A 112,303-nucleotide genomic window follows, 5' to 3' on the forward strand; every position below is an offset into this window, starting at 1 on the left:
CTGTCATGACGCGTTCCAGCGCCAGCCTCGCCGCGGAGGTGTTCCCCAACGTCACCGTCACCAAGGAACTGGGCGAACACGAGACCATGCTGTCGATCGACAAGGCCCGGCGCCTGTTGGGCTACGAGCCTGAACACACGTGGCGGACCTACCACTCCAACAGGACCACGCCCACGGAAGACTGAATCGCGGAAGACTGAACCCGAAAACAGGCCGCTTTGGAGGGTGGTCCCTCAAGAATTCCGCAGGCACCGAAGGGTTGGCGCAGGATCGGCTCAATTCGCCGCATCGGTGCGTGGCGGGCTCCTAATCTGGTGATAGGCGGGGATTTGTTGCCGCCAGCATCAGTCCAGACCGCCACGCTAGGACCCCACCATGCGCACCTTCCGTTTTGTGCTGCCCGCTGCCGCCATGCTGATTTCTGCCGTGGCACTGACCGCCTCGGGCCTGCCCGCCGGGGCCGTTGAGCCGGCCCTTGCCCCCGCCGGCACCGACGCAAACGTCCGCTACCTGGTCCGCTACGCCGCCGAAACCGACGTCCCGGCCGAGGCGGCGCGCCTGAAAACGCAGGGCATCGGCGTCGGGCGTTCCTTTACGCACGCCCTGCGAGGCGCTGTGGTTACGGCGACGCCGGCGCAAGCCGCGGCATTGTCCCGCTCGGCAGGCGTCGCCTCGGTGGAGGTGGACGCCCCCATCACACTCTCCGCAACGCAGCAGCCCGCGCCATGGGGGTTGGACCGCGTGGACCAGCGGCCCCTGCCCCTCTCGGGTTCCTACACGTGGACCGCCGCCGGCGCCGGAGTCAGCGCTTACGTGGTGGATACCGGCGTGCTCGCCTCGCACACAGAGTTTGCTGGCCGCGTGGCAGCAGGCTGGACAGCAGTGGCCGATGGCCGCGGAGCCGGCGACTGCAACGGCCACGGCACCCATGTGGCCGGAACGGTGGCCGGAACCACCTACGGCGTGGCAAAGGCGGCGACGATCGTCCCCGTCAGGGTCCTGGACTGCTCCGGCTCCGGTTTCAACTCCGACGTTGTGGCCGGCCTGGACTGGATCGCCGGCAACCACGCCGCCGGAACGCTCGCCGTGGTGAACATGAGCCTGGGCGGGGCGGCCAGCGCGGCTGTGGATTCCGCGCTCCAGGGTGTCATCAACGACGGCGTCACGGCAGTGGTTGCCGCCGGCAACTCCGCCGCGGACGCCTGCGGGAGCTCGCCGGCGCGGCTCCCCGCAGCGGTCACCGTGGCGGCCAGCGATTCCGCCGACCGCCAGGCTTCCTTCTCCAACTTCGGTTCCTGCGTGGATCTGTATGCACCTGGCGTCGGCATTGTCTCCGCGTCGTACACCTCAACAACCGCAACCGCGTCCATGTCCGGCACATCCATGGCAGCGCCCCACACGGCAGGCGCCGCGGCGGTGCTGCTGTCCCAGAACCCGGCACTCACACCGGCCCAGATTGCTTCGGCGCTGACCTCGAACGCCACCGCCGGAGTCATCACGGGCACCGGGACCGGCACGCCGAACCGCCTGCTGTACGCGGCGGCACCCGCACCGGCACCGGCACCCGTGGCGCCCGCCCCCACTGTTACGGCCAAATCACCCGCAGCACAGTCGACGGCGGTACCCGTGGCCAGCAACGTGACGGCCACGTTCAGCAAGGCCGTCCAGGGTGTTGGTGCCGGAACATTTGTGCTCCGGAACGCCGCCGGCACCGCCATCCCGGCAACGGTCAGCTACGACGCGACAACGAAAACGGCCACCCTCGATCCCTCCGCCAACCTGGCCGCGGACGTCACCTTCACGGCGACGCTGGTGGGCGGCGCCACCGCCATCCGCGACACCGCGGGCACGCCCTTGGCCAGCACGAGCTGGACGTTCACCACCGGCCCGGCGCCCACGGTCACAGGGTTCACGCCGGGCAGCAACTCCCTCCTGGTCCGGCGGAACAACAACCTGTCGGTGACCTTCAGTGAGCCGGTCCAGGGTGTCAGCACCGCCACGTTCACGGTGAAGAACGCGGCCACCGGGGCTCTGGTCCCGGCTGCCGTCTTCCGCAACGGCACCACCAATCAGTGGATCCTGGACCCGCAGAACACTCTGGCAGCGAAGACGAAATACATGGTGACCGTAAGCGGCGGCGGGACGTCCATCCGGGACCTAGCAGGCAATCAGTTGGCCACGAAGACGTGGCAGTTCACCACGGGTTCGTTCTAGCTGTCGGTTGTGGAAAGGGAGGCCGACGGCGGCAATTGGGGGGCGCCGTCGGCCCCTGTTGTGTGCCGCGGGGTTGTGTGCTGAGGGGAAGCATCCGGCGACTTGCCATGGTTGTGCTCGGACCAGATATGGCCCACTTCCTCAGCGAACTGTTCCACGATCCTGCTCATGGCGGCATGGGCGGCGCCGGCCTCACCGCGCTGGATGGCGCTGGCCACGTCAACGTGAAGCTGAAGTGCTTCGTGGTGCGGCAGGTCTGGCATCAGGCCGTGTTCCGTCCGGCCGGTGAGGACCTCGGCCACAAGATTCTGGAGCTGGGCAAACATGGCGTTGCCGGAAGCCTTGAGTACGGCGGCATGGAACTCCACGTCCAGCCGGAGGAACTCCTCCTGCTCTCCGCGCTGGCCGGCCGCCCACAGCCGCGCGGCCAGGGAGACCAGGTCGCTCCCGGCATCCCACGACGCCCGCTCGGCCGCGAGCCGGGCAGCCTGTGGTTCGATCGCGCCACGGAGTTCGTTGAGGGCCTGAAGCTGCTCCAGCCGCCGGGACGAGGCCAGCCGCCAGCGGATCACCTGGGGATCGTAAAGGTTCCAGGCCTCTTCGGGCTGTACCACGGTGCCGAACCGCCGACGGGATGCCAGCATGCCTTTGGATGACAGAACCCGGGCGGCTTCCCGGACCACGGACCGGGATACCTTGTGCTGCGCCTCCAGCTCGTCCAGCCGCACCACCGAATTCGGCGCGAGGGACCCCTCGGCAATGGCGAGCCCCAAACTCTGGACCAACGCGGTATGCCGGTCGGTAGGGGACTCCGCCTTTGGGGTTTTCATAGATAAATCATACTGGTTGCCAAAAGGGGTTGTTTAAGTCTGCCTTATTTACCTATGCTCTCTTCCAGAGCAGATGTAAAGATGCATTTGTAGATGGCTGGACAGTGACGTCAGCCTCGAAGCAAGGGAGTCGTCATGAAGCGACGTTCAGTAATGAAGTACGCGGCAGTCGCCGCGGCATTTTCCATGGGGCTGACAGCCTGCGGCGGCGGCAGCGGCAGCAGCGACGCCAAGGAATCCGGCATCGTCCGGGTAACTCTCGCAAATCACGTCTGGACCGAAGGCATCAAGGCCGCCATCCCGGAATTTGAGAAGTCCTCCGGGCTCAAGGTGGAACTGACGCAGCTCGGCGAAGACCAGCTCTCGGACCAGTACAACGTCAAGCTAAACGCAGGCAGCGACGAGATCGACGTGATGATGTACCGCCCGCTCCAGGAAGGCAAGGCGTTCGCGAAGAACGGCTACCTCGCGGACCTGACCAGCAAGGTCTCCTCGGATTCCGGCTGGGACTGGAAGGACTACCAGGAGGGCCCGGTCAAGGCCACCACCGCTGACGGCAAGGTTGTTGGCGTCCCCATCATCACCGAGCGCGAAGTCCTCTACTACCGCAAGGACCTGCTGAAGGCCGCCGGCCTTGAGGTCCCCAAGACCATGGAGGAGCTTGAAGCGGCCGCCAAGGCCATCAAGGAAGCCAACCCGGACACCGCCGGTTTTGTGGCCCGCACCGGCAAGTCCGCCGCCGTCACCCAGTTCTCCAGCTTCCTGTACAGCTTCGGCGGCGACTTCACCGATTCCAGCGGCAAGTCCACCGTCAACTCGGCAGCTGCCAAAGAGGCCTATGCCTTCTACGGCGGCCTGATCAAGAACTACGGTCCCGCTAACGTCAGCACGGACATGAGCTGGCCCGAAGCGATGGCCATCTTCACCCAGGGCAAGGCCGCCTTCTACACCGAGGCGGACTCGCTCTACAAGAACGCCACCGATCCGGCCAAGTCCAAGGTTGCCGAGACTGTCGGGTTCGCCGCACTGCCCGCCGGTCCCGCCGGTTCCAAGCCGTACAACATCCCGTCCTGGGGCCTGGCAGTGAACGAGGCTTCGGGCAACCAGGACAACGCCTGGAAGTTCATCCAGTGGGCCACCAGCAAGGAACGCACCCTGGCCGCACAGAAGGCCGGCGTCCCCGGACCCCGCGCCTCCGTCTGGGCTGACTCAGCCGGAACTTCCACGTACCCGAAGGACCTGGCCGAAGCCATTGCCGCCAGCGCCAAAAACGGTGTGGGCCACGACCGTCCCGAGGTAGTCACCGTTGGCAAGGCCCGCGAAATCGTGGGCGAGCCGATCGTTGCCAGCATCACCGGCGCCGACGCTTCCGCCGCAGCAGACTCGGCCCACGTGGCCTTCCAGAAGTTCCTGGACAGCGAAAAGAAGTAACGCACGCAGTGCACGGGGCCTCAGCCAATGAGGCCCGGTGTACGCAACAGCCCCGGCGGGACGGCAGTGACGCTGCCGTCCCGCCCCGGCCATTCTTCACCCCCCAACTCCTTAGGTGAACCATGTCTGTAATGACTCCTCCCCGCAGCGCAGCCCGGAACGCAGGCCGTGCTCCCGGTGCCCGGGAAAAATTCTCTGACTGGGCCAACCGGCACCGCAAATGGCTCTTCGCAGCCCCGGCGATGGCCTTCGTCGGCGTCCTGATCATCTTCCCGCTGGCCTGGACGCTGTACCTGAGCCTCACCGATTCGCAGGGCTCCGTCCGCGCAGCCACCGAATTCATCGGCCTGGAAAACTACCTGACGGTCCTGTCCGACGTCGAACGCTTCTGGCCCGCTGTGGGCCGCACACTCACCTTCACCGGCATCGCCCTGGTCTGCGAAGTGGCACTCGGCATGGGCATCGCCCTGCTGCTGTGGCGGCCCTTCCGCGGCGAAAAGTGGGTCCGCGTGGCCATCCTGCTGCCGCTCGTGGCAACCCCGGTAGCCGTCGGCATGATGTGGCGGCTGATCTTCGACCCCAACATCGGGTTCGCGAACCAGCTGCTCGCCGCTGTGGGCATCCCCGCCCAGCCCTGGCTCTCCGGCCAGGACACCGCGCTCGGCACCACCATCTTCATGGACGTGTGGCAGTGGACCCCCATGGTGGTCCTGATCCTGCTCGCTGGCCTGACCTCCCTCTCCGAGGAGCCCGACGAGGCGGCACGCATGGACGGAGCCAACGCGTTCCAGCGCTTTTTCTTCATCACGCTGCCCCTGATGATGCCCACGGTGATTGTGGCCATCCTCCTCCGGGGCATCGACGCCCTGAAGACCTTCGACATCCTGTACGCCACCAAGGGCAAGGGAGGCGGGTCCTTCCACGAAGTGGAGACCCTGAACGTCTACGCCTACGGGCTGAGCTTCGACTACAACCAGTACGGGCTGTCCTCCGCGGTGCTGATCCTGTTCTTCATGATCATCATCGGCTCCATGTGGCTGCTGACCATGCGCAAGAAAGCGGTAAGCAAATGACCGTCCTGAACGAAAACACCAAAACCCAAACGTCCGCCGGGCAGCCCCGGCATCCCCGGCCGGTCCGCCGCCCGAAGAAGCCCCTCGGCACCCGCGCCTACAAGGTCTTCCGCGTCGCGGCCCTGATCGCCGTCGTGCTGTTCCTGGTCGCGCCGCTGTTCTGGATGCTGCTGGCCTCACTGAAGACCAACGTTGACATCTACGACACCGCCAAATCGTTCATTTTCAGCCCCACGTTCGAGAACTACGCAAACGTGCTGCAGCGCAACAACTACTTCGTCTTCATCTTCAACAGCTTCTGGGTGGCCTTTGTCTCCACGGCCCTCTCGCTGGTGCTGGGCGTCCCGGCTGCGTACGCCATGAGCCGGTTCACCATGCACCGCTCAGCCCTGGTGGTCCTGATGGCCCGCGTCATCCCGGGTGTTTCCCTGCTGGTGCCCTGGTACTACGTGTTCTCCAACCTGAAAATGGTAGGTGGGTTCGAGGTACTGATCCTCAGCCACATGTTCGTTGCCCTGCCGCTGATCGTGTACATCATGATGAGCTACTTCGATTCGCTCCCGCTGGAGCTGGAGGAATCGGCGCAGGTGGACGGACTGACGCCGATCGGCGCGTTCCAGCGCATCACGCTGCCGCTGTCCGTGGCCGGCATGGCCACCGCCGGCATCCTGTCCTTCATCTTTTCCTGGAACAACTTCATGTTCGCCCTGGTGCTCTCCGGGTCCAAGACCAAGACGCTTCCCGTTGCCATCTTCGACTTTGTCTCCTACGCCAGCATCGACTGGGGCGGGCTGATGGCGGCCGCCACCGTGGTGACCATCCCCATCATGATCATTGCGCTCTTCACGCAGAAGTACATCGTCTCCGGCATGACCGCCGGAGCTACCAAGGGCTAGGTCCGGTATGACACTCATCAGCAGAATTGAAACCTTCCTCGTCGCGCCGCGCTGGCTGTTTGTCCGGATCGAGACGGAGAGCGGGATTGTCGGCTGGGGCGAGGCAACCTGCGAGGGGCGCAGCGAAACGGTCCGCACCGCCGTCGGCCAGCTCTCGGAGCTGCTGATCGGCAACGACGCCCTCCGGATCGAAGACCACTGGCAGGTCATGACCAAGGGTTCCTTCTACCGCGGCGGACCCATCCTGGCCAGTGCCGTCTCCGGGCTGGACCAGGCACTGTGGGACATCGCGGGCAAGCACTTCAACACCCCCGTGCACCAGCTCCTGGGCGGCCACGTCCGCGACAGGATCCGGATGTACGGCTGGGTGGGCGGGGACGAGCCGAACGAGGTGGCGGACCAGATAAGCGCCCAGCTGGAAGTGGGCCTGACCGCCGTCAAGATGAATGCCAGCGGCCGGATGAGCCCCGTCGCCTCGGTGGCCGAGATCGACGGCGTCGTCCGCCGTGTTGCCGCGGCCCGCGAGGTGCTGGGGGACCACCGCGACGTCGCGGTGGACTTCCACGGCCGCTTCAGCCTGGCCAACGCCCGCCGGGTGGCGCCGCTGCTGGAACCGTACCGGCCGTTCTTCCTCGAAGAACCCGTGGTCCCGGAAAACACGCACCTGCTGCGCGAATTCACCTCTTCAACCACGACGCCGGTTTCCACCGGTGAGCGGCTCTACAGCCGGCAGGAATTCCTGCCCGCACTGCAGGCAGGAATCGCCGTGGCCCAGCCTGACCTGTCACACGCCGGCGGGATCACCGAGGTCCGCAAGATCGCCTCGCTCGCCGAAATCTACGACGTCCAGCTGGCACCGCACTGCCCGCTGGGGCCGCTGGCCCTGGCAGCGTGCCTGCAGGTGGGCTTCGCGACGCCCAACTTCCTGATCCAGGAACAGAGCATCGGCATCCACTACAACAAGGGCGCCGAAGTCCTGGACTACGTGGTGGACAAGTCCCCGCTGAAGTTCGTGGACGGCCACATTGAACGGCTGACCGGTCCCGGCCTCGGCATTGAAATCGACGAGGCCGTGGTCCGCGCGGCGGACAAGCGCGGCCACGCCTGGCGCGGGCCGGTCTGGCGCCACTCGGACGGAGCATTTGCAGAATGGTAAACAACATGACTGACAGCACGGACATCACGCCCGAAAGCCTGCTGGCCGGAATCCGGGAGTCGCGGCTCGTGGGAATCGTGCGCGGTACCGACGGCAAGGCCGCGGCGCAGGCCGCCCTCGCCGCGATGGCGGAAGGGTTCAGATTCGTCGAGATCGCACTGACCACGCCGGGGGCGCTGGATGCCATCCGCGAGGTCCGCGCCGCCGCACCGGCCGGCTGCTACGTCGGCGGCGGAACCGTCCTGACCGTGCAAGACGTGGACAACGTCGCCGGGGCCGGCGGCCAGTTTATGGTTACGCCGTCCCTGGCCGCATCCATCCACGAATCGGCGCGGCAGGGAATCCCCGTCCTGGCGGGCGCCCTGACGCCCAGCGAGGCGTACGAAGCGATGAACCGCGGGGCCACCGCCATCAAACTGTTCCCCGCCTCCATCGGCGGCCCCGGCTATCTCAAGGCGCTGCGCGATCCCTTCCCCGGGATCCCGTTTATCGCCGTCGGCGGCGTGGGCCTGGACGAGGCCGCGGGTTACTGGGAAGCCGGCGCGATCGCCGTCGGGCTTGGCGGGCCGCTGTTCGGTGATGTCGGCTCCGGCGGTGACCTCGCGCCGACGCGCGGGCGTGCCCGCGCGTTTGTGGACCTGGCGGACTCCTTTGCCCGCCGAACGGCCGCAGCGGCCGTAGCGACCGCCGCAGCGGGCGTGCGGTGAGCGCCGCCGTCGACCTTCTGACCTTCGGCGAGTCCATGGTGTCGCTGCGGTCCGCCGGTCCGCTGTCCGCCGGCGGAAGCTTGGCCATGCACGTGGCCGGTGCCGAATCGAACGTCGCCGTGGGGGTTGCGCGGCTAGGACACACAGTCACGTGGGCCGGTGCAGTTGGCGCCGATCCGCACGGCGAATTCATCCTGCGGCAGCTCCGCTCCGAGGACATCGGGACGCAGTGCCGGGTGGATCCGTCCCGCAGCACGGGCGTGATGTTCCTCGAACAGCGGACCGCGGACGTCACCCGGGCCTTCTACTACCGCGCCGGTTCGGCTGGTTCCACCGTCAGCCGGGACGACGTGGACAGTGCCCTCGGTGCCAGCCCGCGCGTGCTGCACCTGACCGGCATCACCCCCGCGCTCAGCCCGGAAGCCCGGAAGGCGTTTGAATACGCTGCCGAGCGCGCCGCCGCCGACGGAGTGGTGGTCTCCCTCGACGTCAATTACCGCAGCCGGCTCTGGACCCGGGACGAGGCCCGAACCGTGCTGGGCCCCATCGCGCGGCACGCCGACATCCTGATAGCGTCCGACGACGAACTGGACCTCGTGGCGTCCGCCGCCTTGAGCGGCTCCGATTCCCTGGGGTACGACGACGCCGAAACCGTGCTCGCTGCCTCGTTGCTGGAGCAGGGGGTTGGGGAAGTCGTGGTCAAGCGGGGAGCAGCCGGCGCCGGCGTCCATACCGCCTCCGGACGGTTCGAGGCGCCCGCCGTCACGGTGACAAGCATTGATACCGTGGGCGCGGGGGACGCCTTCACAGCCGGCTACCTCTCTGCCCTGCTCGACGGTGAGGACGTTGCCGGCCGCCTGCAACGCGGCGCCGTTATGGGGGCTTTCGCCGTCAGCACTGCCGGTGACTGGGAGGGCCTGCCCAGCCGGGCCGAGCTCGCCATGCTGGGCGCCACCGCCAGCGGAACCACCCAGCGGTAGCTGCCGGGTCGTGGCTGGGCTTGCCTTCCCCGGGCGCGGAGCAGGCAGGTACTGACAGTGCCTGCCGCCCGGGACCGCGGGCGCTTACCGTAGGGGTATGGGAGACGTGCGCGCGGACATAAAAGAGTTTCTAAGTTCCAGGCGGGCGCGGATTTCGCCCGAGGAAGCCGGGTTGCCTGCGTACGGCGGGAATCGGCGGGTCGCCGGCCTGAGGCGTGAGGAAGTGGCGATGCTGGCCGGTTTGTCAGTGGACTACTACGTGCGCCTGGAGCGCGGCAACCTCGCCGGGGCGTCCGAAAGCGTGCTGGATGCCCTCGCACGCACGCTGAAGCTGGACGAAGCCGAGCGGGAGCATCTTTTTGACCTCGCCCGCGCCGCCGGGCCGGCTCGCAGGAGGCGCAGCAAGCCGTCCGGTACTGTCCGCCCTGAAGTGCAGCAGGTCCTCGATGCAATGGCTGACGCGCCGGCGTGGGTCCGCAACGGCCGCCACGACATCCTGGCAGCAAACCGGATGGGGCGGGCCCTTTACTCACCTGTTTTCAAAAGCGCGCACCGCCCCGTGAACACCACCCGGTTTACGTACCTTGACCCGGCAGCCCGGGAGTTCTGGCGAGATTACGATCAGATCGCCAACGATGCCGCAGCGATGCTGCGGCTTGAAGCAGGCCGGCATCCGCACGACCCCGAACTCATCCGGCTGGTCGGCGAGCTGTCCACGCAGAGCGAGCTGTTCAGGGACCGGTGGGCTTCCCGGGATGTCGTCTTCCACCGCAGCGGGCTTAAGCGGCTGCACCACCCGGTGGTGGGTGACCTGGATTTGAACTACCAGTCCATGGAGCTGCCCAGCGAGCCGGGCCTGGTGCTGAACGTGTACACCGCGCCCGCCGGTTCCCCGACGGCTGACGCCTTGCAGCTCTTGGCCTCCTGGGCTGCCACGCACGATGACGAGTTCGCCGAACCATCACCAACTGCCAAGCACCCGCAGTAACGCCGCGCTGCGGCCCTAGTGCGGGTGCCTGTCGTCTTCTACTTCGTCGAGGGGTATTCGTCGGCCGTGAGCTTGGCGCCCCAGACCGTTTCGGCCTCGTCGCTGTCCACTGGTGCTTCCCACAGGGCGAGGTGGCACATGAAGTTGCCTTCCGTCGCACCGTGCCAGTGCCACTCACCCGCGGGCGTGTAGACCGTATCGCCGGGCTGCAGCTCGATCAGCTCTTCCCCACGCGATTGCACATACCCGATGCCTTCCGTGACGTGCAGGGTCTGCCCGACGGCGTGCTTGTGCCAGGCGGTGTGCGCGCCAGGAGTGAAGCGAACCAGATTCAGCCGGGCACGGGACGGTTGCTGGCCGGAGTAGTACGCGTTGAAGTAGACGTCGCCGGTAAACCAGTCATCGGGTCCCTTGACGGTGGGCGTTTTCGGTTGCTTCTGCGTGCTCATGGTTGTTCTCCTCCGATGTCCGTGCTGAGGCTGACGTCCCGCCATTGGTCCAGTTCCGTGCGCTGTGCCTGGGCGACGGCGCCGAATAAGTCAAAAGCGTCGCTGCCGAGCACCAGCAGGGACTGCGGGTTCGGGCTCGCGGCGACCGCCAGGATGGCTTCCGCCGCCTTGGCGGGGTCGCCCGGCTGGGTGCCGTGGACCGTGTCGTTCTCCTTGCGCCGCTTCCCGGCCGTCTCCGCGTAGTCCTTGATCGGCGTGGCCGACTGGGTCAGCGAGCGGCCCGCGAAGTCGGTGCGGAACGCGCCGGGCTCGATGACGGTGACGTTGATTCCGAGTGGCTTCAGTTCCTTGTGGAGGGAGCCGGACAGGCCCTCCAGGGCTGCCTTGCTGGCGGAGTAGTATCCGGATCCGGCCGGTGAGATGCGCGCCCCGATGGAGGAGATGTTCAGGATGGACCCGGCCCTGTTGGCGCGCATGCCGGGGAGTACTGCTTTGATCATGCTGACGGCGCCGAAAAAGTTGGTGTCGAACAATTGCCGGATCTCGGCGTCGTCGGCCTCTTCAACCGCGGCACGGTAACCGTAGCCGGCGTTGTGGCCGTTCGCAAGCACGGTTTGGGCGAGCGCGCGGCCGAGTCCGGTCGAGCAGCCTGTGATGAGCCAGGTAGCCATGGTTGTTTCCTTTCGAGGGTGGCGCTACGGACAAACCAGGACCTTCAGGGCCTCGCGGGAATCCATGGCGCGGTAGCCGTCGGGGACCTCGTTCAGGTTGATGGTCCGGTCGAACACCTTGCCCGGGTTGACGGTGCCGTCAAGGACGCCGGGCAGGAGCGTCTCGATGTAGGCGCGGACCGGGGCAGGGCCGCCGGTGAGCGTGATGTTCGGGCCGAACATCGAGCCGAAGCCGATCGGAGCGTCCTCGTACTGGGGCACGCCCACCCGGCTGATGACGCCGCCAGGGCGGATGACGCCGAGGGCCTGGTCGTACGCCGGGCGGTGCCCCACGCACTCAAGTACGGTGTGCGTTCCGTCGCCGCCGCTGAGCTCGCGCACCTTCTCGATGCCGGCCTCACCGCGTTCGGCGACGACGTCGGTGGCGCCGTATTCGATGCCCAGGTCGGTGCGGGCCTTGTGCCGGCCCATCAGGATGATCTGCTCGGCACCGAGCTGCTTGGCGGACAGCACCGCCATCAGCCCGACGGCGCCGTCACCGATGACCGTGACAGTGGTCCGGGCGTTGACGCCTGCCTTGATGGCGGCGTGGTAGCCGGTGCCGTAGACGTCGGAGAGGGTCAGCAGCGACGGCAGCAGCTCGCTGTCCTCACCCACAGGGGCATTGACCAGGGTGCCGTCGGCGAACGGGACACGGATGGCCTCGGCCTGGGCGCCGCCGATTCCGTTCGAGGCCCAGAACCCGCCGTGGCGGCAGGAGGTCTGCAGGCCTTCACGGCAGAAGACGCAGGTACCGTCGGACCAGGCGAACGGGGCGATGACGAAGTCCCCCTTCTTCAGGGTGGACACGTCCTTGCCTGTTTCCTCCACGACGCCGATGAACTCGTGGCCCATGGGGCTGCCCTGCCTGGACGAGGGCATGCCGTGGTAGGGGTGCAGGTCGGAGCCGCAGATACAGGAATTGACGATCCGCACGATCGCGTCGGTCGAATTCTGGATGACGGGATCGGGCACGTTCTCCACGCGCACGTCGCCGGCGCCATACATGATGGTTGCTCGCATTTTCGTTTCCTCATCACTTCGTCAGGGGCAGGAGCCCGGGTGTTCCTCCACTAGCCAACCGCACATTCCGCATGTGTGGGAGTGGCTGTTGATACAGGTACCGGCAGTGCCTCCCCCCTCAGAGGTGCAGCTCAAACTCCGTGTGCCCGTGCCGGATCCCGTTGATTTGCAGCTCAAGGGCGTGGACCCCCGGGTGGTGCACCCGGGTGGTCATCTGACGGAAGGCATGACGCTTCGAGAGGGTACGGGTCTCACCCGCGGCGAGGGTGAGCGCCGCGATCTTGAAGACCTTGGCCGATTGCGTGCCGTTGGCTTTGACGTAATGGACCACGTAGTCAACCGCCAGCCGGGCATCGCCGTTTCCGGTGTTGGCGATCTCGAAGTCGAAAGCAAGTTCACCCGGCAGGGCCACGTAGTTCCGGTCCAGCCGCGGCCCCGTGACAGCGAGCGACGCCGGCACGAACCCCTGCAGGGCCAGCGCTCCCGGGTGCGCATTCTTGATCAGGGTCCGCAGGCCGTGCCTGACCACCCATGCGGTGTTGGCGTCCGGCGCGGACAGCCAGCGCGCCGCCGTCGCCACCACTACCTTTGGTGCGTGCCGCGCCAGGTCGTTGAGGTGGTTGGCTACCGAGCGCCGCACGTACTCCGAAGGATCCCGGTACAGGGCGTCCAGAACCGGGAGGGACGCCTCCGGGTGAAGCACGACGGCGGGTACCCGCACCGCCCAGGGGAGGTACGGCCGCGTCCCCTCGCTGGCCAGCCGCCGGACATGCTCGTCCGGATGCCCGGTCCAGCCCTGGATGATCTCGAGGGAACGCTCCAGGTCCGCGGCCAGCAGCCGGCGAATGGCGAACTCGCCCGTGAGCCTCGGGGTCAGTTCGGCCAGAAGGGCCAGGCAGTCGTCAAAGTAGGGTGAAGTGCCTGATTCGAGGGCAAGCGTGACGGCCGTTTCGGATACCGGCCAGAGGATCCAGCCCGTGAAACCGGCGCCGGAAAGGGCGCTCCGGAAGATGCGTGCCGCCGTCGGGTATCCCGGATCCGGAAGCTGCCGCACATCCGCCAGCAACGCACTGCTCACCGCATCCGTCCGGCTGCGCAGGCTCAACTCGTCCAAGTGTGCGGCGGCAGCAGCCACTTGCGGCCAGCCCGATCCCGGAGCGGCCGCAGCCAGGATCCCGGCCAGTGTTTCCACGCCCTGCCGGTTGATCAGCTCATTCATCGCGCCCATTGAGACAGGCTACCCCCGCGGGCTGACATGCCCGCCGCAGGGCCAACGACGGGCAGAGCAGGCCAACGCCGGGCAGAAGGGATAATCTTCACCTTAGGCACTCCTTAACGGCGCACGGACGGACACACAGTGGCAGAGCAGGCAGGCAAGAACAGTCTTTGGCGGACCTTCCATGACAAGTTCGTGGTGGAGGAACGCTTCATGGAACCGGCCGCGCGGAAGGCTTTGTACCGGACGGCGGTGGTGCTCATCAGCGTGGGGGCCCTGCTGTTCGTCGCGACGCTGGTGGGCGTCCTGCAGAGCGGTACCGGCCCCTGGGGTCCCGACGAATCCATCCGCGACTGGCTGCTCTCGCTCCGGTCCGAGACCCTCACTGCCGTGATGATCTTCCTCGCGGTGGTCTTCGGCCCGGTCGCCCTGCCCATCATCGTGCTGGTGGTGACGGTGGTCTGGGGGTTCGCGGCCAAGCACGCCTGGCGGCCCATTATGCTCGCCGCCGCCATGCTCACCGGCGTCGTGATATCGCAGATCATCCTGGCGATCGTCCAGCGCTCGCGGCCCCCTGTGGAACTGATGCTGTTCGGCGCCGACCACACCTTCTCGTTCCCGTCCGGCCACGTCCTGGGTGCCTGCGACTTCCTGCTAGTGACCGCCTTCCTGGTCTTCTCGCGACGGGAAAACCCGACGTCGGCCGTCTTCGGCTTCGTTGGTGCGGGCATCGGCATAGTTCTCGCCGCGGTGAGCCGCCTGTACCTTGGCTACCACTGGCTCAGCGACGCGCTGGCCTCGATGACGCTCTCGCTTCTGATCCTCGGTGCCGTCATCGCCCTGGATACGTGGCGGACCGCCAGGATCCCCGGCGAACGGATCACGGGCGAACTCTCCAAAGCGGACGCGCCGGGCGACTAGCCGCGATGGCAGCCGAGGACGACGTGCGGAGGATGTGCCTGGCGCTGCCCGGTGTCACCGAACGCAGCAGCTGGGACCGGCCCGCCTGGTTCGCGAAGACGCTGATGGCACGCATGTGGGAGGACGGCGTGCTGACGGTGAAGACCACCGAGCGGGAGGCGCTGGCCGGCATGGAGCCTGCTACATATTTCTGGACCCCGCACCATGAGCGGTCGCCACAGCTGGTGCTGGTCCGGCTGGACCAAATCGGCGCCGAGGAACTCGGAGAACTGCTCGAGGAGTCCTACCGGCTGGCGGGCGGCCGCGGATCCTGACTGGCCAGGGGACCCTGGCCGCTACGTGTCCGGGCGTGACCTGGCCCGTCTGAGGGCGCGGCGCAGTTCGGCATTCGCTGCCTCGAGCTCCAGGACTTTGGCTATGCCGGCAAGATTGAGCCCCTGGTCCAGGAGTTCCCCGATGTGCAGGAGCAGGCCGATGTCGGCGTTGCTGTATTGACGCGTGCCGCCGGCCGTACGCTCCGGGAGGATCAGCCCTTTCGTCTCGTAGAGCCTGATGTTCTGCTGCCCGGTCCCTGCCAGCTTTGCTGCTACAGAGATGGCATACAGTGCCTGACCGGCCCGAGGACCCGGTTTCTGTTCTGGCGTTCTACTGACCGCGTCCACCCCAAAATACCTTCCCCGTGATGTTGCATCAGTCTCGCACGAGTGCTATAAAAAATCTATATCCACCAATACAGATAACCGATGGTGGGTAGATGAACTGGATTCAACTTCTAGGAACTGAAGGAGTGGGAAATGATGTTGATGCGTACGGACCCGTTCCGTGAGCTGGACCGGCTCGCCCAGCAGGTCTTCGGAACCGCCGCCCGGCCGGCGGCAATGCCCATGGACGCCTGGCAGGAAGACGGCGAGTTCGTGGTGGCGTTCGACCTCCCGGGCGTCAAGGTGGATTCCGTGGACCTGAACGTGGAGCGCAACGTACTGACCGTCCGCGCGGAGCGCCAGGACCCCACCCAGCCCAATGTTGAGCTGGTGGCCTCAGAGCGACCGCGCGGTGTCTTCAGTCGTCAGCTCATCCTGGGCGACACGCTCAATGCGGACACCATCAAGGCCAGCTACGACCAGGGCGTGCTGACCCTGCGGATCCCGGTGTTGGAGCAGGCCAAGCCGCGCAGGATCGAGATCGAAACCAAACAGGGTTCCCTGCACGAGATCGGTAAGTAGGTCCGGGCCCAGGGGCGCCGGCTACGTCCGGCGCCCCTGGGCCTTCCCGGTCAGAATTCCCGACAAGGACCGCCATGACCAGCCAGCCGGACTACTACGATGAGCTGCGCGTGAAGCCTGCTGCCAGCCAGCAGGAGATCTCCCGTGCCTACCGGGTGCTGATGCGCACCCATCATCCGGATCTCGACGGCGGCGCAACGGTTGACCGCGACGTGCAGGATGGAGAGCTGCTGCGGATCATGCAGGCGTTCGCTGTCCTCCGTGACGCGGCGCGGCGCGCAACCTACGACAGGAGCCGCAACGGACCAAGCGCGCCGGGTGGCACCCCGACAGTCATCCCCGTCCGGAAGGTCAGCAACCGGTACGTCCCGGCCGGCAACACCATCAGGATCACCACGGTGCGCTGGGAAAGCGGACCGTGGAAGTAAACCCGTAAGACGACAGCCATCACCGCGAGGAGGCGGACAAAACAATGAGCGACTGGCGCCGCTACGACTCCCACCTGATTCCTGCCTTCCACGAACGCTTCGAACAGCGCTGGGGCGAGGGTACTGCACCGTTCCTGGACCCCGAAGCCCACGAAGAGCCGCTTCCCCGCGCACAGTGGATCAATCCTGCCACTGGCGCGGCCTTGGCAGTGGTCCCCGTATGGACCGCCGAAGACGAGCAGCAGCGGTCCTTCGGGGTGTTCTATCTTCCGCCCGCCGGCGACGTCTGGGTGCTGCGGCCCGGTTACACCGGTTATCTCGAGCCGGCAGACGGCGACGCGGAGCAACTCGTCACACTCCGGAACGATGCCTTCCGGAAGGCCGTGGCGCACGCCAAGGAGTTCCTCTTCGGCTCACAATGAGCCGGCCGCGTCCGTGCCGCTGCCCAGCAGGCTGCGGGTGAGGGTTTCGGCGTCGGCCATCAGGTCGTCCACGGCGGCCGCCAGGTGCGAATCGGACACCGGGGTGTTATCCAGCGCCGCAGCCACCACCGCCCGCCGGACCGGTTCCCGCGCGAAGGAGGCGGTGGTTCCCGCCGTCCGTTCCGCGGCGGCATCCAGTGCCGCCGGGCTGAACGCCACCAGGCGGCCGTAGAGTTCCAGCAGCCGGACTCGCTCGGCATGGGCCGGCAGCGGGATCTCCACCGCGAGGTCCACCCGGCCCGGGCGCTGCGCCAGCGCCCGCTCCAGCATGTCGGGCCGGTTGGTGGTGAGGACAAACGCGACGTCGGCGTCGTTGTCCAGGCCGTCCATGGCGTCCAGCACCTCAAAAAGCAGCGGCTGCGGCCCGTGCCCGAAACTCCGGTCCTCGGCAATAAGATCGCAATCCTCCAGCACGACGATCGAGGGCTGCAGCGCCCGGGCCATGCGGGCCGCCTCGGAGATCCTGGCGAGCGATCCGCCCGAGAGGAGGATCGCCGTCGAGCCTTCACTCTGGCTCAGCAGGTGGCGCACGGTGTGCGTCTTGCCGGTCCCCGGGCGGCCGCACAGCAGGATGCCCCGTTTGAGATGCTGGCCGTGCTGTTTGAGGGACGCCCGGTGCGTGGCGATGCCCACGGTGTGGTCCGCGACCTTCTGCAGCAGGCCGTCGGGCATGATGACGTCCGACGCCGGGAGGCTGGGACGGTGGTGGAACGTCACCCCCGCGGTGCTCGGCCAGGAATCCGTTGGCTGTTTCAGGCCCCACGGCAAGGTTCACCACGGAGAGGCCTTCAGCCGACTCACCCAGGTGCTCCGTCAGCGCCTCAAGCAGCCGCTTGCCCGCCTGCTGCCGGTGGTTTCCGGCCTGCGTCAGCTGGACCAGCTCGGAAAAATCGTCGATGAACTTCCCCAGTTTTTCATCATGCTCAGATCTAGCAGCGACGCTCGTCAGCAGCCCTGCCGTGTGCCATTCTGGGACGTACCCGTTCCACGCTTTCTCGGTCATGAAGGACTGAATCCATGCACATTTCCGCCAAGGACCTGGCCGCCCTCATCCCTGCGGACTTCACGCTGGGCGTGGCCACGGCGGCCTTCCAGATCGAGGGCGCCCTTACTGAAGACGGCAGGGGCACGGCGGGCTGGGACGTGTTTTCGGCCAAGGAAGGTGCCATCGTGGACGGGCACAGCCCGGCCGTAGCCTGCGACCACTACCACCGCATGCCCGGCGATGTTGCCCTTATGAAGCAGCTGGGTGTCGACTCGTACCGGTTCTCACTGTCCTGGCCCCGGATCCAGCCCAACGGCAGCGGCCCGGTGAACCCTGCCGGGCTGGCGTTCTATGACCGGCTTCTGGACGAACTCCTGGCCAACGGGATTTCGCCCATGGTCACCCTCTATCACTGGGACACTCCGCTGGCACTGGACGACGCCGGCGGCTGGATGAATCGCGATACCGCCTACCGCCTGGGGGAGTTCGCCGCGATTGCCGCTGCTGCGTACGGCGACCGCGTTGCCCGCTGGGTCACCATCAACGAGCCCGCCACGGTCAGCACCAACGGCTACACCATGGGCCTGCACTCACCGGGCGAAGCACTTATGGTCAACGCGTTGCCTACCGTGCACCACCAGCTTCTGGGCCACGGGCTCGCGATGCAGGCATTGCGGGCGGCGGGGGTCCCAGGCGAGATCGGGATGACCAACGTGTACTCGCCCATGGTCCCGAACTCCATCAACCCCCTGGACTGGATGAGTGCGGGCCTGATGGACATCGCCCAGAACCGGATGTACGCGGACCCCGTCCTCACTGGCCAATATCCGGATATCATCCGCGCCGCGAAGTTCTTCGGCTCATTCGACCATCCGGACGAGGACATGGAGATCATCTCCCAGCCGCTGGATTTCTACGGCCTGAACTACTACATGCCCACGAAGGTGGCTTTCGGTCCTGGTGAAGGGGCTGTGCCGGCGAGCATGGCGGAGGCCATGGGCAGTGACTTGAGTGCGGCAGGCAACGGCTCCACGCCGTTCCACGTCGAGGCCTGGCCCGAAGCGGACATCACCTCCTACGGCTGGCCGGTGAAGCCCGAGTACATGGGGGTGGCGTTGAAAGAGATGGCAGAGCGGTACCCGCATCTGCCGCCGGTGATCATCACCGAGGGCGGGGCGAGTTTCGAGGACATCATCGTCCGTGACAAGTCCACCAACACCACCTTCATCCCGGACGAGCGGCGGCTGAAATACCTGTCGGACCACATCGAGTCAGCGCTGAAGGCCACGGCCCCGGGCGGTGACGCAGAGGGCATCGACCTGCGGGGCTACTACGTGTGGTCGCTCCTGGACAATTTCGAATGGTCGGCAGGCTACAACCAGCCGTTCGGCCTGCTGCATGTTGATTTCGAGACCCTGGAGCGCACGCCGAAGGCGTCCTACTTCTGGCTTCAGGAGCTCATCGAGGAGCGGAACCTTGCCGCGACGGCGGGTGCCGCCGTCGCGCAGGCCGCCAGTGAGGAACCGGACACTGCCGCTGATCCCGAAACGGCGGTATCTCCCGACGACGGCGTGACCACCTCAGGTGCCACCGCCTAGTGTCCTGGGAACCTAGCCGGCGTGGTGCGCGTCCTCCGGGTCCTCGGGTGAGTCATCGCGACGTTCCTTCACCAGCTTGCTGGCACTCACCAGCCGTAGCGCGGTCACCAGCAGGACCCCGCCAAGCACATTAAAGACCACTACATAGGAAAACCAGCCGAGCCATTGAAGGTAGTTGATGTCAGCACCCGTGTGGATGGCACCGAAGATCAGCAGCGAGTCCAGGATCGAGTGGAAGAGCTGCAGCCCGTAGAGCAGGAAAGCGCCAACGACGGCGGCCGCGATCTTGCCGGTGACGCTGTCCGTCCCGTGCTGCATGCGGGTCATCAACGTGATGGTGCTCCCCGCCAACACGGCAAGACACACGGTTTTCCAGTTAAACCCGGCGTCGAGATAGTGGGTGGCTTCCTTCGTGATGGTCTCGCTCCACTGCGGGAACGCTGTCATGATCAATGCCATGAACAGCCAACCGCCCACCAGGTTAGCGATGAGTGTGCCGCCCCAGAGCTTCCCGAGCTGCGCGTAGCTTGCCTCCCGTGCGACGACCGCGGCAATGGGCACCAGGAAGCCTTCCGTGAACAGCTCGCTCTTGGCCAGCAGGAGGGCGATGAGGCCTGCACTGAACGCCAATCCCGCGAGAAGGTGGTTCTCGGTCTCATATAGAACGCCGAGGTACGCCATAATGCCAACGCCTATTTCAAACCCGCCGAACAAGCCGGTGATGAGCACGTCCCGAAAGGAGCGGTTCAGCCGCTGCGCGCCTTCCTCAACCGTGCGGTCGAAGGATTCCTCCACCTCCTCCTCAACCGGGCCTGGATTGTCGCCAAGTTCCCGCCGCCGCGCATCGCCGTCGGTGTCGCTCATGCGTGTCGCCTATCCGCCTGAAAGTGTGTGGTGATTGATCTAGAGGAGGTCCAGGAGCTTAAGCTGTTTGGCCATCCCCGCGCCGTCCGGCGAATAGATCCAGGGCACCACCGACGTGGTGTGGTCGCCGTCCTCGGAGTGCCCGCCGGCGAAGACGGACTCGCTGACGGAGAGCTGCCGGATGGCGATGGCGGCCACCTTGTCGGCGTTTTCCTGGGCGAAGCCTGAGTAGATCTGTTCGTCGTGCTGGCCGTTGTCGCCGATCAGGAGCCACCGCATGTCCGGGAATTCCTTGGCGAGGCGCTCCAGGTTGCGGTGCTTGTGCTCCTGCCCGCTGCGGAACCAGCGGTCCTGGGTCAGGCCCCAGTCCGTGAGCAGGAGGGCGCCGGATGGATACATGTTCCGGCCCAGGAACCGCGCCAGGGTGGGGGCAGCATTCCACGGACCCGTGGACAGGTAGATGACGGGCGCGTCCGGGTGTTCAATGGTGAGCCTTTCCAGCAGGACCGCCATCCCCGGCGTCGCCATCCGGGCCCGTTCGCTGAGGACAAACGTGTTCCACAGGGCCAGGAACGGCCTGGGCAGGGCGGTGACCATCACGGTGTCGTCGATGTCGGACACGATGCCGAACTTCGCATCGGCATCGATCACCTGGATCAGCGTCTCCACGGGTTCGGTCCCGTCAGCCCGCAGGATGGCCGTGTGCCAGCCCGGCGGGAGCTGCACGTCCACCACGGTGTCGATCAGGCCGCCACGGTCCGCCCGGACTCGGGTGGTGACGCCGCCAATGGTAATTTCCACCTCGATGAACTGCAGGGGGACGCTGGTGAAGGCCCGCCAGCCGCGGACGTTTTGTGTGCCGTTGCGGGCAGCCTGCTCGGCCCGGCTGCCCGGGGCCGGATTCTTGGTTAACAGGACGCGGCCGAGCACGCGTACCCAGTCGGTCGAACCGTAGCCCTGGTACGCGATGGTCTGCGGTGCGAAATTCCAGCCCTTGGCGAGCTGGATGCGGACGGCGTTGACGACGGCGGAGATCCGGTGCGCCAGGCGTAAAAGCTGGGTGCCGGACAGCGGTGCGGGGTGCGGAGTGTTCTGCGGTGAATTCTGAGGAGCCCTGTCCATGTCTCCACTCTGCCACAGCGCAACCGCGCGCCGGGCACCCTGGCGGTCCCGCCGCCGTGCGTGACGTCAGCCTCAATCAAGGAGCCAGCGGAGGGTGTCGGCGTTCCGCACGGCGTTCCCGCCGCCGTCGTTGTTGAAATAGGCATAGACATCCTTGCCTGCCGCGGACCATTCGCGGATCCGGTCCGCCCACCACTGCAGGTCCGTATCGGAGTAGGAGCCGCCATACAGGTGCTGATGGTCAGGCCCGTGGAGCCGGATGTAGACGAAGGGCGCTGTGGCGCGGAGGATGCACGGCAGTTGGGCGCCGCTCATGATGCAGTACGCGGCCTGGTGCCGTTCCAGCAAGGCGTACACGTCCGGATGGTCCCAGCTGGGGTGCCGGAACTCCACGGTCACCCGGATCCACCACGGGACCGCGGCGAGGAAGTGATCCAGCCGGGCATCATCGCGCTGCAGCTGCGGTGGCAGTTGGACCAGCAGGACAGCGCGTTTGTCGCCCAGTTCGTGCCAGCAGCGGGCGATGCGTTCCAGCCAGACTTCGGGTCCGTAGAGTTTCTTGCCGTGCGTCAGGCCGCGCGGAGCTTTGACGGACATCACGAACCCGTCCGGGAGCCTGCGCCGCCAGCTGGCGAAGGACGTGTCCCGGGGCCACCGGTAAAAGCTGGCGTTCAACTCAACGGTGCCAAACCGGGAAACGTAGTGCTGGAGCCTGTCCCGGGCCGGGAGGCCTGGCGGGTAGAGCACGTTCTCCCAGTGGTCATAGCTCCAGCCGGAGGTGCCGATATAGACAGCCACAGTCAGCTGACCCGCAGGGGAGATGGGTGAACCATGATGCCTCCGGTGTTCGTGGACCGGCCGTCAACTCACGGTACACCGCTGTGCTTTGCCACTATCATTCACGGTTGTTTTCTCCGGCAGGGCCCATCCTTGTGGCAGTGTATGGGAATGGCGCGCATTGAAGATTATGCAGTTGTTGGCGACCTCCACACCGGCGCCCTGGTCAGCACCGAGGGCTCCATCGACTGGCTTTGCCTGCCGCGCTTCGACTCGCCGGCATGTTTCAACGCGCTCCTGGATACGCCTGAGGCCGGACGATGGCTACTGGCACCCGAGAGCGGCGGCACCTGCACCAGGCGCGGCTACCGGGAGGGGACCCTGATCCTGGAAACAGAATGGGAAACCCCGGAGGGTACCGTCAGGGTTATTGACTTCATGCCGCCACGCGACGCGGTGGCGGACATCGTGCGGATCGTTGAGGGCGTGAGGGGAAGCGTCAGGATGCACGGTGAACTGGCGCTGAGGTTCGACTACGGGCATATCGTTCCCTGGGTGCGGCGCGACAGGCACGGCCTGCATGCCATCGCCGGCCCGGACTCCGTCTACTTCGTCACCAAGGCGCCGCTTCACGGCGAGAACATGCACTCCGTCAGTGACTTCACAGTCCACGCGGGGGAGCGCATCCCCTTTGTCCTGACGTGGGCGCCCAGCCACGTTCCCCGCCCGCACACGGTGGACGCCGAGGTAGTGCTGGGCATCACCCTGGCCTTCTGGCGCGGCTGGGCATCCCAGTGCACCGTCCAGGGAAAGTACCAGGATGCCGTGGTCCGTTCGCTGGTGACCCTGAAGGCGCTGACCTACGCTCCCACGGGCGGCATCGTCGCTGCGGTCACCACGTCCCTGCCGGAACAGCTGGGCGGTCCCCGCAACTGGGATTACCGCTTCTGCTGGCTGCGGGACGCCACCATGACGCTGCAGGCGCTCCTGGCCGCCGGCTACACCACCGAGGCTGCCGCCTGGCGTGACTGGCTGCTCCGCGCTGTGGCGGGCGATCCGGCCGACCTGCAGATCATGTACGGAATCCACGGCGAACGCAGGCTTCCGGAAATGGAACTGCCGTGGCTTGCCGGGTACGAGAATTCAAAACCGGTACGGACCGGCAACGGCGCCGCCGAGCAGCTTCAACTGGACGTCTGGGGCGAGGTCCTGGACTGCCTGGCGCTGACCAGGAACTCCCTGCTGAAACACACGGACGAGTCCTGGGACGTCCAGGTGGCCCTGATGCAGCACCTGGAGACCATCTGGGACCAGCCGGACAACGGACTCTGGGAGATGCGCGGGCCGCGGCGCCATTTCACGCATTCCAAGGTGATGGCCTGGGTGGCCGCAGACCGGATGGTTAAAGGCGTCCGCGATTTCGGCCTGCCCGGCCCCGTGGAACGCTGGGAGGCCCTTCGCGACACCATCCACCGGGACGTCATGGCCAACGGCTTCGACCCCGTCCGCAACACCTTTGTGCAGGCGTATGGCCGGCCCGAACTGGATGCCAGCCTGCTGTTGATCCCGCGGGTGGGCTTCCTGTCGCCGGATGATCCCCGGGTGCTGGGGACCATTGACGCGATCCAGCGGGAGCTCACCGAAGACGGTTTTGTGCTCCGCTACCGTCCCGCCGACAGCGACGACGGCCTCCCGGGAGACGAAGGGGTGTTCCTGGCCTGCTCGTTCTGGTTGGTGGAGGCCCTGCTGGGCGCGGGACGCACCGAGGAGTCCACCGAACTCTTCGAGCGGTTGCTCGAACTCCGCAACGATGTGGGCCTGCTCAGTGAGGAATGGGGCGTCAGGGCAGGGCGGCAGCTGGGCAATACGCCCCAGGCCTTCAGTCACTTCGCGCTTGTGACAAGCGCTCTTGAGCTTCATCAGGATACGGTTCGCCGCAGTGACACACCTATTCCCCCGGAGACAGACAGGTAGGGCAATGAGGGCCTGAGGGCCTGCCCCGCTCTTCACGTCCGGGAGAAAGGTAAGTATACTTACTAGACTTGCGGAGCGCTCCTAATGGGGCTCAGCGCCGCGACTGAACGAGGGGTGGTTGTAATGGCCGGACATTTTGAGCTGGTGGATGCGCCTGACGGCGGCTACAGGGTACGGATGTTGGATGGTTCAGGAAGCCTGATGGCTATCTCGGTGACCTTCCCAACGAAGCGCGCAGCGGTGGCCGGCATTGCGATGGCCCGCGAGATTGCCGGCACAGGCCTGATCAGGGACTTCAGTAACAACGGTGCCGGAACCGTGATCCGGGATCGGATTGGCCCCACGTCATCCCCGAAGGATAGCGCCGCCCGAGGCAAGAAGCTGTCCGGGGCCGCTCGCGCTGTAGTCGGGTGATCACCCAGAGCCACGCCCTGGTCCGCGGGCGGCGATGGGGCGTCTTGTTTGACGTTGATGGGACCCTGGTGGACTCCGCCTACATCCACACGCTCGCGTGGTGGCAGGCGTTCCGACAGCACCAGCATGACGTCCCCATGGCCGCCATTCACCGGTGCGTCGGGATGGGTGGCGATCGTTTGGTGGACACGCTTCTTCCTGCTGGCCGGGACCGCGAGGCCGACGCCGACATCCTGGCCAGCCATGCGGCAGTCTTCGCGCAGAGCTGGCCGTCGCTGCGACCGTTCGACGGCGCCAAGGAGCTGCTTGCGCAGTGCCACGCCGGGGGACTCGCCGTCGCCCTGGCATCATCGGCACGAACGCAGGATCTGAAGGCCACCCGCAAAGCCCTTGGTGCGGACTCGTTCATCCATGCCGCCACCAGCGCGGACGATGCGAAGGCAAGCAAGCCGGCCCCGGACATCCTCGTGGCCGCGCTTGAAGCTGTTGGTGTGGCCGCGGCCGGAGCAGTCTATGTGGGGGATGCGGTGTGGGACATGCAAGCTGCTGCCGCGTTGGGAATCCCTGCCATCGGCGTCACCTGCGGCGGGACCAGCGCCGCCGAACTCCGCGAGTCAGGCGCGGCCGAGGTCTACAACGGCCCCCGGGACCTCCTGGACAACCTGCAGGCAAGCGCCATCGGCAGGCTGCTGACGCTGGAATCGAACCCCGCCGGCGCCTAATAGCGCGAGGGGACACTTGCGGCCCTGCCCGCGGGGGCTTAACTGTCCGTTCGCGCCGGTGCCGGGACGGTTGGGAGGGTGGGGCAGGTTAGAGGGGGAGCAGGCCTGAGAGGTCAGCGCGCAGGCCGGAGGCGGACACCTTGTGCGCCGCGACAGCGTCCGACCAGCTCAACTGGCCGGTCACCATACCAAGCCAGGTGGCGGCGTCGCATTCGATCACGTTGGGCGGGGTTCCGCGGGTGTGCCGCGGTCCCTCCACGCACTGGGTGACGCCGAACGGCGGCACCCGCACCTCCACCGAGTTCCCCGGCGCCCGCGCGGTCACCTCCTCCAGCGTGTACCGCACGGCCGTGGCGGTGACGTTGCGGGGGAGCGGAATGTCCGACGGCGATGCGGCGGCTTCCTGCCATGCGGCCAGTGCCGCTGTGCCTTCTTCAATGCCGATCCGACGGCGTGCTACAGCCATCAGTCCAGGAGCGCGGACACGGCCGGGCCCAGGCGGATCTTGCCCACCTCGTGGCTGCCGCCCATCACCGGGGCCACCACTTTTTCGAGGACGCTGGAGACGCCGGGGATATCCACGGCGCCAACCGCGGCGAGGAGGGTCAGACCCACCAGGGACGTGGCCCGCAGATTCCCGTCAAGCATCTTGATGGCCACCGAGACACCCTGGGGTGTGGCCATGGCCAGGACGCCCTCGGCACCAATCTTGGCGATGATGCCCAGTTCGTCCATCACGATGGTGTTGGCCTCGCCGCGCCCCTGGACGGCCCAGGGGTAGTCGAGCATGGACGTGGCGATGGTGGCGGCGCGGGCGTTGGAATTTTTGTCGCCCGGGGCCTTGGCCAGCATCGAGAACGCTCGCGCCAACCCGGTCAGCGAAATGGCGGCCACCGGGGCCCCACACCCGTCAATGCCCAGGTGGGCGATCTTTTCGCCGCTGTATTCCTCGATCACACTTCGGACGCGCTGCTGCAGAGGATGGTTCGGTTCAAGGTAGCTGTGGGTGTCCCAGCCGTTTTCGGTGCAGGCCCACAGGAAGGCGGCGTGCTTGCCGGAGCAGTTGAAGGCTAGCTTCGATTTGCCCTTTTCGGACCTGACCAGCCAGTTGCGGGCCGTCTCGTCCTGCGGCCAGGCGGCGGGGCACTGGAGCTGGTCCTCCCGGACGCCGGCGGCCTTGAGCATTCCCTCCACCACGTCCATATGGTCCAGGGAGCCCACGTGGCTGCCGCAGGCCAGCGCCACCTGAGCGCCGCGCAGCGGAACTCCGGACTGCATGGCCGCCAGGGCCTGCAGCGGTTTAAGCGCGGACCGTGCGTACAAGGGAGTCCGGATGTCACCGAGTTCTGTGACTACGGACCCGTCGCCGGACAGTACGACGGCTGAGCCGATGTGCCGGGACTCCACAAAACCGCTTCGTTCAATAACGGCGAGTTCGACAGCGGAGTCCACGGTGAACGTGGCATGCGGGTTGTGCGGCATGATGCCAGTCTAGGGGCGGAATCGGCGAATGCCGGGCTACTCCACGGTGACCATGACAGACTGCCAGCCGGAGGCGCCGTCGGGCACCGGATCGGCCCGCTGATCGGTCTGGACCTCGCCCGTTCCGTCGGTGGCGCGGACCTTGATGTAGTGCGGTCCCGGTGTGGCTTCCCAGTCGAAGGACCACTGGCGCCACGTGATGAGGGACGCCGCGGTGGACAGGACTGCCTCGGCCCAGGGGTTGTTGTCGATCTGGACTTCCACCTTGGTGATGCCGCGGGTCTGTGCCCACGCAGTGCCGCCGATCGCCACCCGGCCGGCGGGCACCTTGGCGAAGGACTTCGGAACTTCCACCCGGGCCATGGTCTTGATGGGGCCGCGCTCGGACCAGCCGCGCTGGGTCCAGTAGGCCTTGCTGTCCGCGAACCGCGTCACTTCCAGGTCCACCACCCACTTGGTGGCGGAGACAAAACCGTACAGCCCGGGCACCACCATGCGCACCGGATAGCCGTGCTCCAGCGGCAGGGGCTCGCCGTTCATGCCGATCGCCAGCATGGCATCGCGGTCATCCTGCAGGACCTCCAGCGGCGTGGAGGCGCTGAAGCCATCGATCGACGTCGACAGCACCATGTCCGCACCGTCCTTGGGACGTGCGCGCTTGAGGACCTCGCGGATGGGAAGGCCGAGCCAGCGAGCGTTCCCGGCGAGGTTTCCGCCCACGGGATTGGAAACACAGGTGAGGGTCACGTGCGATTCGATGAGGTCGGCGTCGAGCAGGTCCTGGAAGGTGAGGCGGACCTCTTCCTCCACCAGCCCGTGCACGCGGAGCTCCCAGTCTTCGGCGTTGATTTCGGGCACGCTCAGGGCGGTATCGATCCGGTAGAAGTCCCCGTTGGGGGTCAGCCAGGGGCCGACGCCGGCTGCCGGAGACTGGACGCCGGCGGGCACAGCGGCCGCGGCCTTTGCCGGGGTGGGCAGCTGCAGGGCCTCGCGGGCCTTGGTGATGTTGCTGCGGGCGGCGCTGAGCAGGCGTCCGCCCGTGGCTGCGATCCCAGCGCCGGCCACGGTGATCCCGGCCGCGGCGAAGAAGCGTCGGCGGCTGGTGGCGGGACGGTCAGGTTCCGCGGCGCCCGTGTCGGCAGGAGCCTCGGGCCAGGACTTCAGCCGCCAGAGCGGGGCGATCAGCAGCCGCAGCACCACCAGCCCTGCAATTGTGCCCAGCACGGTGGGGATGGCATCCAGCGGCTTCACGCTGGCCCGAGTCACCACGCTGGCCACGATCACCGCGCCCATCAGCAGCACACCGGCAACGCCCAGCGCCCACTTGCGGTAGGCCACCACACCCAGCACGCAGGCCAGCAGCAAAATGGTCAGGCCCATCCCCACAAACAGCGCGGCTTTGTCATTCGTGCCGAACGTGGCGATGGCAAAGTCCTTCATCCACGGCGGTGTGAAGTCGATGAACGTGGACCCCAACGCGATCACCGGAGTTGCCCGGGCGGTAAAGAACGCTCCGATCAGCTCCGCTACGGAAAGTACGACGGCGGCAGCCGCCACGCCTGCCAGCGCGGCCATTGCGGCGGGGTCCTTGAGCCACTTCAGAAGCTTCTTCATGCCTTGGATTCGTTGCGGCGGGCCGCAGGGATGGCCGGGCGAGGACACAGCTTAGGAGCACCCCCTTAGGAAAGGGCAGGGTGCACAAAGTACCCTTGGAGACTGTGAAGGTACTCGTCATTGGCCCTGGAGGCCGCGAACACGCCATTGTCCGCTCCCTGCTCGCCGACCCCAACGTATCCGAGGTCCATGCGGCTCCCGGCAACGCCGGCATCAGCAAGCTGGTCCCCACCCACAACATTGACGGGAATGATCCCGACGCCGTCGCGGCGCTGGCCACCAAGCTCGGCGTGGACCTCGTGGTGGTGGGCCCCGAGGCGCCGCTGGCTGCCGGGGTGTCCGACGCCGTCCGCGCCGCCGGCATTCCGGTCTTTGGCCCCAGCAAGGCCGCAGCGCAGCTGGAAGCCTCCAAAGCGTTCGCCAAGGAAGTTATGGCCGAAGCGGGAGTCCCCACGGCCATGGCGATGGTGGCCACAAACGCCGAGGAAGCCGCCGCGGCCCTGGACACCTTCGGCGCACCCTATGTGGTGAAGGATGACGGCCTCGCCGCCGGCAAGGGCGTGGTGGTCACCAACAACCGCGACGAAGCCCTGGCCCATGCGCAGACGTGCTTCGACGCCGCCGGCACCGTGGTGATCGAGGAGTTCCTCGATGGCCCCGAGGTTTCCGTTTTTGTCCTCTGTGACGGCCGCAACACCGTGGCACTGTCCCCGGCGCAGGACTTCAAACGCATCTTCGACAACGACGAAGGCCCCAACACCGGCGGCATGGGTGCCTATACGCCGCTGGAATGGGCCCCGGCCGGGCTGGTCCAGGAAGTCATCGACCGCGTCGCGCAGCCCACGGTCAACGAGATGGCCAACCGCGGCACCCCGTTTGTGGGTGTGCTGTTTGTGGGCCTGGCGCTGACCACGCGCGGCACCCGCGTCATCGAATTCAACGTCCGCTTCGGCGACCCCGAGACGCAGGCCGTCCTGGCCCGGCTCAAGACCCCCCTCGGTGCGCTGCTGCTGGCAGCCGCCAAGGGCGAACTGGACAAGGCAGACGAGCTGCGCTGGTCCAAGGAGACCGCCGTCGCCGTCGTCGTCGCGTCCGAAAACTACCCGGACACCCCGCGCACCGGTGACCGCATCCGCGGACTCAAGAAGGTGGACGAGCTCGACGGCGTGCACGTGATCCACGCAGGCACTGCGCTCGACGACGACGGCAAGGTGATCTCCGCCGGCGGCCGGGTGCTCGCCGTCGTTGCCCTCGGCAGCGACCTGGTGGAGGCCCGGGAACGGGCGTACGACGGCGTGGAGCTGGTTCAGCTGGAAGGCTCCCAGTTCCGGACGGACATTGGCCGCAAAGCCGCCCGTGGCGAAATCAAGGTAACGGCCCTGGCCACCGGATCTGCCACCGGATCGCTCCCCGTCACTAAGGCGAAGGCATAACATGACTGAGAACTCCGCTCAGGAACCACAGCAGCCCCGCGGCTTCAGCACCGAAACCCTGGACCTGCCGGGCTGGACGCACGTTTACTCCGGCAAGGTCCGCGACCTCTACGAGCCGGCGGACGAAGCCATCCGCCGGCAGGTGGGCCAGGACTGCGTCCTGGTGGTGGCAAGCGACCGCATCAGCGCCTACGACCACGTGCTGGCCCGCGAAATCCCGGACAAGGGCCGCATCCTCACGCAGTTGAGCCTCTGGTGGTTCGACCAGCTTGACGTGGTCCACCACGTGCTGGGGTCCACCGTGGAAGACGGCGTTCCCGCGGCCGTGGAAGGCCGCGCGATGATCTGCAGGAAGCTGGACATGTTCCCTGTGGAATGCATCGCCCGCGGCTACCTCACCGGCTCCGGACTGCTGGAGTACAAGGCCAGGGGTACGGTCTGCGAGATTCCGCTGCCGCCAGGCCTGGTGGACGGATCCCGGCTGGAACAGGCGATCTTCACACCGTCGGCCAAGGCCGAGGTGGGCGAGCATGACGAGAACATCTCCTACAACGATGTTGTGGCCATGGTGGGGGACGACATCGCCGCACGCCTCAGCGAGCTGACCCTCAAGATCTACACCGGCGCGGAGAAGATCGCCCGCGAACGCGGCATCATCCTGGCCGACACCAAGGTTGAGTTCGGCTACGACGCCGTGTCCGGGGCCATCACCCTGGGCGATGAGGTCCTGACACCGGATTCCTCGCGTTTCTGGGATGCGGCCACGTATGAGCCGGGCAAAGCGCAGCCTTCTTACGACAAGCAGTATGTGCGCGACTGGCTGACGTCCGCCGAATCAGGCTGGGACCGGTCCTCCGAATCGCCACCGCCAGCCCTGCCCGCAGACGTGGTGGCCCGGACGCGCGGCCGCTACGTCGAGGCCTACGAGAAAATCACCGGCAGGACGTTCGCCTAGAACACCTTTGACGGGCCCGGCTTCCGGCCGGGCCCGTTACTAGCTTGCCTTGGCGTTTTTCGCTCCTGCGGCGGCCCGCTGCTGGGCGAGTCTGATCTCAAGGACCGCGTCCAGGGCCTGCTGGACACGGTCCGAGGCTCCCGCGGCACTGAAGGCCTTCTGCGCTTCTTCGAGGTAGACCAGGGCTTCGTCGGACTCACCGGCGGCCTTCAGCGACTTGCCCAGCAGGAGTGAGACTTCCCCGGCCGTGTGCTTGGCCAGCGCGCCGGATTCGGCGTGGATTTCCCGGAGCTTGTTGATGGCAGCCACGATGTCGCCGGTGAGATAAAGCCAGCGCGCGCGGATAAACGCAACTTCGAGTTGGTCGCTCTTGTTGCCGCCCACAATGGACAGCGCCAGTTCGGCGCGCTCGATGCTGGAAAGTGTTTCCGGTTCTACGATTCCGGAGGACAGCCGGACGGCGGCCGAGGCCTTGTTGAAACGGGCCCACAGATCGATGTCGTTGGCAGGTGACAGCATCCGGGCGGCGCGCTCGTGGTACTTGATGCCTTCGGGGTAATCGTGCCGCATAAAGGCCACGTTGCCGATCACCCAGGCAACCTCACCGGCGAGCTGGGACATGGAGTGCTCGTCCATCTGGTCATTCATGGCCTGGCAGTATTTCCAGGCCTCATCCAGGCGGCCGCTCTCCGCCAGCGCCCCGATCAGCGCGCGGTAGGCGCCGATGATCAGGGTGGATCCGTTGGGCAGCTGGCCGCAGAGTTGTACGGCCGCCAGCGCATGTTCGACGGCAGTGCTCAGCTGGCCCTGGCCCTGGCAGATAGCGGCGAGCATCTGGCGGGCACGGACGGCGAGGCCGGCAGATTCCGTGGCCATCGGGTGCTCCAGGAGGTGCTGCATGATCTTTTGGCATTCCTGCCAGTTGCCCTGTTTGATCAGGCATTCGGCCTGCATGTAGGTCATGTTCCACCACGCGCTGGTGTTCTTGCCCTCCAGAGCTATCTGGGCCGCGGTGGCTGCGTGGGTGGCCGCCAGCGGATAGTCCCTGAGGTCCCAGGCCTGGCGCGCGTAGAGGCCGGCCAGGACGTACTCGGCGTCGCTGACTGTGATGGGTTGGCTCCAGGCTTCCAGCGCCTTGGGCGCCAGCTCCAGCCTGCGGGCGAGCTCCTCGATGACTTCGGCCGTCGGCTCACGGCGGCCGGTTTCGAGGAGGGAGATATAACTGGGGGAATACAGGTCCTTGCCCAGTGCAGCCTGTGTCAGCCCACGTTCGAGACGCTCCGCACGGAGCTTCTCCCCGAATCCGTTGCCCACGGGAATTCCTCCTGATTCTGGACAGTCTTTGTACTCAATGCTTGACAGTACCTGTGCAAAACATTTTACAATGTATGTCAACAAGGACAGTGCTGACTTTGTAACGAATCCGACTCGTATTGAGGAACTCATATGTTGAAGAATATTGCGGCCGCAGGCCTACTTGCTGCTGCCTTGGCATTTTCTGCGGCGGCCCCGGCTGTCCTGTCGGCAGGTTCCATCGCCGATACCACCGGCGTATCCGTAGCCGTTGGCAACTGGCCCGATCCAATGTCCAAGCCCGTCAAGGACAAGGGCTAGACCTACACCACCAACGTGGGCAACTGACCCGATGTAAGGAATCCTCTCAGGAGGCGCGGCCCCGGGGCATGGTCATCATGCCTCGGGGCTATTTCTTTGCCCGGACACGTGACGGTTCTGCCCCGGGTACTTGACCGCCGGGAGATACAAAAGAGGGCCTCCCCTGGGGGAGACCCTCTTTCGATTGGTCGGGATGACAGGATTTGAACCTGCGACCTCGTCGTCCCGAACGACGCGCGCTACCAAGCTGCGCCACATCCCGATCCGCTGCAAAAGCAACTTTACAAGGATAGCCGACGCCGGGCCCGGATGCGAAATCGGCGGCGCCGGCCGGGTCAGATCCCTAGTCCAGGGAGTCCTTCCAGGCGCCGTGGAGGTCTGCGAAGCGTCCGCCGCCGCCGATGAGTTCCGCGGGGGTGCCGTCCTCAACCACGCGGCCGTCATGGACCACCAGGACGCGGTCGGCGGTTTCGACGGTGGAGAGGCGGTGCGCGATGATCAGCGCCGTCCGGCCGCCGCCCGCAGAAGCTGAGCCCTCGGTCGCAAACCCCGCACCAGACGAGCCCGGGGCACCTGCCGGACTGCCGGCGTCGGACGTTGCCCGCAGAAGGCGCGCCAGGCCGCTCTGGACGAGCCGCTCAGAGGGGATATCCAGCGACGAGGTGGCCTCGTCCAGGATCAGCACCGCCGGCCGGGCCAGGAACGCCCTGGCGAAGCTGATCAGCTGCCGTTGCCCGGAGGACACCCTGCCGCCGCGCTTGTTGACATCGGTGTCATAGCCTTCGGGGAGTTCGGTAATGAAGTCGTGGGCGCCCACGGCCCGGGCAGCATCCTCGATCTCCGCCCGGGAAGCCTCCGGCCGGCCAAGGGCGATGTTGTCCGCCACGGAGCCGCTGAACAGGAACGCCTCCTGCGTGACCATCACGATGTTCCGGCGCAGGTCCGTGGTGGTGAGGCTGCGCAGGTCCACTCCGTCCAGGGTCAGGGAGCCGGAGGAGACGTCGTAGAAGCGGGCGATCAGCTTGGCAAGCGTGGATTTCCCGGCGCCGGTCTGCCCCACCAGGGCAACGGTCTGGCCGGCGGGGATGTGCAGGTCCATGGTGGGGATGACCACAGGGCCGTCGCCGTAGCGGAACTCCACACCCTTGAAATCGACGGCGCCCCTGGCATCGCGGAGCGCAACAGGGTTCTTGGGCGGACGGACCGTGGGAACCTCCTCCAGCAGGCCGGACACCTTCTCCAGGGCAGCCTGGGCGCTCTGGAAGGAGTTGTAGAACATGGCCATCTGGTCCACCGGCTGGAAGAAGCGTTTGGTGGACAGGATCAGTGCCAGCAGCACGCCCACGGCAAGGTCCCCGCCCAGCACACGGAACCCGCCAAACAGGAGCACCACGGCCACGCAGACGTTGCCGATCAGCACCAGCCCGGGCTGGAAGATGCCGTTGAGGTTGATAGAGCGGACCGTTACCAGCCGGTAGTCCTCAGCCAGCCGGCCATACGTCCCGGCGTTCTCAGTTTCCCTTCGGAAAGCCTTCACGGCGCGGATCCCGGTCATGGTCTCCACAAAATGCACAATCAGCCGGGCGGACACCACCCGGGATTCGCGGAATACGATCTGGGAGTGCTTCTGGTACCAGCGCGAAAGGAAGTACATCGGGACGCCGGCGGCCAGCACGATCAGCCCGCTGCGCCAGTCCAAGGCAAACACCGTCACAGCCGTGAAGACCATAAACAGCAGGCCCGAGGCCAGGGAGCTGACGCCGGAGTCGAGGAGTTCCCGCAGCGCATCCAGGTCCGAGGTCTGCCGGGCGATGATCCGTCCCGACGTGTACTTTTCGTGGAACTCCAGGCTCAGGCGCTGCGTGTGCCGGAAGACCCGGACGCGCAGGTCCAGCAGCATCGCCTGGCTGAGCCGCGCGGTGGAGGTGACGTAGAGGGCGGTGAGTCCCGCCGTCGCGATCGCTGCGAGCAGGTAGGCGACGCCGGTAAGCACCAGAGGGAGGTTGTCGCCCGCCTGCAACGACGGGAGCGCGTGGTCGATGCCGAACGCGATCAGTGCAGGCCCGGCCACGCGCGCGGCCTGGGACAGGACCACGGTGGCGATGGTCAGCCAGAACCTGAGCCGCACCGGACGGATCAGGGTGGCCAAAAGGGCGAGCGACCGCCGTCGTACGGTTTTACTGTCCGACTTGCTGAGGTGGGTGTCGTCCTCGTTGGCGGTGCCGAAGGTTGTGTTACTCATCGGATGCTGTCCTCTGACTCGTCCTCAAGCTCCGACAGTTCCGAATCCAGGTCCCGTGGTTCCTGGTCCAGGCTGGCGATGACGTAGCGGTAATGGGGGTTGTGCGCCAGAAGTTCCGTGTGGGTTCCGACGGCGGCGATCCGGCCATCCTCGAGCAGCGCCACCCGGTCGGCCAGCGCCACGGTGGACGGGCGGTGCGCGACGATCAGCGTGGTGGTGTCCTTCAGGACCGCGCGGAGCCGGGTCTCCACAAGCTCCTCGGTGTGCACGTCCAGGGCCGAGAGCGGATCGTCCAGTACGAGGACCCGGGGCCGCGCCGCGATGGCCCGGGCCAGGGCGATCCGCTGCCGCTGCCCGCCGGAGAGGCTCAGTCCCTCCTCGCCGATGAGGGTGGCCACGCCTTCCGGCAGCGAGTACGCGAAGTGCGCCTGCGCTACATCCAGGGCTTCGTCCAGGGCTCCCTCGGTCCGGTCGGGCGCCCCGAGGAGCACGTTGTTGCGGACGGAATTGGAGAACAGCGTGGTGTCCTCGAACGCGACGCCCACCACGCGCCGGAGCCCGTCGACGTCGAACTCGCGCAGGTCCACCCCGTCGATGGTGATGGAGCCGTCGGTGACGTCGAACAGGCGCGGGACCAGCTGGATCAGCGCGCTCTTGCCGCTTCCCGTGATGCCCACCAGGGCCATGGTCTCGCCCGGCCGGACGTCCAGATTGATCTCTTTGAGGATGGGCTTGTCCGGTGCGTCCTCGAACGCGAATGTGGCGTTCTTGAAGCTGAGCGCGCCCTTCAGCTGCGAGGGGGTGCGCGGCGCCGGGGGACTGGTGATGGTGTTGACCGAATCCATGACCTCGAAGTGGCGGTCGACGGCGGACTTGGCGGTGAGTGCCATGGCCAGCAGCATGCCGGAGAACTCCACCGGCGTCGCAATGACGGCGGCGGTGGCGAAGAAAGCCACCAGGGCGCCGATGCTCAACTGGCCGCTGGCGCAGAGCATCACACCCACCACCAGCCCGGCGCCGAGCGCGAGTTCCGGCAGCAGGGTAACCACCATGGTGAACGTTGCCTGGTGCTTGGCCTTCACGATCTCGGTCTGGCGGAGTTCCTCGGCCTGCTCGTTGAAGTTCTCCAGGGCCTCGCGGCTGCGGCCGAAGGCCTTCAGGACGCGGATGCCGTGGACGGATTCCTCCACCGTGGTGGCGAGGTCGCCGGCCTGGTCCTGGCTCCGCCGCGCCACCTTGCTGAAGCGCGTCCGGAACCGGAAACCGTAGGCCATGACGGGCACCGCTGCGGCCAGGAAAATCAGGGCCAGCTGCCAGCTCATGGAGAACATAACCACAATGCCGATGACCACCGTGAGCGTGGTGACCACCAGCATGATGGCACCGAAAGCCATCCAGCGGCGCAGGAAGTTCAGGTCCGTCATGGCACGCGACAGCAGCTGGCCGGAGCCCCAGCGGTCGTGGAAGGACACAGTCAGGTCCTGCAGGTGCCCATAGAGCGAGACCCGCATCCGGGTTTCCACGGTGGTGGCCGGGTTGATCACAAACTGCCGGCGGAGGGCCACGAGTCCCGCCTCGGCGATGCCCAGGACCAGGATGACGACGGCGGCAGTCCAGACGGCGTCCGACGCGCCACCGGGTTTGAGGGACTCATTTACGAGGACGCGCAGCACCTGCGGTATGGTCAGCGCCACGACGCTGGCCAGAAGTGCGCAGAGTAGCCCCATCACCAGCCGGGGGATGATCGGCCTCACGTGAGGGTAAAGACGGCTGATGGATCTGAAAAATGAGGTCTGCTTGGCCATGCCCGCTTCTCAAGCTCTAAATCGAATGTAGTTTCCCTTAGCAACTACCCTATGCCATGGCGTGAGCAGGTTCACACCTTCGTTATTCGGGGGAGGTGAGCGTCAGCAGGACGGCCTCGGGTTTGCAGGCGATGCGGATGGGAGCGAACCGGGAGGTGCCGATGCCGCCCGAGACGTTGACCGGCGTCGTACGTCCGTTGCTTTCCCAGTTGTTGAGTCCCTTGGCCCGCCACGTGGGGAGGTCGCAGTTGGACACCAGGGCGCCGTAGCCGGGGATGCAGAGCTGGCCGCCATGGGTGTGGCCCGCCAGCAGCAGGTCCGCGCCGTCCTGCGTGAAGTGGTCCAGGACCCGCTGGTACGGGGCATGGATGACCGCAACGCGGAGGTGCGCGTTCTCATCCTGGTCACGGGTGCCGCGGGGCCAGCCCGCATAGCGCTCCCGGCCCAAGTGCGGATCGTCCACGCCGGAAAAGTCGAAACGGATGCCCTTCAACACCACCGACTGGTGCCGGTTGGTGAGGTCCACCCAGCCGCCCATGCCGAAGCCGGACCGCAGCCGCGGCCAGTCCAGTTCGATGGGTTTGGGCTTGACCTTGGACGGGCCCAGCAGGTAGGAACCGGGGTTCTTGAATCTAGGGCCGAAGTAGTCGTTGGACCCCGGGACGAAAACGCCGGGAAACTCCAGAAGCGGTCGCAGTGCCTTGAGCAGGGGCTCCACCGCCTTGACGTGGCTGAGGTTGTCCCCGGTGTTGACCACCAGGTCCGGCTCCAGCGACGCCAGCGACTCCAGCCAGCGCGCCTTGGTGTCCTGGCCCGGGACGAAGTGGATGTCGCTCAGGTGCAGGACGCGGAAGGGCGGGTGGCCTGCGGGCAGGATGGGCAGTGCCTCCTCGCGCAGGACAAACTGGTTCTTCTCCCACAGCCCGTATCCGAAGGCGGCGAGACCCGCTGCGGTTCCCGCGCCAGCGGTGACGGCAAAGCCGCGCCCGATGTTCCGGACGCGGCTGGCCAATGCAGGGCTGACTGCCATGGGAGGCTAGTTCTTCTTGTCGCTGTTGCCCGGTGCAGGGTCCGTGGACGGCTGCGGGGCGGGAGCCGTGGCAGGCGCGGTGGCCTGCGTTGACGGCGTGGTCCGGGCGGGCGTTCCGCTCACCATGTTGGTGGGCGGGGCCGTGAACGCGTTGGTGCCATACGCCGGAGCGACCTGGGCCATGTACTTGGAGAACATGGGACCGGCGATCATGTAACCGTCGATCGCCTTGTAGAACTTTCCATTGACCGTGAGGTTACGGCCCTCACGGCTCTGGTCACCCAGCGGGTCACCGAACCATGCGGCGGTGGCCACACCGGTGGTGAAACCGACCACCCAGGTGGATCCGTTGGTGTCGTTGGTGCCGGTCTTGGCGGCCACCGGGAAGTTGGTCTTCGTGGAGAGTCGCGGCTTGATGAGGGATCCGGACCCCTCATCCAGGACCTTCTGCATGGCATACGCAACGCCCCGGGCGACCTCCGGTTTGACGGCATCCCGGCAGCTCGTGGCCTGTGCCGGGAGCTGCGCGCCGGTCTGGTCCGTGACAGAGGTGATAGCGATGGGCTCGCAGTACTTGCCGTCATTGGCGAACGTGGCAAACGCGGAGGCCATGGTCAGCGGGGCGGTCTGCGTGGAGCCGATCAGGTTGGCCAAAGTGGTCATCTTGACCTTCGGGTTGGGATCTTCAGCCGAGGGCAGGCCGCCGTGGATTCCGACCGCATCCACGATCTTCTGGATGCCGCAGAGGTCAACCTGAGCCGCCGAGGCGAAGGTGGCCGTGTTGATCGAGTTCTGCAGGCCGTACAGGATCGTCATGTTCCGGTAGTAGCCCTCGTCGGAGTTCTGCAGGTCAAAGCTGCCGGGAATCCTGGCGTCGTACCAGCCAACGGTGGGGTCCGGGCACGTGTTCTTCCAGGGGAAGTTCTGCGGGTACTTGCGAGTGGCGGCGTTGATGTTGGTGTTCATGGCCTTGCCCTCGTTCAGCCATTCGGCGAACGTGAAGGGCTTCATGGTGGAACCGGGCTGGAATCCGCCCAGGCCGTTGAGGTCGTTGCCGTCCTTGTCCAGCTTGTCTACGTTGAAGTTCTGCGTCTGGTTGAACTTGCCTTCGGTGGGCAGGAACGACGTGTTCTGCGCCATGTTCAGGATCTTGCCGGTGTTGGGCTGCACGGAGACGATGGACGCACCCCAGTTGTCCGGATTGACGCCGGCGGCTGCATCAGACTCAGCTTGGGCAACGTTTTGGGCGTTGACGTCCAGCGTGGTGGTGATGGTCAGGCCACCGCGGAAGATCTTCTGTTCGCGCTCTTTTGCGTCCGCACCGTAGGCCGGGTTGTTAAGCAGCAGGTGTAGCACGTAGTTGCAGAAGTAAGGTGACGTGGTGGCGTACGCGCAGCCCTGGCGTGACTCTGTGATCTTCGGTTCCACGGGGGTGGCCACAGCGGCGTCGTGATCGACCTGGGTAATCTTTCCCTGGTCCAGCATGAGGCCCAGCACCAGGTCCCGGCGCTGTTTGGCGTTCTCCGGGTTGGTGATGGGGTCAAACGCTGACGGGCTGTTAACGAGGCCAGCCAGGAGTGCTGCCTGCGGGAGGGTCAGATCCTTGGCGGTGGTGCTGAAGAAGAATTTGGACGCGGCCTCGATGCCGTAGGCGTCGCGGTTGAAGAAGACGATGTTGAGGTAACCCTCGAGGATCTGTTCCTTGGAGAATTCCTTCTCCAGGGCGATCGCGAGCTTCATTTCGCGAAGCTTGTCTCCCACGCCCTTGTTAACACCGTTGAGCTTGATGTCCTCAGTGTTTCCCTCGGCAGCGAGGTTGGAGTTGAGCACGTTGTTCACGTACTGCTGGGTGATGGTGGAGGCACCCTGTTTGTTGCCACGGGCTGTGCTGACCATGGCGCGGAGGATGCCGGTGGTGTCCACACCGCCATGCTCGTAGAACCGGCTGTCCTCGACAGCGATGATGGCTTCCTTCACGAACGGCGAGATCTGGTCGAGGGCAACCTTGGTCCGGTTTTCCTCGTAGAGGTTCGCGATCAGGCTGCCGTCCGCGGCGAGGATCCGGGTGGACTGGCTGGGGGGGTCCACCTGCAGCTCTGCCGGGAGGGTATCGAAGAACTCGATAGAACCGCTTGCCGCGCTGCCGGAAACGGCCGCAGCCGGAACCAGCAGGCCCGCCACCAGGACACCACAAATCGCGCTCACACCGAGGAAACCAAATATCTTTCCGAGGGTAGTGGCCGTGTCGAAAATGGGGTTCTTACGAGTCACCATGTTTTCCACTTTACCGGCAAGGACTAGTCTTTAGCTCATGACCAAATGGGAGTACGCGACGATTCCGCTCATTATTCACGCCACCAAGCAGATCCTGGACCAGTGGGGAGAGGACGGCTGGGAGCTCGTCCAGGTAATCACCGGACCTGACGGCAACGGCCTGGTTGCCTACCTCAAGAGGGAGAAGCAGTAGCAATGAGCACCCCCGCAGAGACCACGTCCGGCCCTTTATCCACGCCGGAAAACGCGTCTGAGTCAGCGCCGGTTTCCGCCGTCGAGCAGCGCCTCGCCGAGCTGGGACTGACCCTCCCCGAGGTGGCCGCTCCCGTCGCCGCCTACGTGCCGGCCGTCATCACCGGCAGCCATGTTTACACGTCCGGCCAGCTGCCGTTTATTAACGGCAAACTCGAAGCAACCGGCAAGGTCTCCACCGGCACAGAGGGCGCCTCCGACGAGCCCACCGTGTCCCCGGAGGACGCCAAGGCCTACGCCGCTGTCTGCGCCATCAACGCACTGGCGGCCATCAAGAGCGTCATCGGCGATCTGGACCGCATCACCCGCATCGTCAAGGTGGTGGGCTTCGTGTCCTCCGATCCGGCCTTCACCGGACAGCCTGGCGTCATCAACGGTGCGTCCGAGCTCCTCGGCCAGGTCTTTGGTGACGCAGGCCGGCACGCCCGCTCCGCCGTCGGCGTGTCGGTTCTTCCGCTCGACTCTCCCGTAGAGGTCGAACTGATCGCTGAATTCAGCTAAGGACCCGGTTCACTCAATTGCCTCAGCTCGCCCGACGATTATTTGCCCTTCCTCCGGATCTTGAAGGGGCTGCCCAAAGCTGGCTCGAACACGGTGAGCGGACCCCGCGTGCCGCCCGCTACGCATCGTCCGTTGTGCTGCTGCGGGACTCGCCCACCGGCCTGGAGACATGGCTGGGGTACCGGCCCGGCTCCTCGCCGCTGGGCGTCCTCGCTTTCCCCGGAGGTTCCCTGGAGGCGTCCGACAACGACGCCGTCGGCTGGCTGGGCCCCTCACCCCAGCATTGGGCCGAGCAGATGGGGACGGACGACGTCGGGCTGGCGCGGCGCCACGTGGTGGGCGCCATCCGCGAACTCTTTGAGGAAGCCGGCGTGCTCCTTGCCGGGCCGGACATGTCCACCACCGTGGAAAATACGTCAACGCAGGACTGGATGCGGGCCCGTGTGGCCGTTGCCGACCAGGAGAAGACCTTCACGGAGCTCCTCGCCAAGCGGGGACTCTCGCTGCGGACCGATCTGCTCAAGCCGCTCGTCAACTGGCGCAGCCCCGACTTCGCGCACCGCCGCTTCGACACCCGCTATTTCGCCGCCACCGTCCCCATGAACCAGCAGCCCAGCCTGCTGGAGAGCAAGGGCGTCTGGGGCCGCTGGGTGTGCGCCACCAAGGCCATCGCCGCGCGCAGCACCACTGCCCTGGGCGATGAAGTGGGCCAGGAGAACACCGTTGGCCTTACCCTCGGCCAGCTCCTGGTGCCGGGGTCGGAGATCATGCTGGAGAAGATGGCCGCAGCGAACGGCTGCATCGCCTACCTCAGCTACAAGCGCAAACCCCACGTGTACCAGGCACTGCTGGTCGAAGAAGAGGCCACGCTCATGCTCGAAGTCGAGGCCGCCAAAACCGTAGCCGGAGACCCCCAGCGCGAACGCTAGTCCGCGGACCGCCCGGTTAAGTCCGCCGGACAGCGGCCCTTCGCCGTCGCTTAGACACGACGCATAGGGAAACCTCCGGTCGCTGTGCGACCTCCGGTTCCCGATGCGCCGCGATGCGCTCCTACGCGAAAGACCGCCGCCCAACTCGAACGCTCTCTCACTTGATGCAGGTTTTTGGGCAACGCTCTCTCACTTTCCCTAAGAAAGTGAGAGAGCATTTGGGGAAAAGCCCCATAAAGTGAGAGAGCGTCGGCAGGGGGTACGCAAAAGGCCCCAAGGGTGGCATCCGGAAGCATGCGTCAAAGCGACGAAGGAGCAGCACGCGGAGGATGTCAGCCTTAGGGCCTCAATCGTGAAAGGACTAGCGGGAGCGCTGGCGGAGGCGCTGCATGTCGAGGATCACTACGGCACGGGCTTCGAGGCGGAGCCAGCCGCGCTGGACGAACTCTGCCAGGGCCTTGTTGACCGTCTCGCGTGAGGCGCCTACCAGCTGGGCCAGCTCTTCCTGGGTGAGCTCGTGGGCTACCAGGACGCCGTCAGTTGCCGGGCGGCCGAAGCGGTCGGCCAGGTCTAGCAGGGCCTTGGCCACGCGGCCGGGGACGTCGGAGAACACCAGGTCCGAGAGTGAATCGTTGGTGCGGCGCAGGCGACGGGCCAGGGCCTGCAGCAGCTGCGCCGAAACCTCGGGGCGCGTCCGCAGCAGGGCGTTGAGGCTTTCGTTCTTCAGGCCAGCAAGGCGGGTTTCGGAGACAGCCGTGGCCGTGGCCGTGCGGGGGCTGGGGTCAAAGAGTGCCATTTCGCCGAACAGTTCACCCGGGCCCAGTATGGCGAGCAGGGACTCCCTGCCATCGGGGGACGTGCGGCCCAGCTTCACCTTGCCGGAGACGATGAAGTAGAGCTGGTCGCCCTGGTCGCCCTCGCGGAATACCGATGCACCGCGGGAGAGGTCCACCTCGGTCAGCTCGTCCGTCAGCAGGCGGAATGCTTCGTCGTCGAGCGTGGCAAATAGGGGTGCTCGGCGCAGTACCTCGATGTCCATGAAATCTCCTGAATAAAAAGTGTCGGCTGTGGCGCTTTTGCCATTGTTTCAGAATTTTCAAGGTTCTGTGACGTACTTGGCAGCGGAAACGCCGCTGACACTGTGCAATGCGGGCCCGATCCGGTGCCCGGCCGCGCCCGGGGTGTGAGTTTGACGACTGAACGTGAGGCGAACCTGGCCCCAATAGGCGGGAGACTGGCGCCCACGGAATAATGTCAGCCTGCGCCACTAGAATTGGGTCTCAACCGTATTAGAGGAGCGCTCAGTGTTTGGCTTGACTGTTCTGGACCTGGCGCTGATCCTGGCCCTGCTGTCTTACCTGATCTATGGCCTGCGCAACGGCTTCCTGGTCACCCTCGGGGGTATCGCCGGCCTCGCCGCGGGCGCCGTGGCTGCCTTCTTTGCCGTTCCACTGGTCAGCAACTTCGTGGACGACTCCGGCTGGAGGCTGACCGCCATCGTGGCCGCCGCCGTCGTACTGATGGCTCTGGGCCATGGCCTAGGGACCATGATCGGGCGCAAAATCCGCGGCGCCGTGCGGATCAAGCCGCTGCGGGCTGTGGACCGGCTGGTGGGCGGGGCCGTCAACGTGGTGGTCTCGGCGCTGGTGATGTCCATGCTCGCTTTCAGCGTCAGCGCTCTCGGCGTTCCGTTTGTGTCCCAACAATTGGCCGAGTCCAAAGTCATCCGATACATCGATGGGCTGACGCCTGTCCCGGTGAAGACCACCATGGCGCAGCTGCGGTCCACGGTGATCGGCAACGGAATCCCCACGCTGCTTGAAGGCCTGGACCAGGGTCAGCAAGTGGCAGTGCCCAATGCAAGCACCGATACGCCAGCGCTGAACCGGGCCGCGCAGTCAGTCCTGAAAATTGCCGGAACCGCCTACCAATGCGGGCAGAACCAGACCGGCACTGGCTTTGTGGTTTCCCCTGGCCGGGTTGTGACCAATGCCCATGTTGTGGCGGGCGTGTCGCAGCCGGTGGTTGAAATTCCCGACGGCGGCGCGATGCCCGGGCGGGTGGTGTACTTCGACACCAGGCACGACCTCGCTGTTTTGGCCGTTGACGGGTTGCCTTCCGAACCACTCACGCTGACGTCCGACCTTCCGAACGGCAGCCCGGCAGCTTTCGCGGGGTACCCTCACGGCGGTCCGTTCCAGTCCAACCCCGCCACGGTCCAGGACATCACCTCGGTTCTGGTGCCCGACATCTACGGCGAAAACCCGGCCCCGGAAGAGATATACCGCCTGGCCGGCAACGTCCAGCCCGGGAACTCGGGCGGCCCGCTGCTGACCATGGAGGGCCTGGTGGCCGGCGTCATTTTCGCCAAGGCAACCTCGGACACCGAAATGGGTTTCGCGATCACCATGAATGACCTGTTCCCGGTCGCATCCCAGGCCGCAAGCCTCAGCGCTCCAGTCTCCTCCGGGCAGTGCATCCAGAAGTAGCCCGGGCGGCCTGAGCCACACGAGCCTGAGCCACACGAGCCTGAGCCGCACAGCGCCGGGCTACAGCGCTTCGGCCAGGTAGTCGATGGCCAGCTTGTAGCCGAACACTCCAGCTCCTACGATCACCGCGGCGCACACCGGGGACAAGAAGGAGTGGTGCCGGAATTCCTCGCGCTGGTGCACGTTGGTGATGTGGACCTCGACGGCGGGAAGCTGCACCGCCGCCAGAGCGTCACGCAGGGCCACGGAGGTGTGGGTGAAGGCGCCGGCGTTCAGCACAATCCCGACGGCGGTGCCGCGGGCTGCGTGGATGACGTCCAGGAGCACCCCCTCATGGTTGGACTGGACACACTCCACCGTGAAGCCGTGGGCCTGCGCCGCCGTAGCTGCCAGTTGCTCCACGTCCGCGAGAGTGGAAGTGCCGTACTTCTCCGGTTCACGGGTGCCCAGCAGGTTGAGGTTGGGGCCGTTGATCACGAGGATCGTGCCGCGCCCGGCAGCGGAGGCAGATGCGGAGTCAGGGGAGGAAACGTCAGTCATGGCTCCAATCTACCCGTCGGATTCTGCACCATCATTCGGCCCGGGACATTCCACGTGGCCGGATTTCCGGGGGGCCGTGGACTTCGAACGGTGAATGATGGTGCAGAATTCGTCGCAAAGGACCCTAGGCGACGACGTTGACGTTTCACGGACGACACTTACTTTTCGCACAGCTGGTGGGCTGGCCGCGCTGCCAAGAGGGCCATTCGCTGGCGGGCGCTACTTCCGGCTATCCGCTGTCGCCGCTCACCCGAGTCCGCGCTAAAGGGGGCGTGCTCTGCTGCCTTGATCCATCACGTATGTATGCTCGGCACATGAACATCTTCGAAGAAGCATCAGCATTAAAGGTTCTTGGAACACATGCGTGCTGGAGATCCCTTCGGTCCGCTTCAGTCGGCCGACTGGCGGTAATTGGCACCAACGGACCTGAAATCTTTCCCGTGAACTACCTGCCGGAGGATGGATCACTGTTTTTCCGAACAGGTCCGGGAACCAAACTGGACGCTTTGCTGGAAGGGGGAGCGGTCGCACTGGAGGCTGACGGCCTCAACCCCTACGGAACCATTGCGTGGAGCGTCGTGGTGAAAGGCCGTCCTGAAGCTGTCCCGGACAACGAACTTGATCAGGACAAGGTGGATCAGAGCCTGTCTCCCTGGGAGCCGGGGGCCAAGGATCAGCTGTTCCGCATTACGCCGACGGAAATTACTGGACGCCAGTTTGCCATCAACCCGTCCGCACGATGGTGGTCACCACGGGAGCCCTGAGGTTCCGGGGAGGGAATCGGGGCGAGCTCCGTGGGGCTGGCCTGCTGACTACAGGCTGAGCGCAGTTCATGGGGTCGGCCGCTGGTAGATGGATTGACCGGCATCAGTGCGCTGTGCTGGCGAGTAGTGAGTGGATTCCACTACGTGCCGCGCAGCGAAGCCAGTCAGGGCACCCACAGTGACCGCCATGAGTATGCCGGCCACTAAATATGACCCCACAGGGCAGGAAATGCTGTGTTCTCGTCAATGAACGGAGACGGCGCGAAAGTCCAGAGGATGCCAGCAGCCCAGGCACCAGCGTTGACAGGGATCCACCAGGAGGCCCGCCGTATTACCCGGCGTAAGACAAGCCACTGCAAGGTCGGAATCGAAGCCAGAAGCACCGCCGCCCCGACGACCATGAGGGCAACAGCGGACGGCGAAGCGAAATCGACACTGCCGATCGTACTCGGCAGCATACCGATGGACCACGCGACAGCGGCACCCCCACCAGTGGCGGTAATCCAGGCAGCACGAGGGATCCCAAAAGAGCCAAAGCCGATGGACTGCCCCAACCCAAGGAGGATACCTTCGCATGCTCCGGCGGCGATCATCAACGGATAGACGACGGAAGCGGGAGCGGCGGCTAATGTCAACGCTCCACCAACAGCGGCCGGGATAATGAATCCAACGGTCTCCCCGGCCGTAACCGCAAGCACCCACCGACGCATAAAAGTGCGTCTCATGTCTGTGGCCCTCTTGCCCATGTAGCCGATAGTACGCGCCATGCCACCTCAAAACGGCCTGGGTTCGTTTTGTAAGATTGGCGGGCCCCGAAAGAGGTATGGATGGCCCAACCGGCGCAACCTTGGAGACAACACAGTTGACCGACAAACCCCCGTAGGGACAAGGAAACCATCATGATTGAATCAAGCCCGCTATTTGGCCGAACGCAATGACGCACACCCCGACACGGAGAATATGACCATGACGAGCAGAAGTCCGTGACTTGGAGCGATCTGACAAGCGGGCAGCAGGCTGTGGTCCTGGCCTTGTCCTCAGTGCAGTTGTCGCTGGCCGCCACCGCTTGGACGGATCTGGCCACCCGCCCCGCCCCGCGGGTCAACGGCCGCAAGAGTGTGTGGGCGGCGGTCATTGCCCTGTACTTCTTGGGCCCCGTGCTGTACTTCACGCACGGAATCCGCGGCTGAACCCGGCTCCGACACCGGGACGGTGCAGTCAGCCTGCCGGCCTCGTCCTTGGCGCGGGTCAGCGGGGCAGGGACCCTAGAGTGCCGTGAACCTCAGGACGAGGGCGTGCTCGGGGTTGAGGATGGGCATCGGCAGGCCCACTTCGGCCAGGAAGCGGCCACCGGCCACCGCCCCGTCCGCCAGCCAGGCCGGCGGCTGGACCTGCGTGAATGTGTGGGCATAGTCGGCGTCTCCGGGCGCCGGGAAGATGGCTTCCACCCGGTAGTCCCGGTCCGGTTCGAGGCCGGGGATGGTGATCCGTCCGGTCTGTTCCGCGAACGCGGTGCCCGTGCTGACCAGGGCGAACAGCGCCGCCGTCGTGCCTGGGGGAACGGTGCCCTGCGAGGCACCACTGGGGGCAACTACGCCGTGCAGCATCAGGGAATCGTCGGGTACGTCCGCGCGGACCATGCGCCCGGAGTGGATCAGGCCGCGGTGTTCCTTGTAGAGGGCGATGAAGCGTTTGAGTTCCTCGCGCTCGGCGCCCTGGACCTCGCGGACGTCCCATTCCATGCCGAAGTGGCCGAACAGCGCTGTGATGGCGCGGAAGGACAGATCGTGCGTGCGGGCCGTGGTGTGCGAGGTGGTGGGGCCGACGTGCCCGCCCACGAGCTCCGGCGGGACCACCAGCCCGGTCCAGCGCTGGATGGTCTGCCGTTCCAGGGCGTCGTTGCAGTCCGAGGCCCAGATGCGGTCCGTGCGTTCCAGGATGCCCAGGTCCACACGGGCCCCGCCGGAGGAGCAGCTTTCAATCTCGACGCCGGGATGGGCCTTCTTGAGCTCGTCAAAGAGCCGGTAGGCGGCCAGGGTCTGTTCGTGGACCGAGGAGCGGCCGGCGTGGCCGTGCTCCAGCTGGTCCCTGTTCTGGTCCCACTTCAGGTAGCTGATGTTGTTCTCGCGCAACAGGGCGTCGACGCGGTCGAAAATGTACTGCCACGCGTCCGGGTTCACGAGGTCGATCACTTGCTGGTTCCGCCATTCAATCGGCAGGCGGCCGCCGTCCTTGTAGCTCTGGACCGAAGGACCAACGATCCACTCAGGGTGCGCGCGGACAATATCGGAGTCCAGGTTGACCATTTCCGGTTCCACCCAGAGCCCGAATTCCATCCCGCGCGAGGTCACGGCATCAATCAGAGGCGTGAGGCCATCGGGCCAGAGTGATCCGTCGACGTACCAGTCGCCCAGGCCGGCGTGGTCGTCGCGGCGGCCGCGGAACCAGCCGTCGTCGAGCACAAATCGCTCCACGCCCAGTTCGGCGGCGGAGTCCGCCAGCTCGATCAGCGTTGAGAGGTTGTGGTCGAAGTAGACCGCTTCCCAGGTGTTGAGCACCACGGGACGGGGCTTGCCCGGGTGGGTTGCCGTGCTGGCCGCGGGGAGAACGTGGTGCGGGCGGGACCGGAACCAGCTGTAGAACGCCTCGCTGATGCCATCCAGGCCGCGGTCCGAGTACGCGGCGAACAGTGCCGGCGTGGTGTAGCTGGCGCCGGGTGCAAGGATGACCTCGGCCGGGCCCAGGAGCTCGGAGCCGCCGATCATGGTGCGGCCGTCGCCGATGCTGTCCGCGAACTGCTCGTGGTTGCCGCTCCAGGCCAGGTGGGTGGCCCAGACCTTGCCGTGGCGGTTGCCGAACCCGGCGGTGCCTGCGGCGAAGAGCAGCGAGGAGTCGTGCCCGGTGCGGCCGTGCCGGCCGGCGCGGACCCACGTGCCCTGCTGGATGGGGCGGCGCTGCGGGTGGCGTTCCCGGCACCAGCGCCCGGTCAGGTCAAGGAGTTCGACGGCGTCCGGCGCCACCGGGAGGACGGTGGCCAGCTCGTCGACCTGGTAGGGCGTGGCGCCGTCGTTGGTGAGGGTGTGGCGCAGCTCCAGCAGGCCGCCGTCGTGCAGTGTCAGGGCGGACGAGACGGTGAGTCCGGCGTAGGAATCGGTCTGGACGATAATGGCGGAGTTGTCCTCGGCGCTCGCGGTCACGGCGCGGAGGCGGGCCGAGAAGTCGAGGCCAGAGACGCCGTCGGCGAGGCGGTGGCCGCGGAGGGCGGGACGGCCGCGCCAGCTGGAGGATGCCTGCGGCAGGAGGCCGGCGGGCACGGTGGCGTCGATGGCGGAGTGGGGGATCGGTTCGCCGAGGATGGCGAGGTCCGGCAGGGTGCTGCCAAGATCCGCGCCCCAGTGGATGACCTCGGCCTCCCCGCTGTCAAAGCTCATCACCAGGCTGGTGCTGGCGGAACGGAGGTGGAGGGGGTCCATAGAATGCTGTCCTTTACGGGGTGTGGGAGAAAGTATAGAGGCCGCGCGCCGCGGGGAATACAACGCCCGCGGCGCGCAGCCGGTAAAGCTCGCGGCCTACTTGAAGAGGGCGTTGACCTGTTCGTTGGCCTGGGTCAGCGAGCTGGCCGGGGCCTTGCCGGACACTACTGCGTCCATGGCGGGCTCCATGATGCCCTTGACCTTGGCGGTGTTGTCCGTGATCGGGTACAGGAACGTGCTCTTGTTCTTGACGTGCTCGGTGAACGCGGAGACGTCCACGTTCTTGGCGGCGAAGGCCGCGGCAGCCTTGTCGGAGGAAGCCTTGAGCGCGGGGAAGACGACGGCCTTGGACGCTACGACGTCCTGGCAGTCAGCGGAGGCGAGGTACTCAACCCACTTGATCGAGGCGTCCTTCTTCTTGGTTCCGGCCCAGATCGAGTCGGCCAGGCCGTTGAACATGGAGGCACGCTTGCCTTCGGGGCCCACCGGGGTGGGGGCGATGCCCACATCGATGCCCTGGTAGCCGGTGTACTGGCCGGTCATCCACGAACCGTGGGCATTGATGGCGGACTTACCGGCCGCGAACGTGTCGGCCATGCTGGCGCCGACGGTGGTCTCCAGCTTGGGCATGTAGCCCTTTTCCACGAGTCCGGCGAACCAGTCCATGCTTTCCTGGAACTTGGGGTCGTCGTAGTTGTAGTGCGTGCCCCACGGGTTCTTGTCCGTGTGGGACCAGCCGGTGGTGTTGGTGAGGTAGCTCCACTCCGTCTGCCCGGAGGAGTCGCCGCCGCCGTTGAGGCCAAGGCCATACACGGCGACGTTGTTCTTGTCGAAGCCGGCCTCGTCGCCGCGCTTGCCGTTCTTGTCAACGCTCAGGTGGGCGATGACCTGTTCGTACGTGCCGCCGTCCTGCGGGTTCCAGGTGAGGTTCTTCATCTGCTCTTCGGTGACGCCGCCGCTGGCGAGCATGGCCTCGTTGTAGAACAGGCCGATGGTGTCCCAGTCCTTCGGCAGGCCGTAGCGCTTGCCGTCCTGGCCAACCCAGAGGTCGGCGAGGCCCTCGTTGTACTGGGACAGGTCGATGTTGTCCTTCTTGACGGCGTCGTCGATGGCCAGCAACTGCTTGTTCTCTGCCAGCTCGCCGTAGCGTCCGAGGTGGTTGGTGAAAACGTCGGGGGCAGTGCCGCCGACAAAGCCGTTGGTCAGCGTGCTCCAGTAGTCGTCCCACCCGCGCTGGGTGATCTTGACCGAGATGTCCGGGTTGGCCTTCGTGAAGTCGTCGGCGCACTGCTGGTAGGCGGGCAGCTGGTTGGCGTCCCACAGCCAGTAGTTGATCTCGCCCTTGCTTGATTCTGCCGAGGAGGATGAGCCTCCGCCGCAGGCGGACAGGGACAGTGCCATAACTGCGGCGACGGCGACGGCGCCGAGGGATTTCTTCATGGTTCTACTTTCCGTTTGGGAGTTGGGGAGTGGGGTTTTTGGAAGTGGTTACTTGATGCCGGAGAAGCCGATGGAGTTGACGATCTTCTTGCCGAAGGCGGCGAAGAGGATCAGGACGGGCAGGGCCGAAACCAGGGTGGCGGCCATCAGGCCTGACCAGTCCGGGGAACCCTGCGGTGCCTGTGATTTGAAGACCCCGAGGCCCACCTGCAGGACGCGCACGTCATCCTGGGATCCGACGAGGAGCGGCCAGAAGTATTCATTCCACTGGCCGATGAAGGTGAGCAGGGCAAGGGTGGCGATTGGTGCTGCGGCGTTGGGAAGCACAATCTGGAAGAAGATGCGGAGGTGCTTGGCGCCGTCGAGCATGGCTGCCTCTTCGACCTCGCGGGACATGTTCAGGAAGAACTGGCGGAGGAAGAAGATGGCGAACGGAGTCATAAAGACGTAGGGCAGGACCATGCCGAGCATTGTGTTGAGCAGGTCCAGGTTCTTGATCAGCAGGAAGTTGGGCAGGGCGGTGAAGATCGGCGGGACCAGCATGGTGCCCAGGAATAGGCTGAACACCGCGTTCCGGCCCCTCCAGCGCAGCCGGGCAAAGGCGTAGGCGGCCATGGCGCTGAAGAATACGGCCCCGGCGGTGGTGATGGACGAGAAGATGATGGAGTTCTTCAGGTACAGCCAGAAATCGATGGTGGCACCGGAACCGCCCTCGGCGATGGCGTCCGCGGGGCTCTGCAGCCCGAACACCCGCATAAAGGCGCCGAACGTGAAATCGGCGGGAAGCAGGCTGGCTGAGTTGGCGGCCAGTGCCGAATTGGTGGACAGTGCCGTCCGCAGCACCCAGAGGAACGGGAGGACGGAGACTGCGATGGCCAGGACCAGGAGGGCCCAGGCGCCTGCGCGGCGGGGGTTGAACGGACGACGGCGGCGGGCCGGGGCATGCAGCGGTGCGCGGCTGGTGGTGGATGTCATGGGGGACTCCTTAGTCCAGGTCCGACTCGTTGCCCTTGAGGAACTTCATCTGGATGAAGGCCACCAGGGCGAGGATGAGGAAGAGAATGACGGCGATGGCGGATCCGTAACCGAAGTCCGACTCGGTGAAGGCCCGCTGGTAGATGTAGTACTGGATCACGCGGGTGGCGTTCACCGGTCCGCCCTGGGTAGTGACGGCCACGGTGTCGAAGACCTGGAAGGAGCCGATCACGGTCACCACGAGGACCAGCGCCAGGACCGGGCGGAGCAGCGGAATGGTGATCTTGCGGAAGGTCTGGAACGCTGAGGCGCCGTCGAGTTTTGCGACCTCATAGATGTTGCCGGGGATGGCCTGCAGGCCGGCAAAGATGAGCAGCGCGGTGTAGCCCATGTGCCGCCAGGTGTTGATGACTGCCTGGGTGGGGATGGCCCACTCTTCGCTGCCGAAGAACGCGACGCGGGGGAGGCCGGCCCATTCGATGAACTGGTTGACCACGCCGATCTGATAATCGAGCATCCAGAACCAGAGCAGCGCCGCGATGACGTTGGACATCAGGTAGGGCAGGAGCAGAGCGCCGCGGATGAGCGTGGACTTGGCGACCTGGTGCATCAGTAGGGCCAGTCCCAGTGCCAGCGCTGTCTGGAGGACGATGTTGATGAGGACGTACTGGCCGGTGACGGCCAGGGAATTCCAGAACAGCGGGTCCTTGGCGATCGCCGTGTAGTTGTCCATCCCCACCCATGTTGGGTCTCCGAGGATGTTGTACTCCGTGAAGCTCAAGTACACGCCGCGGATGGTTGGGACAACGTAGAAGAAGATGAACCCGATCATTGCCGGGGCGATGAAGAACAGGGCGATCTTGAGGTCGCCGATCCGGCGGTAACCGCCGCGCGGCTTGGGTGCTCCGGTCTGGGGCGGGGCGGATCTCGCGTTTTTGGCAAGGGTGGTCATCGTCGACCCTTTCCTGACTGTGATGTGGATAACAACTGCTGAGGAATCTACACGAGTAGATCAAGAGTGGCAAGTGTTAGTTTTTCTTTTATTTCTAGAGGGATTATCCAGTCGATAGGGCATTGACTCGAGTAGATTCGAATGAAACACTGAAATCCTGATGGACAGCGCTTGCCGGCGCTCCGTTACAGCATCCAGGGAAGGCAAACAATGACGTTTTCAATCGGCGTAGTAGGAGTTGGCCAGTTCGGCGGCCAGTTCGCGCACCTCTTCAATCTCCACCCCGGCGTCAGCGACGTCTATGTGGTGGACGAGCTTCCGGAACGCGCGGCCGAGGCCGTGGACCGGTACCGCCTGGCGGGGTCCGAGGCGAGCTTTGAGGACCTCCTCGCCTCGGACGTCGACGCCGTGGCCATCTTCACGCAGCGCTGGACGCACGGTCCGCTGGTGGAGCAGGCGCTCCGCGCCGGTAAGCACGTCTATTCAGCCGTCCCCATGGCCATCTCCGAGGAAGAAATCGCCCGGATCATCGACGCCGTCCGTGAAACCGGGCTGGTCTACATGATGGGGGAGACCAGTTACTACAACCCGGCCACGGTCTACGCACGCAAGCAGCATGCGGCCGGCTGCTTCGGGCGGATCTTCTACACCGAAGGAGACTACGTCCACGACATGGACCTGGGCTTTTACGATGCCTACCAGTACAGCGGCGGTGATCGCTGGAAGGAAACCGCCAGCTACCCGCCGATGCTGTACCCGACGCACGCGGTCGGGGGAGTCCTCGGCGCCGTCCCCGCCCACGCCGTCAGCGTCAGCTGCGTCGGAGTCAAGGATGACCGCAACGACGGCGTCTTCGACAAGGAAGTCAGCATGTTCGGCAACGACTTCTCGAACGCCACGGCCCTCTTCGAACTCAACGACGGCGGCGTTATGCGCACCAATGAGATGCGCCGCGTGGGCTACCCATCACACATCAGGGAGTCCCGGTTCAGGTTCTTCGGGACGGAGGCCAGCTTTGAACAGCTTGCAAAAGTCACGGTCTGGCAGGACAAGGAAAACGTCCAAGACATTTCCGAGCAGTTCGAAACCCGGCCCAGTATGTCCCTCGATGACCCGTCGCTGGCCAACGTTGCGCCGGAACTGAGGGACGCCTTCGTGTCCGGACTCTCGCCGGTCCATGACGCTGATCGGCTTCCGGAGGAGTTCCGTGGCGCACCGAACGGCCACGAGGGAAGCCACCATTTCCTCGTGGATGACTTCGTGACCGCGGTCAACACCGGCACCCTGCCGCCGGTCAACGCCTGGGTTGCCGCCCGATTCACGCTGCCCGGCATCGTGGCGCACCAGTCCGCCCTCCGCGGCGGAGAGCGGCTTCCCATCCGTGACTTCGGCGACGCGCCGGGGATCTGATAGCTAGCATGTACACCATGACGACTCCCGCATTGCAGGCCCCACGCGGCCCGGTGACCCGCAAGGATGTTGCCCGGTACGCGGGCGTCAGCACCGCCGTCGTCAGCTATGTAGTTAACGGCGGGCCCAAGAGAGTGGCGCCGGCCACGGAAGCGAAGGTCCAGGACGCCATCCGCCGGCTGGGGTACCGTCCGAACGCTGCCGCGCGGGCCCTGAAACTGGGATCCAGCGAAACAATAGGGCTGGTTATTCCGGACAACAGCAACCCTTTCTTCTCGCTGCTGGCACACGCTGTGGAAGATGCTGCCGCTGAACTGGGCTACGCCCTGCTGCTTACCAACTCGGATGGAAACCTCGCGAAGGAACTCCGGCATGTCCGCAACCTTGCGGCACGCCAGGTGGACGGCGTCATTCTGTCCAGTGTCTTGATGGAACCGGGCCTGACGGACCTTGAATCGGCGGAGATACCTGTTGTTCTCCTGAACCACAGTGCCGATGCGCCCGGATTTAACAGCGTGGGCGTGGATCTGGTGGCGGGCGCAAAATCAGCCGTTGAACACTTGATCGGCCACGGACACACCAGTATCGCCCTCGCCATGGGTACAAACACCGGCAACTATTATGATGGCCGTGAAGAGGGCTGGCTGCAGGCTCTGGCGGGGGCAGGCCTGCCTGAAGGCCCCATTGTCCGTACCGCCTTCACCCGTGAAGGCGGCTACGCCGCAGGGAAACGCCTCCTGGCCTCCGCGAGCCGCCCGACGGCCATTTTTGCCACCTCTGACCTGCAGGCTGTCGGTATCCTCCGGGCACTCCATGAGGCGGGACTGTCGATCCCCAATGACATCGCCCTGGCGTCCTTCGACGGCTCAGCTGAAGCTGAGTACAGCTGGCCTCCCCTTACAACAGTGAAACAGCCGGCAAAGGCAATGGCGGAGGCCGCTGTCAGCGCCCTAATAGGCGCCCATCGCGGCCACGAATCGGAACATCTCATCTTTCCTGCCGAGTTGCAGATCCGGCAGTCCTGCGGCTGCCCCTAGGCTGCAGCGAGCCGAAGCCTGCCAACTTTCTCCCGCAGGACACGTTGCGCCTCGGAACCCAGCCCGGCGTCGCTGATGACCTCATCGGCCGCATCCAAGGGGGCGATGGTGCTGATGCCTAGCAGCCCCCACTTGGTGTGGTCGGCAAGGACCACGGTTTTCCGGGCGGCGGCGACGAACGCCCGATCCGTCTCGGCCTCCAGGAGGTTAGGTGTGGTGAAGCCGGCGTCGGCGTCCATGCCGTGCACGCCCAGGAACAGCACGTCCAGGTGCAGCTGTTTGAGCGCTGCAGTCGCGATGGGACCCACCAAAGCGTCCGACGGCGTCCGCTCGCCGCCGATCAGGATCACGGTTGATGCGAACCGGGCTGAGCCGCCGGACGCGGCGTGGTGGAAGAGATCAGCGATGCGCACGGAATTGGTGACCACCGTGATCCGAGGACCGTTCACGAGTTCCTTGGCAAGCGCCCACGTTGTGGTCCCGGCGCTGAGTCCGACGGCCATGCCCTCATGCACCAGACCCGCAGCCTCCAACGCGATAGCCCGTTTCTCCGCGGTCAACTGAGTGGACTTGAGCTCGAAGCCCGGCTCATGCGTACTGACATCGCCGGGGAGCTTGGCGCCGCCGTGGATACGCTCCAGTTTGCCACCCTCCTCCAGCAGCTCGATATCCCGGCGGACAGTCATCAGCGAAACGCCCAGTTGCTGGGCGAGGTCCGAGACGCGGACAACCCGTTCGCGCTGGACGGCGTCCACGATTGCCTGGTGGCGTGCTGCGGGGAGCATGTAATTCCTTTCGGGCTGAGGCGGGTGTGATATCCCCGTCACGTTCCATGATGGTCTAACCCTTGCTTGAACCAAGAGTCAGCCCCGCAACAAACTGCCGCTGCAGGAGCACATATATCACCAGCGTGGGAATGACAGTGATGACTGCGCCGGCGGCCAGGAGGTTGTAGTTGCTCAGGAATTCGCCCTGCAGGTTGTTGATGGCCGTGGTGATCGGAAGCCGGTTGCCGCTCTGGATGAAGATGAGGGGCCAGAAGTAGTCGTTGTAGATGAAGATGACCTGGAGCGTGCCGAGGGCGGCGAACGCCGGCCGGCAGAGCGGCATGATGATCTCCCGGTACTGCCGCCAGATGCCGGCCCCGTCCACCAGTGCGGCCTCCGTCAGGTCTGCGGAGAGCGCCTTCATGTAGTTGGACAGCACGAAGGTGCAGAAACCCATCTGGAAGGCGGTATTGACCGCGATCACAACGATGTAGGTGTTCAGCATGTTTCCGGAATCGCTGAATGAGTACGGCACTTCGAAGTGCTTTGCCATCTCGAACAGCGGAGCGGCGAGGACCTGCGGGGGAAGCAGGTTGCCGGCGGTGAACATGATGAGCAGCGTGATGTTGAACTTCCAGTTCACCCGGCTGACGGCGAAGGCCATGAGGGAGGCAAGGAACAGGGTCAGCAGCACGGCCGGGACGGTGATGATGACCGAGTTCCAGAAGTACGTGGAAAACCCGCCCTGGGTCCAGGCCTGGGAGAAGTTGTCGAAGTTGAAGTCGCCGGCGAAGCTGAAATAGCCGTACTGGTTTGTCGAGTCCACCGGACGGAGCGCGGTGAAAAGAGACCAACCCAGCGGGATCAGCCACATCACCGCCATAACGGCCAGGAAGATGTGGGTCCCGTAGTGGCGCTTCGGCCGGCTGCCGGAGCGGGGCGCAGCTGCGGCAGGAGTACGGCCGGTGCGGGCTGTGGCGGTGCTCATGCTTTGTTCTCCTTGCCGAATGTGCGGCTGAGGTAGAAGACGATGGGAACAAGGGAGATGACCAGCAGCACCACTGCCAGTGCCGAGCCGACGCCGATCACCTGACCTTCGCCCACGAGGTTCTGGATCACCAGGGCGCTGAGCATTTCCAGGCCGTTGGTTCCGCGGTTGATGACGTAAACCACGTCAAAGGCGCGCAGCGATTCGATGATGGTGATTACCACGATGACGATATTGATGGGGCGCATGGCCGGGAACACCACGCGGAAGAAGGTCTGCACGGCGTTGGCTCCGTCGATGGCGGCGGCTTCCTTCAGGGTCGGATCCACGCCCTTCAGCCCGGCCAGGTACAGGAGCATCACGTAGCCGGCATGCCGCCAGGTCGCTGCAACCAGGGCGGCCCAGATGTTCACGGAGGAGTCCCCGAACCAGTCAACGGCCTGCGGTGTCCCTGCTGTGCCCAGGAGGAAGTTCAGGAGGCCGTTGTCGCGCTGGTAAAAGAGCTGCCAGATGATGCCGATCAGGGCCAGCGACAGCATCACGGGTGCGAAGAAAATGCTCTGGTAAATCCTGCTGCCGCGGATGTTCTGGTCCAGAAGTACGGCAAGCAACAGCCCCAGCGGCGTGGCAGTCAGTGCCAGGAACAGGAGCCACAGCATGTTGTGCTGCACTGCTGGCCAGAACGGCGGGTAGTCCTGGGAGATGAACTGGTAGTTGTCCGTACCCGCCGGACGGATGTTGCCCAGGTCCAGGCCGTTCCACCGCGTGAAGCTGAGCCCCACGGACATCAGCGTCGGCAGCCACACGAGGGTCAGTTCGATCAGGGTGGGGATGCCCACCATCAGCGACAGGACGAGCTTGTCCCGTCCGGACAGGCGGCGGACCCGCCCCCCTTTTGCCCGGCGGATACGGCCGTTGCCGGGTTCCCGCGCCTCCGGCGGTATCAGTTCTTGTGCGGTGCTGCTCATGGAAGTCTTCCTCTTTGGGTGGGGACGCAGGAAGGGAACGACGGCGGGAGCCTGCGCCGCCGTCGTCGTTCCCTTCCTGGCTGGTCGCCTTGGAAACGGCGCTGACAGGGCTGGAAGTGCGGCCCTGGACTTACTGCGCGGCGTAGAGCGTTTTGGCCTGGGCCTCGAGGTTTTTGACGTCTATTTTGCCGTCCTTGATGAAGCTCTGCAGGGCCGGGATCATCACGTTGTTGGCCATGGCGGGCAGGGCGTCCCGGTCGAAGAACTGGCTGATGTACTTCGCGTCCGCGATGGTGTCCGCACACTTCTTGTTGAGCGGGCTGAACTTGGACGTGTCCGTGCCCTTGGCGGTGGCGATGTTGGACGCATCCACGGCGGCGTAGGCGTCCTGGGCCTCGGCGGTGCCGAGGAACGCCATGAAGTCGCGGGCCGCCTTGTTGTCCCCGCCCTTTTTGGACAGCAGGAGGCCGTCAATGGGGGCTTCGACGGCGTCGCGGCCTTCCATGGCGATTTCCGGAAAGGCGAAGAAATCGATGTCCGCCAGCACCGCCGGGTCGGTGAATTGCTGGGTGACGAAGGAACCCAGCAGGTACATGCCGGTCTTCTTGGCTTCCAGCGCTTTGGCGGCGTCCTGCCAGGTCTGGCCGAGGGCTGCCGGATCCTGGAAGGGAAGGAGCGCCGCCCAGGTGTCGAAGACCGCGCTGACCTTTTGCTGGTCCCAGGATTCCTGGTGCGCGCACAGGTCCACATGGAACTGGTAGCCGTTGAGCCGCATGTTCATGTAGTCGAACGTGCCCATGGCCGGCCAGCCGTCCTTGTCGGCGAAGCCGATGGGAATGATGCCATCTGCCTTCATCTTCGTGGCGAGGGCCTTGAGGGCGTCAAAGGTCTCCGGCACCTGGTACCCCTTTTCGGCCCAGAGGCTCTTCCGGTAGAAGAACCCCCACGGGTAGTTGTAGTTGGGTACGAAGTACATCTTGCCGTCCGGTCCGGTGGAGGCTTTCTTCAGCGCATCGGAGTAGTTGCCGCCGATGGTCTCCCAGACGTCATCGATGGGCGCAAGGAGCCCTTTGCCTGCGTAGTACTGCATGCGGTATCCGGCGAACCATGTGAACGTATCGTCCGGGGAGCCCTGCAGGTAGGAGTTGATCTTGTTCTGGAAATCATTGTGGGGCACCACGTTCGTGGTGACCTTCTTGCCGGTCTTGGCCGTGAAGGCGTCGGTGACGGCCTGGTACGCCCGCTTGGGGACGTCATCGGAGGACCCGGAACCGAAGGTAAGGCCGGAGGAGCCGGAACCCGTGGCGGATGGCGCACTTCCGCCCGTGCAGGCTGCGAGCAGTGGAATGCCGGCCAGGCCTGCTGCGCCTATGCCAACGGTCTTGAGGATGCTTCGCCTGCTGGGAAAAGCAGTTGCAGACGCATCAAACTGTGAAGCCATGTTCTCTCCCTTGAAAAATAGCCGCATGTGAGACACCTCACATTGCATCTGACTATAAACGTTCAAAACAGAACATGGAAGAACGGGAAATAACATTCTTGGGGTTGATTTTTTTGAATCGTCCCAAACAGCGAGCGGCCCAGATTTTCCCGTGGGACGGGAGAATCGGGGCCACTCGATGGCGTCGGACTGGGTGGTGAGGCGGCTGTTACTTTCTGAGCGACTGCGCGATCTGCTGCATCACTGTGGTGTCGGCCAGGGTGGTGGCGTCGCCGGATTCGCGGCCTTCGGCGATGTCCTTGAGCAGGCGGCGGACGATCTTGCCGGAGCGGGTTTTGGGCAGTTCCGGGACCACGAGGATGGTTTTGGGCTTGGCGATGGGCCCGATTTCCTTGCCTACGTGGTTGCGGAGTTCCTGGATGGTGGCCTCGCCCTTGTCCACGGCGTCCCCGCGCAGGATCACGAACGCGACGACGGCCTGGCCGGTGGTTTCGTCGGCGGCGCCCACGACGGCGGCTTCGGCCACGGAGGGGTGGCTGACCAGGGCGGATTCGATCTCGGTGGTGGAGAGCCGGTGCCCGGAGATGTTCATAACGTCATCCACGCGGCCCAGGAGCCAGATGTCGCCGTCCTCGTCCTTCTTGGCGCCGTCGCCAGCGAAGTACATGCCTTCGAAGCGGGACCAGTAGGTCTCCTTGAACCGCTCGGGGTCGCCCCAGATGCCGCGGAGCATGGCGGGCCAGGGCTCCCGGATCACCAGGAAGCCGCCGTGGCCGTCCGGCACGGATTCGCCCTGCTCATCAACGACGTCCACCGCGATGCCGGGCAGCGGGGTCTGGGCCGAGCCGGGCTTCGTGGCGGTGACGCCGGGCAGCGGTGCGATCATCTGGGCGCCGGTTTCGGTCTGCCACCACGTGTCCACGATCGGTGCCTTGTTGCCGCCGATGACGTCCCGGTACCACATCCAGGCTTCCGGGTTGATGGATTCGCCCACGGAACCGAGGATCCGGAGGGAGGTCATATCGTACTTGTCCGGGATGTCCCGTCCCCACTTCATGAAGGTCCGGATGGCCGTGGGGGCGGTGTACAGGATGGAGACCTTGTACTTCTCGATGATCTCCCACCAGCGGCCCTGGTGCGGGGAATCCGGGGTGCCTTCGTACATCACCTGTGTGGCGCCGTTGATGAGCGGGGCGTAGGCGACGTACGTGTGGCCGGTGACCCAGCCGACGTCGGCCGTGCACCAGAAGACATCCGTTTCGGGGTGGAGGTCGAACACGGCCTTGTGGGTGTAGGCGCCCTGGGTGAGGTAGCCGCCGGTGGTGTGCAGGATGCCCTTGGGCTTGCCCGTGGTGCCGGACGTGTACAGGATGAACAGCGGGTGTTCGGAGTCGTGTCCCACCGCTTTGTGCTCGGCGGAGGCCAGCTCCACGGTGTCCGCCCACCAGTGGTCCCGGCCTTCGTGCCAGTCCACGTTCTGGCCGTTGCGCTTGACCACCACAACGTTCTGGACCGTGTGCCCGTCGACGGAGAGGGCGTCGTCCACGGCGGTCTTCAGCGCGCTGGGCTTGCCGCGGCGATAGGTGCCGTCCGCGGTGACGACGAGCTTGGCTTCGGCGTCCTCGATCCGGGAGCGCAGGGCGTCGGCGGAGAAGCCGCCGAACACTACGGAGTGCACGGCACCGATGCGGGCGCAGGCCAGCAGCGTGATGATGGCCTCCGGGATCATGGGCAGGTAGACGGCCACCCGGTCACCTTTGCCAACGCCGAGGGACTCGAAGGCATTGGCGGCCTTCTTGACCTCTTCAGTGAGCTGGGCGTAGGTGTACGTGCGGGTGTCGCCGGGTTCGCCCTCGAAGTAGATGGCCACACGGCCGCCGAGGCCGTTCTCCACGTGGCGGTCCAGCGCGTTGTACGCGGCGTTGACCTCGCCGCCCACGAACCATTTGGCGAACGGCGGGTTGGACCAGTCCAGCGCCTGGTCGAAGTCTTTGCTCCAGGTGAGCAGTTCGCGGGCCTTCTTCGCCCAGAAAGCCGGGCGGCCGGCGTCGGCCTCTGCATAATCAGCGGCGGTGACAACGGCGTCGGCAGCGAATTCGGGGCTGGGGGCGAAAGTACGGTTTTCGTGCAGCAGGTTTTCAAAGGCGTCGCCCTGCTGGTCGGTCTGCACGGAAGCTGCGGGAGCGGTGGCCGTGGAGCCGGGAGTGTCCTGAGACATGGTGAACCTCATCATTCATCGGTCTTTTTAGCGGCTGCCGTCGCCCGGCCGTGCTCCGCCGCTTTGCGCGGCAGGGTAGCGGCCGATCACGGACATTCCGCAAAGAGCTGTTCCGGAATCAAGCCTAATACGCGCCGGGGCCGCGATGTGTTCGCTGTCACAAAGGCCCCCACGAACGGCATTTATTTAGCGGTGAATGGTTAAAGGACCCTGCCCACTGGCGTCCCGCCGCTGCGGATCAGCTAGTGATCGGCCATGCGGTTGACTAGGCTGAGATTGAATTGTGACTTTCTACGGAGCTGTCGGATCCGGTGTATCGCTGCCGGGCCTGGCCGTTTCCGCCGTTTCGGACGGCACAGTTTTGGGACGGAACCGTCCCGGTGCCGCCACGCTAAGGAGTACAGAATGAACCAGCAAAGCTTCGGCCGGAAGTTTGGTCGCACAACCGAGGCAGGGCCTGGCAGCACCCCGGGAGGCGGCTCAGCGAAGGGCGTGCAGAAGCCGGCCGGCGCCAAGCCGGGCACCACCAACCAGGCCGTGCTGGGTCCGTTCACGCTGCGGGACCTGACGGTTTTCGCCGCCACCCTCATTCTGCTGGTCGCCTCGCTGCTGCCCATCTTCTTCGGCCGGTTTAATCTCTGGAATGCAGGCAGCCTGTTCTTCCTGGGTCTCGGCATTGTGCTGCCGCTGATTGTCACGGCACTCTTTGCTGCCCGCCGGCTCGCTCCCGCCACGAGGGTCCGCATCGGTTCGCTGTCCGTTGACCAGTTTGGGTCTGTGGTGGCTTCCTTTGCACTGGCGTTCTTCTTCGTTTCCACGGCCGCGGCCTTTGTGCCCAGCCTGTTGGTGGGCCTGGTGGGTTCCGTCGTGCTGTTCGCGGGCACCGTGCTGAGCCGCTTCATTCCGTACTTCGCCGGCGACTTCCTGGGGCGCGACGAAACCCCGGCCCACGTGATGGCGCGCGACTCGGCTGTCCCGCTGCCCAAGCCGCACACGCCCAAGGAACCCAAGGCTGCGACCACGCCCGTTCCGGAGGCTTCCGCGCCTGTTGCCGCATCTTCAGCGGCGGCAACTTCTGCGCGTGCCGCCACCCCCACCGCTTCAGCCGGGGCCTTTTCCGCCGCGCCCACCTCACCGGCTGCGTCAGCAGCCGTCTCTTCCGCCCCGGAGGTCACCGAGTGGTCCGCTGCCGGTGACGCGAGCCCCGCAACCCAGGCGGCCGACGTCGTGCCTTCCCCTCCAGCGACGGGCACCTCCACGGCGCCCGCCGTTGCGGAGACGTCTGCGGGTGACATCCCGACGGCGGCTGCGGCTGCCCCTGCGCCGACCCCTACGGCGTCCGCCGCCGCTGCCCCTGAGGCAGCAACCCACGACGCCGGCACAGGCGTCGCTGCCTCGGCTCGCCAGTCTGCCGCGGAACCTGCAGCGACGGCCGTGCATCAGCAGGTGCGCCGCGTGGAGCCCATCGGCGCCACCGTGGATCCGGCATCCAGGCCGGAAGAATCGTACGAAGAGCCTGCGCATGAGGCGTTCTGGTTTGCCGTGGCACAGCACCGGACCGCGGTGGACCCCCAGACCGGCGCCCCCGCCTTTGTGATTGAACCGGGCGGCTGGGTGCTGGCCCTGGAAGACCGGGGCCACGAATTCCTGGTCCAGCACACCGACGGACGGGTGGGCGTGCTGCGCGACCTCAGCAACATCGAGCGCGGCTAACCGGCCCCGTGGCCACGTCCCGTAGACCCGGATCCGGCCCGGCCACAACAGCCCCGGAGTCTTTGCTGGCGTTGAAGCGCCGGGCGCGGCGGATCAACAAGGCCCTGGCGGAGAAGTATCCCTATGCCCACGCGGAGCTGGATTTCCGAAACCCGTTTGAACTGGTCGTGGCCACCGTCCTGTCGGCCCAGACCACCGATGTGCTGGTCAACCGGGTCACCAAGATCCTGTTCGCGCGGTACCCGGACGCCCGGGCCATGTCAGAGGCCGATCCCGCCGAGCTGGAAGCGATCCTGCAGCCCACCGGCTTTTTCCGGGCCAAAACGAAGAGCGTGCTGGCCCTGAGCACCCGCCTGGTGGACGAGTACGACGGCGTGGTCCCCGGCCGTCTGGAAGACCTGGTGACGCTGCCGGCAGTGGGGCGTAAGACCGCCAATGTGGTGCTGGGCAATGCCTTCGGCGTCCCCGGGATCACTGTGGATACCCACTTCGGCCGGCTCGCACGGCGCTTCGGCTGGACCGCGTCCGAGGACCCGCTACAGGTCGAATTCGACGTCGCTGAACTGTTTGAGCGCAAGGACTGGACCATGCTCTCGCATCGGGTGGTGTTCCATGGGCGGCGTGTGTGCCACTCACGGAAGCCAGCCTGCGGCGCGTGTCCGGTAGCGAACTGGTGCCCCAGCTACGGGTTGGGCGAGACTGACCCCGTCAAAGCTGCCAAACTCCTTAAATACGAGTTGGCGCCCGGGAGCGAAAGCCTCCTGGAACGGTTGCTGGCCGAGACGCACCGCGCCGCTGAAATCCGGATGGAATCGCAGAGGCGGCTCCCGTGAGCGCACGCCAGGACCTGATCGACCTGGTGCGCAGATCGGACAGCGGCGACGTCACCGCGCCGAACACTGCCTGGGCGGCACTGACCGTAGATGAAACCATAGCCCGCAAGGCGGCAATCCTGATGCTTTTCGGTGTGCTGGACGACGTTCCCGCGGCCTCCGGCAAACCCCTGGCCGCGGCGGATCTTGATGTCCTGCTGCTGGAACGCGCGCACACCCTGGATTCCCACCCCGGCCAGGTCGCCTTTCCCGGCGGTTCCATCGACGAGGACGAAACCCCGGTTGCCGCGGCCCTTCGGGAAGCCGAGGAGGAGACCGGACTGGACTCCTCCGGTGTGGAGGTCCTGGGCGTGCTGCAGGAGCTTGGGCTGGCGCGCAGCAACTTCCTGGTGACGCCGGTGCTCGGATGGTGGGCGTCGCCGTCGCCGGTGCACGTGGTGGACTACGCCGAATCCGCCCAGGTTTTCCGGATCCCAGTCCGGGACCTGCTGGACCCGGCCAACCGGGTGACAGCCACGGTCAGCCGCGATGGCAGGACCTTCAGCAGCCCCGCCTTCGCCGTCAGCGGCGTGCTGGTCTGGGGCTTCACCGGGATCATTCTGGATGGACTCTTTGAGCAGCTGGGCTGGGCCGTGCCGTGGGACCGGACCCGGCTCCACGAGGTGGTCTTCTAACGTCGGTGTAGCTTCTAGGTTCGGGGTAGCTCGCAGTGTCGGTGTGGCCCGGCGGGACTGAGCCCGCCGGGTGTGCACCATGAGTGTGTGCGCCGGCTGAGCTGGCGCACACCGGCTTAGCTGGCGATCGGCTGCTGCCGAAGATCAATGACAATGCCGGTGGCCGCGTTTTCACGCAGTGCATTGATGCCGTCCTTCAGTGCACCGAGATGCTTGAAGTCGGGCGAAACTGCCACGATATTCCCGTTTGAGTCGGTGAGCCTCAGCCGATAGCACTCGTCACTTACGCGATGTATTTCAAACCTGCCAGCCATATGCCGGATCTCCCCTGATATGCGTCTTTGCATGAATAGCTGGACCGTCTGCTTCAGTCCTGCACTGATGTAATCATGGTCACAGCGGTTCGACCAGCTACTCACGGGTAGGTTTCTTCCGGCTAACCGAATTTGCTATTTTGCGTGGTCGTAGGAGTCCACCACGGCCACGCTGACAGGGAATTCCACCGGGATGGGGCCGAACAGCAGTTCCTTCGCGGCGGCGGCAGCTTCCTCGATGACCCGGATGCAGGCCTGGACGCCAGCCTCGGGGGCATGGACCATCACCTCGTCATGCAGGAAGAACACCAGCTCCGCCTGAACGGAACCGTCGGCACGCAAGGCCCGCAGTCGCCGTCGTAATTCCGCCAGCCAGCACGCCGCCCAGTCAGCGGCGGACCCCTGCACCACAAAGTTGCGGGTGAAGCGGCCGCGGGAACGGGCAATGGATTCCGCACGGCGTTGCTCCTCGGCAGTGGCCGACTGCTGGCTCCGGTACCACCCTTCCGACGGGGGCGGGCTGCTCCGGCCAAGCCGGGTGGTCACGGTGCCGCCAGCCTCGCCGTCGCGCGCCGCCTGCTCCACAAAGCCGACGGCGCGGGGGTAGGTCCGTGCCAGCTGCGGCATCAGGCGCCCCGATTCGCCCGTGGTGGCGCCATAAATGGCGCCGAGGAGGGCGACCTTCGCCTTGGCGCGATCGCCGCCGAAACCCTGGGCGGCGATGCCGGCGTACAGGTCCTGGTCGCGCGCTGCTTCCGCCATTTTGGAGTCCTGCGCCAGCGCCACCAGCACGCGGGGTTCCAGCTGGGAGGCGTCCGCGACGATGAGCTTGTGGCCGGGATCCGCATGGACGGCGCCGCGGATCTGCCGCGGGATCTGCAGGGCCCCGCCGCCCCGCGAGGCCCAGCGGCCGGACACCACACCGCCCACAACATACTCGGGCTGGAAGCGGCCCTTGGCTACCCATGCGTCCAGCCAGGCCCAGCCGTTGGCGGTGTGCAGGCGGGACAGTTTCTTGTAGGCGAGGAGCGGTTCGATGGCGGGGTGGCTGGACTCCATCAGCTCCCACTGCCGCGTGCTTTTCACCTCGATGCCGTTGCGGTGCAGGGCGCGCATCAGTTCCTGCGGCGAGTCCGGGTTCAGTCCGGGCGAGTTGAGCAGCCCCCGCAGTTCGGTGTTCAGGGCCTCCAGCTTCGCGGGGCGGTGACCGGACGGCGGGCGCGGCCCGAGGTGGCCGGCCAGGATTTGCTCGTGCAGGTCCTCGCGCCAAGGGACGCCGGTGTGCTGCATCTCCGCGGCGATCATGGCGCCGGCGGACTCGGCGGCCAGCAGCAGCTGGAGCCGCTTCCGCTTGTTTTCGTCCGGAGGCGCATCGGCCAGGGCAGCCTGCTGGGCGGCGTATTCTGCGCGGAGCTCCGCCAGGCCTTGCCGTGGGGCGCGGTGGCGGACATCGTCAAAGAGGGCGCCCTGATCCGCCGGCGGGGGCGGCGGCTGGAGGGCGCGGGGCGTCTCCTGGGGATCGTCCAACGATTCCTTGTCGGCGTTCCGCGCGTACTCCGTGTGGGCAGTGAACTGCGAATACGCCAGGATATTGCCGCACAGACCGAGGTCATAGCAGCGCTCCAGTTCCACACCGGCCGCCAGCAGGGCGGGGTACCAGTCCTGGGTCCGGTTCCAGATCCAGCGGGGCGGCGCCTCGCGGGGCCGGTTCTCCAGCTGGCGAACGACGCCGGCCAGCTCGCTTGCGCTGATGAGGCGCGGTTCGGGGCGGTCGGGGTGGGGATCGCCCGCCTGGGTGACCTGCTGGAGGGCTGTGCCGTGGGCGTGGGCGGCGAGCAGCAGATACATAGGTCCAATTCTGCCCTGTGGCGGGGACATTCAAGCCCCAATCCCCTGCCGTCAATATATGTTGACGCCCCTCCATTCGTCAACTAAAGTTGACGAATGGAGGTAGAAAGGATGAAAACGCTGGTCGCATCAATGGACGGGAAAGGTCCCGCTGAAGCGCTGTACGCAGTGGCGGAACTGCAGAAGGAGGTCCGCCGCGCCGAAGCGGCCCTGGTTCGCAAGGCGAGGCAGGCCGGTCTGTCTTGGGAAGCCATTGCCCTGTGCCTTGGGGTCAGTAAGCAGGCCGTCCACCGCAAATACGGGAAGCAGTAACGGCCCGGCCGTTCGGCCCGTCTTTCTGTCCGGCCTATCGGCCGGGTGGATGGAGTTGTCCACATACGGTGGCATGGCCCTGTTTCTCCCCCTTGAGTTCGGTGGAGAGTTGCTGCATGAGCAGGCACCAGCTATCGCCACCCCCTTCCGAGCGGCCTTCCGCCCAGCTGTCCCGTGCCCGGCCCTCCCCTCCCCAAGGATCTGAACCCGGTGGTTCCCAGGCCCGTGGTTCCAGGTCCGGTGGTTCCACGTCCTGTGCGCCTGCCTCGGCACAGGCCGCGGGAGCCTGGCTGCCGGACCCCGCTGGTGCCGAGGTCCTCCTGGTCACCGGCTACGACTTTCTGCAGGGCGAAGTGGAACGGATTGTGGCTGCCGCTGGCGGCCAGCTGCGGGTGGTGGCGGACGTGGCTAATGCCGCCAAGTACTGGGACGCCGCGGCCGCAGTATTGGTGGGGAGCGATGTCCGCGAGCTGCCGCCGCGGCGGCGGGCCCCTGCCGTGTTGGTGGGCCTGAACGGGGAGGGGGACAGTCTCTGGCACCTGGCCACAGCCCTCGGAGCGGAGCGGGTGGCGGTGCTTCCGGATGCCGCGGCCTGGCTGGCAGAGTACCTGAGCCGGTCGCGGTCACCCGAAGCGGGAGGACTGGTCCTCGGGATAACAGGGGGCTGCGGCGGTGCCGGTGCCACCACCGCGGCAATCTGGATCGCCCAGGCGGCAGCCGGGCTCGGTGTGCGCGTGTTGCTGGTTGATGGCGACCCGTGGGGCGGTGGCCTGGAACTGGCGCTGGCAGCTGAGGAGACGCCGGGGCTGCGCTGGCCTGACCTGTCCGACGCGAGCGGAAGCATCGATCCCGAGCAGCTGGCCGACTCACTGCCGGTAGCCGGCGGGTTTTCCTTCCTGTCCTGGCCCGGCAGCCGCGACCGCCAGGCACCGGTGGATGCCGCCACCACCGGCGGCGTCCTAGATGCGGGCCGGCGGGGCTATGAACTGGTGGTGGTGGACATCGGTCGGGGCACCGAACCCGTGCGTATGTTTGCCTGGGACTGTGACCGCATCCTGGTGGTTGTTCCGGCGCAGCTGAAGGCAGCGGTGGCCACGGCCCGGCTGCTGCACGAGCTTCCGCCGGTTGAGGCAGCCCTCCTGGTCCGGGGCAAGGCCGGTGCCGCGCTGGACGCCGGACTCATTGCGGACGCCGTCGGGCTGCCGGTCCAGGGCCGCGTTCCGGAGCTGCGCGGCGTTACGGCTGCCGGGGAAAACGGCAGGCTCCTTGACGTGGGCAAACGACGGAGTGTCAGGCATTTTGCCGCCTCAGTGCTCGATCTGCTGGACGGCGAGATCCCTGTCGGAGACCTGCCGTGAGCGCGCAGCGGCCAGTCCCGCCGCCGTCGCCCCAGGACCAGCGGACGGGGGCACGCCGTCGGCAGGCCCGTGTCCTGGATCCGCGCTTTCTGGATTCGGCACTGTTGGAAACCGTCCGTGAGTCAGTCATGGCCGACGCCGGACCTGTCACCCCGTCCCGGGTTGCCGCCGCCGTCCAGGCCACCGGCCGGCTGCTGGGGACTGCCGGCTCCCTTGCCGCCGTGGAACGGATCAGCGCCGAGCTGAACGGGCTCGGCCTACTCCAGGAACTGACGCGGGACGTGCACGTCACCGACATCTTCGTCAACGCCCCGGACTCGGTCTGGATCGACCGGGGTCAGGGCCTCGAACCGGCAGGGGTTTCGTTTTCCGGCGAGGCACAGGTGCGGGCCTTGGCATCGCGGCTGGTGGCCGCCGGCGGCAGGCGGCTGGACGACGGGTCCCCGTGCGTTGATGTCAGGCTTGAGGGCGGATACCGCGTCCACGCCGTCCTGCCGCCGATTTCCACCGCCGGCACCTTGCTGAGCGTCCGCATCCGGCGGGAGCAGGTCTTCTCCATGGACGAACTCCGTGCCGGCGGCATGTTCGGCAGCACGGTCCAGGAGGTCCTTGAACGGGTTGTTGAGCAGCGGCTGAGTTTCCTGATCAGCGGGGCCACGGGTTCCGGAAAGACCACGTTGCTGTCCACACTGCTGGGGCTGTGCTCCCCGGCGGAACGGCTGGTCCTGATCGAGGACGCGTCCGAACTGAACCCCGTCCATCCGCACATTGTGTCGCTGGAGTCCCGTCACGGAAACCTCGAAGGCGGCGGCGAAGTGGATCTCGGCGAACTCGTCCGGCAGGCACTGCGGATGCGGCCGGACCGGCTGGTGGTGGGGGAATGCCGTGGGGCCGAGGTGCGGGAACTCCTGACCGCCATGAACACAGGCCACACCGGCGGGGGAGGGACCATCCATGCGAACGCTGCCACCGCTGTCCCGGCCCGCCTGACAGCTTTGGGAGCACTGGCAGGCATGGGCCAGGACGCGGTCCGGCTGCAGGCAGCCAGCGCCTTGGACGTTGTGGTCCACGTGGAGCGGTCCGGCCACGGGCGGCATGTTGCCTGCGTGGGCGTGGTGCAGGACGGTCCCGGCGGTCTAACCGTGGTTCCGGCGTTGGAGGCCAGACGCGGCCAGGTCGGCACCGGTCCAGCCTGGGAGGCGATGAGCAAGCGGCTGGGACTGTCCCTCGAGGCGGGTGCCGCCGTATGACCCTTCTGCTGGCCGTGGTCCTCGTGCTGGCGGTCGTGCTGCTCTTCAGCCCGCCCGGCGGTGCCACAGGCCGTTTCCGGCGGGCCGTGGGGAGTGCAGGACCAGGCTTCGCCTCTCGGGTTCAGGGCGGGGCTGGTGGCACCAGGACGGGCGGCTCGTGGCGCAGGTCGCTCCGTGCCGGACCGGAACGGAATGACCTGTCACTGACCCTTGTGGTGCAGCAGCTTGCTGCGCTGCTGAAGGGCGGCCGCACTCCGGCACGGCTATGGGATGAACTGTGGCTGGTCCACGGTGGCCGTCGGGAGCCAGATTCCGCAACTACGGGTGCAGGTTCACGCGCATCGCAGGACCTTGGCGGACGGGCGGAACCAATCCGCGGGTCAGCGGCCGGGCGCAGCGGTCCGAGCCTCAGCGCAGGTTCCCTGGTGATGCTTGGCGCCGTCCGGGCAGCAGCGTTCCGGGGCGCACCCGTGTCGGAGGCGATCCGGAAGGCCGTGCAATCGGAGTTTTCGCGCGCCGACAGCAGGGAGTTACGGATCTGGTGTGAGCTGGCCGCCTGCTTTGACATTGCCGAAGCCAGCGGCTGTCCACTGGCGGACGTCCTGGCGAGGTTTGCGGCCCAACTGGAAGTGGAAGACGACGCCGAGGCCGCACGGCAGACAGCGCTCGCCGGGCCCAAGGCCACGGTAGGTCTCCTGACCTGGCTCCCGCTGATGGGACTGGGCCTGGGAATGGCGTTGGGCGTGGATCCCCTGGCCATCCTGATCGGGACCCCGCTGGGTCTGGCGGCCCTCGCCGCGGGCGTGGGCCTCACCATCACCGGAAGAATCTGGTCCGCCCGCCTGGTCGGTGCTGCCGCCGGGGCCGGTGTGCCATGACGGACATTCTTGTGCCGGGGCTTGCCTCGGCCGTTGTTCTGGCTGCTGCCGCCTGCCTTGCCCTTTCGCAGCCAAGCCGAGTCCGAAAGCGACTGCTCAGGCTGCGAGGGGACGTGGGCGCCGGGCCGCATGGGGCCGATGAAGCACTCACTCAAGGCGGCCGCCTTCACGGATTGCGCGACACGGCAATGATGCTTGAGCTCGTGGCCGCGATGCTGGACGCGGGGTCTGGCATTGGCCGGTCCCTGGAACTCGTCGCGGCCTCGGCCTCCGCGGACTACGGCAAGGCGCTGCGTCCGGTGGTGTCTGCGCTCGCCATCGGAGCCGACTGGGAGACAGCCTGGCGCAGTTCCGAAGTCCGTCTTCCTGTAATCCTGGAATTGCGTGACGCACTGGGATTCGCCGCCCTGACCGGAGCGCCGTCGTCGGCCATCCTTTACGCACAGGCCGCGAGGTTGCGCCGGGAAAGATTCCGCGCTGCGGAGAAACGGGCGGCCTCCCTCGGCGTGAAGCTGGTCATTCCGCTGGGCCTGTGCTCGCTCCCGGCCTTCATCTGCCTGGGCGTAGTCCCGGTCCTGCTGGCACTGGTGCCGTCCGGGTCCTGACCGCGGGATTTGGGCTACGGTCCATTCCTCCACACCCCGTCCCGTCCTCCACAATCCGCTCAAAGCGGCGCTTATCCACTTACGGGATGTTTGCACTTACCGAGATCTGCGGAGCCGGGAAGAGTCGAAATCAGCCGGCAACTCGGCCGGAGCACAGAAGGGAAACCGTCACCATGACCATCATCCAAAACAGCCTTTCCGCCGCCCCTGCGCCGGAGCTCAGCACGGGAGTTGCGGGGACCCCCGCATGGGACTCCGTAGTACTTGCCAATGCAGGACTGGGCGCGTGTACCTGCCAACGGGAGGTGGCCCCAGAGGCCGTTGGCAACGTCGTGGAGCTATACCCCGGTGCCAGCGAGGCGAAAAAGCGCCGGCCCCGGCTCACAGCTTCAGAGGCCGGAATGGCGACGGCCGAATACGCCATAGCTACCCTTGCCGCGGTTGGCTTCGCCGGACTTCTCGTCTTCATTCTCCGCAGCGACGAAGTGCGCGGATTCCTGCTGAACCTCATCCGCACGGCGCTGGCCTTGCCATGAGTCTGCCGCCGGCAGCGCTGCCACGGGCTGATGGCCGGAGCAGCCGCTGTGGCCGCTTCCGGAACCAAGGCGTGGAAAGCCGCGTGGCGCTGGGACCGGCGGCCGCACTCCGTCGCTGGCGCCGTGGGCCGGGGAATGCCCATGGCGCCGTGACGGCGGAGTTCGCGGTAGCGCTGCCGGCAGTACTGTTCCTCCTCGCACTGCTCCTGGCAGGAGCCTCCGCGGGCGTCACGCAGCTCAGGCTCGAGGAGGCGGCGCGGGCCGGCGCCAGGGCGTTGGCCCGCGGCGAGGACCCGGCCGCAGTGCAGGGGATCGTCAGGACCTTGGCGGGGACGTCGGCAACGGCGTCCGTTGCGTCTGACGGCGAGTGGCTCAGCGTTACGGTGGCTGACGGTGTGGGCGGACCGCTGGGGGCAACTGTGCTCTGGACCCTCACGGCCAAGGCCACCACGCGGAGCGAAACGCCGGCTGCCGCGGCCACTCCGGGGTTGGAGCCGGTCGGGGCCCCGGAGGAGGCGCCGTTGTGAACAGGCAATTCCGGGACAACCCGGAGCGCGGTTCGGGAACAGTACTGGCTGCGGGACTGGCGCTGGTTGTCATCATGGCGATGGCCCTGATGCTGTTGTTCGCACAGTCCGCGGTGATGGCCAGCAGGGCAGCGGCAGCGGCGGACCTCGCTGCCCTTGCCGCGGCCGATGCCCTGCGCGGGATCACTCCGGGAGACCCCTGCACGGTGGCCGCCGAGGTAGCAGGCCGCCATGAGGCGGCCCTCGTCAGCTGTACGGAAGGGGCCGGCCAGACCGTCATGGTCCGAACGGAGCTAAATGCACGCATACTGGTTGGCGCCGCAACCGGTCAGGCGCGGGCCGGACCGCCGCCCTGAGCGCCTGTGGTGCTGAACGGCTCCGTGCTCGCCAGGAATTCCGCACTGCGGAGAGGCCTTTCGCGCGCGTCTTTAAGGAGGACGTCGATGAGCGTGACGGCGGCAGCCTTGTCCAGCGGATTGTTCTTGTTCCCACATTTGGGGGACTGGACGCAGGACGGGCAGCCCGACTCGCATTCACACGCCTTGATGGCGTCGCGCGTCGCCGAGAGCCACACCTTTGCCTTGTCGAAGCCCCGTTCGGCAAAGCCGGCACCGCCGGGGTGCCCGTCGTACACAAAGATGGTGGGCGCGCCGGTGTCGGCGTGGATGGCGGTGGATACTCCGCCGATGTCCCAGCGGTCGCTGGAGGCCACCAGCGGCAGCAGGCCGATCGCTGCGTGTTCGGCGGCGTGCAGGGCCCCCGGGAACTGCGCCTCGATGAGCCCGGCGCCCGTCAGCGAACGGTTCTCCACCACAAACCAGACGGCCTTCGTGAACAGGTCCCGGGCGCCCAGCTCCAGCGGCTCCTCGCCCAGGATTTCGTTTGAAATCAAGGCCTTGCGCTGAAAGGAAACCACCTGTGTTGTCACTTTCACATCACCGAAGTGGACGGCGATATCGCCCCAGTGCTCGGTCCGGAGTGTTTCGAGCACTTCGATCTGGGTCACGTCCCGGGCCGTTGTGTAGTAGTCGGGGTTGGCGCGCCGGACCACCACGCAGTGGTCGTCTTCGTTCAGGTCCTCCACCACATAGCTGTCGCCCTGGTGCACATAGATGGCACCTGTGTGCGCCTGGTAGTGCGTCTGGGGCGAATCCATGGTCCCGAGGAGGGAGCCGGTGTCGGCGTCAACGATGCTCACCGGTCCGCCTCCGTCGGCACGAAGGTTCACCATGGCCGCAGCGCTCTGGGAGTGCGTCCAGAACCAGCCCGCCGGCCGGCGGCGCAAATAGCCCTGCGCCACGAGCTGCCCTAACAACTTCTCTGCTGTGCCGCCGAACAGGCCAAGCTCAGCCACGCCCAGCGGAAGCTCCGCGGCGGCGGCACAAAGATGGGGCCCCAGCACATAGGGATTGGAGGGATCAAAGACGGTGGCCTCCACCGACACGTCGAAAATCGCCTCGGGATGGTTCACCAGGTAGGTGTCGAGCGGATCATCGCTGGCCACAAACGCGGCAATCGCATCCTGGCCCGCGCGCCCAGCCCGGCCGATCTGCTGGAACAGCGACGCCCTGGTGCCTGGCCAGCCCGCGACCAGGACGGCATCCAGCCCGGAAATGTCGATGCCCAGTTCAAGGGCGGACGTGCTGGAGACACCCAGCAGTTCGCCGGAGCGGAGTGCCTTTTCCAGGGCCCGGCGTTCTTCCGGAAGGTAGCCGGAACGGTAGGCGGCCACGCGTTGGGGAAGACTGGGGTCCACTTCGTCCAGAAGGCGCTTGGTGATCGAAGCGATTGTCTCCGCACCGCGGCGGGACTTGATGAAGGCGATGGTCCGGATGCGGGACGAAACCAGGTTCGCCAGCAGATCGGCCGTTTCAGCAACGGCGGTGCGGCGTTCCCTGGCGCCGTTCTCGCCCTTGAGATCGGTCAGCGCAGGCTCCCAGAAAGCCACCGTAGTGGAACCGTGCGGCGAGCAGTCCTCGGCAACGGCCCGGACCGGCGCCCCGATCAGGCGGCCGAAGGATGAGCCTGGCTCAGATGCCGTGGCAGACGCGGCGATGAACACCGGACCGGGGTGGGTGGTCCCGGCACCGTAGTACGCGCAGATGCGTCGCAGCCGGCGCATCAGGTTGGCCACGTGCGAGCCGAACACCCCGCGGTAGCTGTGGGCCTCATCCACAATCACGTACCGCAGCCGCCGGAAGAAGCTGGCCCACCAGGCGTGATTGGGAAGGATGCCGAAGTGGAGCATGTCCGGATTCGCCAGGATGAAGTTGGCGTGGTCCCGGATCCACCGGCGGGACGCGGGTTCGGTATCGCCGTCGTACGTCTCGGCCCGTACGGTGGGCAGATTCAGGGAACGGATGGCTGCGAGCTGGTCGGCAGCGAGAGCCTTCGTGGGGGAGAGGTAGAGTGTCACGGCGCCGTCGTCGTGGATTTTTCCCGGTTCGGACAGGACGCGCAGTTCGGAGCGGTGGATGGCGTCAAGTGCCGGCAGTTGGTAGGCCAGGGACTTTCCGGAGGCGGTGCCGGTGGCGATGACCACGTGCTCGCCGCCGTGGGCCAGGTTGGCGGCTTGGATCTGGTGCCGGTACGGCTCGTGGATGCCCAGGGAGCCATAAGCGGCCACCAGATCCGGGTGCGCCCACGTTGGCCACGGTTCGTGGACTGCCTGCCGGGCTGGGATGGTGCGGACATGACGCAGCTGTTCCGGGTCCGGGCCTCGGCCCAGCAATGGAATCAGGGAGTCATGGGGGTTCACCCCAACATTCTTTCACCCGAGGAAAAATCACCCCACGGAAAGGTCTGCGCCTTCGTCGGACGTGGACAGCATCAGCACGCGGCAAACAGTTGACCAGCCCAAGTGGGAATACAGCTTCTGGCCGTCGATCGAGGCCAGCAGCAGGCCGTTCTCCACGTACGGTCCGATGGCCTGCGCCGCAAGGGCCTTCATGATGAAGCTGCCCAGTCCGCGGCGCTGGAACGCGGGTTGGACCACAATCTTGTCGAACACTGCAGTCTCGCCCACCACAAAAGCCCTGCCGCTCGCCGCTACAGTGTCACTCGAGCGGACCACTGCGTGGTGGACGCCGTCGAGCTGGGAGGTGACCAGGTTCAATTCGTCGTCGGAGAGCCACGGATCTTCCGTATCCTGCGTGGCCATGTCCACAATCATCATGGCCTGCGATGCGGACGTGACGTTCAGCCCGTGTTTTTGGGCCAGTGCACTGAAGCGGGCAACATCATTGGTGAGGATGGTCAGGACCCTGGCCGGGGCCTCGGCGGTCTTCGCAGCCAGGGCAGCGAACTCATTCTCGGAGGGGTCATGGGCGAAGTATTCCCACTCCCCGGAGGTGTCGGCCCGCAGTGCAGCGGGGAAGCGGCCCTCAACTGAGGTCTGGTAACCGCGGCAGCCGGCCCAGCCAGCTACCCAGACTTCAAGAAGGCGTGTGATGTCTTCAACCAAGGCGTCCGGACTCATGTCATGAGAGTATTCCAGCCCCGACACAAGCAACAGGGGTAGGGTGCCCCCGATGTGACTTGCCTATGCAATCGTGACAGGACAAGACTGACGGCATGCCCGCCGCCAAGGAACCGTCCAAGAACACTTTTCCGCTGTCCCTGCTGGTTTGTGTCGCCTTAATGGTGGCCATGGTGGGCGGCGCCAGGTATTGGGAGACGGCCACGGGCGTGGCTTACTGGGTCTGGCTTGCCGGCGGGCTCGTCCCGCTGGTGGCCGGCGCACTGACCTACCGGAATTCGAAGCGCCCGCTGGACTTTCTGGGATCACGCTCCGAGCCCGAAGGAGCGCAACGGCCGGGACTTGGTGGGCTTCTTACTGCCGTGGTCCTGTTTGTGGTGCCGCGCCTCGTTGGTGACGGTGCGGCAGAACTCGCCCTCAACAATGGCGCTGGTGCTTTCGGGGCCGCCGTGACGGCAACCGCGGTGCCGTTCGCCGTCGTCGTCCTGGGGTACCGGACGGCCGAAACCGCCCTGAACAGGTGCGACGCCGCCATCGCAGCGGCGCAGCCTTAGCCCCCGGCCAATCGGCGGGTCCGTTCTCCGGCAACCCAGTACCCTTAAATACGTGGCTTTGAACCGAATTGTGCTCTTTTACGGCTTTACCCCCATCGCTGATCCGGACGCGGTGCGGCTCTGGCAGCGTGCCCTGTGCGAAAAACTCGGGCTGACCGGACGCATCCTCCTTTCCAAGGACGGCATCAACGCCACGGTGGGCGGCGAGATCGGCGCCGTCAAGCAATACGTGAAGACCACACGCGAATACAAGGGATTCCACGGCATCGACGTGAAATGGTCCGACGGCGGCGCGGAGGACTTCCCGCGGCTGAGCGTTAAGGTCCGGGACGAGATCGTCTCCTTCGGCGCGCCAGGCGAACTCAAGGTAGATGAGCACGGTGTGGTGGGCGGCGGCACGCACCTCAAGCCCGAGGAACTGCACGAACTGGTGGAGGCCACCAAACAGGCCGGCGAGGACGTGGTGTTCTTCGACGGCCGCAACGCCTTCGAGGCCCAGATCGGCAAGTTCAAGGACGCGATCGTCCCTGACGTGGCCACTACCCACGATTTCATCAAGGAGCTCGACTCCGGCAAGTACGACGCCCTCAAGGACAAACCGGTGGTCACCTATTGCACCGGCGGCATCCGCTGCGAGGTGCTCTCCAGTCTGATGGTGAACCGCGGTTTCAAGCAGGTGTACCAGCTCGACGGCGGCATCGTCCGCTACGGCGAAACGTTCAAGGACCAGGGCCTCTGGGAAGGCTCGCTCTACGTGTTCGACAAGCGCATGCACCTGGAATTCAGCGAGGACGCCAAGACCATCGGTGAGTGCGTCCGCTGTGCCGCGCCCACCAGCAAGTTCGAGAACTGTTCCAACCCGAGCTGCCGCACGCTGACCTTGTATTGCGCCGAGTGTGCCGCCAGCCCGGAGACGCTGCGCTGCCCCGAAGGCTGCGTGGCCTGAGCTGCATGGTCTGAGCCCCGCTGCCGGTTCAGAGCCGGCTGGCTGAAAGTTCAGAGCCGGCAGGCATAAAAGTTCAGAGCCGGGACAGCCGGTACGCGAAATTGGCGGGGGACTGCGCTTCGACCTGGAAATGCAGCACCGTTTCCTTGGGCAGGTAGATCACGCTTTCGCGCCGTGATCCGCAGCGGAGGCTGAGGTCCACCATGGTGAATTCGTCATTGCGGACTTTGAAGTCGACGCGCCGCTGGCTGCGGCACACCAGCACCAGGACGTAGGTTCCGGCGGGGAGGGGCTCCGTGGCGTCCGTTCGGACTTCTTCCGCGCGCAACAGGCCGAACGTCCTATGCGCCACCTGCAGGCCGGGCCCCACCTGGGACTCCGTCAGCCAGGCCTCCATTTCAGCCTCGCTGACGGGATCGTTCCGCCACAGCTCAGCGCTCGGCCCCGGCTCGGTCACCTCCGGCGCGGCCGGGGCCTCGGCGGGACGCCACCCTTCGTCGTACGTGTATTCACATCCGGCGAGCGCAGTTCCGGCCACGAGTGCGCCCGCCGTCCAGAGTACGACGGCGGCCCTCACCCGGGTGCGCACGGAGACTGACCGGGACGGGCAAGCGCCCGGACGAAGTACCGCCCTGCGGGGCGGCGGCGCCCCCTGCGTTGCGGGCATACTCCGACTCTATGCCGGGCAGGGACCCCAATCCAGAGCCTCGGGCATCACCCGTCCGGCGGTCAGCCGCATGGTGGATTCGAAGGGACTTAACCCGCAGTTACCAGCTGGTAGGCGTAGATCAGCGGTGCGTCGACGCTGGAGGCGCTGAGCTGCAGCGGTCCGGGTTCCGGGAGTGTGATTTTGATGGACTCCCGGGCACCGTAGCAGGCGGCCCCGAGGTCGGCGAGTTCCTTGCCTCCGGACCGCACTGCGAGGAAGGCCTTGCCGCCGCCTTCACAGACGAGTGTCAGCGTGTACTTGCCTGCCGGCACGTTCTCCGTATGGTCAATGGGTTGAGCGTTGAGAATCTTGCCGGAGTCCTCGGCAACAACGCCGCTGGCCGACGGCAGTGCCGTGGCTTTCCAGGCCGGCACATCGGCGTTCTCCACCGAAAGCTGCTGCGCGCAGGCAGAGAGGCCCAGGAGGACAGCTGCGGCAGCCACAGCGGAGAGGGCGCGCGGAAAGGACGAAGGAATAACAGCCATGCTTCCAACTTACCCGGCTCCATCTGTGCTCCGTGATTCAGTCCCTTGACCTTGACGCTACGTCAAGATTTATCGTTGAACCATCAGCCGGACCAGAACGTCCGAACCATCCCGCAAACAGAGCAGGAAAGGAAGAATACATGGACTGGTCCATCCAGGACATCGTCCGGATCGCAGGGACCACCAGCAGGACGCTGCGGCACTATGACGACATCGGCCTGCTCAAGCCCAGCCGCACCGGCCACAACGGTTACCGCTACTACAACCAGGCGGCGCTGGTGCAGCTCCAGCGCATCCTGCTTCTGCGCGGGCTGGGGCTGGGCCTGCCGGTGATCAGCCAGGTGCTCGACGATGAAACGGACGCCGCCCAGGCACTCACCGGGCATCTCGAATGGCTCAAGCAGGAACAGGACAGGCTTGCGCGGCAGATCGCGTCGGTCACACAAACCATCGAGGCAGTGAAAGGAGGTGGCGAAATCATGGCAGAAGACATGTTCAACGGTTTCGACCACACCCAGTACAAGGACGAAGTGGAGGAACGCTGGGGCAAGGACGCCTACGCGAAGGGGGATTCGTGGTGGCGCGGCATGAGCACCGAGGAGAAGGCGACGTGGAAGCAGCGATCGCAGCAGCTGGGCAAGGACTGGATCGCCGCCGCCACTGGGGGTATAGCACCGGACAGCGCGGAGGCCCAGGACATCGCGAGGCGGCACGTCGAATGGCTGACCGGCATCCCGGGCACCCCGGCGTCGGACGCCCGCGGCCAGGCTGACGGCAAGGGCAACGCTGACGTCAAGGCATACGTCACCGGGCTCGGCGAAATGTACGTTACTGACCCCCGCTTCGCGAAGAACTACGGCGGCGCGGAGGGTGCCGGCTTCGTCCGGGATGCCCTGAAGATCTACGCCGCGGAGAACCTGTAGCCCGTCAGGAGGAAGCGTGCCCGCCAATAGACTTGGGCGGTGACTGATTCCACGCTTTTCCTGGCCGGCAACACCCCCGATGCCCCGCGCAGCGACCTCCCCGGGCTGCTGACGGCGCTCGCCGCGGACCTGCGCCGGGTGGATTACACGCTCGACGGCGTGGCGGGGCTGCTGGGCGAGTCAGCGTACCGCGCGCTGAACCGGGACCAGATCATCCCGGCGCTGCTGGCCACCGAAAGCGCCCTTCAGATTGATGCGGCAGGGGGTGAGGCTGCGCACGGTGAGAAGACGACGGCGGCGCTCGCCGCCGTCGTCCGTCTCTGGCTCCTGGCGGAACCGCAAAAACGGGAAACGCTCGACGCCGCGCTGCCGGGAGTACGGGCGGACGGCCTGGTGGAGCTGGGGCTGCTCGAGCCCGTGTCCGGCCCAGATCGGCCCGGCCCTGAGCTGCCCGCCGCCGATCAGCCGGCGCAGGACTTGCTGCAGGCGAAAGCGGATCTGCGGCCGTACGGCTGGGACGCCAATGAGGACGGCAGCGGCGGCGCCGAGCTCTGGGTGGCCAGCGACCTCGCCGCGCACCAGCAGGCCGGCATGCTCCGGCACGACCACGTGCTGGGGATCGGGCAGGCGTCCACCACGCTGGTGCAGACCACCGTCCGCCGCCACGTCGCCAAGGCCCTGGACCTGGGCACGGGCTGCGGCATCCAGTCCTTCCACCTCCTGCACCATGCCGAGCACGTGACGGCAACGGACATCTCAACACGGGCGCTGGCCTTCACCCGGTTCAACCTCCTGCTTAATGCCGCGGCCCTGCACCTGGACCCGGACAGGCTGGAGGACCGGGTCAGCCTTCGGCTGGGTTCGCTCCTGGAGCCGGTGGCCGGGGAGGAATTCGAGCTGGTGGTGTCCAACCCGCCGTTTGTGATCACGCCGCGGACCTTGGGCGAGCACGCGTCCGGGCAGTTCACCTACCGTGACGGCGGGCTGCCCGGCGATGACATTGTGTCCTCGCTCGTGGCGGCGCTGCCCGGTGCCCTGGCCCCGGGCGGCACCGCGCAGCTGCTGGGCAACTGGGAAATTCCCGCGGGGACCGAGTGGTACATACGGCCCAAGAGCTGGATCGGTCCGGACGCGGATGCCTGGTTCATCCAGCGCGAGCAGGTGGGCCCGGAGCAGTACGCCGAAACGTGGCTGCAGGACGCGTCCGAATCCCGCGACCGGAAGCATTACCGGGACGCCTACGCCGCCTACCTGGCGGACTTCGCCTCCCGGAACGTGGCGGGGATCGGCTTCGGGATGATCTGGCTGCGCCGGCCGCTGTCGGAATCCGGCGCCGCCTCCATCAGCCGTTTCGAGGAAATCACGTACCCCATTGAGCAGCCCATCGGGCCTCACGTGGGCGCCGCCGTCGAGCGTTCCGACTGGCTGGCCGCCAACCGCCTGGCGGACGCGCACCTGCTCGTCGCGGACGACGTCACCGAGGAACGCCATCAGCGCCCCGGCGCCGAGCACCCCGGCGTGATCCTGCTGCGCCAGGGCGCGGGCCTGCGCCGGACCAATCTGCTCACCACCGAACTCGCCGGATTTGTCTCCGCCTCCGACGGTGACCTCTCCGTCGGCCAGATCATCGGAGCCCTCGCGGCGCTGCTCGGCGGGAGCCTTGCCGGAGAGGGCGGGTTCGACGGCGACGCGTTCCGGACCAGGCTGCTCGACGACGTCGCGAACCTGGTCAGCGACGGTTTCCTGGTTCCTTCCGAGCCTGCTGAATAGCGGTTTGGCGGGCCCCGGAACACCCCAAATCGGGGTCCCGGATGTGCCTGATGAGTCAACGGGTTTTCCACATGAATGCGCACTATTGTCCAAAATATGGTGAACTAGGCCAATATGGGCTCATCTGCCCGAGCAACCTTTTTCTGTAGGAGCACCGTGCCAAGCAAGGCCAAAACAGGCAAGAAACTCGTGATTGTGGAGTCTCCGGCCAAGAGCAAGACCATCGCCAAGTACCTCGGCGAGGGCTTCATCGTAGAGGCCTCCATTGGTCACATCCGCGACCTGCCGCAGCCGTCTGAGCTTCCTGCAGAACTGAAGAAAACCTCGGTGGGCAAGTTCGCCGTCGACATCGAAAACGACTTCAAACCGTATTACGTGGTGTCCGCGGACAAGCGGAAAAAGGTCACCGAGCTGAAGGCCGCGCTCAAGGATGCCGACGCCCTCTATCTCGCAACCGATGGGGACCGCGAGGGCGAGGCCATCGCGTGGCACCTGCTGGAAGTGCTCAAGCCCAAGGTCCCCGTGTACCGGATGACGTTCGGCGAAATCACCAAGGAAGCCATTCACCGCGCCATGGACAACCTGCGCGATGTTGATACCGCCCTGGTGGACGCCCAGGAAACCCGCCGCGTCCTGGACCGGCTCTACGGCTACGAGATTTCCCCCGTGCTCTGGCGCAAGGTTGCCCGCGGCCTGTCCGCCGGGCGCGTCCAGTCCGTGGTCACCCGCATGGTGGTGGACCGTGAACGCGAACGCATGGCCTTCAAGGCCGCCTCGTACTGGGACCTGACGGGCCAGTTCGGCGCCGGTTCCGGTTCGTTCAAGGCGAAACTCGCTGCGGTTGACGGGGCCAAGGTCGCTTCGGGCAGGGACTTTAACGACGACGGTGTCCTCACGTCGCGCAATGCCGCGCACCTCAACGAGGAACTCGCCACGTCACTGGCCGCCGGTCTCCAGGATGCGGACTTCCGCGTCCGGTCCGTGGATACCAAGCCGTACACACGCCGTCCGGCGGCGCCGTTCACCACTTCCACGCTGCAGCAAGAGGCCGGCCGCAAGCTCCGCTTCTCCTCAAAGAGCACCATGCAGGTGGCCCAGCGGCTGTACGAAAACGGCTACATCACCTATATGCGTACCGACTCCTCGGCGCTGAGCGACGAAGCCGTCACGGCCGCCCGCCGCCAGGCCTCCGAGCTGTACGGCCCGGAGTACATCCCGGCGTCGCCCCGCGTGTACACCAGCAAGGCTGCGAACGCGCAGGAAGCCCACGAGGCCATCCGCCCCGCCGGTGACTCCTTCCGCACCCCGGCGCAGGTGGCCAAGCAGCTCTCCGGCGACGAGTTCCGCCTGTACGAACTGATCTGGAAGCGCACCGTCGCATCCCAGATGGGTGACGCCAAGGGCTCGACGGCGACCATCCGCCTGGGTGCCGTGGCCACCGATGGCCGGGACGCTGAGTTCTCCGCCTCCGGTACCGTCATCACGTTCCCGGGCTTCCTGGCCGCCTATGAAGAAGGCAAGGACGAAAGCCGCGGGGACGACGACTCCGACGAAGCCCGGCGGCTGCCGAACGTGGCCAAGGACGATGCCCTCACGGCGTCGGACATTGTGGCTGTGGGCCACGAAACCTCGCCGCCTCCGCGCTTCACCGAAGCGTCGCTGACCGCCGAGCTGGAAAAGAAGGGCATCGGCCGCCCGTCGACCTACGCCTCCACCATTTCCACCATCCAGGACCGCGGCTACGTCCGGAAGCAGGGTTCCGCGCTGGTGCCCAGCTGGATCGCGTTCTCCGTGATCCGCCTGCTTGAGCAGCACTTCACGGACTATGTGGACTACGAGTTCACGGCGGACATGGAAGGCGACCTGGACAAGATCGCCAACGGCCAAGCCGTTGGGTCCGCCTGGCTCAAGCACTTCTACTACGGCGAAGACTCCGACCCGGGCCTGCTCAGCATCGTGAACAACCTGGGCGAGATCGACGCCCGGGAAATCAACTCCATTCCCATCACGGATGAGATCACGCTGCGGGTGGGCAAATTCGGCCCGTACCTGGAAAGCTCCGCTGCCACGGTGGACGCCAAGACCGGCGAAATCGTGGAGAACTCCCGCGCCAACGTCCCCGAGGACCTGGCGCCGGACGAACTGACGGCGGCGAAGGCCATCGAACTGATGGAAACGGCTGCGCCGGAAGAACGCGTACTGGGCGACGACCCTCACACCGGCCACAGCGTTGTCGCCAAGAACGGCCGCTACGGCGCGTACGTCACCGAAGTCATCCCGGAGATGACCGAGGAACAGCTGGCCAACCAGCCCGTGGAGTACTACAAGAACGGCAAGCCGAAGCCGCCGAAAAAGCCCGTCAAGGCCAAGCCGCGCACCGGTTCGCTGTTCGCGTCCATGACCGTGGATTCCGTGACCCTGGACGAAGCGCTGCAGCTGATGAGCCTGCCCCGCGCCCTGGGTGAGGACGCCGAAGGCAACCTCATCACGGTGCAGAACGGCCGCTTCGGTCCGTACCTGAAGAAGGGCACGGACTCCCGCTCCATCGGCACCGAAGAGGAAATCTTCACCATCACGCTGGAGCAGGCACTGGAGATCTACTCCCAGCCCAAGCAGCGCGGCGCCCGTGCCGCGGTGGCCCCGCTGGCCGAGTTCGGACCGGACCCCGTTTCCGAGAAGAACATCGTGGTGAAGGAAGGCCGCTTCGGCCCGTACATCACCGACGGCATCACCAACATCACCGTCCCGCGGTCCACGTCGCTGGAGGAACTGACCCGCGAACAAGCCATTGAACTCCTCGCCGAGAAGCGGGCCAAGGGTCCGGTCAAGCGCGCCACAACGGCCCGCAAGGCCCCGGCCAAGAAGAAGGCTCCAGCTAAAAAATAAGCGCCGGGTGTTCGGTCGGCCCAACTCCGCCCTGTGGTGGAGCCGGTTGAAACAGTAGAAAACGGGAGGGGAGGAATCCGGCAGCGTGCGTCTAAGGTGGGCCCACTGCGACGGGGTTCCCTGGCCGAGCTTGCGAGGTTAGGGAGTCGCTGGGGAGGAACGAGCGAGCACGCCGAGGATTTCGCTCCTCCCGTTTGCGGTTTGCGCCGGGCTCTCCAACGTGGTCGAGTAGATACATGACTGAACAGCCCGGCACAGCCGATCTCACGCCGCTCAACGAACTCGAAGAGAAGCTCGCCCTGGGCGGCCAGCCCGAGGGCAGCCCGGTGGACGTCATCCTGTCCTTCCTCAACAGCGAGGTCTACGTCATCAGCACTGACGGGATCGAGGGGGAGGATTCCCAGGTGGAGCCGCTGGTATTGGCGAACGCCGACGGCGAGCCCGTCCTTGCGGTGTTCTCGCACCCCAGCCGCGTTGACGAGCAGTATCTTGAGGCGGCCCCGAACGTCCTGGGGACCCAGGGTGCAGCCATCATCGCCAACATTGGCGAGGAATTGGGCATGGTGATCAACCCCGGCGCTGCGTACGGGTTTGAGATCAACCCGGAGGGCGTCGCCAACATCAAGCGCGACTTCAAGCGGGCGGATGAGCTTCCCGACGGCGCACCCGAGGACGCCTCCGCAAACTGACATCTTTAGTACAGGTTGTGAGTGAGGGCCCGGGCGGGGGAATAATGGCAGGATGCGGCTAGGCGTCCTTGATATCGGGTCAAACACTGTCCACCTTCTCCTGGTGGATGCCCACCCTGGCGCGCGTCCGGTGCCTTTTGCGTCGCACAAACGGCCCATATCCCTGGTCCAATACCTGGATACCGACGGCAACATCACCGACGAAGGGCAGCACGAGCTGACCGAATTCGTCCTTGAAGCCTGGGAGTTTGCCGCCAGGCACAAAGCGGACGACCTTCTGGCTTTCTGTACGTCTGCCATCCGTGAAGCCACTAACGGCCCTGCAGTGCTGGCCCGGGTCAAGCACGAAACCACTGTCACCCTGCAGGAACTGACCGGCAGCGAAGAAGCCTCCATGACCTTCTTCGCCGTCCGCCGCTGGTACGGCTGGGGTGCGGGCCCGATCCTGAACCTGGACATCGGCGGCGGCTCCTTCGAAATGGCCTTCGGGCAGGACGAACTGCCCGAAGTGGCCACTTCGGTGCCGCTGGGCGCCAGCCGCCTGACCCGCGACTGGCTGGCTGAGGACCCGCCTTCCGCCAAGAGCGTCAAAGAGCTGCGCCGCTACATCCGGGCCACCCTCGCCCCGGCGGTCAGGCAGTTCGACGGCCTGGGCCGCGCCAACGTTGTGGCTGGAACCTCCAAGACCTTCCGGTCGCTCGCCAGGGTCGCCGGAGCAGCCCCGAGCGCAGCAGGGCCCTACGTGAAGCGCACACTTAACGCCACGGATCTGGGCGTGTGGGCGCAGCGCATTTCAGCCATGAAGTCCGAGGACCGGCTCTTTCTGCCCGGCGTGTCAGAGGCCCGCGCGCACCAACTGCTCGCCGGGGCTCTGGTGGCCGAGGCTGCCTTGGAAATGTTCAAGTTCAAGAAGATCAGGATCTGCCCGTGGGCGCTGCGTGAAGGGCTGATCCTGCGCCGGCTCGACCAGCTGGTATTCGCCGGTCCGCTGGATCCGGCCCCGCATATCATGGAGCCCGCCGCGGCACGCCAGACGATCGAGGCTTCACCCGCCTAAGGCCCGCCGCGGCTTGAAAACAGCGTTAACGCGAAAGCGCCGGCGTCCACAGCAGGAAAATGGGGGAAAACCTGCTGCAAACCACCGGCGCCTCGGGCAAACATCCCCATGCTTGCCGCATCACTCGCACCCTCAATGAGGTAATAACTACGTTAGGCGGCGAAGTTGTGTGCAAGCTGCAGCGAACATGGGAGTCGGCTGTGAATCGGTTTCGGCGGGTTCCCGGTTTTTCCGATTCGTTTCCATTTCTGCAACGGCCCACCCGAACTGCAATGATGGAAGCATGAGCAACCGAATCGCCTTCCTGGGCTGTGGATCCATGAACGAAGCCATCCTGTCCGGCCTCCTGGCCGCCGGGACGGACCCCGCCGACGTCATAGCCACAGTCAGGCGTGCGGAACGCGCCGAGGAGCTGGCTTTGCGCCACCACGGCATCACGGCCGTCGCTGGCGAAGAGGAACCGGACAACAACAAAGACGCGGCCAAGGGCTCCACGGTGGTGATCCTTGGCGTCAAACCCGTGGGCACCGTCGACCTGGCGCGCGAGATCAGCCGCTCCCTGTCCCCGAAGGCCATCGTTGTCAGCGTGGCCGCAGCCGTGTCGCTGGCGCAACTGGAAGCTGCGCTGCCTCCCGGACAGCCGGTGATCCGCGCTATGCCGAACACCCCTGCCAAGCTGGGCCGCGGCGTCGTGTCCGTCTCACCCGGAACCAACTGCACGCCGGAACAGCTCCAGACCGTCAAGGACATCCTTCGGGCCACTGGCACTGTGGTGGAGGTGCGCGAGGATCAGGTAGATGCGTTGTCGGCCATCAGCGGCTCGGGTCCCGCCTACGCGTTCTACCTGGCCGAGGCCATGGCAGCTGCCGGCGTCGAGCTGGGCCTGGATCCCGAGTTGTCGCTGCTCCTTGCGCGGGAGACAGTCGCAGGCGCGGGCTTCATGCTGGCCGAGCCGGGCGCCGATCCCTCGGCCCTGCGCAAGGGAGTGACCAGCCCCAACGGAACCACAGAAAGGGCCATCGCCACCTTCGACGACCGGGGCATTCCGGCCATCATCGCCGCCGGCGCCCGCGCCGCAGCGGACCGCTCCGCAGAGATCACCAGGCAGCTCGGCTGACATCTTCGCGGGTGGGGACTACGGCCGCGCCGCGAACCGTTCCAGCAGGTCCACGTGCCCGGACACGATCAGCATGTCGCGGGCGGACACCTTGGTTTCCGGGCGGGCGTAGGTGAAGTCCTCGCCGGGCGACTTCACGCCCACGATGGTCACGCCATACTTGGAACGCACCTTGGACTCATCCAGTGTGAAGCCCACCGTCTCGCGCGGCGGGTACATTTTCACGATGGCGAAGTCGTCGTCGAACTCGATGAAGTCCAGCATGCGGCCGGAGACCAGGTGTGCGGCACGGACGCCGGCGTCGGCCTCGGGGTAGATCACGTGGTTCGCGCCGATCCGGGTGAGGATCTTGCCGTGTGATGGCGTGATGGCCTTGACCCAGAGGTGCTCGATGCCCAGGTCCACCAGGTTCACGGTGATCAGCACGGAGGACTCGATCGAGGTGCCCACGCCACAAACGGCGGAGCTGAACTCCTGTGCACCGAGCTGGCGCAGCGCATCAATATTGGTGGCGTCCGCCTCCACCACGTGGGTGAGGAGCGGCGCCCACTTCTGGACCAGGTTCCGGTCGCGTTCGATCGCCAGCACCTCGCGGCCCTGTTTCACGAGCTGCTCGGCTGTGGACGAGCCGAAGCGGCCCAGCCCGATCACCAGGACCGGCGCGTTGTGGGCGGGGCGGTTGGGGGCGCCTGAGGAATTAGCCAATGATGGGCCTCTCTTCCGGGTAGTGGTACAGCTGGCTGCGCTGGCGCAGGGCCAGGCCAGCTGCAAGGGTGACAGTGCCGACGCGGCCCGCGAACATCAGGGCGGTGAGGACATACACGCCCGACGGCGGCAGTTCGGCACTGAGGTTTGTGCTCAGTCCCACGGTGGCAAAGGCTGAAATGGTTTCGAACAGCACGCGGTCCAGGGATGCGCCGCTGATCTGCAGCAGCAGGAACGCTGAGACGGAGACCAACGTGGCGCCGGCGACGATCACTGAGATGGCCACCCGCATGGTGCCCTGCGGGATGGTCCGGCCATACACCTTCACGTCGGAGTCGCCGCGGGCCTCCGCGGCGATGGCGAGGAACATCACGGCGATGGTGGTCACCTTGATGCCGCCCGCCGTGGACGCCGAACCGCCGCCGGCGAACATCAGCGCGTCCGTCAGCAGCATGGTGGTGGATTCCATGTGGTTCTGGTCCACCAGGTTGAACCCGCCCGAGCGGGTCATGACGGAGGCGAAGAGGGAGTGCGTGATCTTGTCGCCGAGGTCCATGTGGCCGATGGTCCGGGCGTTGTCCCACTCCATCAGCGCCCACAGCAGCGTGCCGGCGGCCAGCAGGATGAAGGACACCTGGATGGTGAGCTTGGTGTGGAGATTCCACTTTTTCCAGTTGAGCCCATTCTGCTGCAGGACCATGACCACGGGAAAACCCAGGCTGCCCAGGAACACGCCGAGCATCAGCGGGATGAGGATCCACAGGTCGGTCTCGTACGGCACAATGCCATCCGAATGCGGGGTGAAGCCGGCGTTGTTGAAGGAGGAAATTGAGTAGAAGACTCCATGCCATACCGACTGCCAGAAGGGCTCGCCCAACGTCATGAACCGGGGGATCAGCGCCAGCGCCAGGACGCCCTCGATTACCACGGAGGTCACGATGACGATCCGCAGCAGAGTACCCACTTCACCGAGCCGGCCGGCGTTGTTCATGGCTTCCTGCGCGATGAGCTTGCCGCGGACGCCAAGCTTCTTGCTCACCATGAGGGCCAGCAGCGACGCGAGGGTCAGGGTTCCCAAGCCGCCCACAAAGATGCCGATCAGGATGACCAGCTGGCCGAAGAAGGACCAGTGCACCGCCGTCGAAACAACCGTCAGACCGGTCACGCAGACCGCGGACACCGCGGTGAACAATGCCTGGTGTATCGGAGTGGCCGTACCGGTGGCGGAAGAGATGGGCAGCGAGAGGAAGAACGTGAACACCAGGCAGACCGCGCCGAAGGCGCTCAGGGCAAGCCGGGCGGGCGACGTATTGGCAATATCGTCAACGAAGTCGCGTACGCGGGTGAAGATCCAGAGGCCTTCGCGCTCCGGTGCGGCGGGGTGCCAGCTGGCCGGGTTCCGGGGCCTCGTCTGGCGTTGCGTCATGGGGGGCTTTTCCTCGGTTGAAACTGTTTCCTCCAGTAGTAAACCACTAATGCCCGCGTAATGGCCGGGCTGGGGCAGTGGCGTCCTCCGGTAGCCTGTCATTGATGACATTCCTGCCCGGTCTCAGCCAGCCTGCGCCACCAACGATGGTGGTGTGGAATTCCGCCATGACGGCCTACAATTTCGGCCCGGGCCACCCGATGGCTCCTGAGCGCATGGACCTGACGGCCCGCTTGGCCCGGAGCTTGGGCCTGCTGGACCTTGCTCATGTATCCGTGGAGGCTCCGGAGGTTGCATCGGATGCCGAATTGGAAACCGTGCACTCGCCTGAGTTTGTGGCCGCGGTTCGCCGGGTCAGCGATGACCCAACTTCGCCGGATGAAGCCCGCGGACTTGGCACCGACGACGATCCTGCCTTCGCCGGCATGCACGACGCCGCCGCGAGGCTCGCCGGCGGATCGCTGATCGCTGCGTCCGCCATCCTGGACGGATCCGCGCTCCACGCCGTGAACTTCGGCGGCGGCCTGCACCACGCGGCCCGCGACCGTGCCAGCGGCTTCTGCATCTACAATGACTCCGCGCTGGCGGTCCAGAGACTGCTCGACGGCGGCATCCGCCGCGTGGCGTACATCGACGTCGATGCGCACCACGGCGACGGGACGGAAAGCATCTTCTGGGACGACCCCCGGGTCCTGACCATTTCCCTGCATGAAAGCGGACTCACGCTGTTCCCAGGGACCGGTTTCGCGAACGAGATCGGCGGTCCGCAGGCTGAGGGCAGTGCCGTCAACATTGCCCTGCCGTCGGGCACCGGCGATGCCGGCTGGCTGCGTGCTTTCCACGCAGTGGTGCCGCAGCTCGTGGGCGCGTTCCAGCCCGAAGTCATCGTGAGCCAGCACGGCTGCGACTCGCACCGGCGTGACCCTCTGGCCCATCTGAACATCAGTGTGGACGGTCAGCGTGAGGCGGCCACCGCCGTCGGGAATCTCGCTGCCCGGCACTGCGAAGGCCGCTGGATCGCCACGGGCGGCGGCGGGTACAGCGTGACCGACGTTGTGCCGCGCTCGTGGAGCCACCTGATCGCCATCGCCGCCGGGCGCCCCGTTCCGCTCCGGACCTCGGTGCCGGAGGATTGGCGCACGTATGTTTCGGACAAGTTCGGTATGGACGCCCCGGGCCTGATGGGCGACGACGTGGAACTCTGGTGGCGGTCCTGGGAAGTGGGGTTCGACCCCAACGACGCCGTGGACCGCACCGTCATGGCCACCCGCAAAGCAGTTTTCCCGCTGTACGGCCTTGATCCCTGGTTCGACTGACCCTTCTTCATCAACCGGCGCGGGCCGGTCACAGGCGAAATAGTTGATGCCTGGCGGCGTATATGTCGCTAGGGTGGGAGGCATGGTGACAGACGACGTATTTGCCGTCATTGCGGAAGCAACCCGGCGCGACATTTTGGTATCCCTGCGCGCCGGGGACAAGGCAGTGGGCGAGTTGGTGGAAGAACTTTCCGCGAGCCAGCCCACCATTTCCAAGCACCTGAAAGTCCTCCGCGAGGCGCAGCTGGTCAGCATGCGGGCGCAGGGCCAGAAGCGCTATTACGCGCTGAACCCCAAACCGCTTGAGGGGATCGTCAGCTGGCTGGAGACGTTCGACGTCGGCCCGGCGGCCGCCGTCGCCAAGTCACCCCGTGCTGGGGCGGAGACCGGCACCGAGCCGGCCGTGGCTAGCCCACTGCTGGACAACGAAGCCGTCGCCGCCGTCCTCGAGCGCCCGGGCGCCGGACTGAGCCCCGCCGTCGTGATTCCGGGCGGAATCTCAGCCCCGCTCAGCGACGACACCGTGCCGCAGCAGATCGGCCGCACTGTGGGCCGAGCCGCCACGAAGGCCGCAGACCTGCTGGCGAACCTCCCGAATCTCCCCAAGTTCGGCCGCAGAAAGTAGACCTTAACCCAAAGTAGGTAGCAGTAAGTGTCGTTTTGAGGGCTCAAAACGACACTTACTGCTACCTAGTTGGGCGGGCGGTGCGACTTACTTGTTGAGCAGGCGCACGTGGTCCGGGGTCAGCTCGGAGATCTTGCTGACGCCCAGCAGCGCCATGGTGCGGGCCATGTCCTTCTCGAGGATCTGCAGGGTGCGGTCCACGCCCGCCCGGCCGCCGGCCATCAGGCCGTACAGGTACGCGCGGCCGATCAGCGTGAAGTCGGCGCCCAGTGCAAGGGCCGCGATGATGTCCGCGCCGCTCATGATGCCGGTGTCCAGCATGACGGCCGCGTCCGAGTTGTCCTTGGTGAAGGCTTCCTTGACGCCCGGCAGCAGGTGGAACGGGATGGGCGCGCGGTCCAGCTGGCGGCCGCCGTGGTTGGAGAGCACCACGCCGTCGGCGCCGTGGTCCACCACCTTGCGGGCATCCTCAACGGTCTGGATGCCCTTGACCACCAGCTTGCCCTTCCAGGTCTCGCGCAGCCAGTCCAGGTCCTCGAACGTCAGCGTGGGGTCGAACATCGAGTTGATGAGGTCCGCCACGGTCCCCGTGTAGCGGGACAGCGAGGCGAAGGTCAGCGGCTCGTGCGTGAGGAAGTTGAACCACCAGGCCGGGCGGTAGGACGCATCCAGGACGGTCTTGATGGTCAGTGCCGGCGGGATGGTCATGCCGTTGCGGACGTCGCGGAGGCGGGCGCCGGCGACGGCGGTGTCCACGGTGACCATGAGGGTATCGTTGCCGGCCTTGGCGGCGCGCTCGATCAGTTCCAGCGAACGGTCGCGGTCCGTCCACAGGTACAGCTGGAACCAGTTGCGGCCGTTCGGGGCGGCGGCGGCCACGTCCTCGATGGAGGCGGTGCCCATGGTGGAAAGCGTGTACGGAATGCCGGCGGCTTCGGCTGCCTGCGAGCCGGCGTATTCGCCCTCGGACTGCATCATGCGGGTGAAGCCGGTGGGGGCGATGCCCACGGGAAGCCGGGAAGACTTGCCCAGGATGTTAGTGCTGAGGTCGATGCTGGAGACGTTGCGCAGGATGCCGGGCCGGAACTCGATGTCCAGGAAGGCTTCGCGGGCGCGGCGCAGGGTGATCTCGCCCTCGGCGGCGCCGTCGGTGTAGTCGAACGGGGCCTGCGGGGTGCGTCGTTTGGCCATGTCCCGCAGGTCCCAGATGGTGCTGGCACGCTTGAGCCGGGCTTCCTTGCTGAATTCGGGCTTCTTGAACTGCATCAGCGGGGCCAGGTCCGAGTACTTGGGGATGCGGCGCTTCAACGCAGGCGGCACCGCTGAAGCGGCCGGACTCGGCGCGGTGGCGGTGGAGGCCGGGACGTCCGTGGCATCCGGGGACGGGGTGACCTCGGGATTGTTCGGCTGGATGGTGTGGGTCATGGCTGCCTCCGTTGGTGGCCTGGTGCAGGGGTCGGGCTGTGGTCTAACCACACTCTAGGCCATGTGGTCCAACCACATCAACTACGATAGCGATATGCGTACGCACCAACTTGTCCTGACATGGATCGAAAAGCAGCTCTCCGACGGACAGCTGAGCGTGGGCGGACGCCTGCCCGCGGAACGGACGCTCGCCGAGCAGCTGGCGGTTTCCAGGACATCGGTGCGCGAGGCCATCCGCATCCTGGAGGCCATGGGCGTGGTCCGGGCCGGGGTTGGCTCCGGCCCCGGAGCGGGGACGGTGGTGATTTCGGATCCGACGGCGGCGCTCGGCTCCGCGCTGCGGCTCCACGTTGCCACGCAGCATCTGCCCGTGTCCGACGTCGTGGAAACACGCATCCTGCTGGAGACCTGGGCGGCTGCACGGGCCAAGCCCGACGCTCCGGAGCTGGACCTGGCCGCCACGCTCCTGGGCGAGATGGACGCCGTCGAACGCGTTGCCCGGACGGCGGATGACTTCCTGGCGCTGGATATCCGGTTCCATCTGGCCCTCGCGGACGCCGCCGGCAATGCCGTGGTCAGTTCCATGATGGGCTCGCTGCGCGAATCCATCCAGGGCTACACCGCCCGGTTTACGGCCAATCTCCCGGACTGGGATGCCACAGCGTCGCGCCTGCAGGCGGAGCACCGGGAGATTCTGGCCGCCATCAGGAACGACGACGGCGCGCGCGCGGCCACACTGGTGGCTGCCCACATCGAGGGGTACTACCGCGAGGGCGGGGTCGGGCGCCCGGCGGAGGGCTGACCCGGCGTCGACATGGCAGTTCGCGGAGGGAATCGGGGCAACTCAGCCGTGGGCCGCAGTACGTGGCGCCTTGGCGGGCCCGCTGCTGGCCCGGATTTCCAGGCGCGGCTGGTACCGGCTGCCCGGGGCGTCGTGGTCTTCCTTGCGGATGAGTGCCCGCAGTTCACGCCAGGCCTGGCCGCCAAGCTCGGCAATCGGAACCGCCGCGGTGGTCAGGGTGGGTGTGGTGTAGCGGGCGAACGGGATGTCGTCGAAGCCGGTGACGGAGATGTCGCCCGGAACGTCCACGCCGCGTTCGTGCAGGCCGCTCATCAGGCCCATGGCCACGAGGTCGTTGAAGGCCAGGATGCCGGTGGCGCCGCTGGCCAGGACCGAGTCCACCGCCCCGTGGCCGGTATCGAAGTCCGAGCCGCCGTCGAGCATGGTGACGGCCACCTGCGGGTGCCGGGTTTTGAACGCCTCCAGGCCCTCGAGCCGGAGCCCGTTGGAGGCGCTGCCTGCCGGGCCGGCCAGGAAGGCCAGGCGCGTATGGCCGAGGCCCACCAAGTGCTCGGCGAGGTCCTGGACTCCCTGCCCGTAGTCCACCACGAGGCTCGGAATCCCGGCCGCCGCCGTCGTCCGGTTGATCAGGACGAGCGGGTGCAGCGACGGGGCGATTTCCTCGAGCTCGGCATCGCTCATACGCGGGGCGCAGAGCACCAGGCCGTCGCAGCGCCGGCGGGCCTCGCCGGCCAGGATGGCTTCTTCGCTGGAGACTTCGAAGGAATCGGCAATCAGCACGCGGTAGCCATCTTCCGCCGCGGCCCGGCTCAATCCGCGCAGGATCGCCTGGAAGGTGGGGTTGGCGAGGTCGGGCACCACAATGCCGATGGTGTCCGTCTTGCCCAGCGCGAGGCTGCGACCCACGGGATTGGGTTGGTATTTGAGCTCGACGGCGGCCGCCCGCACCCGCGCCGCGATGTCCGGGTCCACGGTGAAGTTGCCGTTCATGACGCGCGAAACAGTGGCGTGCGAAACCCCTGCCTTCACGGCAACGTCCGCAATGCCGATCCTGCCGGTTGCCGATTTCCTGGCCATGGCCCTGCCTTTCGTAAGTCCCGGTCCCCGTGATTACCGGCGCCCGTGGGACAGCATACAACGCTCTCGGAAACCGGTTTCCATTCGTTCGGCGCGCCGGATGAGGGCTGTGCCGCCGCAGAAACAGGCCTTTCCGTCAGAAAGCGCTTTCTCTTAGAGAGGATAAGGGTTGACGGGACCGCGAGTCTATTGATAGAAATCATGTAGCAGCACTGAGAAAACGCTTTCTCGCTTGCCAGTACCACAGCCCAGCGCACCACCAGCGGCCGCAGTCCGGCCGAGTATTGAAGCCTCCGAAAGGGACCCTCATGGTCAACACAGCCGAATCGAGTTCTGCTACCGCTGACTTCACTTCAGCGCCGGAGCCAGGCACAAGTACCAGGGCCCGCATCGCCCTCATCGGCACCGGTGGCCGCTCCGAGATGTACATCCGGGCCATCTTCGGCAAGCACGCTGATACCGCGGAACTGGTGGCCTTCTCCGACGTCAACCCCGGCCGCGTGGAGTTCTACCAGAAGCTCATCCAGGAACTCGGTGCGCCCGGACCCGTCGCTTCCTTTGACCCCGCAGACCTCACCGCCTACATCCAGGCCAACAACATCGACCGTGTTGTGGTGACCACTCCGGACTACACGCACGCGGACTACATCGTGGAGGCGCTCGAGGCGGGCGCCGACGTCGTCGTCGAAAAACCCCTCACCATCGACGCCGAAGGCTGCCGCCGCATCACCAAGGCCGTGGCAGAAACCGGCCGCAACGTGGTGGTCACCTTCAACTACCGCTACTCACCCCGCAACAGCGCCCTCAAGGAAATCATCCAGAGCGGTGTAATCGGCAAGGTCACCTCCATCGACTTCAGCTGGGTCCTGGACACCGTCCACGGCGCCGACTACTTCCGCCGCTGGCACCGCGAGAAGAAGAACTCCGGCGGCCTGCTGATCCACAAGGCATCGCACCACTTCGACCTGGTCAACTGGTGGATCAACGACGTCCCGGAGCGCGTGTTCGCCTCCGGTGGCCTCAAGTTCTACGGCGACAAGAATGCCGCCGAGCGCGGCCTGGGTCCCCGTCCGGAACGTGGAACGCCCGACGCCGGCACTCCGGCGAGTGCCGAAAAGGATCCGTTTGCGCTGGACCTGCGTGAGGATGAGCGCCTGAAGGCCCTCTTCCTGGACAACGAGCACTACGACGGCTACCGCCGCGACCAGGACGTCTTCACCGGCGGCATCACCATCGAGGACAACCTGGCACTCGTGGTGGAGTACCAGGGCGGCCCGCGCCTGAGCTACTCCCTGAACGCCCACAGCCCGTGGGAAGGCTACCGCGTGGCCGTCAACGGCACCGAAGGCCGGGCCGAACTTGAAGTGGTGGAACGTGCCGCCGTCCTCAACAGCACGGACAAGAAGACCGTGGTGGACCCCAGCGCCACCCCCATCGAGGAGGAAGACGCCGTCCGCCGCAACGGTGAACGCCTGGTGGTCCAGCGCCACTGGGAAGCAGCCTACGAGGTGCCCATCGTCAACGGCGAAGGAGGCCACGGCGGCGGCGACGACCTGCTCCTCTCCGACCTCTTCAACGGCCCCGGCGAGGACCCGCTGGGCCGTCCGTCCGGATACCTCGACGGCCTCCGCTCCGTGTCCGTGGGCATTGCCGGCAACCTTTCCTTGGAGTCCTCCCTTCCCGTCCGCATCGAGGATCTCCACCTCGGCGCAGACCTTCGCCGCGACGCCTAGTCCGCCCGAAATCCTAAAGGAACCAACATGAGCAGGATCTTTGTCACCGGCGGCTCCGGCCGTCTGGGGCGCAGCGTCGTGGCGGGGCTCTCGGCAGCGGGCCACGAGGTCATCTCGGTGGACCGCGACGCCATCCCGGCGGACCAGTTGCTGGCCAGCGTTGTGCAGGAAACCGGCGATCTGCTGGCCCCGGGCGAGGCTTTGCGCCTCCTCCGGGAGGCCAGGCCCGACGCCGTCATCCACCTTGCAGCGATCGCCGTTCCGTTCAGCGCGCCGGAGGACGTCATCTTCGCCACCAACACCCGCCTTGCCTACGCTGTCATCAGCGCGGCCACGGAACTGGGGATCGGCAAGATCGTCACGGCGAGCAGCCCCACGGTGCTGGGCTACGGCTGCCCGGCGGGCTGGCTGCCCGCGAGCTTCCCGCTGGATGAGCAAACGGCGCCAAAGCCCTGGAACGCGTACGCGCTGTCCAAACTTATCGCCGAGCAGACCGTTCAGATGTTTGCCGCGGCGCAGGGGGAGAAGATCCGCTACGCCGCCTTCCGGCCCTGCTACGTCATCTCGCCGGAAGAATGGGAAGGCGCGCCCACGCAGCAGGGCCATACCCTGGCCGAACGGCTGGCCGATCCTGCCCTGTCCGCGCCCGCTCTGTTCAACTACGTGGACGCTCGCGATGTGGCCGATTTCCTGGACGTGCTCCTGCAGAAGATGGACTCCATTCCGAACGGCGAAACCTTTTTTGTGGGCGCCGCGGATGCCCTCGCCACCGCATCGCTGGCCGAACTGATGCCCCGCTTCCTGCCGGGAAGCGAGGCCCTCGCCGCCGGCCTGACCGGCACCAGCCCGGCCTTCTCCATCGCGAAGGCCCGTCAACTGCTCGGCTGGGAACCCAAGCGCAGCTGGCGGACCGAACTGAAGACCGATTCCACCCTCAACGACGAGACATCCGCCGCGCTGGTAAGCGCCGGCAGCGATGCCAAGGAGACATCATGAAATTCGACGGCGTTTTGTTCTTTCCCGTCACCCCGTTCACGCCGGAAGGCACCGTGGATGTGGAGCTCCTCAAGGAGCACATCGGTTCGAGGCTGCCGTTCGGACCCGGCGGCGTGTTTCCTGCCTGCGGCACCGGCGAATTCCACGCCCTGAGCATCGACGAGGTGCGCACCGTGGTGACCGCCGCCGTCGAGGTTGTGGCAGGTAAAGTGCCAGTGGTGGCCGGAGCCGGCGGGCCGCTGGGGCACGCCATCGCCGCCGCCCGTGTTGCCGAGGAAGCCGGAGCCGATGCACTCCTGGTCCTGCCGCCGTACCTGGTCACCGGCCCCACCGACGGTTTGGTGGCGTACATCGAGGCAGTGGCGGACGCCAGCAGCCTCCCGGTGATCGTGTACCACCGCGGCAACGCCAAGTTCACAGCCGCCTCCATGGTCCGCCTCGCCGCCAACCCCAAGGTGATCGGCTTCAAGGACGGGCTGGGCGATGTGGGCCTGGCCCAGGAGATTGTGTCCGCGGTCCGCGCCACGGGGCGCGAGGACTTCGCGTTCTTCAACGGGCTCCTGACGGCCGAACTGACCCAGGGCGCCTACCGGGGCCTGGGCATTCCGCTCTACTCCTCGGCGGCGTTCGCCATGGCACCGGAGATCGCCAAGGCGTACTACGACGCCTTTGTCTCTGGCGATGAGCACCGCCGCAACGCCCTGCTGGAGGGTTTCTACGCCCCGCTGGTGCGGCTCCGGGACCAGACCCCCGGCTTCGGCGTCTCGCTGGTCAAGGCCGGCCTGCGGCTCGGCGGACTTCCCGTCGGCCCGGTCCGGCCGCCGCTGGTGGACCCCACCGAGGACCAGCTGCTCCAGCTGAAGTCCATCCTGGCCAAGGGCTACGAGCTGGCCGGCCGCTGATGAGTGCGCCCGCCGTCGAAACCGTCCGGACCGCTCCGCGCATTACCGGTCTGACCACCCGCCTCCTGACTGTCCCGCTGCGCCGCAGCTGGGGAGTGGAGGCACCGGAAAACCACGTGATCGTTACGGAAATCCGGACGGACGACAGCGGCGCGGGGCACGGTTTTTCGTGGACGCCCACCATCGGCCCGCAGGCCGTCAAAGCGCTCCTCGACTACGACATCGCACCTTTCGTTGCGGGGCTGCCCGCCAATCCCGAGACCGTATGGGACGCGTTGTGGAAGCGGCTGCACGAGGCCGGCGGCGGGGGACTGACCACCATCGCCATGGCCGGCGTCGACCTTGCCCTCTGGGACCTCCAAGCACGCCGTGCCGCTACGTCAGTTACGGGGCTGCTGGGCCAGCGGCAGGAGTCCGCCGAGGTATACGGCTCGGGTGTGAACCTCCACTACACACTGGAAGAGCTGGTGGCCCAGACCGAACGCTGGATTGCCGCGGGCCACCGGGCCGTCAAGATCAAGGTGGGCAAGCCCGATATCCGCGAGGATGCCGAGCGCGTGGCCGCAGTCCGCTCCGTCCTCGGACCGGACCGCAAGCTGATGATCGACGCCAACCAGCGCTGGGACCTGCCCACCACGTTCAAGGCCCTGGACGTGCTCGCGGAGTACGGCCTGGAATGGCTCGAGGAGCCCATCCGCGCGGACGACCTCTGGGCCTACCGCAGGCTGCGCAAGCATTCACCCGTGCCCATCGCCCTGGGCGAAAACCTCCACACGATCTACCGTTTCCGCGATTTCATTGAGGCGGAGGCGGTGGACATCATCCAGCCGAACATCATCCGGGTAGGCGGCATCACGCCGTTCCGGCGGATCGTGGAGCTGGCCCGGACCAACAGCATCCGCGTGATGCCGCACCTGCTGCCGGAACTGTCCGGACAGCTCGCCCTTACCCTGGCGGAGCCCACGCTGGTGGAGGACGTGGAAGACGCGTCCTTCGAACAGCTGGGCATCCTGGCCGGGCCCGCACCGGTCCGCTTCAGCAACAGCCGCCTCACACTTACGGACCAGCCGGGACTCGGCTTCCGGTTCACGGACAACCCGCAGACCTGACGCACACAGCATGATGACCGCGACACGACAACTCCCGACGAAAAGCAGGTATCCCCAGTGACAACTGCAACCCTTTCCCTTTCAGAGCTCACAGCTGCCGCCACCAAAGCGGCGTCCATCGCGGCTGCCGCGTCGGACGCGGAGCGCGCAGGCTGGCTCAACGCCGTCGCCGATGCGTTGGACGCCAACGTGGCCGAGCTGGTGGAGATCGCCGATTCGGAGGCCAGCCTCGGCACCGTCCGGCTGACCGGCGAGGTGGCCCGCACCTCCGGCCAGCTGCGGTTGTTCGCACGCGTGATCACCGAAGGCTCCTACCTCGAAGCCGTGATTGACCACGCGGACCCTAACGCCACCCCGCCGAAGCCGGACCTGCGCCGTATCCTGCGTCCCATCGGCCCGGTGGCAGTCTTTTCGGCCTCCAACTTCCCGTTCGCGTTCTCGGTGGCCGGCGGCGACACCGCGTCGGCCCTGGCTGTGGGCTCATCGGTGATCGTCAAGGCCCACTCGGGCCACCTGAAGCTGTCCGAGCGGACGGCCGAAGTGGTCACCGAAGCCCTGCGTTCGGCCGGAGCGCCGGAGGGGCTGTTCGCGCTTGTGGCAGGCCGCGAGGTGGGTACCGCGCTGGTGCAGGATCCCGCCATCAAGGCCGTGGGCTTCACCGGGTCCATCCCGGGCGGCCGGGCGCTCTTTGACCTCGCGGTTTCGCGGCCCGATCCCATCCCGTTCTACGGCGAGCTGGGCAGCCTGAACCCGGTGGTCATCACCGCGGCCGCGCTGGCCGAACGTTCCGGCCAGCTCGCGGCGGGACTTGCAGCATCATTCACCATGGGCGCCGGCCAGTTCTGCACCAAGCCGGGCCTGGTCTTCATCCCGGCGGGCACAGAATTCGCCGCGGAACTGGCTGAGGCCAGCAAGGACAAGCCGACGGCGGCCATGCTCACCACCCGGATCTCCGACGCGTACCCGGAGGGCATGCGCAACGTGGCTTCGCTCCCCGGCGTGACCATCGTCAGCGGCACCGCGGACCAGGACGCCACCCTCAACGGCGCAGCGCCCGTGGTGTTCTCCACCTCCGCCGCCAACGTCCTGGAGCGCCCGGACGAGCTGCTGGAGGAGTGCTTCGGCCCCACCACGATGCTGATCGAATTCTCTGACCAGGAAGAACTCTCCGCCGTCCTGGCCAAAGTTCCCGGCAGCCTGACCGCCACTGTCCACGCCCAGCCGGGCGAGGACATCGGGGACCTCGTGGAGCAGCTGTCCGGCCTTGCCGGGCGGGTCCTGTTCGACGGCTGGCCCACCGGCGTCGCCGTGAACTGGGCGCAGCAGCACGGCGGCCCGTACCCGGCCACCACGTCCCTGTTCACCTCGGTAGGCGCGACGGCGGTCCGCCGCTTCCAGCGCCCCGTTGCCTACCAGGATGCTCCGGAAACGGTGCTGCACCCGGCACTGCGCGAAAGCAACCCGCTGGGCATCCCGCGCCGCGTGGACGGTGAACTGGTTCTTCCGTAGCTGTTCGCGGGCCATCAAGGCAGGGGTCAACTAGAAGGGTTGATCTTAGCGTTGATGGGGCATGCCACTGCTAATGGCCTGCGCCGACGACTGCTTAGGCCAAGGTTCGAAAGATGCTCTCACCAACGGAGTGCTGGTGTGCCAGTACTTCACTTCCGGCTCCATGGTCCCGGCCGACGTACCCTCCGGTCCGGGGGTGGGCAGGGGCGACTACGCCATCAGGTTCGCCAGCGTGAGCGGCAGTCCATGGATTTCCGTGCGGATCCCCTGCGCTTCATACGCGCTTAGAGTCACCATTGTCGGCCAAGCCATCACGCCTGATCCGGGAACGCTGGAAAGTTTTGTGGCGCCTGCGGCTTCCCGTGGGACGCGGATGGCAATTTATCTCCAGGACCCGCTCCAGTTCGTGCAACGGGAGACCGGTATCGTCCTGCAGAACCCGGAATGGGGAGTCACTCTGTTCGACACCCCATACGACGCTGACTAGGTTTCCTCCTTCGACGCGTGCCGAGTCCGAACCACGGCATGCTCTGGAGAGCGATTCAGGGACCGGACATCGCCATCACCTGAGAACCCTTCCTAATGTGTCCCGTATGGGGTTCCCTCACCGGGCATTTTTGCGGGCGGGTCCTATGCGAATGGACCGGCTGCGGAAACGCGGCGATCGCGCTCCGGAAATTTGAGAAGTGTTTGCACCCGTGGGGGACCGGCTTACGAACCCCCACAGCAGTTCGGCGGCGGTGCGACCGGATGAGTCCGTGTCATAGCTGCAGCTCCCCGTAAGCTCTGCCGCGCCAGCTGCGGAAGGCGCTGTTCCCACAAGTCGCGGCACCAGACACGAAGTATCAGGTCAGCCAGTTTAGCTCCATTGGGCCAGGCAGCGTTCGACTTTGCCGCCATCCTGGTGGGTGTCGTTGTCGTCGGAATCCTCGCAGCTGGTGTCCTGAACCGCCGTCTTCGGCGTCATCCTGGCCCCATGGATAAGTCCTTACAGGGTCCGCGTTCCAGGAACGCGGACCCTTGGGTGGTGCAGCAGAGAAATTATGTGATGGTGACACCAATCAGCGTCACAGTTACCACTGCCCGACCGAACGGCTTGTCGCCGACATAGGTGAGCAGCTGCCACTGGACATTGGTTACGTCCGGGCCAGAATTGACGCAGTACTCATGCAGCCCGCTCGAAAGGGGGAATGTCTGGGACGTCACCGACTCATAGGCTGACAAGGTGAGCAGATGCTCCCCGCTGGCCCGGCCGGTTATATCCACCGAAACGGTGACGCACACCGAGGTGGACCCCTCTTCCATCACCTCGCTGTTTGACCAGAATGAAGCAACTTGTCCCGAATTGACCTTCTTCAGGGTGACGGTCAAACCGTCGCTGCTGATGGTTGCCGACGCATGAGCCGGCCGAGTCACGCCACAGGTGCCCCATTGCAAGTTCGTGGACGTGAGGACTTCGCCAATACATGGTCCTTCGACGGCCGCATTGGCCGCGGCGGCCGAGAACACGATACAGAATGCCGTGCCGATGGCTGCGAGGATGGCTACAAGCTTTTTCATGGAACATCTCTTTTCTAAATCTGTTATGTCACCGATGTCCTGCGACATAACAGGTTCAACTGAGTACCCGCCAAGGAGTTACTGTGTGGTGCACCGCCCTGGGGAATTCAGACTGCAATTGGGCTTCAATAATCAGAGCCTCCAACAGTTGAGGCATGCCCACTCGCACAAGGCCATGGACTGGGTATACTGATCAACCGGTAGGCGTCCTTTGGCGCTTATGATCTCAATGCCAAGCGAGCGAATGAAAACCCGTTCCGCTCAAGGTTTCCCCTACGGACGGACTTTGGCCCGCTTCCATAGACAAGCTGCGGTCCAGCCGTTACTTTCTACACGCGGCCTTAGCGTACGATTTTTTCCTTTTTCTGAAGCGACCCCTTGTACGGCGCGATTTTCGGCCTCGTCGTCCTGAAGCTGCTGCTCGGCACCGTCCTGCTTGCCGGGCGCCGTCGCCCCGCACCCTGACGGCCACAGCCGCTCACTGACCCAGGCGAGTCGGGTGGCAGTCCCCCGCCACCGGACTCGCCGCCTTCCGCCCGCCGATTTTCGACAAAGGCTGAGATGATGGGAACCGAACTGCCCCACTGTCTGATCATCACCAACCCCGAAGACCTGGCCGGGGGCGCCCGCTCCTGCCGATAGGAGCACAGCGTGTCCAGACCCGGACTGCGAGCGGCGGCTGCGGTGGTCCTCGCACTCGTCGCGTCGTCTTGCGCAAGCAGCACCTCGAGCGAGGCCCCGGACTTTACCCCGCCTCCGAGGGCGAGCACTACGACACCGGAGAGTCCGCAACCCCCGCCGAGTCAGCCATCCAGCGCGCGAGAGCCGGGCACCACGATCACCACAGCCGCGAGCGACTTCGGCCAGATGCTCTTCGATGCCAAAAAGCAGGCCATCTATATCTGGGAGAGTGAGGAGAGCATCAGGCCGGAGTGTTACGACGACTGCGCTGAAGCGTGGCCACCCGTGCTGACCGACGGAGCGCCGACCGCTAGCGGCGAGGTCGACTCAGCGCTGCTGGGGACGACGAAGCGGCGGGACGGCACGACCCAGGTCACCTACAACGGGCATCCGCTCTACTTCTACGCGCACGAGGGGCCTGGCGAGGTGAAGTGCCACAACGTCTCGACCCACGGGGGGCTCTGGTGGGTCGTAGATCCGGACGGGATCCGAGCCCCGTAGCTGCAGTGCCGGCGGAGCCGAATCGGCGGCGCATCCTGCAGCTACGTGGCGTGGGCTCACCATCCGGGGACTGGCTGCGCCTCGTGAAACTCAATGGTGCAGCCACCAGGGATGTTGAGGTGGGGGTGAGACTTGGCCAGCTCACGGCGGCGAGTACCAGGTCGCCAAAGATCGTCGCCGTTTGGCGAGACGGTGACGGCTTGCGCTGCGTTTTACCTCCTTGCGGACGCTGTCGCGAGCTCATCAGACAAGTCGACCCAGCCCATCTCGACACCGAGATGATTCTTGGATCAGGTCAACCCGCATTGCTGCGAGAAAGGCTGCCAGCAAATGAATGGACAGAGCCGCTGGCGTCTGACTGAGGCGCACCGTAGACCGATCCCCTAGCGGACCGTGCCGCAGAGGGTTCGGCTTTCGGAACATTAAAGCGGCGCGTTGCCTGGCGCTGTCTGCTCCGCTGTCCGTGTCAGGAACCGTCCCGCCCGGCGGAAGTCACGACGAGGAGCCCAAATGCGATCACTGTCACTCCAACGCCAAGTGCCATCAGCCATGCGGCAAGTGTGTCACCGCGCAGGGCAAAGTTGATGGCTTGAGGAATGAACGTGAGCGGAAAGAACGGTGCAAGGACCAGTTGGGTGGCAAGACCCTTTCGAAGTTGCACCGCCGCGGCCCGGATAACCGAGAGATGCTCCGAATCTATAGGTGCCTTCCCTGCAATCTGACGCCGGACCTGCTTCGTTCCTCGCTTTCCAGGGAAAGCAGCACGTTGACCCTCCCCGGCTTGGCCGCGGGTACCACCTTCTTCGCGTTATAGACCAGCCCACCAACCACGACACCCAGCACCGCAAGGAGGAACGCGAACGCCAGATATGTCGGCCAGTCCGACAGCGTGCCACGGAGACCTAAGATCCCGACTGCGGTCCCGACCGCCACCATGAACAGTCCCGCCGGAAAGTAGCGCGTGAAATAGGTCTTCACGGCTTCACCCAGGCCGTTGTCTTCTATGCCCTGGGCTCTTCTTATGGCATGTGCCCAGCGGTCGTTCGACTCAGCCATGAGATCGTCTATCCCGCTCATCGTCTTCTTCCCCAAAGCACAAAACGCCGACAAGACGCCAATGAAAACCTGCTGATGCGTCATGTTCAGATCCTCAAATCCTGAACTATGTGTGCCAATAAGCCAATGCTCCACGCCTGCTGTTCCTGGTCAACAAGTCCGCTCAGGCGGCAGTTTTGTCGCGGATTCGGCGGTCTCCTCAGTCAGGGCAGCGATGATTCGCCAGCGGACCATTCCCTAGAGGGTTCGGCTTTCGGAACATTAAGTGCACGTGCCAATTGAAGCTGCGCAGCCGGCTGTATGCCGACCCTAATTGGACCGGCTACGACGCGCCATACCAACTCTTATCCGCGAAAACGCTGAAGCTGTCCCGCCGAGGGTTCCCCTTATGGGACAAGTTAATGGTCAAGCAAACTCTCAGCAGTCTCCCGGAGATAGTGCCTCCGCCGCCTGCCGCGAGGATGCTGGTCGTGAGCTCAGCGGGCGGTGTCCATCCGGTCACGCGCGCAACTCACAACGGCGGACAAATCGAGCCCGTAGGTCGGCCCGTCGCCTGAACCGTACTCCTCGAGTCGGGCCGCACCGCGCTCGAAGAGCCGGAGCGCGCCAACGCTGTTCCCCCGGGCGGCGTGGGTGAGCCCGACGCAGATCTGGGCAAGACCTTGCCAAAGGTTGCGTTCTTGGGCCGGCCCAGCTTTCCATCGGGCCTCAAGTACCTCATGCGCGGCGAAGGGCCGGCCCGCTTCCACCAAGCTCCGGGCCGAGACCAACGTCTCTGCCGGCGGCAGCGGCTCCTCGGAGACCGGCTCCACGCCAGCGCTTCCGTACGGCAGCGGCCGTCCAAGAGCGTCACGTGGCCGGGCCTGCCGCGGGCGCCTTGAAGCATCGCGATCCCTGTCGCCGGTCATTGCAGTTTCCGCTCTGAGCGTCCGTGGACCTTACTAACCTTCATCTGCCCAATGCTACGGCTCGGCCCTTCGAACATCCGTTCCACTGCAAAGGATGCCGTGGGGACGGCGGCCGCGAGAGAAGAAATGATCACCTCCATATCCTGCCCTCGAGCCATGCACTTCGCTCGGGCCGCGTGCTTTGAATTCTTGGTGTGCGTTCAAGGATCGGCTTACGGGCGGTGTCAGTCCTTCTGCAGTTTCTCGGCGAGCATTACGAGGATTCCGCTGGGACCGCGGAGGTACGTGAGTTTGTAGACGTCACCGTAGGTCGCTACGCCGCGTAGCGGATGGCATCCGTGCTTCGCAGCTATCTCAAGGGCTTTGTCGATGTCGTCGACCGAGAAGGCCACGCGGTGCATTCCGATGTCGTTGGGACGAGTTGGATTCGACTCGATCGCTTTGGGGTGGATGTATTCGAAGAGTTCCAGTTGACCCTGACCATCCGGGGTTTGGAGCATCGCAATTTTCGCGTGGTTGCCATCAAGCCCGACGGCAGTGTCGGCCCACTCGCCGCTGACGGTGTCACGGCCGACGACCGTGAGCCCGAGGTCGGTGAAAAGGCGATTGTTGCTTCGAGGTCGCGAACGGCGATACCGACGTTCACAAATTTGATGGCCATGCGTTGAAGCTACCAAGGCGGACCGATTAGCTCCAGTGGCGAGCCGGGATTCGACTCAACAAGTTCCGGGACGATTGCCCCAAGCCGATGGGCTTACGGAACGATGAAGACGCTCAGCCGCCGAAACGTCAATGAGCGAGGCGGTCTTGCTTGCCCTGCATCCTGTCGCCACACTGAAACCATGCACTGGTCCCCGGATCCTGATGCCCTGCGAGGCCGAGTTGCAGTTGTCGCAGGAGCGACCCGAGGCGCTGGACGCGGCATAGCCGCTGCTCTGGGTGAAGCCGGGGCGACGGTAATCTGCACTGGACGCAGCAGCGCGGCCGGCAGAAGTAGGTCGGACTACGACCGGCCCGAGACCATTGAGGAGACAGCCGATCTGGTCACGCAGCTTGGCGGCGCCGGAGTCGCCATCCAGGTCGATCATCTCGACTCCGAAGAGGTCCGAAGCTTGGCCCAGCGGATCCGAACTGAATATGGCGGTCTCGATGTGCTGGTCAACGACATCTGGGGTGCTGAGGTCCTGAAAGGTGGCCCAGCCGAGTGGAATACCCCTATCTGGGAGCACGACCTAGACAAAGGGCTGCGCATCCTGCGACTAGCCATTGACACTCATCTGATCACCTCGCACCATCTGCTTCCGCTGCTAATTACCAAGCGTGGGGGTCTTCTCATTGAGGTCACCGCACGGAGTCACGGCGATCGCCATCACGCCTGGATGGCTACGGTCGGAGATGATGCTCGATAGCTTCGGAGTCACCGAAACCAACTGGCGCGACGCTTTGGACCCATGCCTGGTCGGCGGAACCCCACGCGCCCCCGCAGGTTTCGCTTTCTCGGAGTCACCCCGCTATGTCGGTCGGGCCGTAGCTGCGCTGGCAGCGGACCCTGACCGCGCGAAATGGAATCAGCAGTCGGTCAGCTCCGCTCAACTTGCCAGAGAGTACGGATTCACCGACATAGATGGTTTGCAGCCCGATGGCTGGAGCGCGCACTAACCAGGCAGCTGTGTCCTGACGCTGCCAGGACACAGCTGCCTGGTCGCTGCACAGAGTCGTCACTCATCCTCTAACCATGCGCGCGTGTGGCGCGGGCCTGAAAGTATCCGGGTCTTCGCGCAGGGCCCGGGCCGCGTTGTTGGAGTCGAGTGCGTTAAACTGCGCCGGCCCATCGACTTCCGCTGGTGGCGCGATGGATTTCCCGGGAACGTGCGTGAAGGTCAGCAGCCGGAATGCGCCGGACTTCACGAACCTGGACAGTGACGTCACGTGCCTCCGGCGGCGTGGCCCGCCTCTCCGTCGGGGAAACATCGGCAATCAGTCCCATGCCGGCGTACTCACGCACGGCGGCGATCCCGGCAACAGCTGCGGTCTTGTTGTCAAAGGCCTTGGACACTGCCATCACGGTGCCATCCGGCGCGGTCAGGCGGAACCTGAAATACGACTCCGCGTCAATGAACAGTTCGAACATTCCGGCCATAGCAAATCCTCCCGGTCTGCGGGATCCGCCCCGCGGCGTCGTTGCCACGGAGCAGAAACGGACGCGCCGTTGCGTCCCCTTCCCGCTGGTTTTGTCCTGCAATCCAAATGATGAGTTCATCGCGTGCTCAATGAGTCTCGCTCAAGACAGCCTGTGCCACAAGACCCCCCGTTCGATCACCGACCCTAGGGAAGCCCCGGGACGACCGTCCCGGGGCTTCCCTATCCGTCTAACGGCAGGGCCTACAGCTGCAGCGTCACAGGCCGCTTGAGGCCGTTCACGGTGGTGGCGGGCCAGCGGTCATCCATAGTCAGGACTTGCATGCCGGACTCGGTGAGCTGGACGGTGTCCTCGATCTTTACTCCGGGTCCCGACGGGTTCCAGGTGAACGGCTGGTTGAGCACCACGGTGTCGGTGGCGGCGGTGGTGACGCGCGGATCCCGTCCGGCATAGCCTGCCGGTCCGCCCTGGTGGTGGTGCTCCCACTGCTCCGCGCCGAAACCGTGGCGGACGTAGGCCGCTTTTATCTCGCTGAAGACGTGGTCCAGCCGTGCTCCGGGGACCGTTGCGTCGAAGATGTCCGCCTCCACGGCCGCGATGCGGGACTCAGCGTCGAGCTCTTCGGGGGTCCCGGCGTCGAACCTTACCCAGCGGGTGATGTTCGCGACCAGGCCGTCCCGGCGAGCGCACACCACGGCCATGGCGCGGCGTCCGAGAGGCGCGTGTGTGGCCAGCGGGTGCCGGAAGTCGCTCCGGGAGCTGCCGTTGCACAGGAGTACCAGCGGCTCCGCGCCCGCGCCAACCACCCGGCCGGCCAGGGCGGACACCAGTTCGAATTCCGTGGTGTCCGACCGGGCGGTGGACAGCACATCGGTCATGATGCCGGCCAGTTCCGCGCTGAGGCGGGCGTAGCGGGCGGACTCGCCGGGCAGCAGTTGCTGCCGGGCAGCCCTCAGTTCAGTCGCCACCGAGGCCTCGGCCACCGGGGCTCCAGCAACGCCTCCAGAAGAATTTCCGACGGCGGCGGCAGCCTCGTGCAGGCTCCCGTACCAAGGCACGGTGTGGAGGGCCACCCCGGCGGGGAGCTCCTCGGCCGCAATCCGCCCCGCCTCGTTGTTGAACGTCACCAAGTGGTCGCCGTCCCGGTCCACGAGCAGCGCGGCAATGGGGTCACCGGCCAGGCTGATGTGGACGCGGCTGCCGTCCAGGTACCAGGCCAGCGCCGTGTGCGTGGTCAGCAGCAACGAGTCCTGCCCCTTGGCATCCAGAATGTCCAGGACGCGGCGCCGCTTGATGGCACGGTCCGCGGTGGAGGCGGGCGGCGTGCGGCGGCCCTGGCCCGCAACGGTCGCGGCTTCAGTCAGCTGCGACGGCGGTGTAGCAGCGGTGGTTGTCTGGCTCATGAGTTGTCCCCCTGTGTGTTGATCAATGTCTCGATGTCTTCCGAACCTAAAATCCCGTCGGCAATGAACACGGTCACACTGCGGCGAACCGGGGTGCCGGGTTCGGCGATGACGGGCGCGTCCCAGGCCAGCGACTGGCCAACACCCGCGTATCCGTCCACGCGGACGAACCACGGGTCCGTTGAACCCGCCGCGGCGACGAACACGAGCGTGGCCGCGCCGTCGCGAACGGCGCCAGTGCGAGTGCCGCCGTCGAGCGTTCCACCCGTGAAACCGCCCGACCAGGCGAGCCACGGCGTTACACTCCCGTGCACGGCGGACTCACCCACCCCCGCAGGCGTCCAGACGCTCGCCCCGGAACATTCGGGAAGGCGCCAGAAGAACCCGCCGTAACCGCCCCCAACACGGCCGTTGGAACCCGGACTTCCCAGGCTCACGGGCTGGTTGCCGGAGGGGGAGAGCGCGAAGTCGAGGGTGAGGCGCCAGGCGGAAGGCCCGACGGCGGCCCACGTCCAGGTGCGCTGCTCGGTCAGGATGGGTGCGCCGTCGGGGCCGTTCCAGGCGAGGTTCTCGGTCAGCTCGCCCTCGGCGGCGGACGGTTCGCCGGGAGACGGTCCGCCAGCCCGGACGATGCTGCCGTGGTCGGGGCGCCAGACGTACTCGCCGGCCGCCCGGGTATACGTGCGCCCGCCCCAGAAGTTGACGCCGTCCACATCCTGGAGTGCAACCCCCACGCCCAGATGCCACACGTGGTCCAGCGGCTGGTGGTCCGTCACAACGGTCCCGGCCAGGGTACGGACGGGGTGCAGGTACGGGCGGGGCGAGGACACGGCGCGGATGCTGCTGCCGTCCTGATAGTCCGCCACGGGATGCCCGGCAAGGTCGAAGGTCCGGACCGGCGGCAGGCTGCTGACCCAGGGGACGCCCAGCTCGGCAAAGGTGGCCTGCGCCTTGGTGGCGCGTTCGATCAGCGCGGCAATGCCCTGGACCACCGGGTGGGCGTCGTCGCCGTCGCCCTCCCAGCTGACATGGCCCGTGTCGATTTCGCGGGGCGCGGGGGCGGTGCGGATGGCTTCCAGCACACACATGAATGCGCCGGCATCCGGCAGTGCACTGAGCAGGGGAGTGCCGGCGGTCCGCGCAGCGAGCAGGTTCTCCAGCAGGTCGGTCCGGCCGAACGTCTCCCGGCGCTCGCCGTCTGCCGTAGTGATGACCAGTTCGTCTTCGGTGTAGAAGAATGTGATGTCTCCCCGAGTCCCATGGACCGTGACGGAAGGCCGCTGCTGTTCGGGGGCGCACAGCGTGAGCGCACACAACAGTGTGGTGCCGGCAGCTGTGCGGACGCGGATCACCGAGGTGTCATCGCTCTGAGTGTCGTTGGCGCGGTAGAGGTCCGTCTCCACGGAGGCGACGTCGGCAACCGTGTGGGCGCCAGCCATGTTCAGGGCGGTGGCCACGGCGTGCGCCAAGGCATTGGTGGCCACGCCGTCCACCACGTCGATGCCGTCCAGGCTGCGCTTTCCGGCCCACCGGGAACGCTTAAAGTAGCTCCTGGTCCGCAGCCACATGCCGGTGGCGCTGAGTCCCAGCACCTCTCCGATATCACCGGATTCGATGGTGTTCCGGATTTCCGGCAGGGCCAGCGAGCCCAGGCTCTGGAACCCCACCTGCACGAGCCTGCCGGCGGACTCGGCGGCGGCCAGCACCTCCTGGAACTGGGCCATGGATGCCACCGGCGGCTTCTCCACGTACACGTCGGCACCGGCGGCCAACGCTGCCAGGACCAGGGGAGCGTGCGTCTGGATGGGGGTGGCCAGGATGACCACGTCCGGGACCGGCCCGGCCGCCAGCAGCTGGTCCAGGGTGTTGAAGACGGCCACGGACCCGGCCAGCGTGCCCTTTTCCGGGGGGGTGGGGTCCGCCACTGCTACCAGGTGCAGGGCCCCGGCATCGTCGAGCCTGGCGAGGTTGGCCAGGTGCGATTCGCCAAAGCCGTGCACACCCACGAGGGCTACGCGCGGGAGGACTGCCGGAACGTCACCTGCCGCTGCAGAGCTGGCGGGTGCCGCGGGGGCGGATTGCTGAATCATCTGGGGTCCTCGGTGGCTAAGGGGTTGGCAGGGGCGAAAAGGCTGTGGTGGCGGGACCCGGTGCGCCGAGGGTCCTGGACAGGTAGCTGATGGCTTCATTCTGCATCTCGACCGTGAAGACGTGCCCGCCTGGCCAGAAACTCCCAGTGTAGGAGCCAGCTGGGTGCACGGACTCCAGAATCCGGTGGGCGTGCCGCATCCCCTCTTCCGGGAACAGCCCATCGGCCAGCGCGTACTGCACCAGGAATCCGTCGGCCCCGGATCTGCCGGTCAGTTCCGGCCAGTCGCCCAGCTTCCAGAGGCCTGGAGTCTGGAGCAGCCAGGAATGCGCATCCAGGTAGGCGGGCAGCAGCGACTGGAAGGTGGTCATCATGCACGTGACCACGTAGTTCCGGATCCGCGGGCTGAGGACTGCCAGGGCCAGTGCCCGGCCGCCGCCACCGGAGAACCCGATGCAGCCCAGCCGCTCCGCATCCACCCCGGGCAGGCCGGCCAGGATCTCCAGGGCAGCAATGTCATCGTGGGCCACCATCCCCGCCAGGCTGGTGCCCAGCAGGCCGGCGGCCTTGGCCACGGTGTCTTCATGGATTCCCGCAGCGGCGTTGTACAGTTCGGCATCGGAAGATACGACGCCGGCCTCCCGCCATTGCGACTTCCTCGCCTCCAGCGCGGATTCCGTCCGCCACGGCGGGGTGGACAGATCGAAGCGCCGGCTGCCCCATGCGAAGGCGTCGTGGGCCAGGACGGCGAAGCCCCGGCGGGCGACCTCCGTGGCCAGGGCTCGCCCTCCGTAGTGCCCGGCACGGGCTTCCGCTGCGGACGGGTGGGGATCAGGAAGCGCGACCAGCCGGTCCGCTCCGCTGAACTTGTTTCCCCCGTGGCAGTGCAGGGCCAGCACGCCGGGCAGCGGCCCGGAACTCCCGGCCGGCCGGACCAGCCAGCCGGTGGTGCGGGGGCCGAAACCCAACTGCCAGCTGAGCTGGGAGGTGGTGACGCCGTCGTACGTTTCCTCCCAGTGAACGGTGACTCCCGCCGGGGGAACACCTGCCGGAACGCCCAGGGCGTCCGACAGGTCCTGCGCCGCCGGGGTGGCTGCTTGGTAGCGCGGCCGGTCACGGACGTAGGCAGGCCAGTTCTCATAGCCTGCAATTGCGCTGGGCCGGACCGGCCGGGAATCCTTGCTCACTGACCTGCCTGTTGTTCGGGTGGACGGGGAGGGTTGAAGGCGCGGCGGATCGGGACGGATGTCTGTGGGTAAAGTGATCCGGTTGCAGAAAACGCTTTCTCAAAAACTAACAAAGGGCTATACAGGAGTCAAGAAACCGTTTACTTTGGTACGGAGCCGCTTTCAACGTCCCGCGTGACGGAGGCCGGATCCGGACAGCTGCACACCAAGTGAGTCCGCCGCCGGAGACGGTGCAAATATGGATCGCCCAGTGCGATCAACCCAGACGTGGAGGGCCACGATGACCAAAGGAGGCCACATGGCCGCTAGACACATACCCAGGACGCCGTGCCCGGCAGGAATGCCGGCTGCAGCGGGCCTGCTGCGTGAAACGGAGTTGCCGCAATGAGTGCCATCAGTGAACTGAGCACCCTCAAGCGCCGCAACGGCCCCATGACGGCAGCGGAGAAAAAAGCGAACGGCCGGGACAACAAGGCCGCCTACATCTTCTTGCTGCCGTGGCTGGCGGGCCTTGTTGCCATCACCGTCGGCCCGATGCTGATGTCCCTGTACCTGTCCTTCACGGATTACAACCTGCTCCAGCCGCCGGAATGGGTCGGGCTGGACAACTTCATCCGCATGTTCGCCGACGCCCGGCTGCACAACTCGCTGGGCGTGACGTTCACCTACGTCTTTGTAGGCGTCCCGCTGCAGCTCGGTGTTGCGCTGCTGATCGCGCTGGTGCTGGACAAGGGCCTGCGCGGGCTGCCGTTCTACCGTTCCGTCTTCTACCTGCCGTCCCTGCTAGGCGGTTCCGTGGCCGTTGCCATCCTGTGGAAGCAGATCTTCGGCACCACCGGCCTGGTCAACCAGGCCCTGGCCATGTTTGGCATCCAGGGTCCCGGCTGGATTTCCGATCCGAGCACCGCGCTGGGC

The 112,303-nt window shown here is 65.9% G+C and carries 105 protein-coding genes, 1 tRNA gene and 2 pseudogenes (1 of these 108 cut by a window edge); 60 read left to right on the forward strand and 48 right to left on the reverse strand.

Features of this window, described 5'->3' with window-relative positions; genetic code table 11:
- Positions 1–185, forward strand: a pseudogene (locus ACX80M_RS05625) (NAD(P)-dependent oxidoreductase); the annotation flags it as partial.
- 190 nt (positions 186–375) lie between these two features.
- Positions 376–2,214 carry a S8 family serine peptidase gene (locus ACX80M_RS05630; protein WP_459309227.1) on the forward strand — a complete coding sequence of 613 codons (1,839 nt, stop codon included), beginning with the start codon at positions 376–378 and terminating at the stop codon, positions 2,212–2,214.
- On the opposite strand, the gene ACX80M_RS05635 is transcribed toward ACX80M_RS05630, so the two are convergent.
- A complete protein-coding gene (locus ACX80M_RS05635) occupies positions 2,211–3,044 on the reverse strand; it encodes a FadR/GntR family transcriptional regulator (protein ID WP_252600278.1) in 834 nt (277 codons plus the stop codon). The two genes, ACX80M_RS05630 and ACX80M_RS05635, sit on opposite strands and share 4 nt — an antisense overlap.
- 135 nt (positions 3,045–3,179) lie before the next feature.
- On the opposite strand from ACX80M_RS05635, the gene ACX80M_RS05640 reads away from it, so the two are divergent.
- The 7 genes from ACX80M_RS05640 to ACX80M_RS05670 all read left to right on the forward strand — a co-directional run bounded on the left by ACX80M_RS05640 (position 3,180) and on the right by ACX80M_RS05670 (position 10,275).
- Positions 3,180–4,475, forward strand: a complete 1,296-nt coding sequence (locus ACX80M_RS05640; RefSeq protein ID WP_252600279.1) for an ABC transporter substrate-binding protein — start codon at positions 3,180–3,182, stop codon at positions 4,473–4,475.
- 131 nt (positions 4,476–4,606) lie between these two features.
- A complete protein-coding gene (locus ACX80M_RS05645) occupies positions 4,607–5,548 on the forward strand; it encodes a carbohydrate ABC transporter permease (protein WP_141141625.1) in 942 nt (313 codons plus the stop codon).
- Entirely contained in the window at positions 5,545–6,444 is a 900-nt protein-coding gene (locus ACX80M_RS05650) for a carbohydrate ABC transporter permease (protein WP_252609742.1), read from the forward strand. The genes ACX80M_RS05645 and ACX80M_RS05650 overlap by 4 nt, the downstream gene beginning before the upstream one ends.
- Positions 6,445–6,451: 7 nt before the next feature.
- A complete protein-coding gene (dgoD, locus tag ACX80M_RS05655; RefSeq protein WP_058931277.1) occupies positions 6,452–7,600 on the forward strand; it encodes a galactonate dehydratase in 1,149 nt (382 codons plus the stop codon).
- A 5-nt stretch (positions 7,601–7,605) separates the two neighbouring features.
- A complete protein-coding gene (locus ACX80M_RS05660; RefSeq protein ID WP_252609745.1) occupies positions 7,606–8,307 on the forward strand; it encodes a bifunctional 4-hydroxy-2-oxoglutarate aldolase/2-dehydro-3-deoxy-phosphogluconate aldolase in 702 nt (233 codons plus the stop codon).
- Entirely contained in the window at positions 8,304–9,287 is a 984-nt protein-coding gene (locus ACX80M_RS05665) for a sugar kinase (RefSeq protein ID WP_252609746.1), read from the forward strand. The genes ACX80M_RS05660 and ACX80M_RS05665 overlap by 4 nt, the downstream gene beginning before the upstream one ends.
- Positions 9,288–9,384: 97 nt before the next feature.
- The gene (locus tag ACX80M_RS05670) at positions 9,385–10,275 is read left to right on the forward strand and encodes a helix-turn-helix transcriptional regulator (protein ID WP_252600283.1); all 891 of its coding nucleotides are present in this window, start codon (positions 9,385–9,387) and stop codon (positions 10,273–10,275) included.
- Between the two features lie 38 nt (positions 10,276–10,313).
- Here ACX80M_RS05670 and ACX80M_RS05675 read toward each other — a convergent pair whose 3' ends face one another.
- The 4 genes from ACX80M_RS05675 to ACX80M_RS05690 all read right to left on the reverse strand — a co-directional run bounded on the left by ACX80M_RS05675 (position 10,314) and on the right by ACX80M_RS05690 (position 13,685).
- The gene (locus ACX80M_RS05675) at positions 10,314–10,724 is read right to left on the reverse strand and encodes a (R)-mandelonitrile lyase (protein WP_252600284.1); all 411 of its coding nucleotides are present in this window, start codon (positions 10,722–10,724) and stop codon (positions 10,314–10,316) included.
- Positions 10,721–11,395, reverse strand: coding sequence for an SDR family NAD(P)-dependent oxidoreductase (locus ACX80M_RS05680; protein ID WP_459309228.1), 675 nt, complete (start codon positions 11,393–11,395; stop codon positions 10,721–10,723). Before ACX80M_RS05680 ends, ACX80M_RS05675 begins: the two co-directional genes overlap by 4 nt.
- Before the next feature lie 24 nt (positions 11,396–11,419).
- Entirely contained in the window at positions 11,420–12,457 is a 1,038-nt protein-coding gene (locus ACX80M_RS05685) for a zinc-dependent alcohol dehydrogenase family protein (RefSeq protein WP_252614125.1), read from the reverse strand.
- Between the two features lie 118 nt (positions 12,458–12,575).
- Positions 12,576–13,685: a DNA alkylation repair protein gene (locus tag ACX80M_RS05690; RefSeq protein ID WP_252614124.1), complete on the reverse strand. Its 1,110-nt coding sequence runs from the start codon at positions 13,683–13,685 to the stop codon at positions 12,576–12,578.
- A 129-nt stretch (positions 13,686–13,814) separates the two neighbouring features.
- Here ACX80M_RS05690 and ACX80M_RS05695 point away from each other — a divergent pair, with 129 nt between their 5' ends.
- Complete coding sequence (locus tag ACX80M_RS05695; RefSeq protein WP_374209915.1) at positions 13,815–14,594, forward strand: phosphatase PAP2 family protein; 780 nt, start codon at positions 13,815–13,817, stop codon at positions 14,592–14,594.
- Between the two features lie 5 nt (positions 14,595–14,599).
- The gene (locus ACX80M_RS05700; protein WP_252600288.1) at positions 14,600–14,908 is read left to right on the forward strand and encodes an MmcQ/YjbR family DNA-binding protein; all 309 of its coding nucleotides are present in this window, start codon (positions 14,600–14,602) and stop codon (positions 14,906–14,908) included.
- 21 nt (positions 14,909–14,929) lie between these two features.
- Here ACX80M_RS05700 and ACX80M_RS05705 read toward each other — a convergent pair whose 3' ends face one another.
- On the reverse strand, positions 14,930–15,256 hold the full coding sequence (locus ACX80M_RS05705) for a MerR family transcriptional regulator (protein ID WP_252600289.1): 327 nt from the start codon (positions 15,254–15,256) through the stop codon (positions 14,930–14,932).
- Between the two features lie 135 nt (positions 15,257–15,391).
- On the opposite strand from ACX80M_RS05705, the gene ACX80M_RS05710 reads away from it, so the two are divergent.
- The 3 genes from ACX80M_RS05710 to ACX80M_RS05720 all read left to right on the forward strand — a co-directional run bounded on the left by ACX80M_RS05710 (position 15,392) and on the right by ACX80M_RS05720 (position 16,667).
- On the forward strand, positions 15,392–15,817 hold the full coding sequence (locus tag ACX80M_RS05710; protein ID WP_252600353.1) for an Hsp20/alpha crystallin family protein: 426 nt from the start codon (positions 15,392–15,394) through the stop codon (positions 15,815–15,817).
- Between the two features lie 74 nt (positions 15,818–15,891).
- Positions 15,892–16,245: a J domain-containing protein gene (locus ACX80M_RS05715; protein ID WP_252600290.1), complete on the forward strand. Its 354-nt coding sequence runs from the start codon at positions 15,892–15,894 to the stop codon at positions 16,243–16,245.
- Between the two features lie 44 nt (positions 16,246–16,289).
- The gene (locus ACX80M_RS05720) at positions 16,290–16,667 is read left to right on the forward strand and encodes a hypothetical protein (RefSeq protein ID WP_058931288.1); all 378 of its coding nucleotides are present in this window, start codon (positions 16,290–16,292) and stop codon (positions 16,665–16,667) included.
- On the opposite strand, the gene ACX80M_RS05725 is transcribed toward ACX80M_RS05720, so the two are convergent.
- Positions 16,659–17,444 carry an AAA family ATPase gene (locus ACX80M_RS05725; RefSeq protein ID WP_252614118.1) on the reverse strand — a complete coding sequence of 262 codons (786 nt, stop codon included), beginning with the start codon at positions 17,442–17,444 and terminating at the stop codon, positions 16,659–16,661. The two genes, ACX80M_RS05720 and ACX80M_RS05725, sit on opposite strands and share 9 nt — an antisense overlap.
- A gap of 300 nt (positions 17,445–17,744) precedes the next feature.
- Here ACX80M_RS05725 and ACX80M_RS05730 point away from each other — a divergent pair, with 300 nt between their 5' ends.
- Complete coding sequence (locus ACX80M_RS05730; protein ID WP_459309229.1) at positions 17,745–19,310, forward strand: glycoside hydrolase family 1 protein; 1,566 nt, start codon at positions 17,745–17,747, stop codon at positions 19,308–19,310.
- A gap of 12 nt (positions 19,311–19,322) precedes the next feature.
- Here the strand turns inward: ACX80M_RS05730 and ACX80M_RS05735 are convergent, their stop codons facing one another.
- The 3 genes from ACX80M_RS05735 to ACX80M_RS05745 all read right to left on the reverse strand — a co-directional run bounded on the left by ACX80M_RS05735 (position 19,323) and on the right by ACX80M_RS05745 (position 22,094).
- Positions 19,323–20,174: a formate/nitrite transporter family protein gene (locus tag ACX80M_RS05735; protein WP_252575216.1), complete on the reverse strand. Its 852-nt coding sequence runs from the start codon at positions 20,172–20,174 to the stop codon at positions 19,323–19,325.
- A gap of 39 nt (positions 20,175–20,213) precedes the next feature.
- Positions 20,214–21,296: an App1 family protein gene (locus tag ACX80M_RS05740; RefSeq protein ID WP_252600294.1), complete on the reverse strand. Its 1,083-nt coding sequence runs from the start codon at positions 21,294–21,296 to the stop codon at positions 20,214–20,216.
- A gap of 72 nt (positions 21,297–21,368) precedes the next feature.
- The gene (locus ACX80M_RS05745; protein WP_252600295.1) at positions 21,369–22,094 is read right to left on the reverse strand and encodes a DUF72 domain-containing protein; all 726 of its coding nucleotides are present in this window, start codon (positions 22,092–22,094) and stop codon (positions 21,369–21,371) included.
- 150 nt (positions 22,095–22,244) lie between these two features.
- Between ACX80M_RS05745 and ACX80M_RS05750 the strand changes: the two genes are divergently transcribed.
- The 3 genes from ACX80M_RS05750 (at position 22,245) to ACX80M_RS05760 (ending at position 25,183) form a co-directional block, all read left to right on the forward strand.
- Complete coding sequence (locus ACX80M_RS05750) at positions 22,245–24,047, forward strand: glycoside hydrolase family 15 protein (protein WP_459309230.1); 1,803 nt, start codon at positions 22,245–22,247, stop codon at positions 24,045–24,047.
- A gap of 123 nt (positions 24,048–24,170) precedes the next feature.
- A complete protein-coding gene (locus ACX80M_RS05755) occupies positions 24,171–24,461 on the forward strand; it encodes a YegP family protein (protein ID WP_252570412.1) in 291 nt (96 codons plus the stop codon).
- A gap of 44 nt (positions 24,462–24,505) precedes the next feature.
- A complete protein-coding gene (locus ACX80M_RS05760) occupies positions 24,506–25,183 on the forward strand; it encodes an HAD family hydrolase (RefSeq protein ID WP_252600298.1) in 678 nt (225 codons plus the stop codon).
- Between the two features lie 88 nt (positions 25,184–25,271).
- Here ACX80M_RS05760 and ACX80M_RS05765 read toward each other — a convergent pair whose 3' ends face one another.
- The 3 genes from ACX80M_RS05765 to ACX80M_RS05775 are packed head-to-tail and all read right to left on the reverse strand — an operon-like array spanning position 25,272 to position 28,279.
- Positions 25,272–25,649 carry a sterol carrier family protein gene (locus ACX80M_RS05765; protein WP_252600299.1) on the reverse strand — a complete coding sequence of 126 codons (378 nt, stop codon included), beginning with the start codon at positions 25,647–25,649 and terminating at the stop codon, positions 25,272–25,274.
- A complete protein-coding gene (locus ACX80M_RS05770; protein ID WP_252614114.1) occupies positions 25,649–26,665 on the reverse strand; it encodes an asparaginase in 1,017 nt (338 codons plus the stop codon). Before ACX80M_RS05770 ends, ACX80M_RS05765 begins: the two co-directional genes overlap by 1 nt.
- A gap of 36 nt (positions 26,666–26,701) precedes the next feature.
- Positions 26,702–28,279, reverse strand: coding sequence for a molybdopterin-dependent oxidoreductase (locus tag ACX80M_RS05775; protein ID WP_459309231.1), 1,578 nt, complete (start codon positions 28,277–28,279; stop codon positions 26,702–26,704).
- Positions 28,280–28,383: 104 nt separating this feature from the next.
- Between ACX80M_RS05775 and purD the strand changes: the two genes are divergently transcribed.
- Together purD and ACX80M_RS05785 are read left to right on the forward strand one after the other, a co-directional pair.
- Complete coding sequence (gene purD / locus ACX80M_RS05780; protein ID WP_252600354.1) at positions 28,384–29,712, forward strand: phosphoribosylamine--glycine ligase; 1,329 nt, start codon at positions 28,384–28,386, stop codon at positions 29,710–29,712.
- A 1-nt stretch (position 29,713) separates the two neighbouring features.
- Positions 29,714–30,667 carry a phosphoribosylaminoimidazolesuccinocarboxamide synthase gene (locus ACX80M_RS05785; protein WP_459309232.1) on the forward strand — a complete coding sequence of 318 codons (954 nt, stop codon included), beginning with the start codon at positions 29,714–29,716 and terminating at the stop codon, positions 30,665–30,667.
- 39 nt (positions 30,668–30,706) lie between these two features.
- On the opposite strand, the gene ACX80M_RS05790 is transcribed toward ACX80M_RS05785, so the two are convergent.
- Positions 30,707–31,981 (reverse strand): helix-turn-helix domain-containing protein, encoded by a 1,275-nt coding sequence (locus tag ACX80M_RS05790; RefSeq protein WP_252609755.1) that lies wholly within the window; start codon positions 31,979–31,981, stop codon positions 30,707–30,709.
- 132 nt (positions 31,982–32,113) lie between these two features.
- Here ACX80M_RS05790 and ACX80M_RS05795 point away from each other — a divergent pair, with 132 nt between their 5' ends.
- Complete coding sequence (locus ACX80M_RS05795) at positions 32,114–32,281, forward strand: hypothetical protein (protein WP_252600306.1); 168 nt, start codon at positions 32,114–32,116, stop codon at positions 32,279–32,281.
- 185 nt (positions 32,282–32,466) lie between these two features.
- Here the strand turns inward: ACX80M_RS05795 and ACX80M_RS05800 are convergent.
- The 5 genes from ACX80M_RS05800 to ACX80M_RS05820 form a co-directional block, all read right to left on the reverse strand.
- Positions 32,467–32,543 (reverse strand) — tRNA-Pro (locus ACX80M_RS05800).
- A gap of 81 nt (positions 32,544–32,624) precedes the next feature.
- Complete coding sequence (locus tag ACX80M_RS05805) at positions 32,625–34,523, reverse strand: ABC transporter ATP-binding protein (protein ID WP_252614112.1); 1,899 nt, start codon at positions 34,521–34,523, stop codon at positions 32,625–32,627.
- Positions 34,520–36,328: an ABC transporter ATP-binding protein gene (locus ACX80M_RS05810; RefSeq protein ID WP_459309233.1), complete on the reverse strand. Its 1,809-nt coding sequence runs from the start codon at positions 36,326–36,328 to the stop codon at positions 34,520–34,522. Before ACX80M_RS05810 ends, ACX80M_RS05805 begins: the two co-directional genes overlap by 4 nt.
- A gap of 82 nt (positions 36,329–36,410) precedes the next feature.
- Positions 36,411–37,358, reverse strand: a complete 948-nt coding sequence (locus ACX80M_RS05815; protein WP_252609768.1) for a metallophosphoesterase — start codon at positions 37,356–37,358, stop codon at positions 36,411–36,413.
- Positions 37,359–37,364: 6 nt separating this feature from the next.
- Positions 37,365–39,632, reverse strand: coding sequence for a transglycosylase domain-containing protein (locus ACX80M_RS05820; protein ID WP_252614111.1), 2,268 nt, complete (start codon positions 39,630–39,632; stop codon positions 37,365–37,367).
- A gap of 37 nt (positions 39,633–39,669) precedes the next feature.
- Between ACX80M_RS05820 and ACX80M_RS05825 the strand changes: the two genes are divergently transcribed.
- From ACX80M_RS05825 to ACX80M_RS05835, 3 genes are read left to right on the forward strand one after another with little or no spacing between them, the layout of a single operon-like run.
- The gene (locus ACX80M_RS05825; protein ID WP_099093395.1) at positions 39,670–39,825 is read left to right on the forward strand and encodes a DUF4177 domain-containing protein; all 156 of its coding nucleotides are present in this window, start codon (positions 39,670–39,672) and stop codon (positions 39,823–39,825) included.
- A 2-nt stretch (positions 39,826–39,827) separates the two neighbouring features.
- Complete coding sequence (locus ACX80M_RS05830; RefSeq protein ID WP_252609772.1) at positions 39,828–40,385, forward strand: RidA family protein; 558 nt, start codon at positions 39,828–39,830, stop codon at positions 40,383–40,385.
- Between the two features lie 17 nt (positions 40,386–40,402).
- Positions 40,403–41,314 carry an NUDIX hydrolase gene (locus ACX80M_RS05835; protein WP_252614110.1) on the forward strand — a complete coding sequence of 304 codons (912 nt, stop codon included), beginning with the start codon at positions 40,403–40,405 and terminating at the stop codon, positions 41,312–41,314.
- 361 nt (positions 41,315–41,675) lie between these two features.
- Here the strand turns inward: ACX80M_RS05835 and ACX80M_RS05840 are convergent, their stop codons facing one another.
- Positions 41,676–42,353, reverse strand: coding sequence for a Crp/Fnr family transcriptional regulator (locus ACX80M_RS05840; RefSeq protein ID WP_011693220.1), 678 nt, complete (start codon positions 42,351–42,353; stop codon positions 41,676–41,678).
- A 265-nt stretch (positions 42,354–42,618) separates the two neighbouring features.
- Here ACX80M_RS05840 and ACX80M_RS05845 point away from each other — a divergent pair, with 265 nt between their 5' ends.
- Positions 42,619–43,803 carry a MarP family serine protease gene (locus ACX80M_RS05845; protein WP_252614109.1) on the forward strand — a complete coding sequence of 395 codons (1,185 nt, stop codon included), beginning with the start codon at positions 42,619–42,621 and terminating at the stop codon, positions 43,801–43,803.
- A gap of 60 nt (positions 43,804–43,863) precedes the next feature.
- Here ACX80M_RS05845 and aroQ read toward each other — a convergent pair whose 3' ends face one another.
- The gene (gene aroQ / locus ACX80M_RS05850) at positions 43,864–44,343 is read right to left on the reverse strand and encodes a type II 3-dehydroquinate dehydratase (protein WP_141141598.1); all 480 of its coding nucleotides are present in this window, start codon (positions 44,341–44,343) and stop codon (positions 43,864–43,866) included.
- Positions 44,344–44,657: 314 nt separating this feature from the next.
- Between aroQ and ACX80M_RS05855 the strand changes: the two genes are divergently transcribed.
- Together ACX80M_RS05855 and ACX80M_RS05860 are read left to right on the forward strand one after the other, a co-directional pair.
- Positions 44,658–45,107, forward strand: coding sequence for a pyridoxamine 5'-phosphate oxidase family protein (locus tag ACX80M_RS05855; protein ID WP_252600320.1), 450 nt, complete (start codon positions 44,658–44,660; stop codon positions 45,105–45,107).
- Between the two features lie 983 nt (positions 45,108–46,090).
- The gene (locus ACX80M_RS05860; protein WP_459309234.1) at positions 46,091–46,297 is read left to right on the forward strand and encodes a hypothetical protein; all 207 of its coding nucleotides are present in this window, start codon (positions 46,091–46,093) and stop codon (positions 46,295–46,297) included.
- Between the two features lie 75 nt (positions 46,298–46,372).
- On the opposite strand, the gene ACX80M_RS05865 is transcribed toward ACX80M_RS05860, so the two are convergent.
- From ACX80M_RS05865 to ACX80M_RS05880, 4 genes are all read right to left on the reverse strand, one after another.
- Entirely contained in the window at positions 46,373–48,580 is a 2,208-nt protein-coding gene (locus tag ACX80M_RS05865) for an alpha-galactosidase (protein ID WP_459309235.1), read from the reverse strand.
- Positions 48,581–48,676: 96 nt separating this feature from the next.
- Complete coding sequence (locus tag ACX80M_RS05870; RefSeq protein WP_252600324.1) at positions 48,677–50,020, reverse strand: ABC transporter substrate-binding protein; 1,344 nt, start codon at positions 50,018–50,020, stop codon at positions 48,677–48,679.
- 48 nt (positions 50,021–50,068) lie between these two features.
- The gene (locus ACX80M_RS05875; protein WP_252600326.1) at positions 50,069–50,995 is read right to left on the reverse strand and encodes a carbohydrate ABC transporter permease; all 927 of its coding nucleotides are present in this window, start codon (positions 50,993–50,995) and stop codon (positions 50,069–50,071) included.
- 10 nt (positions 50,996–51,005) lie between these two features.
- Positions 51,006–51,947, reverse strand: coding sequence for a carbohydrate ABC transporter permease (locus ACX80M_RS05880; RefSeq protein WP_459309236.1), 942 nt, complete (start codon positions 51,945–51,947; stop codon positions 51,006–51,008).
- A 210-nt stretch (positions 51,948–52,157) separates the two neighbouring features.
- Here ACX80M_RS05880 and ACX80M_RS05885 point away from each other — a divergent pair, with 210 nt between their 5' ends.
- Both ACX80M_RS05885 and ACX80M_RS05890 read left to right on the forward strand, forming a co-directional pair.
- On the forward strand, positions 52,158–53,357 hold the full coding sequence (locus ACX80M_RS05885; RefSeq protein WP_252600329.1) for a Gfo/Idh/MocA family protein: 1,200 nt from the start codon (positions 52,158–52,160) through the stop codon (positions 53,355–53,357).
- A 17-nt stretch (positions 53,358–53,374) separates the two neighbouring features.
- Positions 53,375–54,394, forward strand: coding sequence for a LacI family DNA-binding transcriptional regulator (locus ACX80M_RS05890; protein ID WP_252600331.1), 1,020 nt, complete (start codon positions 53,375–53,377; stop codon positions 54,392–54,394).
- Here ACX80M_RS05890 and ACX80M_RS05895 read toward each other — a convergent pair.
- From ACX80M_RS05895 to acs, 5 genes are all read right to left on the reverse strand, one after another.
- On the reverse strand, positions 54,391–55,179 hold the full coding sequence (locus ACX80M_RS05895; protein WP_252600333.1) for a DeoR/GlpR family DNA-binding transcription regulator: 789 nt from the start codon (positions 55,177–55,179) through the stop codon (positions 54,391–54,393). The genes ACX80M_RS05890 and ACX80M_RS05895 overlap by 4 nt on opposite strands.
- A 55-nt stretch (positions 55,180–55,234) precedes the next feature.
- Entirely contained in the window at positions 55,235–56,149 is a 915-nt protein-coding gene (locus ACX80M_RS05900) for a carbohydrate ABC transporter permease (RefSeq protein ID WP_459309237.1), read from the reverse strand.
- Positions 56,146–57,117: a carbohydrate ABC transporter permease gene (locus ACX80M_RS05905; protein WP_459309238.1), complete on the reverse strand. Its 972-nt coding sequence runs from the start codon at positions 57,115–57,117 to the stop codon at positions 56,146–56,148. Before ACX80M_RS05905 ends, ACX80M_RS05900 begins: the two co-directional genes overlap by 4 nt.
- A 130-nt stretch (positions 57,118–57,247) precedes the next feature.
- Positions 57,248–58,558: an ABC transporter substrate-binding protein gene (locus ACX80M_RS05910; RefSeq protein WP_252609793.1), complete on the reverse strand. Its 1,311-nt coding sequence runs from the start codon at positions 58,556–58,558 to the stop codon at positions 57,248–57,250.
- 208 nt (positions 58,559–58,766) lie between these two features.
- Positions 58,767–60,776, reverse strand: coding sequence for an acetate--CoA ligase (acs, locus tag ACX80M_RS05915; RefSeq protein ID WP_459309239.1), 2,010 nt, complete (start codon positions 60,774–60,776; stop codon positions 58,767–58,769).
- Positions 60,777–61,181: 405 nt separating this feature from the next.
- Here acs and ACX80M_RS05920 point away from each other — a divergent pair, with 405 nt between their 5' ends.
- Genes ACX80M_RS05920 through ACX80M_RS05930 form a run of 3 tightly spaced genes read left to right on the forward strand, consistent with a single transcriptional unit; the run spans position 61,182 to position 63,996 of the window.
- The gene (locus tag ACX80M_RS05920; protein ID WP_252609797.1) at positions 61,182–62,489 is read left to right on the forward strand and encodes a hypothetical protein; all 1,308 of its coding nucleotides are present in this window, start codon (positions 61,182–61,184) and stop codon (positions 62,487–62,489) included.
- Positions 62,490–62,497: 8 nt separating this feature from the next.
- Positions 62,498–63,322 carry an endonuclease III gene (gene nth, locus ACX80M_RS05925; protein WP_252609799.1) on the forward strand — a complete coding sequence of 275 codons (825 nt, stop codon included), beginning with the start codon at positions 62,498–62,500 and terminating at the stop codon, positions 63,320–63,322.
- Positions 63,319–63,996, forward strand: a complete 678-nt coding sequence (locus tag ACX80M_RS05930) for an NUDIX hydrolase (RefSeq protein WP_252600344.1) — start codon at positions 63,319–63,321, stop codon at positions 63,994–63,996. Before nth ends, ACX80M_RS05930 begins: the two co-directional genes overlap by 4 nt.
- A gap of 116 nt (positions 63,997–64,112) precedes the next feature.
- Here ACX80M_RS05930 and ACX80M_RS05935 read toward each other — a convergent pair whose 3' ends face one another.
- Both ACX80M_RS05935 and ACX80M_RS05940 read right to left on the reverse strand, forming a co-directional pair.
- A complete protein-coding gene (locus tag ACX80M_RS05935; protein WP_308216222.1) occupies positions 64,113–64,415 on the reverse strand; it encodes a YegP family protein in 303 nt (100 codons plus the stop codon).
- 30 nt (positions 64,416–64,445) lie between these two features.
- Positions 64,446–66,158 (reverse strand): bifunctional 3'-5' exonuclease/DNA polymerase, encoded by a 1,713-nt coding sequence (locus ACX80M_RS05940; protein ID WP_252614102.1) that lies wholly within the window; start codon positions 66,156–66,158, stop codon positions 64,446–64,448.
- Positions 66,159–66,254: 96 nt separating this feature from the next.
- Between ACX80M_RS05940 and ACX80M_RS05945 the strand changes: the two genes are divergently transcribed.
- From ACX80M_RS05945 to ACX80M_RS05980, 8 genes are all read left to right on the forward strand, one after another.
- Positions 66,255–66,470 carry an AsnC family protein gene (locus tag ACX80M_RS05945; protein ID WP_252603279.1) on the forward strand — a complete coding sequence of 72 codons (216 nt, stop codon included), beginning with the start codon at positions 66,255–66,257 and terminating at the stop codon, positions 66,468–66,470.
- A gap of 116 nt (positions 66,471–66,586) precedes the next feature.
- Positions 66,587–67,828: a septum site-determining protein Ssd gene (gene ssd / locus ACX80M_RS05950; RefSeq protein WP_308293032.1), complete on the forward strand. Its 1,242-nt coding sequence runs from the start codon at positions 66,587–66,589 to the stop codon at positions 67,826–67,828.
- Positions 67,825–69,078 (forward strand): TadA family conjugal transfer-associated ATPase, encoded by a 1,254-nt coding sequence (locus tag ACX80M_RS05955; RefSeq protein ID WP_374209914.1) that lies wholly within the window; start codon positions 67,825–67,827, stop codon positions 69,076–69,078. The genes ssd and ACX80M_RS05955 overlap by 4 nt, the downstream gene beginning before the upstream one ends.
- Entirely contained in the window at positions 69,075–69,956 is an 882-nt protein-coding gene (locus ACX80M_RS05960; protein ID WP_252603276.1) for a type II secretion system F family protein, read from the forward strand. Before ACX80M_RS05955 ends, ACX80M_RS05960 begins: the two co-directional genes overlap by 4 nt.
- Positions 69,953–70,561: a type II secretion system F family protein gene (locus tag ACX80M_RS05965; protein ID WP_252609803.1), complete on the forward strand. Its 609-nt coding sequence runs from the start codon at positions 69,953–69,955 to the stop codon at positions 70,559–70,561. Before ACX80M_RS05960 ends, ACX80M_RS05965 begins: the two co-directional genes overlap by 4 nt.
- A 173-nt stretch (positions 70,562–70,734) precedes the next feature.
- Positions 70,735–71,097, forward strand: coding sequence for a DUF4244 domain-containing protein (locus ACX80M_RS05970; protein ID WP_252603269.1), 363 nt, complete (start codon positions 70,735–70,737; stop codon positions 71,095–71,097).
- A gap of 71 nt (positions 71,098–71,168) precedes the next feature.
- Entirely contained in the window at positions 71,169–71,624 is a 456-nt protein-coding gene (locus ACX80M_RS05975; protein WP_252609804.1) for a TadE family type IV pilus minor pilin, read from the forward strand.
- Entirely contained in the window at positions 71,621–71,980 is a 360-nt protein-coding gene (locus tag ACX80M_RS05980) for an Rv3654c family TadE-like protein (RefSeq protein ID WP_252603263.1), read from the forward strand. The genes ACX80M_RS05975 and ACX80M_RS05980 overlap by 4 nt, the downstream gene beginning before the upstream one ends.
- Here ACX80M_RS05980 and ACX80M_RS05985 read toward each other — a convergent pair.
- Both ACX80M_RS05985 and ACX80M_RS05990 read right to left on the reverse strand, forming a co-directional pair.
- Positions 71,953–74,382 carry a DEAD/DEAH box helicase gene (locus ACX80M_RS05985; protein WP_252603260.1) on the reverse strand — a complete coding sequence of 810 codons (2,430 nt, stop codon included), beginning with the start codon at positions 74,380–74,382 and terminating at the stop codon, positions 71,953–71,955. The two genes, ACX80M_RS05980 and ACX80M_RS05985, sit on opposite strands and share 28 nt — an antisense overlap.
- Positions 74,383–74,409: 27 nt before the next feature.
- The gene (locus ACX80M_RS05990) at positions 74,410–75,102 is read right to left on the reverse strand and encodes a GNAT family N-acetyltransferase (RefSeq protein WP_252603256.1); all 693 of its coding nucleotides are present in this window, start codon (positions 75,100–75,102) and stop codon (positions 74,410–74,412) included.
- Between the two features lie 95 nt (positions 75,103–75,197).
- Here ACX80M_RS05990 and ACX80M_RS05995 point away from each other — a divergent pair, with 95 nt between their 5' ends.
- Together ACX80M_RS05995 and trhO are read left to right on the forward strand one after the other, a co-directional pair.
- Positions 75,198–75,656, forward strand: coding sequence for a hypothetical protein (locus tag ACX80M_RS05995; protein WP_252614101.1), 459 nt, complete (start codon positions 75,198–75,200; stop codon positions 75,654–75,656).
- A 52-nt stretch (positions 75,657–75,708) separates the two neighbouring features.
- The gene (gene trhO, locus ACX80M_RS06000) at positions 75,709–76,602 is read left to right on the forward strand and encodes an oxygen-dependent tRNA uridine(34) hydroxylase TrhO (protein WP_252603250.1); all 894 of its coding nucleotides are present in this window, start codon (positions 75,709–75,711) and stop codon (positions 76,600–76,602) included.
- A gap of 73 nt (positions 76,603–76,675) precedes the next feature.
- Here trhO and ACX80M_RS06005 read toward each other — a convergent pair whose 3' ends face one another.
- Together ACX80M_RS06005 and ACX80M_RS06010 are read right to left on the reverse strand one after the other, a co-directional pair.
- Positions 76,676–77,269, reverse strand: a complete 594-nt coding sequence (locus tag ACX80M_RS06005) for a hypothetical protein (RefSeq protein WP_252603247.1) — start codon at positions 77,267–77,269, stop codon at positions 76,676–76,678.
- Positions 77,270–77,358: 89 nt separating this feature from the next.
- Complete coding sequence (locus ACX80M_RS06010) at positions 77,359–77,796, reverse strand: hypothetical protein (protein WP_252603244.1); 438 nt, start codon at positions 77,794–77,796, stop codon at positions 77,359–77,361.
- A 140-nt stretch (positions 77,797–77,936) separates the two neighbouring features.
- Here ACX80M_RS06010 and ACX80M_RS06015 point away from each other — a divergent pair, with 140 nt between their 5' ends.
- The 6 genes from ACX80M_RS06015 to proC all read left to right on the forward strand — a co-directional run bounded on the left by ACX80M_RS06015 (position 77,937) and on the right by proC (position 86,238).
- Positions 77,937–78,719: a MerR family transcriptional regulator gene (locus ACX80M_RS06015; RefSeq protein WP_459309240.1), complete on the forward strand. Its 783-nt coding sequence runs from the start codon at positions 77,937–77,939 to the stop codon at positions 78,717–78,719.
- A 39-nt stretch (positions 78,720–78,758) separates the two neighbouring features.
- A complete protein-coding gene (locus ACX80M_RS06020; RefSeq protein ID WP_459309241.1) occupies positions 78,759–80,489 on the forward strand; it encodes a DUF7059 domain-containing protein in 1,731 nt (576 codons plus the stop codon).
- A 156-nt stretch (positions 80,490–80,645) separates the two neighbouring features.
- Positions 80,646–83,375 carry a type I DNA topoisomerase gene (gene topA, locus ACX80M_RS06025; protein WP_252609815.1) on the forward strand — a complete coding sequence of 910 codons (2,730 nt, stop codon included), beginning with the start codon at positions 80,646–80,648 and terminating at the stop codon, positions 83,373–83,375.
- A gap of 236 nt (positions 83,376–83,611) precedes the next feature.
- Positions 83,612–84,064 (forward strand): SseB family protein, encoded by a 453-nt coding sequence (locus tag ACX80M_RS06030; RefSeq protein WP_104060508.1) that lies wholly within the window; start codon positions 83,612–83,614, stop codon positions 84,062–84,064.
- 52 nt (positions 84,065–84,116) lie between these two features.
- Positions 84,117–85,121 carry a Ppx/GppA phosphatase family protein gene (locus ACX80M_RS06035; protein ID WP_141141566.1) on the forward strand — a complete coding sequence of 335 codons (1,005 nt, stop codon included), beginning with the start codon at positions 84,117–84,119 and terminating at the stop codon, positions 85,119–85,121.
- 283 nt (positions 85,122–85,404) lie between these two features.
- Positions 85,405–86,238, forward strand: a complete 834-nt coding sequence (gene proC / locus ACX80M_RS06040) for a pyrroline-5-carboxylate reductase (RefSeq protein ID WP_252603233.1) — start codon at positions 85,405–85,407, stop codon at positions 86,236–86,238.
- 18 nt (positions 86,239–86,256) lie between these two features.
- Here the strand turns inward: proC and ACX80M_RS06045 are convergent, their stop codons facing one another.
- Both ACX80M_RS06045 and ACX80M_RS06050 read right to left on the reverse strand, forming a co-directional pair.
- Complete coding sequence (locus ACX80M_RS06045; RefSeq protein WP_058931335.1) at positions 86,257–86,943, reverse strand: potassium channel family protein; 687 nt, start codon at positions 86,941–86,943, stop codon at positions 86,257–86,259.
- Positions 86,936–88,369: a TrkH family potassium uptake protein gene (locus ACX80M_RS06050; protein WP_459309242.1), complete on the reverse strand. Its 1,434-nt coding sequence runs from the start codon at positions 88,367–88,369 to the stop codon at positions 86,936–86,938. The genes ACX80M_RS06045 and ACX80M_RS06050 overlap by 8 nt, the downstream gene beginning before the upstream one ends.
- Positions 88,370–88,473: 104 nt before the next feature.
- Between ACX80M_RS06050 and ACX80M_RS06055 the strand changes: the two genes are divergently transcribed.
- Together ACX80M_RS06055 and ACX80M_RS06060 are read left to right on the forward strand one after the other, a co-directional pair.
- Complete coding sequence (locus ACX80M_RS06055) at positions 88,474–89,685, forward strand: acetoin utilization protein AcuC (protein ID WP_459309243.1); 1,212 nt, start codon at positions 88,474–88,476, stop codon at positions 89,683–89,685.
- An 82-nt stretch (positions 89,686–89,767) separates the two neighbouring features.
- Complete coding sequence (locus ACX80M_RS06060) at positions 89,768–90,310, forward strand: ArsR/SmtB family transcription factor (protein WP_459309244.1); 543 nt, start codon at positions 89,768–89,770, stop codon at positions 90,308–90,310.
- Positions 90,311–90,397: 87 nt separating this feature from the next.
- Here the strand turns inward: ACX80M_RS06060 and ACX80M_RS06065 are convergent, their stop codons facing one another.
- Positions 90,398–91,735, reverse strand: a complete 1,338-nt coding sequence (locus ACX80M_RS06065; protein ID WP_459309245.1) for an alpha-hydroxy acid oxidase — start codon at positions 91,733–91,735, stop codon at positions 90,398–90,400.
- Positions 91,736–91,829: 94 nt separating this feature from the next.
- On the opposite strand from ACX80M_RS06065, the gene ACX80M_RS06070 reads away from it, so the two are divergent.
- The gene (locus ACX80M_RS06070) at positions 91,830–92,537 is read left to right on the forward strand and encodes a FadR/GntR family transcriptional regulator (RefSeq protein WP_459309246.1); all 708 of its coding nucleotides are present in this window, start codon (positions 91,830–91,832) and stop codon (positions 92,535–92,537) included.
- Between the two features lie 42 nt (positions 92,538–92,579).
- On the opposite strand, the gene ACX80M_RS06075 is transcribed toward ACX80M_RS06070, so the two are convergent.
- A complete protein-coding gene (locus ACX80M_RS06075; protein WP_252612102.1) occupies positions 92,580–93,614 on the reverse strand; it encodes a LacI family DNA-binding transcriptional regulator in 1,035 nt (344 codons plus the stop codon).
- 308 nt (positions 93,615–93,922) lie between these two features.
- Here ACX80M_RS06075 and ACX80M_RS06080 point away from each other — a divergent pair, with 308 nt between their 5' ends.
- From ACX80M_RS06080 to ACX80M_RS06105, 6 genes are all read left to right on the forward strand, one after another.
- Positions 93,923–95,347 (forward strand): Gfo/Idh/MocA family oxidoreductase, encoded by a 1,425-nt coding sequence (locus tag ACX80M_RS06080; RefSeq protein WP_459309247.1) that lies wholly within the window; start codon positions 93,923–93,925, stop codon positions 95,345–95,347.
- A 27-nt stretch (positions 95,348–95,374) separates the two neighbouring features.
- The gene (locus ACX80M_RS06085; protein WP_459309248.1) at positions 95,375–96,343 is read left to right on the forward strand and encodes an NAD-dependent epimerase/dehydratase family protein; all 969 of its coding nucleotides are present in this window, start codon (positions 95,375–95,377) and stop codon (positions 96,341–96,343) included.
- Positions 96,340–97,245, forward strand: coding sequence for a 5-dehydro-4-deoxyglucarate dehydratase (locus ACX80M_RS06090; RefSeq protein ID WP_252599842.1), 906 nt, complete (start codon positions 96,340–96,342; stop codon positions 97,243–97,245). Before ACX80M_RS06085 ends, ACX80M_RS06090 begins: the two co-directional genes overlap by 4 nt.
- Positions 97,245–98,354 (forward strand): mandelate racemase/muconate lactonizing enzyme family protein, encoded by a 1,110-nt coding sequence (locus ACX80M_RS06095; protein WP_459309249.1) that lies wholly within the window; start codon positions 97,245–97,247, stop codon positions 98,352–98,354. Before ACX80M_RS06090 ends, ACX80M_RS06095 begins: the two co-directional genes overlap by 1 nt.
- A 57-nt stretch (positions 98,355–98,411) precedes the next feature.
- Positions 98,412–99,863 carry an aldehyde dehydrogenase (NADP(+)) gene (locus ACX80M_RS06100; RefSeq protein WP_459309250.1) on the forward strand — a complete coding sequence of 484 codons (1,452 nt, stop codon included), beginning with the start codon at positions 98,412–98,414 and terminating at the stop codon, positions 99,861–99,863.
- Between the two features lie 61 nt (positions 99,864–99,924).
- Positions 99,925–100,350, forward strand: coding sequence for a hypothetical protein (locus ACX80M_RS06105; RefSeq protein ID WP_459309251.1), 426 nt, complete (start codon positions 99,925–99,927; stop codon positions 100,348–100,350).
- 554 nt (positions 100,351–100,904) lie between these two features.
- Here ACX80M_RS06105 and ACX80M_RS06110 read toward each other — a convergent pair.
- Positions 100,905–101,423: a hypothetical protein gene (locus ACX80M_RS06110; protein ID WP_252599846.1), complete on the reverse strand. Its 519-nt coding sequence runs from the start codon at positions 101,421–101,423 to the stop codon at positions 100,905–100,907.
- 867 nt (positions 101,424–102,290) lie between these two features.
- Between ACX80M_RS06110 and ACX80M_RS06115 the strand changes: the two genes are divergently transcribed.
- The gene (locus ACX80M_RS06115) at positions 102,291–102,605 is read left to right on the forward strand and encodes a COG4315 family predicted lipoprotein (RefSeq protein WP_252599847.1); all 315 of its coding nucleotides are present in this window, start codon (positions 102,291–102,293) and stop codon (positions 102,603–102,605) included.
- A 696-nt stretch (positions 102,606–103,301) separates the two neighbouring features.
- On the opposite strand, the gene ACX80M_RS06120 is transcribed toward ACX80M_RS06115, so the two are convergent.
- The 3 genes and pseudogenes from ACX80M_RS06120 to ACX80M_RS06130 form a co-directional block, all read right to left on the reverse strand.
- On the reverse strand, positions 103,302–103,745 hold the full coding sequence (locus tag ACX80M_RS06120) for a hypothetical protein (RefSeq protein WP_459309252.1): 444 nt from the start codon (positions 103,743–103,745) through the stop codon (positions 103,302–103,304).
- A gap of 392 nt (positions 103,746–104,137) precedes the next feature.
- Positions 104,138–104,569, reverse strand: a complete 432-nt coding sequence (locus ACX80M_RS06125) for a DUF309 domain-containing protein (RefSeq protein WP_141141551.1) — start codon at positions 104,567–104,569, stop codon at positions 104,138–104,140.
- 224 nt (positions 104,570–104,793) lie between these two features.
- A pseudogene (locus ACX80M_RS06130) lies at positions 104,794–105,230 on the reverse strand (VOC family protein).
- Between the two features lie 181 nt (positions 105,231–105,411).
- Here ACX80M_RS06130 and ACX80M_RS06135 point away from each other — a divergent pair.
- The gene (locus tag ACX80M_RS06135; protein WP_252599850.1) at positions 105,412–105,978 is read left to right on the forward strand and encodes an SDR family NAD(P)-dependent oxidoreductase; all 567 of its coding nucleotides are present in this window, start codon (positions 105,412–105,414) and stop codon (positions 105,976–105,978) included.
- A gap of 404 nt (positions 105,979–106,382) precedes the next feature.
- On the opposite strand, the gene ACX80M_RS06140 is transcribed toward ACX80M_RS06135, so the two are convergent.
- From ACX80M_RS06140 to ACX80M_RS06155, 4 genes are all read right to left on the reverse strand, one after another.
- Positions 106,383–106,709 carry a YegP family protein gene (locus ACX80M_RS06140; protein WP_252599851.1) on the reverse strand — a complete coding sequence of 109 codons (327 nt, stop codon included), beginning with the start codon at positions 106,707–106,709 and terminating at the stop codon, positions 106,383–106,385.
- A gap of 242 nt (positions 106,710–106,951) precedes the next feature.
- A complete protein-coding gene (locus ACX80M_RS06145) occupies positions 106,952–108,112 on the reverse strand; it encodes a M24 family metallopeptidase (RefSeq protein ID WP_459309253.1) in 1,161 nt (386 codons plus the stop codon).
- Complete coding sequence (locus ACX80M_RS06150) at positions 108,109–110,202, reverse strand: DUF6807 family protein (RefSeq protein ID WP_459309254.1); 2,094 nt, start codon at positions 110,200–110,202, stop codon at positions 108,109–108,111. Before ACX80M_RS06150 ends, ACX80M_RS06145 begins: the two co-directional genes overlap by 4 nt.
- A 16-nt stretch (positions 110,203–110,218) precedes the next feature.
- The gene (locus ACX80M_RS06155; RefSeq protein ID WP_252614091.1) at positions 110,219–111,388 is read right to left on the reverse strand and encodes an acetylxylan esterase; all 1,170 of its coding nucleotides are present in this window, start codon (positions 111,386–111,388) and stop codon (positions 110,219–110,221) included.
- A 384-nt stretch (positions 111,389–111,772) separates the two neighbouring features.
- Here ACX80M_RS06155 and ACX80M_RS06160 point away from each other — a divergent pair, with 384 nt between their 5' ends.
- A protein-coding gene (locus ACX80M_RS06160) for a carbohydrate ABC transporter permease (protein WP_252599854.1) crosses the window boundary here: on the forward strand, positions 111,773–112,303 show its 5' portion. It continues 414 nt past the right edge of the window; only the first 531 of its 945 coding nucleotides appear in the window; its start codon is at positions 111,773–111,775; its stop codon lies beyond the right edge, outside the window.

Source organism: Pseudarthrobacter sp. MDT1-22 (genome assembly GCF_054511035.1).

Bases quoted from the DNA above. Each gene is read 5' to 3' on its own strand.
- ACX80M_RS05945 (WP_252603279.1), top strand. From the start codon at position 66,255: ATGGAGGTAGAAAGGATGAAAACGCTGGTCGCATCAATGGACGGGAAA.
- ACX80M_RS06125 (WP_141141551.1), bottom strand. From the start codon at position 104,569: ATGACCGGCGACAGGGATCGCGATGCTTCAAGGCGCCCGCGGCAGGCC.
- ACX80M_RS05805 (WP_252614112.1), bottom strand. From the start codon at position 34,523: ATGAGTAACACAACCTTCGGCACCGCCAACGAGGACGACACCCACCTC.
- ACX80M_RS05630 (WP_459309227.1), top strand. From the start codon at position 376: ATGCGCACCTTCCGTTTTGTGCTGCCCGCTGCCGCCATGCTGATTTCT.
- ACX80M_RS05680 (WP_459309228.1), bottom strand. From the start codon at position 11,395: ATGGCTACCTGGCTCATCACAGGCTGCTCGACCGGACTCGGCCGCGCG.
- ACX80M_RS06065 (WP_459309245.1), bottom strand. From the start codon at position 91,735: ATGACCCACACCATCCAGCCGAACAATCCCGAGGTCACCCCGTCCCCG.
- ACX80M_RS05960 (WP_252603276.1), top strand. From the start codon at position 69,075: ATGACCCTTCTGCTGGCCGTGGTCCTCGTGCTGGCGGTCGTGCTGCTC.
- ACX80M_RS05750 (WP_459309230.1), top strand. From the start codon at position 22,245: ATGGCGCGCATTGAAGATTATGCAGTTGTTGGCGACCTCCACACCGGC.
- ACX80M_RS05715 (WP_252600290.1), top strand. From the start codon at position 15,892: ATGACCAGCCAGCCGGACTACTACGATGAGCTGCGCGTGAAGCCTGCT.
- ACX80M_RS06055 (WP_459309243.1), top strand. From the start codon at position 88,474: ATGACATTCCTGCCCGGTCTCAGCCAGCCTGCGCCACCAACGATGGTG.
- ACX80M_RS05645 (WP_141141625.1), top strand. From the start codon at position 4,607: ATGACTCCTCCCCGCAGCGCAGCCCGGAACGCAGGCCGTGCTCCCGGT.
- ACX80M_RS05690 (WP_252614124.1), bottom strand. From the start codon at position 13,685: ATGGGCGCGATGAATGAGCTGATCAACCGGCAGGGCGTGGAAACACTG.
- proC (WP_252603233.1), top strand. From the start codon at position 85,405: ATGAGCAACCGAATCGCCTTCCTGGGCTGTGGATCCATGAACGAAGCC.
- acs (WP_459309239.1), bottom strand. From the start codon at position 60,776: ATGTCTCAGGACACTCCCGGCTCCACGGCCACCGCTCCCGCAGCTTCC.
- ACX80M_RS05965 (WP_252609803.1), top strand. From the start codon at position 69,953: ATGACGGACATTCTTGTGCCGGGGCTTGCCTCGGCCGTTGTTCTGGCT.
- ACX80M_RS05890 (WP_252600331.1), top strand. From the start codon at position 53,375: ATGACGACTCCCGCATTGCAGGCCCCACGCGGCCCGGTGACCCGCAAG.
- ACX80M_RS05775 (WP_459309231.1), bottom strand. From the start codon at position 28,279: ATGAAGAAGCTTCTGAAGTGGCTCAAGGACCCCGCCGCAATGGCCGCG.
- ACX80M_RS05685 (WP_252614125.1), bottom strand. From the start codon at position 12,457: ATGCGAGCAACCATCATGTATGGCGCCGGCGACGTGCGCGTGGAGAAC.
- ACX80M_RS06090 (WP_252599842.1), top strand. From the start codon at position 96,340: ATGAAATTCGACGGCGTTTTGTTCTTTCCCGTCACCCCGTTCACGCCG.
- ACX80M_RS05990 (WP_252603256.1), bottom strand. From the start codon at position 75,102: ATGAGTCCGGACGCCTTGGTTGAAGACATCACACGCCTTCTTGAAGTC.
- ACX80M_RS05995 (WP_252614101.1), top strand. From the start codon at position 75,198: ATGCCCGCCGCCAAGGAACCGTCCAAGAACACTTTTCCGCTGTCCCTG.
- ACX80M_RS05970 (WP_252603269.1), top strand. From the start codon at position 70,735: ATGACCATCATCCAAAACAGCCTTTCCGCCGCCCCTGCGCCGGAGCTC.
- ACX80M_RS05895 (WP_252600333.1), bottom strand. From the start codon at position 55,179: ATGCTCCCCGCAGCACGCCACCAGGCAATCGTGGACGCCGTCCAGCGC.
- ACX80M_RS05855 (WP_252600320.1), top strand. From the start codon at position 44,658: ATGAACATCTTCGAAGAAGCATCAGCATTAAAGGTTCTTGGAACACAT.
- ACX80M_RS06115 (WP_252599847.1), top strand. From the start codon at position 102,291: ATGCTCTTCGATGCCAAAAAGCAGGCCATCTATATCTGGGAGAGTGAG.
- ACX80M_RS05820 (WP_252614111.1), bottom strand. From the start codon at position 39,632: ATGGTGACTCGTAAGAACCCCATTTTCGACACGGCCACTACCCTCGGA.
- ACX80M_RS06010 (WP_252603244.1), bottom strand. From the start codon at position 77,796: ATGGCTGTTATTCCTTCGTCCTTTCCGCGCGCCCTCTCCGCTGTGGCT.
- ACX80M_RS05785 (WP_459309232.1), top strand. From the start codon at position 29,714: ATGACTGAGAACTCCGCTCAGGAACCACAGCAGCCCCGCGGCTTCAGC.
- ACX80M_RS06085 (WP_459309248.1), top strand. From the start codon at position 95,375: ATGAGCAGGATCTTTGTCACCGGCGGCTCCGGCCGTCTGGGGCGCAGC.
- ACX80M_RS05900 (WP_459309237.1), bottom strand. From the start codon at position 56,149: ATGAGCACCGCCACAGCCCGCACCGGCCGTACTCCTGCCGCAGCTGCG.
- ACX80M_RS06050 (WP_459309242.1), bottom strand. From the start codon at position 88,369: ATGACGCAACGCCAGACGAGGCCCCGGAACCCGGCCAGCTGGCACCCC.
- ACX80M_RS06110 (WP_252599846.1), bottom strand. From the start codon at position 101,423: ATGAAAAAGCTTGTAGCCATCCTCGCAGCCATCGGCACGGCATTCTGT.
- ACX80M_RS06105 (WP_459309251.1), top strand. From the start codon at position 99,925: ATGCCACTGCTAATGGCCTGCGCCGACGACTGCTTAGGCCAAGGTTCG.
- ACX80M_RS05840 (WP_011693220.1), bottom strand. From the start codon at position 42,353: ATGGACATCGAGGTACTGCGCCGAGCACCCCTATTTGCCACGCTCGAC.
- ACX80M_RS05635 (WP_252600278.1), bottom strand. From the start codon at position 3,044: ATGAAAACCCCAAAGGCGGAGTCCCCTACCGACCGGCATACCGCGTTG.
- ACX80M_RS05640 (WP_252600279.1), top strand. From the start codon at position 3,180: ATGAAGCGACGTTCAGTAATGAAGTACGCGGCAGTCGCCGCGGCATTT.
- dgoD (WP_058931277.1), top strand. From the start codon at position 6,452: ATGACACTCATCAGCAGAATTGAAACCTTCCTCGTCGCGCCGCGCTGG.
- ACX80M_RS05660 (WP_252609745.1), top strand. From the start codon at position 7,606: ATGACTGACAGCACGGACATCACGCCCGAAAGCCTGCTGGCCGGAATC.
- ACX80M_RS05880 (WP_459309236.1), bottom strand. From the start codon at position 51,947: ATGACCACCCTTGCCAAAAACGCGAGATCCGCCCCGCCCCAGACCGGA.
- ACX80M_RS05650 (WP_252609742.1), top strand. From the start codon at position 5,545: ATGACCGTCCTGAACGAAAACACCAAAACCCAAACGTCCGCCGGGCAG.
- ACX80M_RS05885 (WP_252600329.1), top strand. From the start codon at position 52,158: ATGACGTTTTCAATCGGCGTAGTAGGAGTTGGCCAGTTCGGCGGCCAG.
- ACX80M_RS06015 (WP_459309240.1), top strand. From the start codon at position 77,937: ATGGACTGGTCCATCCAGGACATCGTCCGGATCGCAGGGACCACCAGC.
- ACX80M_RS05875 (WP_252600326.1), bottom strand. From the start codon at position 50,995: ATGACATCCACCACCAGCCGCGCACCGCTGCATGCCCCGGCCCGCCGC.
- ACX80M_RS06150 (WP_459309254.1), bottom strand. From the start codon at position 110,202: ATGATTCAGCAATCCGCCCCCGCGGCACCCGCCAGCTCTGCAGCGGCA.
- ACX80M_RS06005 (WP_252603247.1), bottom strand. From the start codon at position 77,269: ATGCCCGCAACGCAGGGGGCGCCGCCGCCCCGCAGGGCGGTACTTCGT.
- ACX80M_RS05830 (WP_252609772.1), top strand. From the start codon at position 39,828: ATGAGCACCCCCGCAGAGACCACGTCCGGCCCTTTATCCACGCCGGAA.
- ACX80M_RS06075 (WP_252612102.1), bottom strand. From the start codon at position 93,614: ATGGCCAGGAAATCGGCAACCGGCAGGATCGGCATTGCGGACGTTGCC.
- aroQ (WP_141141598.1), bottom strand. From the start codon at position 44,343: ATGACTGACGTTTCCTCCCCTGACTCCGCATCTGCCTCCGCTGCCGGG.
- ACX80M_RS05730 (WP_459309229.1), top strand. From the start codon at position 17,745: ATGCACATTTCCGCCAAGGACCTGGCCGCCCTCATCCCTGCGGACTTC.
- ACX80M_RS05710 (WP_252600353.1), top strand. From the start codon at position 15,392: ATGTTGATGCGTACGGACCCGTTCCGTGAGCTGGACCGGCTCGCCCAG.
- ACX80M_RS05810 (WP_459309233.1), bottom strand. From the start codon at position 36,328: ATGGCCAAGCAGACCTCATTTTTCAGATCCATCAGCCGTCTTTACCCT.
- ACX80M_RS06060 (WP_459309244.1), top strand. From the start codon at position 89,768: ATGGTGACAGACGACGTATTTGCCGTCATTGCGGAAGCAACCCGGCGC.
- ACX80M_RS05700 (WP_252600288.1), top strand. From the start codon at position 14,600: ATGGCAGCCGAGGACGACGTGCGGAGGATGTGCCTGGCGCTGCCCGGT.
- ACX80M_RS06030 (WP_104060508.1), top strand. From the start codon at position 83,612: ATGACTGAACAGCCCGGCACAGCCGATCTCACGCCGCTCAACGAACTC.
- ACX80M_RS06035 (WP_141141566.1), top strand. From the start codon at position 84,117: ATGCGGCTAGGCGTCCTTGATATCGGGTCAAACACTGTCCACCTTCTC.
- ACX80M_RS05815 (WP_252609768.1), bottom strand. From the start codon at position 37,358: ATGGCAGTCAGCCCTGCATTGGCCAGCCGCGTCCGGAACATCGGGCGC.
- ACX80M_RS05755 (WP_252570412.1), top strand. From the start codon at position 24,171: ATGGCCGGACATTTTGAGCTGGTGGATGCGCCTGACGGCGGCTACAGG.
- ACX80M_RS05670 (WP_252600283.1), top strand. From the start codon at position 9,385: ATGGGAGACGTGCGCGCGGACATAAAAGAGTTTCTAAGTTCCAGGCGG.
- ACX80M_RS06140 (WP_252599851.1), bottom strand. From the start codon at position 106,709: ATGGCCGGAATGTTCGAACTGTTCATTGACGCGGAGTCGTATTTCAGG.
- ACX80M_RS05825 (WP_099093395.1), top strand. From the start codon at position 39,670: ATGACCAAATGGGAGTACGCGACGATTCCGCTCATTATTCACGCCACC.
- ACX80M_RS05910 (WP_252609793.1), bottom strand. From the start codon at position 58,558: ATGGCTTCACAGTTTGATGCGTCTGCAACTGCTTTTCCCAGCAGGCGA.
- ACX80M_RS06135 (WP_252599850.1), top strand. From the start codon at position 105,412: ATGCACTGGTCCCCGGATCCTGATGCCCTGCGAGGCCGAGTTGCAGTT.
- ACX80M_RS05865 (WP_459309235.1), bottom strand. From the start codon at position 48,580: ATGGACCCCCTCCACCTCCGTTCCGCCAGCACCAGCCTGGTGATGAGC.
- ACX80M_RS05870 (WP_252600324.1), bottom strand. From the start codon at position 50,020: ATGAAGAAATCCCTCGGCGCCGTCGCCGTCGCCGCAGTTATGGCACTG.
- ACX80M_RS06120 (WP_459309252.1), bottom strand. From the start codon at position 103,745: ATGACGCATCAGCAGGTTTTCATTGGCGTCTTGTCGGCGTTTTGTGCT.
- ssd (WP_308293032.1), top strand. From the start codon at position 66,587: ATGAGCAGGCACCAGCTATCGCCACCCCCTTCCGAGCGGCCTTCCGCC.
- ACX80M_RS06070 (WP_459309246.1), top strand. From the start codon at position 91,830: ATGCGTACGCACCAACTTGTCCTGACATGGATCGAAAAGCAGCTCTCC.
- ACX80M_RS05740 (WP_252600294.1), bottom strand. From the start codon at position 21,296: ATGGACAGGGCTCCTCAGAATTCACCGCAGAACACTCCGCACCCCGCA.
- ACX80M_RS05765 (WP_252600299.1), bottom strand. From the start codon at position 25,649: ATGGCTGTAGCACGCCGTCGGATCGGCATTGAAGAAGGCACAGCGGCA.
- ACX80M_RS05940 (WP_252614102.1), bottom strand. From the start codon at position 66,158: ATGTATCTGCTGCTCGCCGCCCACGCCCACGGCACAGCCCTCCAGCAG.
- ACX80M_RS05770 (WP_252614114.1), bottom strand. From the start codon at position 26,665: ATGCCGCACAACCCGCATGCCACGTTCACCGTGGACTCCGCTGTCGAA.
- ACX80M_RS05905 (WP_459309238.1), bottom strand. From the start codon at position 57,117: ATGAGCAGCACCGCACAAGAACTGATACCGCCGGAGGCGCGGGAACCC.
- ACX80M_RS05795 (WP_252600306.1), top strand. From the start codon at position 32,114: ATGTTGAAGAATATTGCGGCCGCAGGCCTACTTGCTGCTGCCTTGGCA.
- ACX80M_RS05720 (WP_058931288.1), top strand. From the start codon at position 16,290: ATGAGCGACTGGCGCCGCTACGACTCCCACCTGATTCCTGCCTTCCAC.
- ACX80M_RS05675 (WP_252600284.1), bottom strand. From the start codon at position 10,724: ATGAGCACGCAGAAGCAACCGAAAACGCCCACCGTCAAGGGACCCGAT.
- ACX80M_RS05920 (WP_252609797.1), top strand. From the start codon at position 61,182: ATGAACCAGCAAAGCTTCGGCCGGAAGTTTGGTCGCACAACCGAGGCA.
- ACX80M_RS06145 (WP_459309253.1), bottom strand. From the start codon at position 108,112: ATGAGCCAGACAACCACCGCTGCTACACCGCCGTCGCAGCTGACTGAA.
- ACX80M_RS06080 (WP_459309247.1), top strand. From the start codon at position 93,923: ATGGTCAACACAGCCGAATCGAGTTCTGCTACCGCTGACTTCACTTCA.
- ACX80M_RS05735 (WP_252575216.1), bottom strand. From the start codon at position 20,174: ATGAGCGACACCGACGGCGATGCGCGGCGGCGGGAACTTGGCGACAAT.
- ACX80M_RS06095 (WP_459309249.1), top strand. From the start codon at position 97,245: ATGAGTGCGCCCGCCGTCGAAACCGTCCGGACCGCTCCGCGCATTACC.